This is a genomic window from Devosia sp. MDV22-iso42, assembly GCF_058629155.1.
Map to the genome: position 1 here is coordinate 170,639 of NZ_JBZVWR010000012.1, position 110,050 is coordinate 280,688.

A 110,050-nucleotide genomic window follows, 5' to 3' on the forward strand; every position below is an offset into this window, starting at 1 on the left:
TAGCGGCACTGGCGGCGGCCGAAATAATGGTCCACATTGGGCAATGGGAAGCTGAAACTGACCGGGTCCGCACCCCTGAGACATCGGGGGTGACCATTGGACGTTAGCATGCCATATCGGCTCGAACTCAAGGGCATCACCAAACGCTTTCCGGGCGTGCTGGCCAATGACAATGTCAGCTTTGCCGTCCGGCCGGGCGAGATTCATGCCCTGCTGGGGGAGAACGGCGCCGGCAAATCCACCCTGGTCAAGATGATCTACGGCATCATGCAGCCCGATGCCGGCGAGATGGTCTGGGATGGCGCGCCGGTCACCGTGGCGCACCCCAAGGCCGCCCGCAAGCTGGGCATCGGCATGGTGTTCCAGCATTTCTCGCTGTTTGAAGCCCTCACCGTGCTCGAAAACATCGCTTTGGGCATGGACGCCAAGATCCCGGGGCGCGAACTCGAAGCGCGCATCCGCGCGGTCATGCTCAAGTATGGTCTGCTGCTCGATCCGCATCGCACCGTCGCGACGCTGAGTGTAGGCGAACGCCAGCGCATCGAAATCGTGCGGGCGCTGCTGCTCGACCCAAAGCTGCTCATCATGGACGAGCCGACCTCGGTGCTGACGCCGCAGGAGGTGGAGCAATTGTTCGCGGTGCTGCGCAAGCTGGCGGCGCAGGGTTGCTCCATTCTCTACATTTCCCACAAGCTGCATGAGATCAAGGCGCTGTGCGACACGGCGACGATCCTGCGCGGCGGCAGGCTGGTCGATACCTGCGATCCCAAGGCGGAAACCAGCCGCTCGATGGCCGAGAAGATGATCGGCGCCGGGCTCAAGGATATCGTGCGCGCCGCAGGCCGCGAACTGGGCGAGGCCAAGCTGGTGGTGTCGCGGCTGTCGACGACAAAGGCGGGGCATTTCGATGTGCCTGTCGATGATGTCAGCTTTACCGTGCGGGCCGGCGAGATCGTCGGCATTGCCGGGGTGGCGGGCAATGGGCAGAACGCATTGCTCGACGCGCTGTCGGGCGAAATCCGCAGCGATGACAGCCAGAGCGTGACGCTGGATGGCTATCCGCTGGGCCTGCTCGACACGACCGGGCGGCGCAAATATGGGCTCTGCGCCGTGCCCGAGGAGCGCAATGGCCATGCGGCGGTGGGCGAGTTTTCGCTGAGCGACAATACCATCCTGACGGCCCGTGACCGGCTCGGCATGGTGGTGCTGGGGCTGATCAATTCGGGCGCCGCCAGGACCTATACCGGCCAGGTGATCGCCGATTTTGCCGTCAAGGCCCTGGGGCCGGCCTCGATGGCCGGCTCCCTGTCGGGCGGCAATCTGCAGAAATACATTATGGGCCGCGAAATCCTGCAAAAGCCGAGTGTCCTGGTAGTGAGCCAGCCGACCTGGGGCGTCGATGCCGGGGCGGCGGCGGCCATTCACCAGGCGCTGGTGGATCTGGCGGCGGCCGGGTCGGCCATCGTGGTGATCAGCCAGGATCTCGATGAGCTGCGGGCGCTGTGCGATACGCTGGCGGTGATCAATATGGGCCGCCTGTCGCCGGCCCGGCCCAATGCCGAAATGAGCGTGGAAGAGATTGGCCTCTTGATGGGTGGCGTGCATGGGGCAGGGGAGGAGCGCGATGCAGTTCCAGCTTGAAAAGCGCGCGCAACCCTCGACACTGATGCTTTACGCCACCCCCGTCGCGGCGGTGCTGCTGACCATGGTGACGGGCGCCATCCTCTTTGCGCTGATGGGTTTTGACGGGATCGGCGCGGTGCGCGAGATCTTTTTCACCCCGCTGACCAATGCCTATAAATGGCAGGACCTGGGGGTCAAGGCGGCGCCGCTGATCATCATCGGGGTAGGCCTGTCCATCGCCTATCGCGCCAATGTCTGGAATATCGGCGCCGAGGGGCAGTATGTCATGGGCGGCTTGGCCGCGACCGGGGTGGCGCTGGCGACCTATGGCATGACCGGTTGGTGGATCCTGCCGCTGATGTTTCTGGCCGGCATGGCCGGTGGCGCGGCCTATGCGGCCATTCCGGCGCTCCTCAAGACCCGGCTGGGGGTCAACGAGATCCTGACCAGCCTGATGCTGACCTATGCCTCGGTGCAACTGATCTATTACCTGGTGCGCGCGCCCTGGAAGGATCCGATGGGCATGGGCTTTCCGCAGACGCGGCGGTTTGCGGCGGATGCGCTGCTGCCCAATATCATTCCCGGCACCATCGTGCATGCGGGCGTGCCCATCGCCATCATCGTCGCCCTGATCGCCTGGTTCATCATGTCCCGTTCGGTGTTCGGCTACCAGATGCGGGTGGTCGGCGCGGCGCCGCATGCGGCGCGCTATGGCGGCTTTTCGGAAAACAAGACGATCTGGCTGGCCATGCTGGTCAGCGGCGGGCTGGCGGGCATGGCGGGCATGCTCGAAGTGGCGGGGCCCTTCCAGCGCATGGTGCCGGGCTTTCCCACCAATTACGGCTTTACCGCCATCATCGTGGCCTTTCTCGGAAGGCTCAATCCGCTGGGCGTGATCTTTGCCGGCATTGTCATGGCCATCACCTTTGTCGGCGGCGAAGTGGCCCAGACCAGCATTGGCCTCTCCAGTTCGGCCACCGGGGTGTTCCAGGCCATGATGCTGTTCTTCCTGCTGGCGGGCGATATCCTGGTGCGCTACCGCATCAAGCGGGTGACGCCGGCCCGGGAGGCGCGCGCATGAGTGTCGAGCTGATCATTGCCATCATCGTCACCGTGGTGGGCGCCTCGACGCCGATCCTGATCGCCGCCCTGGGCGAACTGGTGGTGGAAAAATCCGGCGTGCTCAATCTGGGCGTCGAGGGCATGATGCTGATGGGGGCGATCACCGCCTTTGTCGTGGTGTTTTTGACCGGCAATCATTACCTGGCAATCCTCTTGGCCGGGGCGGCGGGACTAGCCACCTCGATGATCTTCGGCTTTCTGACGCTCAGCCTCTCGGCCAACCAGACCGCGACGGGGCTGGCGCTGACGATTTTCGGCACCGGTTTTTCGGCGCTGGCGGGGCAGGGCTATAGCGCGCGGCCGGTGACCCTGCTGGGGCCGCTGTTTCCCGCCGAACTGGCCACCCATCCGATCTGGCGCGTGCTGTTCGGCTATTCGGCCCTGGTCTATTTCGCCTTCATCCTGGTCTTTGCCGTGTGGTGGTTCCTCAAGAAGACGCGGGCCGGGCTGATCCTGCGCGCGGTCGGCGAGAACGATCATTCGGCTCATTCGATCGGCTATTCGGTGATCGGCGTGCGCTATGCCGCGGTCGCTTTTGGCGGCGCCATGGCCGGCATCGGGGGCGCGTGCTTCCCGCTGCTGCTGACGCCGCAATGGGCCGAGCGGATGACGGCCGGGCGCGGCTGGATCGCGGTGGCGCTGGTGGTGTTTGCCGCCTGGAAGCCGTTCCGTCTGCTGGCGGGAGCGTATCTGTTTGGTCTCGTCATGACCATGGAGCTTTACGCCAAGGCCGGCGGCGGGCCGCTGAGCGCCATTCCCTCCGAACTCTGGGCCGCTCTGCCCTATCTCGCGACCATTGTCGTGCTGGTGCTGATTTCAATCCGGCGCGATGCTTCAACCAATGCACCGGCCTGCCTCGGCAAGCCGTTCCTGCCCAGCAATTGAGCGCCACGGACATGGCGCTCGATCACCAAGAAAAGTCACTCAGGAGAGACAGATGACAATCTCGCGTCGCAATATTCTCAAGATCGGTGGTGCTGCCGCCGCGCTGCCGCTGTTCGGCAGCCATGCCTTTGCCCAGACCGAGCCACTCAAGGTCGGCTTCATGCTGATCGGCACTGTCAACGACAATGGCTGGAATTTCGGCCATTCCGAAGGCGCCAAGTTCATGAAGGAAGCGCTGGGCGATGCCGTTGCCGAGCCCACCATCGTGGAAAACGTGCCTGAGGGTCCGGACTGCGAGCGCGTGCTGCGCGAACTGGCCCAGTCCGGCCACAAGCTGATCTTTGCCACCAGCTTCGGCTATGGCGACTATGTCATCAAGGTGGCCGAGCAGTTCCCGGACGTGAAGTTCGAGCATGCCACCGGCTATCAGCGCAGCGACAATGTCGCGACCTACAATGCGCGCTTCCATGAAGGCCGCGCCGTCTGCGGCACCATTGCCGGCCACCTGTCCAAGACCGGCAAGGCCGGCTATATCGGCTCGTTCCCGATCCCCGAAGTGGTGCTCGGGATCAACTCCTTCGTGCTGGCTGCCCGCAAGGTCAATCCGGCTTTCGAGATCACCCCGGTCTATATCTCGACTTGGAACGATCCGGCCAAGGAGGCCGATACGGCGCGCGCCATGATCGATCAGGGCATCGACATCATTGCCCAGCATACTGACGGTCCCGCAGCGCTGCAGGTTGCCGAAGAGCGCGGCATTGTCGGTGGCTTCGGCCAGGGCGCCGATATGAGTGCCTTTGCGCCCAAGGCGCAACTGACCTCGATCATCGACCATTGGGGCCCCACCTATGTGCAGTCCGCGCAGGCCGTTATCGACGGTACCTGGTCCAGCGCCGACCGCTGGCCGGGCCTCAAGGAAGGCGAAGTGATGATCGGGCCATATAACGGGTCGATCCCCGCTGACGTCGTTGCCGCCGCCGAAGCCATCAAGCAGGGCCAGATCGATGGCACGTTCAACATCTTTACCGGCCCGATCAATGATCACACCGGCGCCGAGCGCGTCGCCGCTGGCGTGACCCTGACCGATGCCGAACTGCTGAGCATGGACTGGTATGTCGAAGGCGTGAACCCGCCAGCATAAGCTGCGGCTCGAGCTGATTTGAGAGGGGCGGGCGTCGTCCGCCCCTTTTACTTGTGCGCCTCCATCCTGACCTGCGTTGAACGCGTCAGGGCGTTCCTATCCCGCCTGGGAGATTGCAAAGAAACGAGACAAGACGATGCCCGATCACATCATTTTTTACGAATGGCTGATGTTTGCCGTGCGCTGGCTGCACGTGATCACAGCCGTGGCCTGGATCGGTTCGTCCTTCTATTTCATCGCGCTGGACCTGGGCCTGCGCAAGACGCCCAGCCTGCCGCCGCTGGCGCATGGCGAGGAGTGGCAGGTGCATGGCGGTGGCTTTTACCACATCCAGAAATATCTGGTGGCGCCGGACTTCTTGCCCGAGCACCTGACCTGGTTCAAATGGGAAGCCTATTGGACGTGGATCAGCGGCTTCATGCTGCTGGTGCTGGTCTATTATGTCGGCGCCGACCTCTATCTCATCGACCGCAATGTGCTCGACATGCCCAACTGGGCGGCGATCCTGCTGTCGATGGGCTCGATCGTGCTGGGCTTTGTCATTTATAACCGGCTGTGCAAATCGCCGCTGGGCGAGAGCCAGACCGGGTTGATGCTGGTGCTGTTTGTCGTGCTGGTGGCGATGAGCTGGGGCTATACCCAGGTCTTTACCGGCCGCGCCGCGCTGCTGCATATGGGGGCCTTCACCGCCTCGATCATGGCGGCCAATGTGGCCATGATCATCATTCCCAACCAGCGCATCGTGGTGGCCGATCTCAAGGCCGGGCGCGTGCCGGATGCCAAATATGGCAAGATCGCCAAGCAGCGGAGCCTGCACAACAATTACCTCACCCTGCCGGTGATCTTCTTCATGCTCAGCGGCCACTATCCGCTGGCCTTTGCCACGCAGTGGAACTGGATCATCGCCTCGCTGATCTTCCTGGTCGGCGTCGTCATCCGGCACTATTTCAACACTCGTCATGCCCGCAAGGGCAATCCGCACTGGACCTGGCCCGTGGCCATGGTGCTCTTCATCCTCATCGCCTGGCTGTCGAGCGGGCCGAAAGTGCCGGGTTCGGCAGGAGAGGCGGTGGAGTCTCGGGCGGCCGAGCCCTTTCTGGCAGCAAAGCATTTCGCCGCCGCCAGCCTGACGGTGCAGACGCGCTGCGCCATGTGCCACACGGCGGAGCCGGCCTGGGAAGGGGTCTATGAGCCGCCCAAGAACGTCATCCTCGACAATAACATTGCCATTGCCAACCATGCCCGCGATATCGTGCTGCAGGCAGGCTATGCCCATGCCATGCCGCCGGGCAATGTCAGCGGCATGACCGATGACGAGCGGGCCCTGCTGGTGGAATGGTTTCGCGAGGGGTCGTCCCTGTGAGCATGACCATATTGCGCGGAAGGGTGCTGAGTTTTGTCAGCGAGCCGCAGGGGCTCGATGACGCGGCGAGCTATTCCTACATCGAGGACGGCGCCATCGGCATCGTCGATGGCAAGATCGTTTCGGTTGGAAATTTCGACGCGGCAGCGGTCGGCGATGCCGAGCTGATCGACCATCGCCCGCACCTGATCATGCCGGGTTTCATCGATACCCATCTGCACTATGTGCAGAGCCAGATGATCGCCTCCTATGCCGGCTCGCTGCTGGAATGGCTCAATACCTATACCTTTGTGGAAGAGCAGAAGTTCAGCCAGCAGGGGCATGCCAACTTTGTCGCCAGCGCTTTCTATGACGAGCTGATCCGCAATGGCACGACCACGGCGGTGGCCTATTGCTCGAGCGCGCCGCAATCGGTGGATGCCTTTTTCGCCGAGGCGGAAAAGCGCAACATGCTGATGATCGGCGGCAAGGTGATGATGGACCGCAACGCGCCCGAGGCGCTGTGCGACACGGCGCAGTCGAGCTACGATGACAGCAAGGCGCTGATTGCCCGCTGGCATGGCCGCGGGCGCGGGCTCTATGCCATCTCGCCGCGCTTTGCCATTACCTCGACCCCGGCGCAACTGGCGGCGGCGCAGGCGCTGGTGGAAGAGCACCCCGAGGCCTATGTGCAGACCCATCTCAGCGAGAATGACGCCGAGATCACCCTGTCGATGCAGCTTTATCCGGAGGCACCGGACTATACCGGCATCTACGAATCTTATGGACTGCTCGGGCCCAGGACGCTGCTGGGTCACTGCATACACCTCAACCACCGCGAGACCGGCGTGCTGGCGGAAACCGGCGCGGTGGCGGTGTTCTGCCCGACCTCCAACCTCTTCCTGGGATCGGGCCTGTTCGATCACGCGCGGCTGGTCCAGCATGGCGTGCGGATCGGGGTGGCCACCGATATTGGCGGCGGCACCAGCTTTTCCATGCTGCGCACGCTGGACGAGGGCTACAAGGTGCTGCAATTGCGCGGCCAGCGACTGACGCCGTTCAATTCGTTCTACATGATGACGCTGGGCAATGCCCGGGCGCTGTCGCTGGAGGGCACGATCGGTACCATTGCGCCGGGCTGCGCGGCAGACCTGGTCGTGCTCAATTCGTCGGCGACGCCGGCCATGGCGCTGCGCATGCAGACGGCGACGCAACTGGTTGAGGAACTGTTCCTGCTGCAGACGCTGGGCGACGACCGCTCCATTGCCGAGGTCTATGTCGCGGGCGCAAGGATGAAGTCGACTTTAGGCGGGTTGTGAGCGAGCCGGCCTTGTCCTAAGTCTGGAGCACTTGATCCAGGGAAGAGCTTCATGAGCGACTATCAGACCAAATCCGGCCTTTCGGTACATTCCCTGCTGGTCGACTTCGTCGAAAAAGAAGCGCTGCCCGGGCTTGCCGTCACGGCGGAGCAGTTCTGGACGGGCCTTGCAGGCCTTGTGGAAGAACACATGCCCACCAATGTCGCGCTGCTGGCGCGGCGTGACGTGTTGCAGAGCCAGATCGATGACTGGCATCACAAATACGGGCCGGTAGCGAGCAATCCGCAGGGCTATGAATTCTTCCTGCGCGAAATCGGCTATCTGGTGCCCGAGCCCGTCGATTTCACCATCGAGACCGAGGGGCTGGATCCCGAAATTACCACGCTGTGCGGCCCGCAGCTGGTGGTGCCGGTCAGCAATGCCCGCTATGCGCTCAATGCCGCCAATGCGCGCTGGGGCAGCCTTTACGACGCCTATTACGGCACCGATGTGATCGCCCGCGACGGCGAGCTGGCGCCTGGCAAGAGCTATAATGCGGCGCGGGGCGCCGCCGTGGTGGCCAAGGCCAGCGAATTCCTCGATGCCAGTTTCCCGCTGAGCCAGGGCAGCCATCGAGATGTGACTGCCTATCGGGTGGTGACGACCGGCGGGGTGGCCGAACTGGTCATCGACAGCGGCTCAGGCCAGGTGACGCTGCAGGACAAGGCGGGTTTTGTCGCCTATGGCGAGGGCGGCGACAGCAACAAGGCAGAGATCGTGCTGCGCCACCACGGCCTGCATGCGATCCTGGCCATCGACAAGGGCAGCGTCATCGGCGCGGCGCATGCGGCAGGGCTGAGCGACATCATCGTGGAATCGGCGTTGACGACCATCCAGGACTGCGAAGATTCGGTGGCCGCCGTCGATGCCGAGGACAAGGTCGGCGTCTATCGCAACTGGCTGGGCCTGATGAACGGTACGCTCGAGGACACGTTCGAAAAGGGCGGGCGACAGGTCACCCGCCGGCTCAAGCAGGACGGTGTATTTACCGCGGTGGATGGCAGTGATCTGGTGCTCAAGGGTCGGGCACTGCAACTGGTGCGTAATGTGGGCCATCTGATGACGACGGACGCGGTGCTGTTCGAGGGCAAGCCGATCGGCGAAGGGCTGATGGACGCGGTGCTGACCGTGCTCTGCGCCCGGCATGACAAGGTCAACAGCACGACCGGTGCCATCTATATCGTCAAGCCCAAGATGCACGGGCCCGAGGAAGTGGCCTTTGCCTGCGCGATTTTCGCCTCGGTCGAGGCCATGTTGGGCCTCAAGCCCAATACGATCAAAATCGGCATCATGGACGAGGAGCGCCGCACCTCGGCCAACCTCAAGGCGGCGATCTATGAAGCGCGGTTTCGGGTGTTCTTCATCAATACCGGCTTCCTTGACCGCACCGGCGACGAGATCCATACCGGCATGGAAGCCGGCGCCGTGCTACGCAAGGACGAGATCAAGAATGAGCGCTGGCTGGGTGCCTATGAGGATCGCAATGTGCTGATCGGCCTGGCCTGTGGTCTTTCCGGTCGGGCGCAGATCGGCAAGGGCATGTGGGCCCGGCCCGACGACATGGCGGCGATGATGGCGGCCAAGAGCGGCCATCCCAATGCCGGCGCCAATACCGCCTGGGTGCCCAGCCCAACGGCGGCGACGCTGCATGCGCTGCATTATCACCAGATCGACGTCTTCGCGGCGCAGCGCCGCCGGCATAACGAGGCCCTGCCGGGCCTGGGCGAGCTGTTCTCGATGCCGGTGCAGGCGCCGTTCTCGCTCAGCCGCGAGGAGATCACCCGCGAACTGGAAAACAATGCCCAGGGCATTCTGGGCTATGTGGTGCGCTGGGTGCAGCAGGGCGTGGGTTGTTCCAAGGTGCCTGACATCAACAATGTCGGGCTGATGGAAGACCGCGCCACCTGCCGGATCTCATCGCAGGCCGTGGCCAACTGGCTGCGCCACGGCCTGGTCAGCCGCGACGAGGTGACAGCCACCTTCGAGCGCATGGCCGCGGTGGTGGATCGGCAGAATGCGGGCGATCCGCTCTATCGGCCGATGGGCGACAATTTCCAGTCGGTCGCCTTCCAGGCCGCGCTGGACCTGGCGCTGCACGGCGCCGACCAGCCCAGTGGCTATACCGAGCCGCTCCTGCATGCCGCGCGCCGCAAGGTCAAGGCGCGCGACGCCGCTAGGTAGGATTTGTTGCGTTCAGCAAGAGTCACATCTGCTGAAAATGCTCGGGGCTCAGCTGACGAAGTCGAACAGGTCGACATCGAACAGGCCGCGGTCGGTCATCTTGAGATGCGGGATGACGGGCAGCGCCAGGAAGGCGACCTGCAGGAACGGTTCGGGCAGCACGCAGTCCAACGCCAGGGCCGCGTCGCGCAGCACATGCAGGTCATGCGACACGGTCTCGAAGGGTTCAAGGCTCATCAGGCCCGCCAGCGGCAGCGCCAGCTCGGCAGTGACCCTGCCGCCGTCGGCCACGGCAAAGCCGCCCCCCAGTTCGATCAGCCGATTGACCGCCACGGCCATGTCTTGGTCATTGGCGCCGACCACGGTGATATTGTGGCTGTCGTGACCAACCGATGAGGCGATGGCCCCGCGCTTGAGGCCGAAGCCGGTGACGAAGCTGCGGCCGATATTGCCGTTCTTGCCATGCCGCTCGATCACCGCCACCTTGATGACATCTGCCTCCAGATCGGGCTGCAGACCCCGTTCGGTCGAGGCCAGGGTGGCTTCCTCGCGGAAGGTGAGGATGAGGCCGGGGCGCACGCCGATCACCGGAATGCTGTTCTGGCCTGGCCGGGGCTCGGTGATGAAGCTGTCGGCGCTGACCGGGGTCGCCTTCATCGAGGTCAGGCCCACCGGGGCCACCAGCTGGCGGGCATCGAACAGAGCCGGCACCACGAGGCGCCCGGCGGCGATGACGTCGGAGACCCGGCAATCCTCAAGGCTATCGAGCAGAGCGATATCGGCGCGCCAGCCCGAAGCCAGGAGGCCACGATCGGTGAGGCCAAAGATGCGGGCGGCCGAGTGGCTGGCGGCGCGGTAGACGTGGTGCAGCGGTCGGCCCATGGCGATGAGGCGGCGGATCGAGCTGTCCAGGTGGCCTTCCTCGGCAATGTCGAGCGGGTTGCGGTCATCGGTGCAGAGCGCGACAAAGCTGGAGGTGTTTTCGTCGAGGATTTCGGCGAGCGCCTTGAGATCCTTGGAGACCGAGCCCTCGCGGATGAGGATGGCCATGCCCTTGGCCAGTTTTTCGCGCGCTTCGGCGGCGCTGGTGGCCTCGTGGTCGGTGCGGATAGCGGCCGCGAGATAGCCGTTGAGTGCGGTGCCCAGCAGCAGCGGGGCGTGGCCGTCGATATGGCCGCCCTGGAAGGCCACCAGCTTGGCGATGATGCCGGGATCGGCATGCAGCACGCCGGGAAAGTTCATCATCTCGGCCAGGCCGATGACCTTGGGATGGCGGCGGAAGGGTTCGAGGTCCGCGATTTCCAGCGCCGCGCCCGAGGTCTCAAAGCCGGTGGCCGGCACGCAGGACGAGAGGTTGATGCGGACGTCCATCACCGTCTGCTCGGCGCTGTCGAGGAAGTAGCGGATGCCCTCGGCGCCCAGCACATTGGCGATCTCGTGCGGATCGCAGATCACCGTGGTGACGCCATAGGGCAGCACGCAGCGGTCGAATTCGAGCGGGGTGACCAGCGAGGATTCGATGTGCAGATGGGTGTCGATGAAGCCCGGTACGGCAAAGCGGCCCGTGCCGTCGATGACGGTCTTGCCCTCGTAGCTGGCATGGGTGCCCACGATGCGGTCGGCGACGATGGCGATATCGGTAGTGGTGACCGCGCCGGTGATGACGTCGAGCATCTGCACATTCTTGACCACCAGGTCGGCGGGCTCCTTGCCCTGGCCGGCCATGATCATGCGGGTGAGAATTGCAGCACTGGTCATCAAGCATTCCTGGGTTTGGTCAAGCAGCAAGGGTCGGCGCCCTGCGGCGTTGCGTCAAGAGGCCGACGGAACCACGGGGGTCGGGGCACGTTGGTGCAGAGAGCTTAACGGAGCGTCCCATGGAAACCTACGATCCCAAAAAAACCGACACTGAGGTGCGCCAGGCCAATCCGCGCAAGATGAACCTGCGCGTGCTCGTGGGTTCCATGATCGGCATCATCGTGCTGTTTGTCATCATCTACGTGGTCTATGCCATGACCCAGACCGCTCCCGCGTAACCAGCATGCGGCTGGTCAGGGTTGGACGGAACGATCTGACCGTGCTGCGCCGCAAGCGCGGCACGGGTTTTTGTTATCTCGACGCGACGGGGGCCCTGGTCACCGATCCGGCGATCAAGGCCCGGATCAAGGCGCTGGGCATTCCGCCGGCCTGGACCGATGTGCGCATCGCAGCCAGCGAAAAGGCCCATATCCAGGTGCTGGGTCAGGACGAGGCCGGGCGCGAACAATACCTCTATCATCCCGACTGGACCTTGCGCCGCGACGGCAAGAAGCAGCAGCGGCTCACGGCGCTGACGACCACCCTGCCACGCTTGCGCAAAAAGGTGAGTGAGGGTCTCGGCGCGTCTGCCGGCAGTCGCGAACTGGCCCTGGCCCTGGCCGTGGCGCTCATCGACAAGACGGCGATGCGGCTAGGGCGCGAGAAATATCTCGAGGCCAGCGGCACGCGCGGGGCGGGTACGCTTTATACCCGCGACGTCACCGTGGCGGGATCGGAAATCTGCCTGCGCTTTGATGCCAAGGGCGGCAAGCAGGCTGAATACTGCCTGCGCGACGCCAAGCTGGCTGCCGCCATAACCAGCATCAAGAGCCTGCCGGGCAAGCGTCTGCTGGTCTATCGCGATGATGCGGGCAAGGTGCGGCCGATCAAGACCGGTGCCGTCAACGACTATCTGCGGGCGATTTCCGGTGCCGAGATTTCGGCCAAGGATTTCCGCACCCTGCATGCCAGCGCGATTGCCGGGGCCGCCCTGGCACAGTTGGAGGTAGGCCTTAGCGAGGCCGCTCGCCGGCGGCAGATGGCGCAGGTGGCGCGCGAGGTGGCCAGCGTGCTGCGCAACACGCCGATGATCAGCCGCAAATCCTATATCGCGCCGTGCCTGTTCAAGCTGTTCAACGACGGCAAGCTCAAGGCGCTGTGGGACAGTGCGGGCGCTGGGCGCAGCGGATTGCTGGCTCGGGAAAAGCGGCTGGGCGCGGTGCTGGCAGCGGTTCGTTAGCTGGATTGGTCGGGTTGGGGACGCGCCGCCGCGCTTGCCCGCATGGCCGCGCGGCGATGCTGGCGGCTGAGCATGGCGTTTTCGGGCGCGGCGAAAATGTCGATAATCCGGTCGGCGACAACGCCCCCGGAAAACAGGAATCCCTGCAGCGTGTTGCAGCCCAGGCTGCCGAGGATGCCTGCCTGTTCTTCCGTTTCCACACCCTCGGCGGTGACCTGCAGGTCCATGGCATGGGCGAGCGTGACGATGGCTTCGGTGATGGCGACCGAGACATGGCCGTCGGCAAGCTGGCTGACAAAGGAGCGGTCGATCTTGATGCGGTCGACCGGGTAGCGCTTGAGGTAGCTGAGCGAGGAATAGCCGGTGCCGAAATCGTCCAGCGCAATATGGATTCCCGCCGCCCTGAAGGTGCGCAGGTTCTGCGAGGAAATGTGCTCGTCGTCGAGCAGGATCGATTCGGTGATCTCGAGCTCGAGGTCGAGCGGCCGCATGCCGGTCTCGTGCAGGATGTCGAAGACCTGGTGCGAGAACAACGGGTTGCGCAGCTGGGTCGGCGAGATATTGACGGCAACGGTGCGGCCGGGCACGGTCGCGCCCAGGCTGCAGGCCCGGCGCAACACGAATTCGCCCAGGGTTTCGATGAGGCCGGTGCTTTCGGCCACGGGGATGAAGCGGGCCGGCGAGATCTGCCCGAATTTGGGATGGTACCAGCGTGCCAGGGCCTCGGCGCCGATCACCTTGCGCGAGACCTGGTCGATCAGGGGCTGGAATACGACAGACAACTGATCATCGCGGCACAGGGCCTCGCGCAGTTCGGCTTCAATGGTGTGCTGCAGCTGCAACAGCTCGTTCATGTGCTCCTCATAGACCGCCGCGCGGTTGCGACCGCCGGCCTTGGCCTCGTAGAGAGCGATATCGGCGCGGCGCACCAGTTCGGTGGGCTCGGCATCGCGGCCGCGGGCCATGACGATGCCAATGCTCACTCCCACATGGGCCTTGAAGCGGTTGAGGCTGAAAGGCCGGCCGATGGACTCGATGATGCGGGCGGACACCTCCATCACATCAACGGGCTTGTCATGGGTGATGGCCAGCACGGCGAATTCGTCACCGCCCAGCCGGGCAATCATGGTGGCTGTGCCGAAAATGGCGCGCAGCCGATCGCCGACGGCGCAAATCAGCTCGTCGCCGGCCTGATGACCCAGCGTGTCGTTGACCTGCTTGAAACGGTCGAGATCGAGCATGAACAGCGTCAGATGCGCCTTGGCGTTGTACTTGTCGTCGATGGCCTCCGCCAGCTTGGCGTCAAAGCTCATGCGGTTATCGAGGCCCGTCAGGGCATCATGGCTGGCTTGATGCAGGCTGAGGCGCCGGGCATTCTCGACGGCTGCAGAGGAGCGGCGCAACTGGCCGAGCAGCAGGAAGATCAGGATGCCGGCCAGAAAAAATGCACCGACCAGAAGCGGTCCGGTCTGCCACAACATGACAAAGCCGGGACGATCCCGGTTCCATTCGAAAAAAGCGACGAAGCGGCCGCTGGCGCTGAGGATCGGGAAGACGAGGCGGTTGGGATTGCCGCTTTCGACCAGGGTGAAGCGGCCGTCGTCGAACAGATATTCGCGGTTGATCTGGCTGGCGGCGCGCTCGTCGAGGAATTGTATGGCCAGAATGATCGGCTCGGTCCCCGGTTGCGGACGCAAGTCCTCGCGCTCGCCGACCACGGGCAAGGCGGCGACAATAGCCGGCTTGCCGTCGATGATGGCAAAATCGGTCACGGCAGGCGACGGCGGGCGCGGTAGCATGATGGCAGGCTGCCCCTCGTGCCCCGGCGGCGCCTCAAGTAGGGCGGGGGGCGGCCGCTGGCCGGGCCGCAGCGCCCGCGCCTGGGTGATCAGCGGTTCGAGGACAGCGAGCATGGAACGCACGCTGCCGACCTCTACCGTGGCGCCATCGACCATGGCATAGGCCGGGGTCCCCTGGGCTGTGAGCAGAATGGTCCGATCGTGGCGGAAATAGCGATGCAGCCAATCACCGACATTGGAGTCGATCCAGTTGCTGTCGAAGGCGGCGCTGGTTTTGCGCAGGGTCTCGTCATTGGTGGCAACGCTGGCCGTCTCGCGGACGATTCGCGACAGCCGGCCTTCGATGACATGGCTTATCATGATGGTCTGGCGCTCGGCGGCGCGCTGGTCGATATTGCTGGTCGACCAGACGACAAAGCCCAGCACGGCGAAAACCGCCGTGATCAAGGCCAGCACCATCGGCACAAGTGCGACGGTGGAGGGATGCCAGCGTTCGATTGTCGACGTCGCGGGCTGCATCTGACAACCGGTTGTGGAACTTGTTGGCCGACAGCATAACGCGGCCGCATTTAGGACTGGTTACCGTCAATCTCGTCCGAGCAAAGGCATGCTGTTGTCACGTCAGGCCGGCAAATGCACATTTGCCGCCTTCGCGCGCGGCCCGGGCTGGGATAGAAAAGCTGTGGTCGGGCCCGACGGGCCTGCCGCCATCCTCGATGTCCCGGAGCCTTGCCATGAGCAAAATGCGCGCCCTCGTCCTTGAACGCCAGCATGAGCTGGCACTGCGCGATATCGATCTGCCGCTGGAGGTGAGGCCAGGCATGGTCAGGATCGCCATCCACACCGTGGGGGTCTGCGGCTCGGATGTGCATTACTACACCCATGGCAAAATCGGGCCCTTCGTGGTCAATGCACCCATGGTGCTGGGGCATGAGGCGGCAGGCACGATCAGTGCCGTGGGCGCCGGCGTCGCCCATCTCAAGGTCGGCGACCGCGTCTGCATGGAGCCGGGCATTCCTGATGCCAATTCGCGGGCCAGCCGGCTGGGCATGTACAATGTCGATCCGGCGGTGCAATTCTGGGCGACGCCACCGGTGCATGGCGTGCTTACTGCCGAAGTGGTGCATCCGGCCAATTATACCTTCAAGCTGCCCGATCATGTCAGCTTTGCCGAGGGCGCCATGGTGGAGCCCTTTGCAGTGGGGATGCAGGCAGCCAGCAAGGCCAGGATCGCCCCGGGCGATACCGCCCTGGTGCTGGGGGCCGGGCCGATCGGCACCATGGTGGCGCTGGCGGCGCTGGCGGGTGGCTGCGCCCGCGTCATCGTCGCTGATCTGGCGCAGCCCAAGCTCGACATTGCTGCGCAGTATCAAGGTGTGATCCCGGTCAATATCCGCGAGCAGAACCTGGTCGAGGAAGTTGCCCGGCTCACCGAGGGCTGGGGGGTGGATGTCGTGTTTGAGTGTTCCGGCTCGCCGCACGCATGGAAGACCATCATGGACCTGCCGCGCCCGGGGGGGACGATCGTGGTGGTCGGCCTGCCGGTCGAGCCGGTGGCCGTGGACATTGCCGGCGCCTCGGTCAAGGAATTGCGCATCGAGAACGTGTTCCGCTATGCCCATCAATATGACCGGGCCATTGCGCTGATCGCCTCGGGCAAGGTCGACCTCAAGCCGCTGATTTCGGAAACCTTTGCCTTTGAGGATGCGATCAAGGCGTTTGACCGGGCGGTGGAAGCGCGGCCCAGCGACGTGAAGCTGCAGATCAGGGTCGCAGGCTAGCCCGATCGAAACGAGGAGGAATGCAATGGACCTGAACTTGCGCGACAAGGTAGCCGTGATCACCGGCGGAACGCTGGGGATCGGCCTGGCGGTGGCCGAGGGACTGGCGGCCGAGGGCGTCAATCTGGTGCTGGTGGGCCGTGACAGGGCGCGAGCCGAAGATGCGGCGGTGCAGGTGGCCGAGAAATTCGGCGTCATCGCCACCGCGATCAGTGCCGATTTGGCCACGGCGGCAGGCTGTGATGCGGTGATCCAGGGCACGCGGCAGGCCTTTGGCGGCGCCGACATCCTGATCAACAATGCCGGGATGGGCTCGAACGAGACCATTGCCGAGGCCGATGATGCCAAGTGGCAATATTACTGGGACCTGCATGTGATGGCCGCCGTGCGGCTGGCGCGCGGCCTGGTGCCGGCGATGAAGCAGCGCGGCGGTGGCGTGGTGCTGCACAATGCCTCGATCTGCGCACTGCAGCCGCTATGGTACGAGCCGATCTACAACACCACCAAGGCCGCCCTGATGATGTTTTCCAAGACGCTGGCCAATGAAGTGGTGGGCGACAATATCCGGGTCAATACGATCAATCCTGGCCTGGTGCTGACGCCGGACTGGATCAAGACGGCCAAGCAGATCGCCGGCGAGGATGGCTGGCAGGCCCATCTCCAGGGCGTGGCCAATGACGCGGGCGGCATGAAGCGCTTTGCCACGCCTGAAGAACTGGCGAACTTCTTCGTCTTCATGTGCTCGGACAAGGCCAGCTACTCGACCGGTTCGACCTATTTCGTCGATGGCGGGTGGCTCAAGACCGTCTGATGCTGCCGGCAACGGGCTCGGTGCTGGGCATTGATGTCGGTTGGTCGCTGCGCGCGGCGTCTAGCGGCATCTGCCGGCTCGACTGGGATGGACAGACCATCAGCTGGACGCTGGCGCATTTCACCGGCCATGCCGAGGCCCGCGCCGCCAATCTCGCCGCGGTGGCGGGGGGACGGCCGCTGCTGGCGGTGGGCCTGGATGGCCCGCTGCGCGGCGACCTGGCGGTGATCGACCGCTACCGGACAGCCGAGCGGCTGCTGAGCCAGAAGGCCATCGCCAGCCGGGTCAGCCAGCCCGGCTCCTCGCGCAGTCCGGTGGGGCGGCTGCTCAACCATCACACCAACGCGTTCGCCGCCATGCTGATCGCGGGCGGGCTGGTGGGCGCGGCGCAGCACCGCCACGCGGTGCACGGGCTGGCGCTGTTCGAGGCGTTTCCAACGAGTTTTCTCGGCCTGATGCTGGAGGCGGCCGAGAAGGGCCCCCGACAACAGCGCTCGGACCGCTATTATGCCGCGCTGGTCGCCAACGGGACGCTGGAGCGCCTGCTGGCGCATCACCTGCCTGGCCGGCGCCTGACGGGCGCGCTGGCGGATGTGCGCAACCATGACGAGCGGGCAGCGCTGGTCTGCGCCATTTCGGCCCTCGGCGTGGTGGCCGACGACTATGTCGCGGTGGGTGATGTCGATGGCTGGATCATTCTGCCGCCACGGCGGTTCATTGCCGATTGGGCACAACCGCTGGTGGACAGCTGGAACCAAGCGGGGCAAGACAGGTTGTCAGCATAGCGTCACAAACGGGTTCGCCATGGATATTGGTAACGAATTCGGCCTGGTGCCGACCTATCTGCCGACCCACATCATCGCCATCCGCCTGCTCATTGCGGCCATGCTGGGGGCGATGATCGGCTTTGAGCGCGAATGGCATACGGCCGAAGCGGGTCTGCGCACCCATATCCTGGTGTCGGTCGCCGCCGCGCTGTTTACCATCCTCGCCTTTGAGATCTACCACACCCTGCCCAATGCGGACGGACAGGGCCGGGCGGATCCGATCCGCGCCGTCGAAGCGGTGACGGCCGGGATCGCCTTTCTCGGGGCCGGCGCGATCTTCCGCAATGGCGGCGGGGTGCAGGGGCTTACCACGGGGGCGGGCATGTGGCTGGCAGGCGCTGTAGGTCTGGCCACGGCGCTGGGCTATTACGCCATTGCGACCGGCACCGCCCTGTTGGCGGTCCTGGTGCTGGCGGCACTGCGCGCGCTGTCGCACCGGGTGATCGGCGGGCATGTCAATCAACCGAACCGGAACGGAGACGCCGACCCCTAGCGCAGCTTCAGCCCGCAAGGAATGATTATGCCGGCAGTGTCAAGGGTAAGCGACGGGGGACAGGAAGCCGGAAGGCCGCGGAGAGAAGCAGTGTTGCTGTCTGGCGCCCGAGGGACAAGCGCCGGCCATGCTCTGCTTCTCTCCCCGTGCGCACGCGACCGGGAGGTGCCGCGCTCGCGCCCATGTACCGCGCCCCCTTGGAGTAGGGCCGGTACCCCCTCTGCCCACCATGTTGGCAGGTTCAAGGGACTCAGTTGGCCGGAAGGCGCCTGGGAAGCAGGACGGTATGAACCGTCCCGCAGCGCGCTTCCGACCGCAGCATGCAGCCTGTGGACGCAGGAGCTACATGCCAACTGCCTCGGGACGCTTTGTGAGCGTCACGAATTCAACAATGTCCGCAGCGACGCGCCGATAGGCGTCACGTTCCGCATGGCGGACAAAAACGCCGGCAGCTCCATTGGCCAGCAGCGCCTGACGGCACTGTTCGGTTGGTTGAGGCGCAAGAACGACAACAGGAACGCCGTGCTGGCGCGTTAGTTGCCCGATAACGTCGAGGAACTCGAGATTGGCACCGCTATGGTCCTTGAGGTCGAGGATGATCAGCGCGGGCCAGGCCGCATTGGCGTCGGACAAGACGGCCTTGAGCCGGCCAAGGCCCTTGATTGCGTCACCATAGGTCTGCACGCCATGCGCACCCTGATCGACCAGGGTGCGGGTCAGCAGGTGGGCCGAGTGCTCATCATCATCAATCAGCGCCACGAAGGACGCATAGTCCACATAGTTGCTCACAACTCACCTCAAGGTACCGCTCATCGCCAAACGGGTCGATGAATCGTCATACCGGAACGCAATAATCTTCCTGGCGGGACGCGAGAATGCGCCCGGTCCGGATCTACTAACGGGGTGGTCCATATGTCTCTGCAGGGGCCTAGCCGGCGGAGAACTGTGTCACGTCGATGACGGTGACATTCCGGCCTATGGGGGAAGAGCCGAACCCTCGCTAGGCAACTGCAGGTAAAATCACGGTAACGAGGGCTTGTAATTTACATGTAACACGGGACAAACTGAGCCAGTTCCGGAGGTCTGTGTGCCCGATCCGACGACACAGCGCGAAGCGATACTGGCCTCTCTTGCGCAAATGCTTGCATGGCCTGAAATTTCTCGCTCGCCGCAACTGGCCAGGTTCCTCGACTACATCGTGCAACGCACGCTGGCCGGTGATGAGCAGTCAATAAAAGCCTATTCGATTGCTGTGGATGTGCTGGGACGATCGGCCGATTTCGATCCCCAGACAGATCCGATCGTGCGCGTGCAGGCGCGGCGGCTGCGCGGCCTGATCGAGGACTATTATCGCGGCCCGGGCAGCGGCGACTCGGTGCGGATCTCGCTGCCGGTGGGCCGCTACGTCCCGGAATTCCACGCGGTCGCGCAGGCCGCAGACGCACAGGCGGGCGACGATGCCCCCTCAGCCGGGGCGACGGGACGGGCACGCCTGACGGGTGGGGTTGCCATGTCCTGGTTTGCCCTGGCTGTCATCACCCTGGGCGTGGCTGCAGTCGGCCTGGCGCTGTTCATTTTCAACCCGATGTCTGGACCCGCCGGCAGTACGGGGCAGCTGGCGCGTCCGAGCGTTACGGTTGTCGAGTTCCAGAACCTGGTGGGGGCGGGAAGCGGCGCGCCGCAGGTGGCAGGGCTGGCCATCGAACTGGTGACCGATCTGGACCAGTTCGAAGATATCGACGTGCGCTATGGCGGCGGCGCCGACGTGGCCATCACGGTGGCCCACAATAGTGCCGCCGATTATGTCCTGACCGGTATTGTCCGCAAGGACGGGCCGGTGGTGCAGTATAGTGCCATCCTGACCGACAGCCGATCAGGCGGGGTGGTCTGGAACCAGACATTTGCCGTGCCGGTCGCCGAAGCCGCCCAGAGTGGCGTGCTCGACGCGGTATCGCGGCGGCTCAGCCTGGTGCTGGGCAGTCCGCGCGGGCCGCTGCATGGCGCGGCGCGTCAGCTGCTGGCGCAGTCGCCGTCGCTGAGCGGCAATGCCAATCTTTATCTGTGTCGCATGCTGTTCCACAGCTACCGGGCGAGTGGTGCCGCGGCAGAGGCAGAGCGGGCCAATACCTGCCTGTCGGGACTTGCCGCAGCCGATCGGGAGTCTCCGACGGGTCTGGCGATGGCGGCGAGCCTGCTGGCGGAGCGCGATCTTGTCCCCTCCGGGCGGGACACCGCCTATGCTGAGCGGATGCGCCTGGCCCAGGCGGGCCTCGATCGTGCCATCAGCGCGGCGCCGGTCAGCGCCTTCATCTGGGAGCAGCATGCGCGGCTGCGCCAGGACATGGGCCAGTTCGACAGGGCCCGTACCGAATATGGCTCTGCCATCCAGCTCAATCCGGCCAATGGAGATGCGCTGGCCGCCTATGCAAGGCTGCTGGCCCTGGGCGGCAATATCGCCGAGGCCGAGAGCATGGCGCGCGACGCTGCGGACGGCACGCCCGACCCACCCAACTGGTATTTTTGTGTCCCGGCATTGCTGGCCCTGCAGGCCGGCGACTATGCCGGGGCGATCGCCGCGGCGGAGCGCTATGCGCTGGCCGATGCTGAACTGGGGCCCATACTGGCTATCCTGGCCGGGCAGCGCAGCGGCGACGGAGACATGGTCAATCGCTATCTGGCGCAGGTTCTCGATTTGCCCAGCTTCCGGGCGTTCGGCGTGTTGCCGCGGCTGCGCGAACGCGTGCAGGACAAGGCCCTGCTCGAGCAGATCCAGGCCGCCCTGACGGCAGCCGGCGTGCCGCTCAAGGCGATCAACGGCGCCTTCTAGAACAGCCGCCGTCCGGACTAATGCGCCGAAGATTGTGAAAACAGATTGATCACCAGCACCCCGGCCAGGATCAGGCCCATGCCGATCAGCGCGGGCAGGTCGAGGGTCTGGCCGTGGACAAAAAAGGCGATGGTGGCAATCAGCACGATGCCGACGCCCGACCAGATGGCGTAGCCTATGCCCACCGGAATGGTCTGCAGGGCCAGGGAGAAAAAGTAGAAGGTGATGCCATAGCCCACCACCACCACGGCGGTGGGCCAGAGGGCGGTAAAGCCGTTGGAGGCGCGCAGGAACGAGGTGGCAACGACCTCGCCGGCAATGGCGATGGCGAGGTAGAGGGCGCCGCTCATGCAGAGGCGGGTCCGAACAGTGTCCTGGCCAGCTCGACGAAGCGCTGGCCACGCTCCTCGAAATTCTTGAACTGGTTGTAGGAGGGCGCGCCCGGGGAGAGGATGACCACGTCGAAGGCGTCACGCTGGGTATGAAGCGCCTGCATGGCGGCTTCGAGATCGGGTGGCGTGAGGACGGTTATCCCCGGCGCCACGCTCTGGGTGGCGGTTGCGAGGCGGGCGCCGGTGACGGGCAGGCAGGCCAGTGTGGTCACGCCATGGCCGACCAGCAGACCCGCCAGTTCGGTATAGTCCTGCTCGCGTTCATGGCCGCCGGCGATCAGCGCCAGGCGCTGGCCCGGATAGGACGACAGGGCCGCCTTCGTGGCCTCCGGCGTGGTGGCAATTGAATCGTCGACAAACAGCTTGTCGCCGAAGCGGTGCTCTTCGAGCCGATGCGGCAGGGGGGTAAACGCCTTGATGCCCGCAACGACGCCCTCCAGGGTGCCGCCTGCGGCCAGGGCGATCTGCGCCGCCAGCAGGGCATTGTCGAGATTGTGGGCGCCCTTGAGGCGCGAGCGGGCAACGGCGGCCGTCACCGCCGCGCTTTCCTCGGCGGTGAGGTCGCGCAGCAGGCGGCGATGATCGCGCGTCGCCTTGGCCACCAGGGCATTGCCCTTCGCCCCGGCCCCCAGGGCAACCGGATAGCCGCCGTCGCGATCGATCAGGCGCAGCTTGTCGGCATAGTAGCGCTCCACGGTGCGATGCCAGTCGACATGCTCGGGATAGAGATTGGTGATGGCGGCAATGTCGGGCAGAAAGTTCATGTCGGCGGTCTGGTAGCTCGAGAGCTCGAAGACCACCACGGCATGCCTGTCGGCGATATCAAGCGGCGGCACGCCGACATTGCCGGCCAAGCCCGCATCAATGCCCGACCGGGTCAGCATCAGGTGGACCAGGGTGGCGGTGGTGGATTTGCCCTTGGTACCGGTGATGGCGATCACGGTGCACTTGTCGCTGAAGACATGGCCCCACAGGTTGAGATTGGAGGTGACGGCGATGCCGGCGTCGCGGGCAATGTCAAATACCGGCTTGTAGCGCGACACGCCGGGGCTCTTGATGATGTGGCCGAAGCGGTGGATGCGGATGGCGTCCTTGATGTCCTCGGGGGCCATGAAGGCCGTATCGTCGAGATCGGGGCTGCCGCTGTCGACGGTTACAAAGACCTTGAGGTCGGGCTGCTGCGCCTTGAGAAAGGCACGGGTGGACTGCGCTTCGCGGCCGGTGCCGTAAATGAGGACGGGTTCTTCAAACAGCATAGGCGGACACCTTGGCGGCGAGGGCAGGGGGAATGTGGTGATCGTGGCTGTCGGTCAGGCACTCGGCCATGGCCGCCTGCAGGCGCGGTTCGCCATAATGACTCAGCAGGTCGGCCTTGACAGCACGGACCACGGCGGCCTCGTGCCAGTCGGCGTGACGGGTCAGGGTATACAGGCAGGCAGCGGCCTCGAGGATTTCCCCGACGCATTCCCAGGGCTTCTGCCCAGCCAGCCCCGCCAGTTCGCGGAACGATGCCTCATGGGCGGGATTGTCGAGCAGGTCCCTGCCGAAAATGGCCAGCAGGCGATCCTTGGCCATGAAGGGGGCAAAGATCAGGAAGACGAAATGGCACTTCGGGCACTCGCCGCACCACAGCGCCCCGTCATTGCCGGTCAGCCGGAAATTGCGGTTGCAGCTGGAGAACACCTTATCGAAGCGGGTCTCGTGGGTGAACAGCGAGGCGATGCGGGCTTCCGAATAGGGGCGGAGCAGGGAGAAGTATTTCAGCGTGCCGCCGGTGGCATCGCCCAGGATGGCGGCGATCAGCAGTTCAAAGCCGAGCGACTTGGAATATTGGTGATTGGTCTCGCGCCCGTCGAACTCGACATTGCCCTCGCTGGCCGAGCGCTCGTTGGACAGCACGATCTGGCTATAGCCAAAGAGCAGGGCGCAGAGCGCGGCGATCATCGAGTTGATGGCGGTGGAGGGCACATGGCCGTTGAAAAAGCCGGGCTGGGTACCGAGCCGGATCATTTCGGGGTCCAGCGTGCGGGTGACATAGACAGGCGGCGTGCCGATCGTGGCCACCGAGGTCAGGATGGGACCCTTGGGATTGACGGCAAAGGGCGTGAAATCAACACCAGTGTGGAGGAGCAGGTCGACGCTGACCAGGGAATCCTTGCCGCCGCCAATGGGCAGCAGCGTGCGGTCGGGCAGGGTGATGGCAGGCTGGCGGTCAGCGGCGTCCTGCGGAGCGATGATGGAGAGCTTGCCGAAGCGCTGCAGCTTGTTGCGGGCATAGAATTCGCCCAGTCCGTTTTCATAGACGTCGATGACAAAGGCGCGTTCGGCGGCGTTGAGCGGGATCTGCGGCGCCGCGATCACATGGGGGGCCCGCAGCTTGAAATAGCTCACCCCCAGCACGATGGCGGTCAGGTCGAGCAGCTTGATGAAGTTCGGACTGGTGGCGGATCCAGGCAAGGCGCCTGCCGGGAAATCAAGGGTTTCCTCGAAATGCAGCCCGTCCAGATCATACATGAAGCGGGCCTGGCCCGTGTCCGGATCGTAGGTGGGGCGCTCAATCAGAAATTGGTCGGTCAACAGGTTTCCTCGCGGCTTGGTCCACATATAGGTGATTTGCGGCGCGGGCGGGAGGGGGACTGGCAGATGCGGCCTGTCTGACTTGCGGCCCGCTATTCGTCGTGACGGTATTGGGGGCCAATGCCCCGCAACAAGGAGAAATGCGATGCGTGTCATGGTTCTGGTCAAGGCCACCGAAGACAGCGAAGCCGGCGTCATGCCGCCGTCCGAACTGCTCGAGGCCATGGGCCGGTATAATGAGGAACTGGTCGATGCCGGCATCCTGCTGGCCGGCGACGGTCTCAAGCCCAGCGGCCAGGGCAAGCGGGTGGCCTTTGATGGTGCCAGCCGCACGGTGATTGACGGGCCCTTTGCCGAGACCAAGGAACTGGTCGCTGGCTACTGGGTCTGGGAGGTGCGCGACATGGACCATGCCCTGGAATGGGTCAAACGCTGCCCCAATCCGATGCTGGGGCCCAGCGAGATCGAGATCCGCCCCTTCTACGAACTGGCTGATTTCGCCGCGATCATGACGCCGGAGGCCGAAGCGATCCACAACCGGGTGGCGGAGAAGGAAAAGCAGCGTCAGGGCTGAGTTGCCAGGGGGATTGAAGAGCGGGGTTGTGGGTCGCCTTGGGCCATTCGGCCTTAGGCTCATGGCCTGCTTCGCTCAAAGCGCGCCACTGGCGCGATTTGCCCTGCGGGACGCTCAGCAGATCCGCATCTGCAGGCGCATGACGATCTCGCTGCCCAGGCGCTGGTAGCCATATTCGCGCATGGTGCAGGTCCAGCCATCGCCGGCGCGCTCGATGCGGAAGAGGTTGTAGCGGGCCGGGTCGTCCAGCGTGCCGCCCTGGGCCGCGCTGGCGGCGGCGACGCCGACCACCGGAACCTCATGCTTGTTGCCGGGAATGGAGTGGATCGAGGAGCGGTGGGTATGGCCGTGCAGGATCAGCTCGGCGCCATGCTCGGCGATCACCTCGCGGAACAGCTTGTGTCCCTTGAGGCCGAAGGAGGGGTGCTGCAGCTCGGGATTGGGCGGGTGATGGATCAGCACGGTGCGGAAGTAGTCCGCTTCGCCCATGACCTTGAGGATGCGGCCGAGTCGCTCGGCCTGCTCAAGGTCAAAGCGGCCGATGGCCAGGAAGGGGCGGGTCGGCACGGCGCTTGAACAGGAAATGACCGCCAGTTCGCCGATGCGGCGGACAAATGGGAAGGCGCCCGCATCGAGCGTTTCACCCTTGAGATACTCACCCCAGCGCTGCTGCGCGGATTCCAGCGTGCCGGCGACATAGGCGTCGTGATTGCCGGGGCAGACGGCGATCCTGTCGGCCGGGCCGAGGGCTTCCAGCCAGTTGCCTGCCCGCTCGATCTCCATGGGCAGCGCCAGGTTGACCAGATCGCCGGTGACGGCGGTGAAGTCGGCGTTCTGGGCCTGCAGATGGGCCACCAGGCTCGCCAGCGTCTCGCTGTTGAGCTCATCGTGGCGCCGCAGTTTCCAGTTCAGATAGCCGGTGAGGCGTTTTCCCAGCAGGTCCCGCCATCCGATGGCGGGCATGGGAGACAGGTGGATGTCGGAGATGTGCGCGAGATTGATCATTGCTGGCGTAATGCCAGAAGCCAGCCGCCAAGAAAATGCTCAATCGCCCCCGGCGGCGATTTTGTGGTGATCAAGTTCCTGCTACCGGTGGGCGTAAAGGAGTTCCAGACCATGCAGATGAATCGCTTCCAGCGGGTGCGCACCCGGGTATTTCTGCTGCTCAAGGGCACCTGGCAGCGCATGACGGTGGGGGCGCGGGTGATGCTGGTGGATGGCGACAAGGTTCTCCTCATCCGCCACACCTATGTGCCCGGCTGGCAGTTTCCCGGCGGCGGCGTCAGCCCGGGCGAAACCATCGAGGCGGCGGCGCGGCGCGAGGTGCTTGAGGAGACCGGCTATCGGGTCACCGGCGCCATGGCGCTGTTCGGGCTCTATCACAATACCAGCACGGTCACCGATCGCGACCATGTCGCCTTCTATATCGCCACCCGGTTCGAGCAGGGCTTTGCCTTCAAGCCCAATCACGAAATTGCCGAGGCCGGCTGGTTCGACCGCAGGGCCCTGCCGGAAAAGGTCACCCCGGCCACGTCGCAGCGCATTGACGAATATTTCGATCAGGCGCCGCGGCGTGACATCTGGGGCTATTGAGGCGCTGCCGCCCTAGCTGAGGAAAGGGAGCTCGGGCCCGATCGGGATGATCCGGCTCGGATTGATAGTGGGGTGGCTCCAGTAATAGTGCGTGCGGATATGGTCGAGATCGACGGTTTCCTTGATGCCCGGCACCTCGTAGAGCGCCTTGAGGTAGTGCGAGAGATTGGGATAGTCGGCGATGCGCCGGCGGTTGCACTTGAAGTGGCCGACATAGACGGCGTCAAAGCGCACCAGGGTGGTGAACAGGCGCCAGTCGGCCTCGGTGACGGTGTCGCCGGTCAGGTAGGCGGTCTGGCCGAGCAGGTCCTCGACCCAGTCCAGCGCGGTGAACAGCGTGCCCACGGCCTCGTCATAGGCGCTCTGGGCGGTGGCGAAGCCGGCCTTGTAGACGCCGTTGTTGATCTCGTCATAGACGCGGGCATTGACCGGATCGATGGTGTCGCGCAGGGCCTGCGGGTAATAGTCGTCGCTATTGCCGGTCAACTCGTTGAAGGCCGCGTTGAACATGCGGATGATTTCCGAGCTCTCGTTGGAAACGATGGTGCCGGTCTGCTTGTCCCAGAGGACAGGAACAGTCACGCGACCGGAAAAGTCTGGCACCGCGTGGGTATAAAGCTGCCACAGCAGTTCCTTGCCGAACAGCGCGTCGCCGGTTGAGCCGGTGCTGGTATCGAAGCTCCAGCCGGTTTCGTCGGGCATTTTCGGCGAAACGACCGAGACATCGATCAGCGCCTCGAGGTCCTTGAGCTTGCGGAAGATCAGCGTGCGGTGGGCCCAGGGACAGGCCAGCGATACATAGAGGTGATAGCGGCCCGCTTCGGCCTTGAAGCCGCCGGTGCCCGAGGGGCCGGGGCTGCCGTCGGCGGTGACCCAGTTGCGGAAGCCCGCCTGGCTGCGCTCGAACTTGCCGCCGGTCTTTTTGGTGTCATACCACTGGGTGGACCATTGTCCGTCGATCAGTTGACCCATGGGTGCAGCCTTTCCGTCATGTTGCCGACGTATTGCCGGCGTGAACTTCCGGCCGTCGCTTGCGTTGACTGACACATAGGCCATTGGGGCGGACCCGATAAGACAGCAGCGGCGTAACGAAGCGTTGTGCATATTGAACACAGACGCGCCAGGGGCGCCGGTTTTGCAGGATCAACTGATGAGTTTTTGTTTACGTCCGGCCCCTGTGGTGCTAATGCGGAATCTCGGCGTGGAGGCGCCCAGGATGGCGAAGGTTTTGCTGGTAATTCGACGACCCTGAGTGGTCTTTTGAAGCGGCGCCCATTGGGCGCCGGGTTGGTGTTACCCGTCTTTTCCTGGATTGTTGATATGTCCTCTGTCTCTGCGCCTCCGGCTGCGGCCGCTGTTGCTTCCCCTCCTGCTGCCCGGACCGTTACCGTGCGCCCGGCCACGCGGGCCGGGGACGATGAATTCATCGACGACCTGCAGGCCATCGCCTTTGGCCCGGGCCGGTTTGCCCGCACCGCCTTCCGCATCCGCGAGCGGTTCCCCATCGACATGAGCCTCAGCCTCATCGCCGAGGTCGACGGCACGCCCTGCGGCTCGGTATGGATGACGCCGATCTCGATTGGTGGCATCAATGGCTACATGCTGGGTCCACTGGCCACCCATCCCGATTTCCGCAAGCTGGGCGCTGGCAAGATGCTGGCCCGGGAAGTCACGGCGCGGGCCCTGGCCAGGGGCGAAGGCCAGTTCGTCATGCTGGTGGGTGACCGCGACTACTACTGCCCGCTGGGCTGGGAGCCGACCACGCCGGGCAATATCGAATTTCCCGGCCCGGTCGATCCGACGCGCGTGCTGCTGCTGGCCGAGGACAAGAGTCTTGCCACCACGCTGGCCGGCCCGATTGAGGCCTACATCGAAGATTGATTGCGGCCGCTGGACTGGTTCCCGGGCCGTCTCCTGCGCTGAACGCGGTTTACCCGCTGCGGTCGCCTGCACTAAGCTGGCGACCCCGACGCAAATTCTGGTGTTTGCTTGCCCCCCGACGACCCCTTCATCAACCGCCTCACCGCCCGCCTGCTGCCGGTGCCGCCTGCTTTGCCGGCGGCCGAAACGCTGACGCCGGACTGGGCGCCGTCGCGTCCCTTCGAGCGGCCGCCTGTCCCGGCGGCGGTGCTGATCGCACTGGTGCGCCGCCCGGAAGGCTTTACCGTGCTCTATACCGAGCGCTCTCCCGACCTGCGGGCGCATTCGGGACAGGTGGCCTTTCCCGGGGGCAAGGTCGATGCTCAGGACAGTGATGTTGCCGCCGCCGCGCTGCGGGAAGCGTTCGAGGAAGTAGGCATGCTGGCCAGCGAGGTGGAGGTGGTGGGGTTCATGCCGACCTATTTTACCGGCACCAATTACCTGATCACCCCGGTCGTGGCGATCGTGGCACCGAGCGGGCCCTTCGTGCCCAATCCGGGCGAGGTGCATTCGGTGTTCGAGGTGCCGCTGCGGCGCATCCTGCAGATCGAGAGCTATGGCGAGTTCCGCATCAAGCGGGACGGCAAGGAACACCGGACCTGGCAGATCGACCATGATGGCCATCGTATCTGGGGCATCACCGCCAATATCACGCGGCAGTTCCGCGATCTGGCGACCGGCGAGGCAGCCTCATGAGCACCGAGTCGCTGAAATCGGCTGAATGGCTGGTGCGACCGGAGACGCAGGCGATCCTGGCCGCGCTCGATGGCGCGCAGGGCCGGACCCGGGCCGTCGGCGGCGTGGTTCGCGACACTCTGCTGGCGCGGCAGCGCGTCAATCCCGACATCGACCTGGCCACCGAACTGCTGCCCGAGGACGTGATGGCGCGAGCGAAAGCCGCGGGGATTGCCTTCTATCCTACAGGCATCGACCATGGCACGGTGACGCTCAAACTGGGGGAGACGCTGGCCGAGGTCACGACGCTGCGGCGGGACATCGAGACCAATGGGCGTCATGCCGTCGTCGCCTTCGGTACCGATTGGCGCGAGGATGCCAGCCGGCGCGACTTTACCCTCAATGCGCTCTATTGCGGGCCGGATGGCACCCTGTTCGACCCGCTGGACGGGCTTGAGGATGCGCTGGCCGGGCGGGTACGCTTCATCGGCGATGCGACGCAGCGGATCAATGAGGACGGCTTGCGGGTCTATCGCTTCTTCCGCTTCTCGGCCAGTCACGGGGGCCAGCAGTTTGATCCGGACGGGCTGGCGGCGTGTGCCGCGGCCGTCTCCCGGCTGGGGCATCTGTCGCGCGAGCGGGTGGGCCAGGAAATCACCCGCATGCTGGCGCTGCCCAAGGTAGCGATGAGCCTGCTGATGATGGCCGAGCTGGGCCTGCTGCAATTCGACGATGCGGCGGCCCGGGCTCTGGTGGCCTACGAGGCCCTGGGCGGGCAGTCGGCGGCGACGCGGCTGGCCCTGCTGGCCGGTGACGCGCTGGAAACGGCGCAGGAGAGCTGGCGGCTGTCCAAAGAGATGGTGGGTAAGGCGCGCGACATTGGCCGCGCTGCGGCACTGCTGAGGGACGACCACGTCGGGGAAGCCGCCTATCGGCATGGCGAAAGTGCGGTGGAAGGCCTGGCGCTGGTGGCGGCGCGTGAGCAATGGGGGCAAGCGCGGCTGGCTGAAACCGCCCGCGCTTTGGCGGGGCTGGTCGTGCCGGACTTTCCGGTCAGCGGGCGCGACCTTGCCGGCCTCGGCATGAAGCCGGGGCCACAGTTGGGCAAGGAACTGGCCCGCCTGGAGCGGGCCTGGATCGACAGCGGCTTTGCGCTCGGCAAGCCGGCACTGCTGACCCTGGTCCAGCTCTAGTGCGGCTTGGCGGGCGCCGCGTCGGTATCGACAATGCGCTCCTTGATGCGCTCGATCATGTCAGGGCGGATTTCGGTCTCGCCATGCAGGTTGCGCAGGTTTTCGACCGCCTTGCGCACCACCTCAGCCTCGCTGTCGGCCTCGGCGTGCCAGGTGGCGCCCGGGATCAGTGTGCCTGATTCAAATCGCTTCATGCCATCCTCCTGGGTTCGACATGTCGAACAATGCCTGGCGGCGCGCATGAGTTCCGCTGGTTCGCCTCGATCACGGCAGTTTTTCTGTTCGGCGGGCTGGATTGCCTGTAGGGTACGGCGGTGAAACCAGGGGTGTACGCCGGGCATGCGGGCAGGCTTGTTGAACAAAATTCGGGATGCCGTGTGGCCGCGCATGGGCTTGCGACGCTATGGCCGCTATCTGCAGACGCGCGTGATGCGGCTTTCGGCCAGCCCGCATGCCATCGCAGCCGGCGTGGCGTCGGGGGCAGCGGTGTCGATGCTGCCGCTGATCGGGCTGCACTTCCTTCTCGGCTTCGTGCTGGCCTTCGCGGTGCGCGGCAATATGCTCGCCGCCGCCATCGGCACGGTATGGGGCAATCCGCTGAGCTTTCCGTTGTTCTTTGCGGCATCTTATGCCGTCGGCGACTGGCTGACGGGCGGGGGAGGGGTCAGTGTCACCGAGGGGGCGCGGGTGGAAGCCACCGGCGAACAGCTCAGCCAGGGTCTGTTCTCGAGCGGCTTTGACGCGGTCTGGCCGACCTTCAAGACCATGATGATCGGCGGCCTGCCGCTGGCCGTGCTGGTCTTTGCTGTTTTCTATGTCGTGGTGCGTCTGGTGGTCACCCGGTTCCGGGCGCTGCGGCAATCCCGGCTGGCGCGCAAGCGCGGCCTCGCCAATCCGGTTCAGTCGTCGACGAACTGACCGATCTGGCTGAGCCCTTCCAGCCAGGTGCCGCCGTGCTGGCGGATGACCTGGCGGGGAAGGATGCCCGTCTCTTCGGTCAGCGCATCGGCCAGGGTCTGCGAATGGGTGACCACCCAGACCTGGGTGCGCTGCGCCGCCTTGGCAATGATGCGGGCCAAAGCCGGCAGCAGTTCGGGATGCAGGCTGTTTTCGGGTTCGTTGAGCGCGATCAGCGGTGGCAAGCGATAGGAGAGCAGCGCCCCCATCAGCGCCAGGAACTGCAGCGTGCCGTCAGAGAGCTCATTGGCGGCGAATTCCCGTTTCGGCATATCGGCAAAGCGCATGGCAAAGCTGGCGAAGTGTTCGGGCGGCGGCACGACCAGCTGGGCGCCCGGAAAGGCATGATCGACGGCCTCGTCGAGATCGACGCTGTCCTGGCGGATGTGGCGCAGGGTCGCCAGTACCGCGGCCAGATTGGCGCCATTGGCATCGAGCGTCGGGGCCGTGACGGCGCGGGACGGCAGGCGCAGCGGGGAGTCCGCATCGGTCCGGAACCCGTGGTAGAAGCGCCAGGCCGCAATCGCCTCGCGCACCCGATCGATTTCGGGAATGCCGCGCAGCCCTGACAGGGCCGTCTCGCTGGAAAGCAGCACCGCATCGGCCTGCATGCGTTTGCCCTCCTGGTTCCGTACCCAGATCGCCGGCCCCTTGCGCTCCATCAGTGCCACCGGGCGCCGCCCGGCAAGGGTCAGGCTCTCCTGCTTGATCATGGCCTCCAAGGGAAAGGCTGCATCGACCTTGGTGGGGAAGCCGGGCTCGATTTCATAGCTGACGGGCAGGCCATCGCCATGGCCGTCAGCCAGTTCCAGGCCAATGCGCAGGGTCATCCGAGCCGGCTCATGGCTGCGGCGCTCGCCGGCCCAGATGACCGATGCCAGCCCGCCCTCCCGCGCGATATCCTGGGCAAAGTCGCCGGTCGCGGCAGCGCGTACCAGTTCGAGCGCTCGATAGAGGTTGGTCTTGCCCACACCATTGGCACCGACCAGAACCGAAAGCTGGCGGACGGGAAAGCTGATGGCGCGGACCGAGCGATAGCCGGTGATCTGGATATCGGTCAGCCCCATCGCCTGCTCCTCAGCTCACGGCCAGCGGACTTCGGGCGGCATGGAGGAGAGAATGGCCTGCACATTGCCACCGGTCTTGAGGCCGAAAGTGGTGCCGCGGTCGTAAAGCAGGTTGAACTCGACATAGCGGCCGCGCCGGACCAGCTGTTCATGCCGGTCGGCCTCGGTCCAGGGGGTTGTCATGTTGCGCCGGACCAATTGGGGATAGATGCCCAGAAACGCCTCGCCCACGGCCTGGGTGAAGGCGAAATCGGCGTCCCAATCACCGCTATTGTGGTGATCGTAAAAAATGCCGCCGGTACCGCGCGGTTCGTTGCGGTGGGGCAGAAAGAAGTACTCGTCGCACCACGCCTTGTAGCGGTCATAATCGACGCCGGGGCGGTCGATGCAGGCGGCGCGCATGGCGGCGTGGAAGTCCAGGGTATCGACGTCGTCCTGGCTGCGGCGGCGGTCGAGCACCGGGGTCAGGTCGGCGCCGCCGCCAAACCACTGCTTGCCGGTAACGATCATGCGCGTGTTCATGTGCACGGCCGGAACATGCGGATTGGCTGGATGGACGATCAGCGAAATGCCGGCGCTCCAGAACTGGGCGCCCGCCTCGGTGCCGGGCATCTGCTTGGCGAAGTCGGCGGAAAACTCGCCATGCACGGCCGAGATATGCACGCCGGCCTTCTCGAAGACGCGGCCATGCAGCATGCTCATTTCGCCGCCGCCGCCGGCCTCGCGCTGCCAGGGCGTGCGCTCGAACCGGCCCGCGGGCAGCTCGGCATTGGGACCGGCAAGCTCGGCCTCGATGACCTCGAACTGGGCGCATATGCTGTCGCGCAGGGTGCGGAACCAGAGCTGGGCGGTGGCCTTTTTGGCGTCTATGTCGATGGGAAGTGTCATGGTGGTGGAGATTTGACCCGTCATTGCAGTGCTGTAAACCCGTCCGTCTGTCTTTTTGCCTCGCCTAGGATAAGCGTCGCGGCCAAAGCGACATTGATCGAGCGCAAGCCCGGGCGCATCGGGATGCGCAAAGCGAGGTCGGCGGCAGCCGCAACGGCGTCGGGCACGCCGGCGCTTTCGCGACCGACCATGATGATGTCCTGCGGTGAAAAGACGGCCTCATAGGCCGAGGTCTGGCTTTTGGTGGTCAACAGCACCAGGCGCCGCCCCTCCTCGCGCCGCCAGGCGTCGAACCGGGTCCAGCTGTCGTGTTCGCGCACGGCGGCATGATCGACATAATCGAGCCCCGCGCGCGCAAGCGTCTTGGCGGAAAAGGCAAAGCCGGTGGGGTGGATGATGTGGATGGTGGTATCGAGGCAGGCGCAGAGGCGGATCAGCGTGCCGGTATTGTTGGCGATGTCGGGCTGATAGAGCGCTAGGTGGACCGGCATGAGGCTATCCCGCGGCTTGAGGCTGTCAGGCCCGCCAAAGCGGGGCTTTGCCGGGTATAGTGTCGCAGTTGAGTGCTGTCACGGTGCGGATCACTGGACAAGCGGATGGGACAGTGCAAAAAGACCGCAACTGACGGGCCGCTTGAGGGCGGTCGGCTACCGATTCCGTTCATGGAAATCGGGTGTGCCGCTGCCGGCCGCGTCTGATGTGATAGTACGGGGAACGGACCTTGGCCACGGAAGCTCAACATTCAACGACACGACGGGATTTTCTGTTCGTGGCAACTGGCGCCGTGGCTGGCGTCGGCGCTGCGGCCACGGTGTGGCCGCTGATCAACCAGATGAACCCCGATGCCTCGACCCTGGCGGTCGCCAGCATCGAGTTCAACCTGAATGGCATCGAGCCCGGCCAGTCGGTAACCATCCTGTGGCGCGGCCTGCCGGTATTCATCCGCAACCGTACGCCCGAGGAAGTCGCGGCCGCCCAGGCCGTGCCCCTGTCCGACCTCAAGGATCCGCAGGCCGACACCGAGCGCACCAAGGAAGGCCATGAGAACTGGCTGGTGATGATTGCCAACTGCACCCATCTGGGGTGCATCCCCACCGGTGAATCGGGTGAATTCGATGGCTGGTTCTGCCCATGCCACGGGTCGCAGTTCGATACCGCCGGCCGTATCCGCAAGGGTCCCGCACCGACCAACCTGGTCGTTCCGCCATATGAATTCATCAGCGATTCGCTGATCCAGATCGGTTAGTGGGGGCTACCGCAATGTCAGAACATTCCACCTACACTCCCGGCTCGGGCATCGAGAAATGGCTCGATGAGCGGCTGCCCATCATCCGGTTCTCCAAAGAACACCTGATGGACTTCCCGACGCCCAAAAACCTCAACTATTTCTGGACCTTCGGGGCCATCCTTGTGATGTGCCTGGGCATCCAGATCGTCACCGGCATCATCCTGGCGATGCACTATACGCCCCATGTGTCGATGGCATTCGACTCGGTCGAGCACATCCGCCGCGACGTCAATGGCGGCCGCATGATCCAGGCGTTCCACGCCGTGGGCGCTTCGATGTTCTTTGCTGCCGTCTATATCCACATCTTCCGCGGCATGTATTTCGGCTCCTACAAGGCGCCCCGCGAGATCCTGTGGATTCTGGGCGTGCTGATCTTCGTGCTGATGATGGCGACGGCTTTCATGGGCTATGTGCTGCCCTGGGGCCAGATGTCCGGCTGGGCTGCCACCGTGATCACCAATATCTTTGCGGCCATTCCGGTCGTCGGTACGCCGCTGCTTGAGCTGCTGCGTGGCGGTTTCTCGGTGGGCAATCCAACGCTCAACCGGTTCTTCTCGCTGCACTACCTGCTGCCCTTCGTCATCGCTGCCGTGGTGGCCCTGCATATCTGGGCCCTGCACGTGCCGGGCAACAACAACCCGACCGGCGTCGACGTCAAGGACAGCCGCGATACCTTGCCCTTCCATCCGTACTACACGATGAAGGACGCCTTTGGCATGGTGGTGTTCCTGATCCCGTTTGTCTGGTTCGCGTTCTTTGCGCCCGACATCCTGGGTCATCCGGACAATTACATCGAGTTCAACAGCCAGGTGACGCCAGCCCACATCGTGCCCGAATGGTATTTCCTGCCGTTCTACGCGATCCTGCGCGCCATCGACTTCAACCTGCTCTTCATCGACTCCAAGCTGCTGGGCGTGATCTTCTTCGGCGGTTCGATCGTCATCCTGTTCCTGCTGCCTTGGCTGGATACATCCAAGGTGCGCTCGGGCAATTTTCGCCCGATGTTCAAGTGGTTCTACTGGCTGTTCGTGGTGAACTTCATTGCCCTGACCTATCTGGGTGCCCAGCCGGCCGATGCCATCGGCGTGCTGTTCTCCAAGATCTGCACCGCCTATTACTTCATCCACTTCATCGTCATCCTGCCCGTGCTCAGCCGCATCGAGAAGCCTCGGCCCCTGCCGACCAGCATCTCGGAGAGCGTGCTCGCCAAGTCGCACGCGTAAGAGAGGGGCAGGAACCATGTTCAACACCAAGACCATCCTGGCCACCCTGGCCGTTCTGGCCGGCCTTTCGGGGCTCAGTGCCGCGCAGGCGGCCGAGGACGCCGTGCATGTCGAAAAGCAGAGCTGGAGCTTTGCCGGCATTTTCGGCACCTATGACGAGAACCAGCTGCAGCGTGGCTTCCAGGTGTTCCGGGAAGTCTGCTCAAGCTGCCACGGTGCGCGGCTGATCGCCTTCCGCAACCTGTCCGAAGAAGGTGGCCCGTCCTTCTCGGAGGCGCAGGTCAAGGCGCTGGCTGCCGAGTATGAAGTTGCCGATGCCACCGCTGATGGCGGCGTGCGGCCAGCCGTTGCTGCCGACCGCTGGCCTTCGCCTTTCGCCACCGAGCAGGACGCCCGTGATGCCAATGGCGGCGCGCTGCCGCCTGACTTCTCGGTGCTGGCCAAGGCCCGTGGCGTGCACGATGCCTTCCCGTTCTGGATGTTCAACTACTTCACCGGCTATTCCGAGGGCGGGCCGGATTATATCCACGCCCTGCTGAGCGGCTATGAGGAAGACGCACCCGAAGGGTTCGAGCTGCCGGAAGGCAAGTACTACAACCATGTGTTCCCCGGTCATGCCATCGGCATGGCGCCGCCGCTGGCGGATGGGCAGGTCACCTATACCGTGGAAGAAGGCCAGACGGCCGTACCGGAAACGCTGGAACAGTATTCCACCGACGTTTCGGCCTTCATGATGTGGATGGCTGAGCCGCACCTGGCCGGCCGCAAGCAGACCGGCTTTGTCGTGCTGCTGTTCCTGATCATCTTTGCCGGCCTGATGTATGGCACCAAGCGCAAGATCTGGGCTGGCATCGAGCACTAGTCGCCGGCCGCTGCGCGGCGAAAACGCGCCAGTGGCGCGTTTTCAGGCGACTAGGCCTGGAGAGCTACGCTCGACAGGATACCGACCGGTCATACCGACCCATCAAATCAAAGGGCTCCGTTGCGGAGCCCTTTTCGTTACCATCACGCCGATTTCAGGCCCTTGCCATTTGGGCGGCGCGCCGCAATATTGAGCCTGCGCAAATCACCTGCCGAGGGAGCCCTGATGTCCGCCATTCGTCTTGCCGCGACCGTCGTTGGCGCTGCCGTCACCCTGTCGCGCAACCCGGTCGTCCGGGCCGGCATCCTGGCCGTGGCCAGCAATCCCAGGGCGCGCGAAGTGGCGGTCAATGTGACCCGTTCGGCAGCCTACAATGCGGGCGTCGTCGCCCGGCATCTGGTAGGCCGCCGGCTCCCCTGATTTTTCCCGCTTCCCAGGATATCCATGTCGCTCGATCTCAAGGCTCTCGTGCGCACGATTCCGGACTACCCCAAAAAGGGGATCCTGTTTCGTGACATCACCACGCTGATCGAGCACCCCGAGGGGTTCAAGCAGAGCGTCGAGGACATTGCCAGCCGCTATCGCGGGCAGGGCATCACGCATGTGGCCGGCATCGAGGCGCGCGGCTTCATCTTCGGGGCAGGCGTGGCCATAGCGCTGGGCGTCGGCTTCATTCCGGTGCGCAAGAAGGGCAAGCTGCCCGGTGAGACCATCGGGCAGAACTACGCGCTCGAATATGGCGTGGACACCATCGAGATCCATGCCGACGTCCTCGATGCGCGTCATGTCGTGCTGCTGGTCGATGACCTGATCGCCACCGGGGGTACGGCCATCGCCGCCGTGGGCCTGTTGCGGCGCACCGGGGCGCGGGTGCATGGCGCTGCCTTCGTGATCGATCTGCCGGCTCTGGGCGGGGCCGAGAAGCTCGCGGCGCAGGGCGTCGACGTCAGCGCCTTGATGGAATTCGACGGCCACTAAGGCCCGTCGCAACGCCGGAGCGAGGCGCTACCAGTTGTGGCGTCCGTCCAGCTGTTCCACCGTCACCCTTGACCAGTCGAGATCGTCCACCAGAAGCAGGTTGAGCCCGAACTTGCGCTGGGTCGGTGTGCCGCCACCGGCGCCGTCCCTGGGCGTGCCATCGGCATTGTAGAGGCTTGCCCAGTCGGGGCTGTCGCCCCAGGTCTGCATGCCGCAATTGCCGCAGAAATAATGCTGGTGGATGTCGGGCGCGGTCGAGTAGCTGCGCTCATCGCTGCGCGACAGGAAGGTGAGCTCCCCCGGCGCGTAATAGGCCCAGACGGCGCCGGTGCGCGCGCAATAGGTGCAGTTGCAACTGGCTGCCTCGGCGGGGTGGCGGGGCAGTTCGATCTTGGTGGCACCGCAGTGGCAGGTGGCGATCAGGGTCATGGCAGCGCTCCTCAGTTGCCCCAGCCTGGCGCCGCCCGATGACAGACCGTGTCAGGAGCGCTTGCGCTGCCTGTCATATCCACAAAAGAAGCGGGCGGACGCCGGTGACCGGTCGTCCGCCCGCCTTCAAAGGAGCCTTGGTCAGGGCTTGAGCTGACCGGTCTCGGGTTCGTCCACAGCGCTGATGTCAGGCTCGTTGCGGGTCTTCCACAGCGAGAAGATGACGCCGCCACCCAGGATGGAGAGGGTAACGATCAGCGAGAGCAGGGTGTCGATGTGATAGCCCAGCGGCACCAGGAAGATCTTGATGCCGACCAGGACCAGAATGATGGCCAGCGAGGTCTGCAGGTAGCGGAAGCGGTTCATGGCAGCAGCCAGCGCAAAGTAGAGCGCCCGCAGACCCAGGATGGCGAAAATGTTGGAGGTGTAGACGATGAAGGTATCCTGCGTCACGGCGAACACCGCCGGCACCGAGTCCACGGCAAAGATCAGGTCGACGACTTCCACCATGATCAAGGCCACGGCCAGCGGGGTCAGCCAGACGACCAGCTTGCCGGATTTGGGATCAGGCTGGCGGACAGTGAAGTCATGGCCATGCAGCTTGTCGGTGATGCGGAAGTGCTTGCGCAGGAACTTGAAGGCGAAATTGGATTCGATGTCCGGCTTTTCGTCCTGGTGCTTGAACATGCGGAACCCGGTAAACACCAGGAAGGCGCCGAATATGAACAGGATCCAGCTGAACTGGTAGACCAGGGCAGCACCCAGGCCGATCAGGATGGCGCGCAGGAACACCACGCCCAGAATGCCCCAGAACAGCACTCGATGCTGATAGAGCCGGGGAATGGCAAGGAAGCCGAAAATGGTGGCGATGACGAACATGTTGTCCATCGCCAGCGATTGCTCGATCAGGTAGGCGGTGTAGAATTCGAGCCCGGCCTCAGCCCCGCGCTGCCACCAGACCCAGCCGCCAAAGGCCATGGCGATGGTGACGTAGAAGCCATAGAGCTTGAGGCTTTCGGCAGCGCCGATCTCGCGTTCATCCTTGTGCAGGATGCCGAGATCGAAAACCAGCAAGGCGATGACGATGGTGACGAAGGCCACCCAGAAGTATACGGGCGTACCCAGAAATTCACCCGTCAGGGCAGCAAATAGCGAATCCATCGCCGGACCATCTCCATGTTCGTTTGGAGTGGCTCCGACATCACGAAAGCGTCAATGCTTTCGCCAGAGGGGCCCGGCGCCACCTTGGTTAGATATAGCGCCGCGCAAGCAGTTCAAGCCCTGCGGCAGAAAAAATCTTTCAGCAGGGATGAGGGGTGTCAGCGTGGCGTGCAGAGCATGACGATGGCATCGGCGGTTTCCAGCTGAAGGGCCGCCACGTAGGTGGGGTCGGCGATGACCCGTCCGGCGACGATGCTGCGCGCCGTCATCAGGCCGCCGTCATTGAAGGCAACGCCATCCTCGTAGCCGGTAATGGTGCCTGTGCCGGATGCGGCGTCACCCAGCGTGGTCGAGGCAAAGCCATAGACGTTGCCATAGATGGTCAGGATGCCGGCCTTGGCGCTGGTCGTGTCGCGGCAGCCCCAGTTGCCCTCAAAGCTTTGGGCGAAAGCCGACGTGGCAGACAGGGCGGTGACGGCAGCAATGAGGGCGATTCGGTGCATGGTGACACAGTGCCGGTCCGTCGCCGCGCTTTCAAGCGCGGCGTTTGAGAAGCGGTCCCAATATCGGCAGTTTGACCACCGCCTGCAGCACGCGCAGCTTGAACGGCATGGTGTAGTCGCGCAGCTTGGAAAAGCCGACCAGATCGGCGCGATAGACTACTTCGCCGCGCTGGTTGAGCGCGGTCAGCCGGTTGAACAACAGGCCCCAGCCGGGAATGGAGTTCGAGGCCCGCTTGTCGGTGACGACCAGCTCGTAGCTCACGGTATCGCCGGGGCGGACGGGGACCTTGAAGTCCATGGCATTGACGCCGGGAGAGGGGCCGGAGACGCCGGGTTCGAGGCCCATGGCGCGCAGGCGCTCTTCCTCGGCAAACAGGGTATCGACCATCAGCCGATGGCCGACACTGACGGTGTGCCAGCCGCTGGCCACCAGGCCGCCGAAGTGGCTGTGCTTGGCCGCTTCGGCATCGAGGTGGAAATATTGCGGGTCGTAGAGCGTGGCGAAGCGCACGATCTCGTCGGCGTCAAAGGTGTGGCTGCCGAGGGGATAGACCTCGCCCAGGACGATATCCTCGAACCAGCGTGTCATGCCGAGGCTCCCGGGTTGCGCGTGTCGACCAGATTGGCCAGGCGCATGGTCAGTACCGGCGCGCCCTTCTGGTTGCGCACGTCGAAGTCGAGCGTGACAATGCCCCATTGCGGGTGGCCGGTGGAGCGGCGCAGGTCGACAATGGTGACCGTGCCGCCAATGGTATCATCGACCATCACCGGGTTCTTCCATTTGAGGTCGGAAAAGCCGAGCCCGCCGGCCGAGGCAATCTTGCTGAGGAAGGCGTCGACCAGCAGGCGCAGGCTGAGTGCCCCGGTCTGCCAGCCGCTCGAAGCGAGACCGCCAAGCAGGCTGGCCTTGGCCGCCGCCTCGTCGAGGTGAAAGGGGAAGGGATCGAATTCGGTGGCAAAGGCAATGATCATCGCCTTGGTCACCCGGGTCTGGCCCAGGGTGATGACTTCGCCGACGGCGAGATCCTCAAAATGGCGGCGGTCATGCGTGACAGGATTGGTCATGGGGTTGCCCTATACGTCAACCGAGGTTTTGCCCCTTTTGCTAACCCAAGGCAAGCCGGTTGTCAGGTGCCTCCACCCATCCGCTGGCTGGCGCGGAATTCCAGGGGCGCCATGCCGCGCTTGCGGCGGAAGGCCTTGGCCAGATAGTTGGCATCGGCAAAGCCCGTAGCCCGGGCGATATCGCTCACGCTCATGTCGGTGGCCAGCAGCAGCCGCTCGATGCGTTCGATGCGGCGGGCCAGCACATAGGCTGAGGGGGCCTGGCCGGTGGCCTGGGTAAACTGGCGCACGAAATGGGCGCGGCTCATGTCGGCGATCATGGCCAGCCGCTCGACCTGCAGAGGCCAGACCAGATTGGCCTCGATATGGGTCATGACGCGGGTGATGGAAGGGGGCAAAGCTGGTCTGGTCGCGGCCCCGGCGGAGAAGACCCCGTCATGCAGTGCCGCCATGGCCGCGTAACTGGCGGCCGAGGCCTCGCCGGGCGTGATGTCGCTGCGCGCGATCAGCGTCAGGCAGGCATCGGCAAGCCGGTCTACTACCGGCGGGGCGAGGGTCGATACCGGTCCGGCGACATCAATGATCTCGCGCGCCAGCCGCAGCGCCTCGCGGCCATTGAGCACCATCCAGAAATATTCCCAGTGCTGGCCGCGTTCCAGCCAGTAGCGATGGGCGTGGGGCAAGCTCAGCACCATGGTCTGGCCCGGCGTCAGCCGGTACTGCGTACCGGCGAAGTCCAGCCGCCCCTCGCCCACCAGCGTATGCTGGATCACCAGAAACGGCGCATCACCCCGCTGCAGGCCATCCCAGGAATAGACCTCATTGACGCGCTGTTCATAGCCGGCGCTCACCGCCATGCAGTGCAGGGGCACTGCACTCTTGGGCAGCGCCAGGCCGCGCACCTTGTGGCCGTGATTGAGGAGTTGTCTGAGCACAAAATTACCCGCGATCGCACAAGCTTTCTCTACCATTCATGTGGCGGCAGCGGCTAGCAATATGACAACATATTCCTGCAATCAGTCGCACTGGATCGAATGCTATGTCATTCAAAGTTACTATTATTGGCGCCGGTTCGATCGGCTTTACCAAGACGCTGATCTCGGACCTGCTCAAGGTGCCGGAATTCGTCGGCTGCGAGTTCGCGCTGACCGATATCAACCCGGCCAACCTGGACATGGTCAAACAGGTGATCGAGACCATCGTCTCGGTCAACAAGCTGCCGGCCAGGGTCACCGCCACCACCGACCGCCGCGCCGCGATCACCGGCGCGCGCTACATCATGAGCTGTGTGCGGGTGGGCGGGCTCGAAGCCTTCGCCACCGATATCTCGATTCCACTGCGCTATGGCGTCGACCAGTGCGTGGGCGATACGATCTGCGCCGGCGGCATTCTCTATGGCCAGCGCAACATCCCGGTGATCCTGGATTTCTGCAAGGATATCAAGGAAGTGGCAGAGCCCGGCGCGCTGTTTCTCAACTATGCCAACCCCATGGCGATGAATACCTGGGCGGCCGAGATGTATGGCGGCGTCAATGTCGTCGGCCTGTGCCATGGCGTGCAGCACGGCGCCCATCAGATCGCCAATGTGTTGGGCGTGACCGATGAAGAGCTCGAATATGTCTGCGCCGGCATCAATCACCAGACCTGGTATATCGAGATCCGTGCCAAGGGACGGAAGATCGAAGCGGACGAGCTGATCGCCGGCTTCGAGGCGCATCCGGTCTATTCCCGGCAGGAGAAGGTACGCATCGACGTGCTGAAGAGGTTCGGCGTCTATTCCACCGAGTCCAACGGGCATCTGAGCGAGTATCTGCCCTGGTACCGCAAGCGGCCCGAGGAGATCGGCCGCTGGATCGACATGAGCGACTGGATCCATGGCGAAACCGGCGGCTATCTGCGCTACTCGACCGAACGGCGCAACTGGTTCGAAACCGACTTCCCGATGTTCAAGGAACAGGCCAACAAGCCGCTGAGCGAGCACAAGCGGACCAGCGAACATGCCAGCCATATCATCGAGGCGATGGAGACCGGTCGGGTCTATCGCGGCCATTTCAACCGCAGAAACAATGGCATCATCACCAATCTGCCCGACGATGCGATCATCGAAAGCCCCGGCTTTGTCGACCGTTTCGGCATCAACATGATCGAGGGCATCACCCTGCCGACCGCCTGCGCCGCCACCTGTTCGGTCTCGGTCTCGGTGCAGCGGCTCTCGGTGGAAGCGGCCATGACGGGCAATATCGATACGCTCAAGCTGGCGGTGCTGCACGACCCGCTGGTGGGCGCGATCTGCACGCCCGATGAGGTCTGGGCCATGGTCGACGAGATGGTGGTCGCCCAGGCGCAATGGCTGCCGCAATATGCCGATGCGGTTCCAGCGGCCCGGGCGCGCATGGACAAGTCGACGGTCAAGACGCGAGACTGGGACGGCGCTGCCCGCAAAAAGGTGCGCTCGGTCGAAGAACTGCGCGAAGTGGTGGGCGGGCACCACTAAATTGTTTCAGAGATGTCCTCCCGGACAGGGCGCCCTTCGGGGCGCCCATTTTTTTTTGGCCGCGGTCTGGCATATGCCGAAAGAGGGTCCGGCCCCGCAGCAGACCGCCGCGAGGCCGGTTCTCGTGGGAGAAGGTCAGGCCACGCGCTGCTTGCGCGGGCCCTGGGTCCAGCCGGGCAGCATGCTGCCATGGGCTTCGATCAGGTCGTCGACGACGTTCCAGATCTGCTCGAGATCGAGTTCGGCGGCGGTGTGCGGGTCCATCATGGCGGCGTGATAGATGTGCGCGCGGTTTTCTTCCATCATGGCGCGGACGGTCAGTTCCTGCACATTGATATTGGTGCGCATCAGCGCCGTCAGCTGGGGTGGCAGTTCGCCGATAAAAGTGGGCTGGATGCCGTTGTCGTCGACGAGGCACGGCACTTCGACGGCCGCATTGTTGGGCAGGCTGGTGATGACACCATTATTGCGCAAGTTGCCGTAGATGACCGAAGGTTCGCCGGTCCAGACCGAGTTGACGATGGATGAGGCATATTCCTTACTCTGCTTGACCTCGATGCGGTCGGCCTTCTTGTAGTCCTCGGAGGTCCTCTTCCAGTTGGCGATCTGCTCGACGCAGCGCTTGGGATATTCGTCGAGCGGAATGCCGAACTTCTCGATCAGGTCCTCGCGACCCTCCTTGATGAAATAGGGGGTGTATTCGGCGAAGTGCTCGCTGCTTTCGGTGACGAAGTATCCCAGGCGCTTGAGCATTTCGTAGCGCACCTTGTTGGGGCAGCGCGGATTCCAGGTCGGCTTGGGCGCGCGGCCTTCGTCATAGGCGCGATGGAGCTCGGGATAGAGGTCCTTGTATGAGCCATCCGCCTGGCGATGCTCAAACTTGAGGTAGAAGGCCATGTGGTTGATGCCGGCCGAGCGATAGCGGATGTCCTCATAGGGAATGTCGAGGTCATGGGCCAGTTCCATCGCCGTCCCCTGCACCGAGTGGCAGAGGCCCACCTGCTTGATGGTGGGGTATTTTTCCGAGATGGCCCAGGTGTTGATGGCCATCGGGTTGACATATTGCAGCATGATCGCGTCGGGTGCGACGGCCAGCATGTCATCGCAGATGCTCCATAGATGCGGCACGGTGCGCAGGCCGCGCATGATGCCGCCAACGCCCAGCGTATCGGCAATGGTCTGGCGCAGGTTGTATTTTTTGGGAATGTCGAAGTCGATCACTGTCGAGGGCTCGTAGCCGCCGATCTGGAAGCAGACGACGACGAAATTGGTGCCATCGAGTGCCTGGCGCTGGCTGGAAAAGGTCTCGACCTTGGCCGAAACGCCCAGCGTGGCGATCAGCTTTTTGGCGATGATCTCGCTCTCTTCGAGCCGGGTGGGGTTGATGTCCATCAGCCGGATCGTGGCGCCTGCCAAAGCGGGGCGCTGCAGGATATCGCCGACGATATTCTTCATGAACACGGCCGAGCCGGCGCCGATGAAAGTGATTTTGGGATTTGCCATAAAGGAATGCTCCGAAGGTTAGGCGGCAATGTCGAATGCGGCGCGGACGAGCCGGGCCGTATATTCGGTTTGGGGGTTGGTGAGAACGTCGGCCACGGGCCCCTGTTCGACGATCTTGCCATATTGCATCACCATGACGCGGTGGCAGAGGGCGCGAACGACTTTGAGGTCGTGGCTGATGAAGAGATAGGAGAGGCCCTTTTCATCCTGCAGCTTGCGCAGCAGGTCGATGATCTGGGCCTGGACGGAAAGGTCGAGCGCCGAGGTTGGCTCGTCGAGCAGGATGAATTCGGGCTCGAGCGCAATGGCGCGGGCGATGGCGATGCGCTGGCGCTGGCCACCCGAGAATTCATGCGGGAAGCGGTTCAGAATGGTGTCGGGCATGCCGGAATCGACCAACGCCTCGCGGACGCGGTCGACACGCTCGCGGCTATTGGCGCCGATCTGGTTGACGATCAGTCCTTCCTCGATGATTTGCCGGATCGACATGCGCGGATTGAGGCTGGCAAAAGGGTCCTGGAAGACGATCTGCATGCGTGAGCGGAGCGGGCGCATGGCCGCACGGTCCTTGTCGTGAATCGGCTCGCCATCAAAAAAGATCTGGCCGCCCTGGTTGCCGATCAGGCGGATCAGCGCCTGGCCGAAGGTGGTCTTGCCCGAGCCGGACTCCCCGACAATGCCCAGCGTCTCGTGGCGCATCAGCTTGATGTCGAGATCGTCGACCGCCTTGAGTTCGAAGAAGTCCGGCTTGAAGAAGCCGCCGCGCTTGAGGGTGTAGCTGACCTTGACGTTCTTGCCTTCGAGTACCGTCTCGTGGGCGCCCTCGGCGAGCGGCAGCGCGGTGCCTTTGGGTTCGGAGGCGAGCAGGTGGCGGGTATAGGCGTGCTGCGGATTGGCGAACAGCGCCTCGGTGGCATTGTGCTCCTGCACCCGGCCATTCTGCATGACATAGACATAGTCGGAGAACTGGCGGACGATGGTCAGGTCATGGGTGATCAGGATCACCGCCATGCCGTACTTGTCCTTGAGATTGTCGATCAGGTGCAGGATCTGGGCCTGCACCGTCACGTCCAGCGCGGTGGTGGGCTCATCGGCAATCAGCACGTCGGGGCGGTTGGCCAGGGCCATGGCGATCATGACGCGCTGGCGCTGGCCGCCCGAGAGCTGGTGGGGATAGTTGTTGAGGCGGGCCTTGGGCTCGGGGATCTGCACTTCCTCGAGCAGGGCTTCGGCCTTCTTCATGGCATCGGCCCGGCTCATGCGGTTGTGCAGGTGGAGGACTTCGCAGAGCTGCTGGCCGATGGTGTAGACCGGGTTGAGCGAACTCATTGGCTCCTGGAAGATCATTGCCACATCATTGCCGCGCAGCTTGCGCATCTGCTTGTCGGTCATGGTGACGATATTCTGGCCCGACAGGGTGATCTGCGTTTCGGGCAGGATGGTCGCGCGCTTGGTCAGCAGTTTCATGAGCGTGCGGGCGGTGACGGACTTGCCCGAGCCGCTTTCCCCGACCAGGGCAATGGTTTCGCCCTTGTGCAGCTGGAAAGACACATCGCGCACGGCGTTGACGGTGCCGCCCTCGACCTTGAAGTCCACGCCGATATTGCGGGCGTCGAGGATCAGTTCGCGGCCGTGGCTGCCCAGGTCGTGGCGATCGTTGGAGACTGGCGTGAATTTGGGCTCGTTCATGGGCCGGTCCTCAATAGGGGTCGATGGCGTCGCGCAGGCCATCGCCCAGGGCGTTGAACGCGAACACGGTGATCAGCACGAAAATGACGGGGCTCAGGATCCAGGGATAGGAGCCGATCACCGAGAAGGTGCCAGTGTCCTGCAGCATCAGGCCCCAGGAGATCAGCGGCGGCTTGACCGCAAAGCCGAGGAAACCCAGGAAGCTCTCGAGCAGCACCACCGACGGCACGGCCAGGGTAATCGAGACGATGACGTGGCTGAGCACATTGGGCAGGATGTGGCGGGTGATGATGCGGCTGTCAGTGGCGCCGACGGCAATGGCAGCACGCACATATTCGATGCGCGCCAGCGACAGCGTTTTCGAGCGCACCTCGCGGCTCAGCTGCGCCCAACCGAGCACGGCCATGACGAAGATGACAAAGCTCAGGAACACATTGGACGGGGCGGTGACCGGGATCAGCGACGTCAGCGCCAGGTAGAGGGGCAGTTGCGGAAAGGCGAGCACGAATTCGACGAAGCGCTGCACCCAGTTGTCGAGGCGCCCGCCGATATAGCCCGAGCTGATGCCGACCAGCGTGCCGACAATGGTGGTGATCGATACCACGGCCAGGGCAATCATCAGCGAAATGCGCGAGCCGATGATGCCGCGGCTGAGAATGTCGCGGCCGAACTTGTCGGTGCCCAGCAGCTGGATCGGCCGCCCATCGGTGGCGCCGAAGAAGTGGATATTGGCCGGGATGAACCACAAGAGCTGGTAGCTGTGGCCGGTAACGAAAAAGCCGGTGGGGGTTGGGTTGTCCTTGATCAGCCCGGTCAGGGGCTGGAAGGTAACCGGGTCGAACTCGCCGGTATCGCCGACGGGATAGACCCAGGGAATGAGGCTAAAATTGCCCTGCGGGTCCTCGAAGGCAATGACATCGGGCGGCGCGAAGGGCAGGTTGGCCTGCTTGGGATCCATGGGCGCGAAGAAATCGGCGAAGACCGAGACCACCAGCAGCAGCAGTACCAGGATGAGGCCGATCATGCCCATGGTCGAGCGGCGAAAGCGGCGCCAGACCAGGGTGGCATAGGTTTCGCTGCCGGAGCCATAACGGCTGACCGGTGGGATGTGCTCGGTGATGTCTTCGGCAGGGGTCGGCATGGGGCCGCCGGCATCGGGGGGCAAGGGAATGGCGGAACGGGTACGCGTATCGGTCATTCGGCGGCTCCCCCGAGACGAACGCGCGGATCGAGGGCGACCAGCAGGATGTCGGAAATGATGTTGCCGATGATCAGGGTCACGGCCAGCACCAGCATGAAGGTGGCGGTGACGAAGACGTCGCCGACGCCCATCGAGCCGACAATGGCGGGGCCGACAGTGGCCAGTCCGAAGACGATGGCAACCTCGATTTCACCGGTCAGCATATAGGGCAGCACGACGCCCTGATAGGCGACCAGCGGGTGCAGGGCATTGGGCACGGCATGCTTCATGATCACGGCGGATTCAGGCAGGCCCTTGGCGCGCGCGGTCTCGACATACTGGCTGTTGAGCACGTCGAGCAGATTGGCCCGCATGACGCGCATATTGTAGGCGAGGCCACCAAAGGTCGCGATAAAGATGACGGGCCAGATGTGCTGCATGAGGTTGACGAACTTGTCCCAGCTCCAGGGCGCGCCGCCATATTTGGCGGAGAAGAACATGCCCACTTCCGAGACATTGAGGCGGAAGACCAGGAAATAGAGAATGATGATGGCCAGCAGGAAGCGCGGAATGGTCATGCCCAAGAAGGAGATGATGCCCAGGCCGGTATCGATCCAGCTGTACTGCCGGGTGGCGGCGACGATGCCCAGGCCAATGCCCAGCAGCGAGGCCAGGATATGGCAGGTCAGCGCCAGCATGATGGTGGCGGGCAGGCGCTCGGCGACCACATTGCCCACCGGCTTGTTGTAATAGAGCGAATGCCCGAAATCGAAGCGGGTAACGATGCCGCCGATCCAGTTGAAATACTGGATCACCAGCGGATCGTTCAAGCCGTTGGCCTCGCGATAGATTTCGGCCTGGGCTTCGGCCTGGGCGGGGGGAACGCCGCCCTGGTTGATCAGCATGGAGCGGATGGTGTCGCCATAGTCGCCCGGGGGCGCCTGGATGATGGCGAAGGTGACGAGACTGAGGACGGCCAGCAGGGGAATAGCGCCCAGAATGCGCATGACCAGAAAGCGAAGCATGGGCGAGACCTTTCATTGGTGGGCAGGGGGCGTACCCCCTGCCGAGGATCTTCAGGAGCAGGCTGCGATTACATCGGGCCGGCCGAACCGGGCGCGCCCGGCAGGGTCTCGGGATGCAGCTCGAAGTCGCCCTGGGCATCGGCGGGGACGAAGACCCGCTCGCGGATGATGTTGTCCTCGGCCCAGTTGAACATGAAGATGGGGGCGCCGGCCGGGATATTGGCAAAGCGCTTGTTGATGATCAGGGCACCGGGATATTGCGTCAGGCCCACCGAGTAGACGTTCTCGGTGAAGACGCGCTGGTACTTCTTCATCAGTTCGGTGCGTTCGGCATTGTCGCTGGTGGCGATGAAGGCGTTGACGATGCCCACCAGTTCCTCTTCGAAGGGCAACAGGTCGACGACGTCGCCTTCGCCAGCGCGATGGTAGTAGCTGGTGCGTGGACCCGTCGGGGCCAGACCTGCCGTGCCCTGGACCACGGACACAAGTTCACTGCCCTGGCGCCTGACGTGCCAGTCGAACTGACCGGCCTGCTGCATGTCGTCACGGGCCGTGCCGCTCTGGAAGTTGGCAATGATGCGCAAGCCGAGTGGCTCCATCTGTGCAATCACGCCTTCGGCCAGGTTGGTATCGGTGCCGTATTCGGTATTGGCGAGCAGGGTGATTTCCACATCGGCACCGTTGAGGGTGTCGGCGGGATAGTTGCGGATGCCATTGCCGTCAGTATCGGTCAGGCCCAGGCCGTCAAGCAGGGCATTGGCCGCGTCCAGATCGAACGGGTAGTAGACCGTCGAAGCCTTGTCGTAATAGGCCGTGCCGGCATAGAGGCCACCCGGATAGATGGCGGTAAACGGACCACGGACCAGCGAGTCACCCAGCCGCTGGCGGTCGACGGCGATCGAGATTGCCTTGCGGAAGTCCACGTTGCGGTTGAGTTCGCGGACGGCCTGGGCGCGGGCATCAGGTTCACCCCAGCCATTGGCGGACAGGTTGAACTCGAGCGCATAGCCGATGGTGCGGGCGCCGAACTGCAGGCGGGCGGGGGCGGTATCCTCGGCGGAGCGCTTGAGCGCCTCGACATAGCTTTCAGCTTGTTCGAGGTTGGAGAAGTCGCCCGAACCGGACACGGCCTGCACGTCGCGGTCAGCCCAGGTGCTGAGACGGTAGTGCATTTCGTTGAGGTAAGGCAGCTGGTTGCCGGCCTCGTCGACCTTCCAGTAGTAGGGATTGCGACGCATGACGATGATGTCGTCAGGCCGGTACTCGACCGGTACCCAGGCACCCATCACCGGAATGTTCATATATTCGGGCGGGAAGGCGTTCTTGTACTGCTCGTAGGTGTTCTCGGGCTTGTACTTGGGATGTTCGGCTTTCAGGATATGGCTGGGGCCGGGGCAGAAGGTGCCATAGGCCATGGCATAGAGGTACTGGGTCGGGCGGACCTCCTTGAAGGTCCACTTGATGGTGTAGGCGTCGATCGCTTCAAGCGTCGTGCCCACGCCAAAGGTCTCGGGCGTGCCGCCATTTAGCGGGGAGACATTGGAGTCGAGGATATTGTCGTTCCAGTAGAACATCACGTCGTCGGCGTCGAAGGGGTCGCCGTCGGACCATTTAGCGCCCTCGATCAGGTGCATGGTCAGCTCATGGCCGTCTTCGGACCATTCCCAGCTCTTGGCCAGGTTGGGCATGGGCTCGAGTTCGTCGGCCTTGACCTGAAACAACGGGCCCGTGCGAGTCAGGCATTCGGAAAGGCCGATATCGATGCCGCCCCAGCCCTGGGATTGGCCGCCAATGTAGTTCCAGCCCTCGGGCCGGCCGCCAATGACGTGGCGCATGGTGTCGCCATAGACGCCGATGCCGTCCGGCATGTTGGCGGTCTTGTAGACCATAGGCTCCTTGGGCAGGCGCTCGGCGACGGGCGGCAATGTGCCGGCGTCGACATATTTCGCGGTGACCCAGTCAGGCTCGTGGTATTCGGGCAGCGCCCTGTATTCCAGAATGTCGGAAATGCTGACAAAGGTGGGTTCGCTCTGCGCGGCAAATGCCGGCGGATCGGGCAGTTCGCCTGTCAGTTCCTGGGCTTGCAACGTCAATAACGAGACGCCCAGCATCAATCCGGCCCCACCAAGGGCCATTGCGTGTTTTCTCATAAAACCTCCCATGGCAGCGGGTTGGCATTGATCGCCTGCATCGGCCACTCCCTGCCGACTAATCCCGTGCTCAGGCCAAAATCGTACGCCTTGCCACGGCCGTTGCAATCCGGAATGATAGAGACTTGTTCCGGTTTTCTAAGAAGTGGGCGGATAAGTATGACTGTTGAAATTGCGGTACGTACGCCAAAACCGCGCGAGCGCGCACCCCGTCCCACGCCGCGCCCCGACCGCAGTTTCTACTCGTCCGGCAAGGCCTTTGGCCGGTTCGGTATCCGCTCGTTCGCGCCCCAGATCATGCCCTATGCCCATACCCATGGGCATATCGAGTTCAACTGGCTGACCCAGGGCAGCATGGATTATGTGTTCGATGGCGGGCCGGTGAGCGTGGGTGCGGGGCGGCTGGTGGCGTTCTGGGCGGGCATTCCGCACCAGACCATCGGGCTCAGCCCGGACACGGCCATGGGGCGCCAGCTCAACATCTACCTGCCCATGGATGCGTTTCTGGAAATGCCGCAGTTGGGCCGGCTGACCGAGACCTTGATGGGCGGCGGGGTCATCGAGCTCAACGCGGACTGCGTGGGCCTCGAAACCCTCGACCGCTGGCACCAGGACTATCGCAGCGGCAATGCGCTGCGCAGCGAGATCGTGCGGGCCGAGATCGGCACGATGTTTCGCCGCGCCGCCATTACCGGCTGGGACACGCTGCTGCTGCCCTGGGTGGAAGGGGTGGGTTCGCGCACGCGCACGGGGTCGCCCGTGCGCTATGTGGTGCGCATGGTGCGCCATATCGTGGAGAACATCACCGAACCGCTCAGCGCCGAGAGCATTGCCGATGTTGTGGGGCTGCATCCCAATTATGCGACCAATCTCTTCACCAAGGTCATGCATATCTCGGTGCAGAAATTTGTCACCCGGATGCGGCTGATCCGGGCCCGGTCGCTGCTCTTCGACGGCAGCCTGTCGATTGCCAATGTGGCCTACCAGTCCGGCTTTGTATCGCAGACACAGTTCTACGAACATTTCCGCAAGGCCTATGGCATGACGCCCAGCCAGATGCGCAAGGACACGATCGAGGGCTAGAGGTCAGTCGCCAGCAGGGCGAAGCGGTGCGTGGCATATTCCTCGGTCAGGGTCTCAAAGCCCAGACGCGCATAGAAGGGGAAAGCCAGTTCTGGCACATTGCTGTTGAGATAATCAAAATAGGTCGCCGCATCGCGCTGGATTCCCGCGATCAGCAACTGGCCCACGCCCTGCAGGCGGGCATTTTCGGCCACGTAGAGATAGCGGACGCGTCCTGCCCGCGGATGGGGGTCATAGGGATCGACATTGCGCCCGCAGGTTCCCACCAGCGTCTCGCCATCCCAGGCACCCAGCATGATCTCGCCGCGGCGGGCAAAGACATTGGCGCCGCTATGCCAGTTCTCGGCAAAAAAGCGCAGCATGTTGTGCCCCCCCGCCTGGCTTTCTGCCAGCAGGGCCGCAAAGCCAGGGGTCTCAGGTGTAACCGGTGCGAGGGTGATCACTCAGGTATTGAACTTGAAGAGCATGACGTCGCCGTCCTTGACGACATATTCCTTGCCTTCGTCGCGCGCCTTGCCGGCTTCCTTGGCCGCCACTTCACCGCCCAAAGCCACGAAATCATCATAGGCGATGGTCTGGGCGCGAATGAAACCGCGTTCGAAATCGGAGTGGATGACGCCGGCGGCGGCGGGGGCCTTGTCGCCCTTGTGGATGGTCCATGCGCGGCTTTCCTTGGGACCGACGGTGAAATAGGTCTGCAGGCCGAGTAGCGCGTAAGCCTCGCGGATCAGCCGGTTGAGACCGGCTTCATGCAGGCCGAGCGATTCGAGATATTCATTGCCTTCGGCATCGGGCAGCTGAGCAAGCTGGGATTCGATCTCGGCCGAGATCACCACCACGCCCGCATCGTGCGCCTTGGCATAGTCTTCCACCAGCTTGCTCATGGCATTGCCGGTGGCGGCCGAGCCTTCGTCGACATTGCAGACATAGAGCGCCGGCTTGGAGGTCAGCAGCTGTAGTTCCTGGAAGGATTTTTCCTCCTCGGCGTCGCGCTTGACGAAGCGGGCCGACTTGCCTTCGCGCAGCAGGACCAGCGACCGGTCGATCAGCTCGAGCGTCAGCTTGGCGTCCTTGTCGTTCTGCTTGGCTTTCTTCTCGACGCCGTTGCGGCGCTTTTCGAGGCTTTCGAGATCGGCCAGCATCAGCTCGGTCTCGACCACCTCGGCGTCGGCCAGGGGATCGACCTTGTTGGCAACGTGAATGACATTGCCGTCTTCAAAGCAGCGCAGCACATAGGCGATGGCGTCGCATTCGCGGATATTGGCAAGGAACTGGTTGCCAAGGCCTTCGCCCTGGCTGGCGCCCTTGACGAGGCCGGCGATGTCGACAAAGCTCATGCGGGCAGGCTGCACATTGATCGACTTGCCGATGACGGCCAGCCGGTCGAGCCGGGCATCGGGCACCGAGACTTCGCCGACATTGGGTTCAATCGTGCAAAACGGGAAGTTGGCAGCCTGGGCGGCCGCCGTGCGGGTCAGTGCGTTGAAAAGGGTCGACTTGCCGACATTGGGCAGGCCGACGATGCCCATCTTGAAACCCATGGGGTATGCTCCGGAATTTGTTAGCCATCACTTGGTTCGGATGGGAAGAGAAGTCAATGCGTCGCGCGGCAATGCCGACTGGGCGTGCCACGCCAAAGCCAGCTTGTCGCGAGCGCTATTGCAGCCTATTACCGCTACCATTCCAGTTTTCATCTCAAGCGCCGGAGGCGTCTCGTGACCCTTTTCTTCACCCTGGTCATTCTGGCCGTCCTGATCGCTGCCGCCGCCTGGTGGTATTATCGCGGCCGGCATATGGGCTCGTTCGCCCAGGCCGTGGGCATGGCCCCTGCCATCCCCGAGGCCAAGCCGCAGGGCGCCATCCCGATGCTCAAAATGCCGACCGCCAAGGGCTGGGAGCCCGGCGAGAAGCCCGACGTCGCCACCGGCCTCAAGGTGACGCCGTTTGCGCTCAATCTCAAGCATCCGCGCTGGGCCTATGTGCTGCCCAATGGCGATGTGCTGATCGCGGAATCGGCCGGCATTCCCGGGACGCCTAAGAATGTACGGGACTATGCGATGAACCGCGTCATGGCCCGAGCCGGCGCGACCCGTCCGAGCGCCAACCAGATCACCCTGCTGCGCGATGCCGATGGCGATGGCGTGCCGGAACTGCGCGAAGTATTCATGAGCGGGCTCAACCAGCCCTTCGGCATGGCCCTGGTGGGCGACCAACTCTATATCGGCAATACCGACAGCGTCGTGGCCTTTCCCTATGAAACGGGCCAGACCAGGATCACTGCAGCGGGCCGCACGCTGATGACGATGAAGCCGGGCGGGCACTGGACGCGCAACCTCATTGCCAGCGCTGATGGTTCCAAGCTCTACGTGGCGGTTGGCTCCAACAGCAATATTGCCGAGAACGGCCTCGAAGAAGAAGCTGGCCGCGCCTGCATTTATGAGCTGGATCTGGTCACCGAAAAGTCGCGCGAATTTGCCGGCGGTCTGCGCAATCCGGTCGGCATGGCCTGGGAGCCCGTCAATGGCATGCTGTGGACGGTGGTCAATGAACGCGACGGGCTGGGCGATGAGACACCGCCCGACTACCTGACCTCGGTCAAGGATGGCGGCTTTTATGGCTGGCCGTTCAGCTACTGGGGCCAGACAGTGGACGACCGGGTGCCGCAGGATGCGGCCATGGTCGCCAAGGCCTCGGCCCCCGATTACGCCCTGGGTGGCCATACGGCCTCGCTGGGCCTGTGCTGGCTGCCCGAGAATACGCTGCCCGGAATGCCGGCCGGCATGGTCATTGGCCAGCATGGCTCATGGAACCGCTCCAAGCTCAGTGGCTACAAGGTGATCCTGGTGCCGTTTGCCAATGGCAAGCCGCAGGGCACGCCAATCGATATCCTCACCGGCTTCCTGGCCGATGACGAAAAGGTCTCGCATGGCCGTCCGGTCGGCGTGGCCGTGGCCAAGGATGGCGCGCTGCTGGCAGTGGACGATGTCGGCGATGCAGTGTGGCGCGTTACCGCCGCCTGATCATCGCCAATCGCAAAATCTGGCGGCGCGTCAACTCAGGTTGGCGCGCCGTTTTCGTCAGTCGCCCTTGAACAGCTTCTTGAGTATGTCGGCCATCGGTCCGCTTGCCGGCACCGCGGCCTGGGGCTTGGCGGGGCGGGCCTGCCGGATGTGGCTCTGGCCTGTGGCCGGGGCCTTCGCCGCGCCGCTGGCGCTTGGTTTGGCAGCTGTTTCGGTTTCCGGCTTGAGCGCCAGGGCCAGCTTGTTCATGAAGCCGCTATCGTCGTCCTTGAGCAGCAGGCCCGCATGCTTGCCGATGGCATCGAGCAGCGGGTCGAGCCAGGCCTGGTCGGCCTTGGCAAAATCGCCCAGCACGTGGTGGGTGACGTTTTCCTTGCCGGGGTGGCCAATGCCAAGGCGGACGCGCTTGTAGTTCAGGCCGATCTGGGGGTCGATGGAGCGCAGGCCATTGTGGCCGCCATTGCCGCCCCCCACCTTGACGCGCACCTTTCCGGGCGCCAGGTCGAGTTCGTCATAGAGCACGATGACGTCGGCAGGGTCGATCTTGTAGAATTTGGCGACCTGCTGCACGCTGTCGCCGGAGCGGTTCATGAAGGTCTGTGGCTTGAGCAGGATGACCTTTTCGCCATCGATGGTGCCTTCGGCGAGACTGCCGGCATGCTTGGAGCGAAATCCGGCAATGCCGTGCTGGCGGGCAATGGCATCGAGCGCCATGAAGCCGATATTGTGGCGGTTGCCCTGATACTGGCTGCCCGGATTGCCCAGGCCGACAAGCAGCTTCATTGCTCACTCCGGAAACGAAAGAGGCGACCCGAAGGCCGCCTCGAACATGATGCAACAGGCGGTCAGGTCGATTACTCGGCCTTGGGTGCGGCTGCTGCTGGGGTCTCGGCATCGCCTTCTTCACCGGCCGACTTGAGGGCCGATGGCGCAACGATGGTCGCGATGGTGAAATCGCGGTCGGTAATGGTCGGGGTCACGCCCTTGGGGAGGGTCACGGCCGAAATGTGGATCGAGTCGCCGATGTCAAAACCGGTCATGTCGACGGTAATCTCTTCGGGGATCGAGTCGGCAGGCGCCGAGACTTCGACGGTGTGGCGCACGATATTGAGCGTGCCGCCGCGCTTGAGACCAGGGCTGGCTTCTTCATTGATGAAGTGCACATGCACCTGAACGGTCAGCTTGGTGCCCTTGCCGACGCGGAGAAAGTCCACATGCAGCGGGAAGTCCTTGACCGGATCAAGCTGGTAATCGCGCGGGATCACGGTGTGCTTGGTGCCATCCACGTCCAGTTCGATGACGTGCGACAGGAAGCCGCCAGCATAGATGAACTTGTAGGCATCCTTGTAGGCGAGGGAGACGGTAACAGGAGCCTTCTTGTCACCGTAGATAACAGCAGGAACAAGTCCCTGACGACGCAGTTCGCGAGCGGCCCCCTTGCCAACTCCGTCACGCGCCTGTGCCTTGAGCACCTTAGCTTCAGCCATGGAAATATCCACTCTGGTTGGTGTATGCGTCACTACAACAGCATACGCGCCCGTCCTCCAGGGGTGACGAGCGCTTCATGGCGCGGGCTATAGCCCAAAGGGGCTGGACGAGCAAGCGGGAAGGGTGACGGGCTGCTGGATTGGTCGGCTTATGCTCGCGGATCAGTCGAACAGGCTCGACACGCTCTGTTCGCTGGCCGTACGGGCAATGGCCTCGCCGATCAGCGGGGCGATGGCCAGACGGCGGATATTGCCGGCGGCGCGGTGGGCATCGGTTTCCTCGATGGAGTCGGTCACCACCAGTTCCTTGAGCTTGGAGGTGCCGATGCGCTGTGCGGCGCCTTCGGAGAGTACGCCATGGGTGATATAGGCGGAAACCTGCTTTGCGCCGGCCTTGAGCAGGGCCTCGGCCGCATTGACCAGGGTGCCGCCGCTATCGACGATGTCGTCGATCAGGATGCAGGACTGGCCGGAGACGTCGCCGATGATGTTCATCACTTCGGAAACGCCGGCCTTGGGGCGGCGCTTGTCGACGATGGCCAGGTCAGTGCCAAGCCGTTGCGCGACGGCGCGGGCGCGGGCCACGCCGCCAACGTCGGGCGAGACGATCATGGTATTGTCGAGCTTGTAATTGTCCAGGATGTCCCGGGTGATGATCGGCGCGGCGTAGAGATTGTCCGTTGGAATATCGAAGAAGCCCTGAATCTGGGCGGCATGCAGATCGAGCGTGATCACGCGGTTGACGCCGGCCTCGGTGATCAGGTTGGAGACCAGCTTGGCCGAAATCGGCGTGCGCCCGGTGGCGCGACGATCCTGCCGCGCATAGCCGAAATAGGGTAGGACGGCCGTGATGCGCCGGGCCGAGGAGCGCCGTAGCGCGTCGGTCAGGATCAGCAGTTCCATCAGGTTGTCATTGGCCGGAAAGCTGGTCGACTGAAGGATGAAAACATCCTCGCCGCGGACATTTTCGTGAATCTCGACAAAGACTTCCTTGTCGGCGAAGCGCTTGACCGTACAATCAGTGAGGGGGAGCTCGAGATAGCTGGCGATAGCCTGGGCGAGGGCCCGGTTGGAGTTGCCGGTCACCAGCTTCATGGGGCGCGATCCTGTCTCAACCGGCCGCGCGGAGCGAGGCCTTCCAGTTTCGCCGCAGCTTTAGCGAGTCCCTCCCGGACTCGCAACGCCGCAATTGGTCGATAGGTAAAGAATTACGCGAGACCGATGACCGCCACCTGACGGCCGGTCTTGATGGCGTGGTGAGTCGCATAGCGATGGGAGAAATAGCGCTCGGCATGGGCATAGGTGCAGGCGCCGACGCGATCGATGGCGCCAATGCCGGCGGCGGTCAGGCAATCGGCGACAAAGCCCGGCAGGTCAAAGTGTTCGACGCCGCCGGCTGGAATGCTGATGCGGTTGCCCGCCTGCGGATGGGCGGCAAGCAGGTCGGCGGCAAATTGCGGGCCGACTTCATAATTCGGCCCCGAAATGGTCGGGCCGATGGCCGCGATGATGCGGTCGGCCCGGGCGCCAAGGGTCAGCATGGCGGCGATGGTGTTGCCGATGACGCCGTCAACCGCGCCGCGCCAGCCGGCATGGGCAGCGCCGACGATTCCGGCCTCGACATCGGCAAACAGGATGGGCGTGCAGTCAGCCGTCAGGATGCCCAGCAGCAGGCCCTTGCGGTCGGTGACCATCGCGTCGGCCTCGATCACCGTATCGGCGGGCAGGCGCTCGGTCACGACATGGACGTCGGCTGAATGGGTCTGCCTGAGGATGACCAGGTCGGCGGCATGATGGCCCATCGAGCGGGCGACACCGGCCCGGTTGGCCGCAACCACGGCACTCTCGTCGCCGGTGGTGAAGGACATGTTGTTGCTGGCATAGACCCCGACCGAGCTGCCGCCATGCCGGCCGAAAAAGCCATGTCGCAATCTGGCCAGCGCGGGGCTGGTTTCATACAGCGCCGGCATCAGGCAAATCCCGGGGGCTGCAGGCCGGGGCTGGCGGCGCAGAAGACCTTGAACAGATTGCCCATCTGATCGGGGCCAATCAGCCTTGCCTTGGCGGCCGAGAGTTCCTCGGCCATGCCGGGATTGGCGGCGATCAGGGCACTGGTGCGTTCATTGATGCCCATACGGGTGAGAAACTGTGCCTGGGTGGCCAGCGGCTGCACGACCAGTCCGGCCCTGCTGGCTACGGCGCCCAGGGCCTCGAAATCGACATGGGCGGAAATGTCTACTTCGCCGGGGGCATCGAGCACGTCGGCATATTGGTGGCGGCGCACGCCCTGCAGGGTTTCCCCGGTCTGGGTGCGGGCATAGCCATAGTCAATGGCCAGGATCGCTCCGCCCTGGGTGGAGATGGTCGTGGCGAGGCGGTTCATCACCTCGCCGCTGGCCAGGCCAACTTCCAGCATGGCGTTGATTTCGGCATCGGCCAGGGTCTCGGGCATGGCCGAGGCGGGGATCGGGCTGGGGTTGAGGCCAAAGACGCGGCGGCCATTATTGGTGCCCACCATGCGCTCGTGCCAGCCATCGTCGGCCCGCACGAACTGGCGGATCGGCAGGGCGTCAAAGAACTCGTTGGCGACGACCAGCAGCGGCCCCGGGCCGACCTTGTCGAAGCCGTCGATCCACCGGGCACCATAGGCTTCAAGGCGGGCATGCTGTTCGGCAATCAGGGCCGCATTGGTTTCAAACAGGCACAGATCGAGGCCATCGCGAAACCCCTCGGCGCGGCAGGCGACGCGCAGCACGTCGGCCATCAGCGTGCCCCGGCCCGGGCCGAGTTCGAGCAGGGTGAACTCGCGTGGGCTGCCCATCTGCTGCCAGAGACTGACAATGAAGAAGCCGATGAGTTCGCCAAACGTCTGGCTGATCTCGGGGGCCGTGACGAAGTCTCCCGCGGCGCCCAGGGGGTCGGCGCCCTTGTAATAGCCCTTGGTGGGATGGGTCAGGCAGAGGCCCATATAGGCGGCCACCGACATCGGTCCGGTGGTGCGGATCTGCATGTCGATGAGTTCTGGCAGGGTGGGGGCGGGCTGGTCGGTCATGTCAGGCTCGCAATATGTTCTGCTTGCGCGTCGCCGCGTAGGTCACCAAAGCGATGCCGCCAAGGACCAGGGGCAGGCTGAGCAGCATGCCCATGGTCAGCCAGCCGCCATAGAGATAGCCAAGCTGCGCATCGGGCAGTCGGACGAACTCGACGGCGATGCGCGACAGGCCATAGCCGATGCCGAAGACGCCGGCGACAAAGCCCGGGCGGCGCAGGCTGTAGAACACATGGGTGAAAACGCGGATGACCAGGAACAGCAGCAGGCCCTCCAGCGCGGCTTCATAAAGCTGGCTGGGATGGCGCGGCAGTTGCTCAGGGTCGGTGGGAAAGATCACGCCCCAGGGCAGGGTGGTAGGAGCGCCATAGAGCTCGGCATTGATGAAATTGGCGATGCGGACGAGGAAGATGCCGATGGTGCTGACCGAGGCGATCAGGTCGAGCCCGCTCAGCCAGTTGCCATTGCCTTTGGCGCGCGTGAACAGCACCACGGCCAGCATCAGTCCGAGCATGCCGCCATGATAGGACATGCCGCCATCAAGCGTGTTGAGGATCTGGCCCGGATTGGCGAGGTAGAAGGGCAGGTTGTAGAACAGCACATAGCCGATGCGACCGCCCAGGACGATCGACAGCATGGTCCAGAAGGCGAAGTCCCAGATATCGTCCGCCTTGAACGGTGGTTCACCCTTCTGCCACAGCCGGGTATTGGCGAGCAGCAGATAGCCATAGGCAGCGCCCAGGCCGGTGCCCACCAGGTAGCCCAGGGCGTACCAGCGGACAGCAAAGGGACCAAGGGCAAAGGCAATCGGATCTATATCGGGAAAGGGCACGCGCGGGCTCCTGCGGCAATCGGCCGGACCATTGCCGCTTCGGTCGCTCTGGTCAAGTCGGCAGCCATCACCTAAGTATCAAGGCAAACAGGCCAACCAGACGGGTGTGCAATGAACCAGAGCAACAAGATCTTTGACGGCCTCGGGCGCGTGATGAACGAAGCCGCCGGTGTCGCCGATGGTGTGCGCCGGGAAGTCGAAACCGCGGTCAAGTCGCAGGTCCAGCGCCTGGTTGCCGATATGGACCTGGTCAAGCGCGAGGATTTCGACGCGCTGCGCGAACTGGTGCAGGTCCAGGGCGAAGAGATCGATGCCCTGCGCAAGGACATTGCAGCGCTCAAGGGCGACGCCGGCAAAGCCAGGTAGGCATGCGCGTCGCCGTCCTTTCGGATGTGCATGGCAATGCGCTGGCGCTTGATGCCGTGCTGGCGGATATCGCCACCCAGAGCGTGGATGCCACGCTTTGCCTGGGCGATCACGTCAGCGGTCCGATGGACCCGGCAGGCGTCGCCGAGCGACTGATGGCCCTCGATGGGCCGATCATTTCGGGCAATCATGATCGATGGGTGGTTGAACGGCGTGCCCAAGGGCAGGGCAGGGTTGATCACTTTGCCGCGAGCCGACTAAGCCAGGGTCAACGCGAATGGCTTGCAGCGCTGCCGGCGACGGCGGTGTTCAACGACGACATTTTCCTCTGCCACGGCACGCCGGCCAGTGATGAGCAGCACTGGATCGATGACTTCTACGCGGACCGCACGATGACCTTGCCTGGCGAGGAAAGCGTCGTCGCGGCTGCGGCGGGCATCGACTATCCCATCATGCTGTGTGGCCACACCCATCTGGCCCGGTCGGTCCGGTTGCGGGACGGGCGGCGCATCATCAATCCCGGGGCGGTAGGGTTCCAGCTGGTGCACGGTTCACCCGATGCGCGCTATGCCGTGATCGAGCGGCGGCAGGGCAAATGGTCCACCGCGTTGCGCGTGGTGGAATATGATCACGACGCGGCGGCGGCGCAGGCGGCGGCGAATGGCTTTGACGGCTGGACGGAGGTCCTCACCTCCGGATGGGCCCCTTCCGCCCCATTCTGACGCAAAAGCAGTGGTTGAGAGCGCCTCGATGTTAACAGCCTGTTAACCCTAAGCACCTGATCATCATCCACAAGAGATTGTCGTCCCCGGTCCGCGTCGCGTGCCCTGAATCAGTTGGCACGTGTAGGTTGATTTCATCAGGACGATTCGTAAGCCCTTGTGCGTGCAAACAGTTCCCTGAGTACCCGGAATTGCCAGCCCTCGGGCAGCATGCATCCACTCTACGCATTGCCAGGACGGAAGACGGAATGTCACTCATCCAAGTCGAGCTCGATCGCAATGTTCACCCGGTGGACATTATCGAGCATATCGCCTCGATCAACGACTGGACCTTCGAACGGCAGGATGCCGACGAGATTTCCATATCGGTACGCGGCGGCTGGTGTGACTATCACGTGTCGTTCAACTGGATGGAAGATCTGGAAAGCCTGCATATCGCCAGCGCCTTCGACCTGAAGGTTCCCGAAGGCCGCCGGGCCGAGATCAAGCAACTGATTTCGTTGATCAACGAGCAGCTCTGGATCGGTCATTTCGACATCTGGAACAAGGAAGGCGTGGTGCTGTTCCGCAATTCGCATCTGATGACGGGTGGCGCAGAGGTCTCGCCGCAGCAATGCGAAGCGCTGCTGCGCTCGGCCACCGATAGTTGCGATCTCTATTACCAGGCGTTTCAGTTCGTGGTCTGGGCCGGCAAGTCGGCTGCCGATGCGCTGAGCCATGTGATGTTCGAGACGGTGGGCGAGGCGTGAGTCAGTCGCTGGGCAAAATCGGTCCCGTCATGCTGGTGGGTGCCGGCAAAATGGGTGTGGCGCTGGCCCGCGGCTGGCTGGATGCCGGCTTGCCACCGGGTAACCTGATTATCGTCCATCCCCGACCCGGCGAGGCGCTGCTGCAACTGGCCGAGGATTTCGGCCTGACGCTGAGCAGCCAGGCCAGCGGGCTCACGCCCAATGTGCTGGTGATCGGGGTCAAGCCGCAGGTCATGGACGGCGTGCTGGAATCGCTGGCGCCGGTCATTGCCCCGCATACGCTGGTGGTGTCGATTGCCGCCGGGATCGATCTGGCTCGCCTGGCGGGCAAGGCCGGTACGCAGCGCGTTGTGCGGACCATGCCCAATACGCCGGTGCAGGTGCGCAAGGGCATTACCGGGGTCGTGCCCGGTCCTGATGTGACTGCGGAGGACCGCATCGCCATCGACGCGCTGTTTTCGGCCTCCGGCATGGTGGTCTGGCTGGACGATGAAGCCCAGCTTGATGCCCTGACAGCGGTCTCCGGCTCTGGTCCTGCCTATGTCTTTCATATGGTTGAAGCGCTTGCCGCCGCCGGCAAACGGCAGGGCCTGCCCGATGCCGTCGCCGAGCAACTCGCCCGGGGCACGGTAATCGGCGCCGCAGCGCTGATGGATGCCGGCAGCATCTCGCCCTCGGTTCTGCGTGAGAATGTCACCTCGCCCAAGGGCGCAACAGCGGCCGGCCTGGCCGTGCTGATGGGCGAGCCCGGACTGACGGACCTGATGGACCGGACGGTCAGTGCCACCCGCAAACGCACCGAAGAGCTCGGTCGAATCTAACCTGGACCATGCAAGCAAAAGGGACGCATCACCTCCAAGTAGATGCGTCCCCTTGACTTAGTGCGCCTGCGTTCAGGCGCTGGTCAACTCGTCGGCGGCGGACTTCCCGGTCCGCTTGTCCTTGACGATCTCGTAGTTGACCTTCTGGCCTTCATCGAGGCCATTGAGGCCTGAGCGCTGGACAGCGGAGATGTGGACAAAGACGTCCGCCCCACCCTCGTCCGGCTGAATGAAGCCATAGCCTTTTTGGCCGTTGAACCACTTTACGGTGCCAGTTGCCATGATGCGCGTTCCCTCGTGCAGTCTGCTGCTAGGCAGTCGTGGCCACTATTGGCCGCGACCTTTAGTGATATCGAGTATCGGAAAGTGACGTCAGCAGAGGCGAATGAAAGTTCGCATAATCAGATCAGTCGGCCGCAATATTCGATCCAGCAATCTTAGCGCCAAAAGAAAAGCCGTTCAATATCTCTATGATCATGACAAAAGGCCCGGCGGGAACACTGTTCTCGTCAGGGAAAGGTAAGCGTCGTCAAGTATTTACGCCTGATCAATCAACCCGGCGCTGACGCGCGATGGACTGGCCCTACATTGAGTGCCAACTGCGTCCAGTGGCGTCGTGTCACAATCCGTGCGGCAGAACTGGACAGGGGCAGGATAGCGCAAAACGGACCGGTGGAAAGAGCGATTTCCGAAACGGGAGCAAGGCTGGCCATGGGATGCACTTGCAATCGGCCAGGAATTGCTGCAAATCCCGGCGCGTCGGGCGATTTGACCGATAACCCCATAGAGATCACATCGTCTTGACCAAGGCGTCCTATTCTTCCGGCGATGTCATCGCGGATCGTCGCGCCGACTATGCACGGTCGCTCGCCAAAGATGGCGAGTTTGCCGCTGCTGCCGATCTCATGAGCCAGGCGCTTGAACTAGTGCCGGAATGGGCCGCGGGATGGGATCTGCTGGGTGATTACCACGACCGTCAGGGCAATGTTGCGGGGGCGATCTCGGCGTGGCGGCATCTCGAAGCCCTGGACGATGCCGAGGTCTTCGGCGCGCGGCTTAAACTGGCCGTGCATGGTGCCGGTCCGGCCGGGGAGGGCACAGCCGTCAGCTATGTCGAGGCGCTGTTCGACCAGTATGCGCCGAAATTCGAAAGTGCGCTGGTTGGCAAGCTGGGCTATCGGGTGCCGGAAATGCTGGATGACCTGCTGGCGCTCGAAATGGCCCGGCTGGGCATCGATCGCTTCGCACGTGGCCTGGACCTGGGCTGTGGCACCGGTCTCATGGGTGCACGGCTCCGCGGCAAGGTCGATCATCTGGAAGGCATAGACATATCCTCTGCCATGATTGCCGAGACGGCCCGCAAGGGGGTCTATGATCGCCTGGACAAGGCCGAACTGGTGGCGGCGCTGAGTGCGCGACGGGCGGATGCGGATCTGGTGACGGCGGCCGATGTGTTCATCTATTGCGGCGCACTGCAGCCGGTGCTGGCTGCGCTGGTGCCGGCCTTGATGCCCGGGGGGCTGGCGGCGTTTTCGCTGGAAGCCCATGATGGCGAGGAGGCGGTGTTCCTGCGGCCATCGCTGCGCTATGCGCACGGGATCAAGGCTACGCGCGATGCGGTGGTGCTGTCCGGGCTGGAAATCCTGCGTTTTGAGACCGTTGTGCTGCGACTTGATCGCGGTGAACCCATCAATGGTCTGCTGGTGGTTGCCCGCAAGCCCCCCATCGATGTGAGCGCCGCCAATGACGGCGCGGATGCAGGTGGGGATGTCGCAGCGTGAACGATAGGCAGGAGAGGGGGCAGCAGGTAAGCTGGTCCGCCGCCATTTGAACACGACTGTGAACGCATGATGAATACGCTCCGCCACGATTTCCGCTCCGATACCGTTACCCGCCCCTCAGCGGGCATGCGCCAGGCCATGGCCGAAGCGGAGGTGGGCGATGACGTGTTTGGCGACGACCCCACCGTCAACCGGCTGGAGCAGCGTATGGCGACCATGCTGGGCAAGGATGCGGCGATCTATGTGTCGTCCGGTACCCTGTCGAACCTGCTCGCCCTGATGAGCCATTGTGGCCGGGGCGATGAATTCATCGCCGGGCAGAATGCGCATTGCTACAAGTACGAGGCCGGCGGCGCGGCTGTGCTGGGCTCGATCCAGCCGCAGCCGATTGCGCATCAGCCGGACGGGACGATGGCTCTCGGCGATATCGAAGGGGCGATCAAGTCGGACGACAGCCATTTTGCCACGACGCGAGTGATTGCGCTGGAAAACACCATTGGCGGCAAGGTGCTGCCGGTCGGCTATATGGCGGATGTGGCCGATATTGCCGTGCGGCACGGGCTGGGGCTGCACCTGGATGGTGCGCGGGCCTTTAACGCCTGCGTGGCGCTGGGCACCGATATCAAGACTTTTACCGCGCCGTTCGACAGCGTCTCGATCTGCCTGTCCAAGGGGCTGGGGGCGCCGGTCGGCTCCGTGCTGGTCGGTCGGCAGGACCTGATCGACAAAGCGCGCCGGCATCGCAAGATGCTGGGCGGCGGCCTGCGCCAGTCGGGCATCCTGGCGGCGGCAGGTCTCTACGCCCTCGATCACAATATCGACCGGCTGGGTGATGACCATCGCCGTGCCCGTCGGCTGGCCGAGGGCCTTGCCGCCTATCGGGAACTGCGCGTCACCATGCCCGACACCAATATCGTCTTTGTCGATATGGCGGCCGAGATCGGCCAGCGCTTTACCGACTTTCTCGGATCACGCGGGATCGGCATTACCGGGCGTTATGGCCAGCAGCGCTGGGTAACCCATCTCGATATCGACGATGATGCCGTCGATGGGGCGCTGGCGGAGGTTGCTGGCTTCTTCTAGATGATACGACCGCCCTCAGCCCCGGTCTCGTCAACGACAGTGCGATGTCGATGCTGAAGTATCCGGGCTGAGGCTCCCGCCGTCTCCTGGCTGCATTTCCTATGAGACGGGCTGGCGTGCCGATTAACTGCCCCCATAGAACTTTATGCACTTTCAGCAGAGGAAATTATGCCGCAAGCGTGCATAATTGATCGCCAGGAAGCGGATCCACATGTGGAGGCGGGAATGGGCGGAACAGTTATCGAGACAGGTTTGGCCAGCCCCGCTGCCGAGAAGGCGGCTATTGCGCAACTGAGGCGCGAGCAGGCCGCCCGCAAGGCCGCTGAGAATCTCCTCGCCACAAGGGACCGCGAGCTCGTGGAGGCGAAGCAGCATATGGAGCAGCTGCTGGGCGGTGGCATAAAGCTCATGACCGACACCCTGGCGCTGGCCCGCCCCGAGCTGTTTCAGAAGGCTGCAAAAGTGCAGCGCTGGGCGCGGCGGTTGTCTGACCACATGCCGGTCGAGAGGAAGTGGGAGCTTGACCTGGCGTCGCTCCTATATCCGCTTGGCGTGATCTCACTGCCCGACGACCTGGTGAACAAGTATGTCAAGGACATGCGTCTTGACGATGAGGAAACCCTGCGCCTCGAGGAGAGCGCCCTGGTGGCGTCTCGGCTTATCGCCAATATCCCGCGCATGAAGGGCGTAGCCCGCGCCGTTTTCTATTCGCGGCGGGGCTTTGATGGATCGGGATGGCCCAAAGATGGCCCGAAGGGAATGGAACTGCCGCAGTCGGCACGCATCCTCAAGGTCATCATCGACCTTGCTGACGAGGCGACGGGCAAGACGCGCAATCGGGCTGGCGCTTTCGAGCGCATGTCGATGCACAGGGAACACTACGACCCCAAGATCTTTGCAACCGCCTACCGTATCCTGCTCGAACCGGTGAATGAGACACGCGAAACCAGGCTGCTGGTCGAAACAGCGCAGGCGCGGCTTGGCGACGTGGTGGTCCATGACGTCCTGGATAGCAGCGACAGGCTGCTGCTGGCGGCAGGTGTAGAACTGACCGAGATGAGCGCTGGGCGCCTGGCGGCCCTTGCCAAGGCCGGGGACGCGCCCGACGAGATTGTTGTGTTGCGCAAGGAGACCGTATCCGAACCCGCCGCGGCTGAACCCGCGACCTGGCTGGGCGCGCTCTAGTCTGGTTGGCCAGGTCAACGGTCGGGGTGTCGAAGGGCCCTAGGGGGACGCTCGGCTGCACAGCGCGGCTGGCTGTCACCTGACCCAGATTGCGGACGATCCCGAAGCGAACCTGTCAGCGTCGGGACAGGACGAGCAGGTCCTGTCGGAAATCAACGGCCGCGACACGGATGGCGCGGCCGTTCGTCGTCTCAGGCGGACTGTATCAGTCCGCGAAGTAGCTCTGCAGGGAGCGCACGGTAAGGTTGCCCTTCTGCAGGGCGACGATGCCTTCCACCGCGGCGAGGGCGCCGTCGATGGTGGTGTAATAGGGGATCTTGCCAAACAGGGCGGTGCGCCGGATGTCGCGGCTGTCGCTGATCGACTTCATGCCGTCGGTGGTGTTGATCACCAGCTGCACGCCGCCATTCTTCATCGAATCCACGATGTGTGGACGGCCCTCGAGCACCTTGTTGATCTTGGTGGCGGCAATGCCGTTGTCGACCAGATAGCGCTGGGTGCCGCCGGTCGCCAGGATGGTGAAGCCGCCTTCGACGAGATGGCGGGCCATGTCGACGATGTACTGCTTGTCCTGATCGCGCACCGAGATGAAGACAGCGCCGCTGGTCGGTACCTTGGAGCCGGCACCGATCTGGGACTTGGCAAAGGCCATGGCAAAATCAATGTCGAGGCCGATGACTTCGCCGGTCGACTTCATTTCAGGGCCAAGCACGGTGTCGACGCCGGGGAAGCGGTTGAAGGGGAAGACGGCTTCCTTGACGGCGATGTGCTTGAACTTCTTTTCGACAAGGCCAAAGCTGGCGAGGCTCTCGCCGGCCATGATGCGGCTGGCAATCTTGGCGATCGGCTGGCCAATCACCTTGGCCACGAAAGGCACGGTGCGGCTGGCGCGTGGGTTGACTTCGAGCAGGTAGATAATGCCGTCCTTGAGCGCATATTGCACGTTCATCAGGCCACCGACCTTGAGCGCAAAGGCGAGTTCGGCGGTCTGGCGCTTGAGCTCGGCGATGACCTCGGGGCTCAGATTGCGCGGCGGCAGCGAGCAGGCGCTGTCACCGGAGTGAATGCCGGCCTCTTCGATATGCTCCATGATGCCGGCGACGAAGACGTCCTTGCCGTCGCACAGGCAGTCGACGTCGATTTCGGTGGCGCCGGAGAGATAGGCGTCGAACAGCAGCGGATTGTCCGACAGCACCGAGTTGATCTGGCCGGTCTTGTCATTGGGATAGCGCAGCATGATGTGCGGCGGCACGAGGCCCGTCAGGGTATCCTGCACATAGCGCTCGAACTCGTTGGAGGAGTGCACGATGGCCATGGCCCGGCCGCCCAGCACGTAGGAGGGGCGGATGACCAGCGGGTAGCCGAGGCGTTCGGCGACGATGCGGGCCTGTTCGAGGCTATAGGCAATGCCGTTCTTGGGCTGGGTCAGCTCCAGCCGGTTGAGCAGCTTGGAGAACTGGTCGCGGTCTTCGGCCAGGTCGATGGAGTCCGGCTGGGTACCCAGGATCGGCACACCGGCCTTCTGCACCGCTTCGGCGAGGTTGAGCGGGGTCTGGCCACCGAACTGGACGATGACGCCATGCAGCGTGCCGTTCTGCTTTTCGCGCTCGAGGATCTCGATGACGTCTTCTTCGGTCAGCGGCTCGAAATAGAGGCGATCGGAGGTGTCGTAGTCGGTCGACACGGTTTCCGGGTTGCAGTTGATCATAATGGTTTCATAGCCGGCATCGGCCAGCGCGAAGGCGGCATGGCAGCAGCAGTAGTCGAACTCGATGCCCTGGCCGATACGGTTGGGCCCGCCGCCCAGGATGACCACCTTCTTGCGATCTGAGGGCCGGGACTCGTCGGCTACGGTGCCAGCGAAGGGCACTTCATAGGTCGAGTACATATAGGCCGTCGGCGAGGCAAATTCGGCCGCCGAGGTATCGATGCGCTTGAAGGCCGGTCGGACGTCGAGCGTATGGCGCAGCTTGCGCACATCGGAAGCCTTGAGATTGGCCAGCTGGGCCAGGCGTGGATCGGAAAAACCCATGGCCTTGAGGGCCCGCAGATTGACCGCGTCCTGGGGCAGGCCGAACTCGCGCACCTTGGCTTCCATATCGATGATGCCCTGCATCTGCTCAAGGAACCAGGGATCGATCTTGCAGGCCTCGTGAATGTCTTCAAGGCTCATGCCCAGGCGCATGGCCTCGGCCACGTGCAGCAGGCGGTCAGGTGTCGGGGTGCCGAGCGCAGCCTTGATGGCGTTCTTGTCTTCGCCTTCGCCCAGGCCGGGAATGCCGATCTCGTTGAGGCCGGTCAGGCCGGTTTCGAGGCTGCGCAGCGCCTTCTGCAGGCTTTCCTGGAAGGTGCGGCCGATGGCCATGGCTTCGCCGACCGACTTCATCGAGGTGGTCAGGCGGTTGTCGGCACCGGGGAACTTTTCGAAGGCAAAGCGGGGGATCTTGACGACGACATAGTCGATCGACGGCTCGAAGGAGGCCGGGGTCATGCCGCCGGTAATGTCATTGTCCAGCTCGTCGAGCGTATAGCCGACAGCCAGACGCGCCGCGACCTTGGCAATGGGGAAGCCGGTGGCCTTGGATGCCAGGGCCGAGGAGCGCGACACGCGCGGGTTCATTTCGATGACAACCATGCGGCCATCGGCCGGGTTGATGCCGAACTGCACGTTGGAGCCGCCGGTCTCGACGCCGATCTCGCGCAGCACCGCCAAAGAGGCGTCGCGCATGATCTGGTATTCCTTGTCGGTCAGCGTCAGGGCCGGGGCGACAGTGATGGAGTCGCCGGTATGGACGCCCATCGGATCGATGTTCTCGATCGAGCAGACGATGATGCAGTTGTCGTTCTTGTCGCGGACAACCTCCATCTCGTACTCTTTCCAGCCGAGCACGCTTTCCTCGACCAGCACTTCATTGGTCGGGCTGGCATCGACGCCGCTCTCGACGATGGCGAGGTATTCTTCGCGGTTGTAGGCTATGCCGCCGCCGGTGCCGCCCAGGGTGAAGCTGGGGCGGATGATGCAGGGCAGGCCAATCACTTCGAGCGCCTGCAGCGCCTCGATGGTGTTGTGCGCCAGCATGGAGCGCGGGGTCTCCAGCCCGATCTTCTTCATGGCGTCGCGGAACAGCTCGCGGTCCTCGGCCTTGTCGATGGCCTCGGCGGTGGCACCGATCATCTCGACATTGTATTTTTCCAGGATGCCCATCTTGCGCAGGCTGAGCGCGCAGTTCAGCGCCGTCTGGCCACCCATGGTGGGCAGCAGCGCGTCGGGACGCTCCTTCTCGATGATGCGGGCCACCACTTCGGGGGTGATGGGCTCCATATAGGTGGCGTCGGCCAGGTCCGGATCGGTCATGATCGTCGCCGGGTTCGAGTTGACCAGGATGATGCGGTAGCCCTCTTCCTTGAGCGCCTTGCAGGCCTGGGTGCCGGAATAGTCGAATTCGCAGGCCTGTCCGATAATGATCGGACCCGCACCGATGATGAGGATCGATTTGATGTCGGTACGTTTTGGCATGGGTCTCGCTCGGCTCTAGGACGCGGGGGCCGGGCGGGGAAGAATCACCCGGCGCTCAGGCCACCCGCACCACTCGCGCACGACAACTGGGCGTTGCGGCGCTTGGGGAAGGCTTGGTCGGGGTGGTTAAGTGGGCTGTCTAATGGAGATGGGCGGGAAAGGGAAGGGGTGGAACGGATTGATGTTGTTCCGTCCACCGGCATGCGAGCGGGGCCAAATTCTGCAGCAGGCCGGGGCCCGGTACATTAGCGCACCATTCATCATGGTGACGTTCAGCGCTTGGGCTCAAGGGATCGTAAGCCATTTCCGCCGATAGTGCGGGCAATGCACAATATCGTGCGGCCTCCGGTCGCCGATGGGACGGAAAATGTTCACTGGATGACCCAGACGCCAGATTTTGGCAATGCCGTGGCTGCCAAAGCGACCGATCACCCGGTGGGGACGGGCGATGGATCGCCACGACTGGCGCGCCGGTGGTGGAATTCACTGCTGGGCAAGATCATCACCATTCTGCTGGTCGGGGTGTTCTTCGCCTATGTACTGGGCGCACTGGTCGGCTGGCACATGTTCACCAGCGCGGCGCAGGAAAGCTGGCGGGCACAAGCCAGGACCAATACGCAGATCGCCAGCGCGGCCTTGCGCAATATCTATACCTATATTGCCGTCGATTCCGACTCCAATGGGCAGGTCAACCGCATCGTGACGGAGCGACCGGTCGGCGATGATGCTTCGGTGCTCTATACCGGGTTCAATCCGGGCGACGTGCTGGCGATGATTGGCGCCCAGACCAAGAACGAGGCCTGGATTTTTGGTTTCGATCCAGCCGGCGGCACGTTCGACAGTATCGCGACGACGATGCTGGGTGGCCCGGAACAGCCGGCTTTGCTGGCCGACAATGCCCCCTTGTTCAGCCGTGAAGGAAAGCAGGGTCTGTTCGCGACCGGGCTGACCTATCTGCAGGGCGAGTGGCATTATGTCGGCCTGCTGCCAATCGTCAGGCCGGATGGGACGGTGCTGGGCGCCGTGGTGACCAGCATTGGCCGCGAGCCCGACCTCATGCGGGCCCAGAGCGACCTGGTGCGCAATTCCCTGATCGTGCTGGTGCTGGTGCTGGGCCTGACCAGCACCGTCGGTGTGCTCGTGGCCCGTCGCCTGTTCCTGCCGGTGCCGGCGCTGATCGGCGCGACCCTGCGCATTGCCAGCGAGAAGACCGAGATGGTCACGCCTTTCCAGCATCGCACCGATGAGATCGGCGAGCTGGCCGGGGCGATCGAAACCCTGCGCGAAGCCATGGTCGAGCGCGGCCATCTGCGCGACATCCGGGACATGGCGGTCGATCTGGCGCATATGGCGCACCACGATCCGCTGACGGGCCTGCCGAACCGAGCCCTGCTGATGAGCACGCTGGAAGAGGCGGCAAGAGGGTTGGACGCTGGCCGGCTTTTCAATGTGCTGATGCTGGATCTGGATCGCTTCAAGTCCATCAACGATACGATGGGACATGCCAGCGGCGACAATCTGCTGGTGGCCATCGCCGACCGCCTGGTGGCGGTGCTGGCGCCGGGAGATCTGGTGGCGCGGTTGGGTGGCGATGAATTTGCCATTATCCAGCAGGTCGAACGCAATCCGGCGGTGGAGGCCCGCACGCTGGCGACCAGGCTGCTGGACGCTGTGGCGTCGGGCATCGCCCTGGATGGCCAGGAACTGGTGGTGGGGACCAGTATCGGTATTGCCTGTGCGCCGCTGCATGGTGACGCCGCCAGCGAACTGCTGAAAAAGGCTGACCTGGCGCTCTATCGTTCAAAGGCGTCCGGTCGGGGGCTGTTCAGCTTCTTCCAGAACGGCATGGACATGGCCGTGCAGGACCAGCACGCGCTTGAGCTCGATCTGCGTCTGGCGCTGCAGCGAGACGAGTTCGAAGTGCACTATCAACCCATTGTCAGCCTGGCGACGATGACAACCTGCGGCTTTGAGGCGCTGGTACGCTGGCGGCACCCGCAGCGCGGCCTGGTTCCACCCGACCAGTTCATTCCGCTGGCCGAAGAAACCGGCATGATCGTGCCGCTGGGACAGTGGATCCTGGACCGCGCCTGCCGCGACGCTGCCGGCTGGCCCGATCACTATCGTCTGGCGGTCAATCTCTCGCCGGTGCAGATCCAGAAGGCCGGACTGGCCGACGCCATTGCCCGGGCCCTGCAGGCGTCAGGTCTGCCGGCCGGCCGGCTCGAACTGGAAGTGACGGAAACCGTGGTCCTGGCGGGGGCTGAGAGTATCGACATGCTATGCGCGCTGCAGGCCAGCGGCGTTGGCATCGTGCTCGACGACTTTGGCACCGGCTATGCGTCGCTGAGCAACCTGGTCAGCCTGCCATTCAGCAAGATCAAGATCGACCGCAGCTTCGTGGCCAACCTGACCAGCCAGCAGAACTGCCGCGCCATTGTTGCGGCGATCACCGGACTGGCGCGCGGGCTGGACATGGATGTCACGGCAGAGGGCGTGGAGACCCAGGAGCAGCTGTCGATCCTGCAGGCGGCCGGCTGCACCAATGTGCAGGGCTTCTACTTCTCGCGGCCCTTGCCGGTGGCAGAGCTGGTGCTGGACGACGTGTCCACCGGGGCGCGCGGCTTGAAGGCGAAGCGATCCCGAGGCGCGGTATGATCATGCGGATCTATCCGGTGCAGTACGGGCGGGTTGGGGACGTCGACCACACTGTTGGAGGTAGAGGATGAGACAGCTTGCTCAGGCGTTGGTGCTGGCGCTGGCAGTGGCCATGACCGTGCCGGTGGCGGCAGAATCGACGGCATTGACCGGCACATTGGCCAAGATTGCCGAGACCGGTGGCATCGCCATTGGCTATCGCCAGGGCGAGCCGCCATTCTCGTTCGAGGATGCCGATGGCAGCGTCATCGGCTTTTCGATCGATCTGTGTCAGCGCGTGGTTGACCGCATCCGCACAGAACTGGGCCGCGCCGACATTGTCGTTACCTATGTCGTGGCCACGCCGGCGACCCGGTTCATCCTTGTAAAGACAGGTGCCATTGATCTTGAATGCGCGGCCACCACCAATAATGCAGAGCGTCGGGAGATGGTGGATTTCTCGTTGCCGCATTTTCTGACCGCCACGCATGTGATGTCGCGTCGGGCGGAGAGTATCGAGAGACTGCAGGATCTTGCGGGCCACACCGTTGCGGCGGCCTCGGGCACCGTCAATATCGAACAGTTGAATGCCCTCAACCGGGAGCAGAACCTCAATATTGCGGTTCTCCCGACCAAGAGTACTGCCGAGGCCTTCGATATGGTCGTCGCCGGCAGGGTTTCCGCCTTTGTCACGGACGGCATTCTGCTGGCGGCCAAGATCGCCGAAATGCCTGATCCGACGCTATATGCCCTGTCCAGCTACACCCTCAGCCGGTCCGAGCCTTATGGACTGTTGCTCAGACGGGATGATGACGCCTTCAAGGTCCTGGTCAACGAAACCCTGCGGGCCGTCTATCGCAGCGGCGATATCGATGTGCTGTATGCGAAGTGGTTTACCTCACCCATTCCGCCGAGCGGCATCAATCTCAACCTGCCCATGTCAGCCGACATGGCAGAGGCCTTCAGTGATCCGGTGGAGTACCTGGAATAATGACCAGATCCTGGATGAGAACTATCGTGGCTGCCAGTCTGCTGGTGGCAGGTGCTGTCTGGGCCCGCGCCCAGGCGCCGGAATCCACTTTGGCCCGCATTGCTGAAACCGGCACATTGCGCATCGGCTACAGCCCCGATGCGGCGCCGTTTTCCTATTTGCGGGCCGACGGCAAGGCAATCGGCTATTCCATCGATCTTTGTGAACGCATCGCCCAATTGCTGCAGGTGCAGATGGGTCTGGAAGAGCTCGAGATCGCCTATGTGCGCCGCACGCCGAGCGACCGGGTGGCGCTGCTGCAAGATGGCGAGATGGATATCGAATGCGTTGCCAGCACCAATAATGCGGAGCGGCGCAAAAGCGTGGCGTTCAGCTATCCCCATTTCGTGACGGCGGTGCGTTTTGCCACACTCAGGGCCGGCGGGCCGCGGGTGGTGGCGGACCTCAAGGGCAGGACCGTGGCCTCAACCTCGGGCACGACTGTCATCGGCAAACTCAATGCCACCAGCCGGGAGCAGGGCCTCAACATTGCAGTCATGCCGACGCCGGACCACGAGACCGGGTTTGCCCTGATGGCCACCGGCCGGGTCTCGGCCTTTGTCATGGATGGCATCTTGCTGTCCAATCTGGTGGCCAATGCGGAGCAACCCGAGCTCTATCAGCTGTCGCTGGACACAGTGGGTGCGGCAGAGCCCTACGGCCTGATGATGCGACGCGATGACGTGGCCTTCAAGGACGCCGTCAACGCGGCCCTGATGGAAATCTTCACCAAGGGCGAGATCGGGCCAATATACGACAAGTGGTTCACCATGCCGATCGAGCCCCATGGGATCAACCTGCAGCTGCCGATGTCGGACGAGCTGGCGGCCGTCTTTGAAAATCCGGTCAAAGCAAGTGAATAGCCACGCATGATGAAGTTTGCCTGACAGCAGCTTTCGCAACGAGGGAGGCGGTGGGGATCGCGCATTGCATTGCATTTGGCGACAATTGCGCGCGCCCTGCGGCACTCGATCTCGGTCCGGAGTTACCCGCTGTTAAGGCAAAGCCCTGATAGTGGGGCCAACGGGGTGTCGGGATGCGTCAATTCTGGTCCGGCACTCCCTCGGTTTGGCGCGCAGTCTGTTGCGGCGGTCGACGAGTCAAAGGTGAGAGTTTAGTGCCATGCGGCTGATTGTCGGCATTCTGATCGTTTTCGCCTGTGTCTTTGGCGGATATGCGGCGATGGGCGGGCACCTGGAAGTGCTCTGGCAGCCGTGGGAATACGTGATCATTCTTGGGGCTGCCATCGGCGCCTTCGTCATCGGCAATACCGGCCCGATCATCAAAGGCACACTGGGGTCCATGGCAACGCTGGTGAAGGGGCCGAAGTACAACAAGGCTGCCTATGTCGAACTGCTCGCCATGCAGTTCAGTCTGTACAAGCTGGTCCAGTCCAAGGGCATCCTGGCCTTGGAACCACATATCGAAAATCCGCATGAATCCACGCTGTTTGCGCGGTTTCCAACTTTCGCCAAAAATCACCACGCGGTTGAGTTCGTTTGCGACTATCTGCGCATGGTGACCCTGGGTTCCAACAACGTCCATGAAATGGAAGCGCTGATGGACGAGGAATTGGAGACGCATCACCAGGAGCAGCATCGTCTGGTGGGCGCGGTGCAGGCGCTCGCGGACGGTACGCCGGCCCTGGGCATTGTGGCCGCCGTGCTGGGCGTGATCAAGACGATGGGCGCCATTGCCGAACCGCCTGAAGTGTTGGGCCACATGATCGGCGGCGCGCTGGTGGGTACGTTCTTTGGCGTTTTCGTGGCCTATGGCTTTTTCGGACCTATGGCGCAGTCGCTGGGCAATATGTACCAGGCCGAGTCCAAGTATTTCATGTCGTTGAAAGCAGGTCTGCTGGCCCACATTTCGGGTCAGGTTCCCGTCATGGCGGTCGAGTTTGCCCGCAAAGCGCTGCTGTCGGAAGATCGCCCCAGCTTCAACGAGATCGACGAAGTCATTTCCAACATGCCTGCCACTACCTGACGTTGAAAGAACACTGAATCATGGCCGGGTACGATCAGCCAATCATCATCAAGAAGGTCAAGAAGGCCGCCCATGGTCACCATGGCGGTGCCTGGAAGATTGCCTATGCCGACTTCGTGACGGCGATGATGGCGTTCTTCCTGCTGATGTGGCTGATCAGCATGACCACGCCCGAGCAGAAAGAGGGCCTGGCCGACTATTTTGCGCCATCCAATGTCTCGCTGTCGACCAGTGGATCCGGCGGCATGATGGGCGGGCAAGCGCTCGATGTCACGGGCGCCAAGATGGCGGGCTCTGCCGTCGAGGGCAAGCGCGACATCACCATGACGCCGGAAAGCCAGAGCCACGGCGCACCCAATTCGGAGGCCGGCGGACGCGACGGCGTCAAGGGCGAAGAGGCGGCGCAGGATGGTACAGCCAATGCTGAGCTGAAGGCCGCCAAGGATCGCGAATTCCACAGTGCGGCCGCCAGTATCCGGCAGGCATGGCAGGAACTCCCCGACATTACCAGCATCCAGGACAACCTGTTGCTCGAGGTCACCGAAGAGGGGCTCGACATCCAGATCGTCGACCAGACGGGGCGCGCGATGTTCCCCGAGGGGTCGAAGTATCCGACCGAGGATGCCCGGCAGGCCATCGCCGCACTGGGGCCGATCCTGCAGAGGCTATCCAACCAGATCACCATTTCGGGCCACACGGCGGCCGGCGGTGCCTATAGCAATCCGCGCTACGGTTCGTGGGAACTGTCAAGCGACCGGGCCAATGTGGTACGCGCGCTGCTGGGCGAGTTCGGGCTGTCGGATGACCGGATCAGTTCGGTGATCGGCCGGTCGACCGCCGATCCGTTCTTCCCCAACGACCCCTACCAGGCCGCCAATGAGCGCATCAAGATCACCGTGCTCAATGAAGCACCGCCGGTGCCGGCGGATATGGGGCTATAGCGGCTACTGTTCCGGCTCGGTAGTGAAGAGCAGCGGATAGCCTTCGTTGCGCGCCATCTCGGTGGCGCGGTTGGCCTTTTCCTCGGCGATTTCCCTGGTGAAGACAGCGACCACGCAGGAGCCCTTGGTATGGGCGGTCAGCATGATAACGGAGGCCTGGGCTTCGGGCACCCGGAACTCGGCCTTGAGCAGCCGCACGACAAAGGCGCGGGGCGTAAAATCATCATTGACCAGGATAACCTTGTGCAGCGGCGGGCGCGCGGTCTTGATGGTTGTCTGCGGACGGGTTTTGGTGCCAGTGTCGGCCATGGGGCGTCTCCTGTGCTGCGCAATGGATAGCGGCAGGTGTGGAACACCCGATGATATGGGGCGTTAGGCCCGCAGCGTCAAATGGAGAATCGCCATGCTCAAACTCCTCATCCTGCTGGTTATCATTGCCATAGTTTCCGGCGCCCTGGGCTTTTCCGGGCTGGCCGCCGGCGCGGCATTCCTGGCCAAGATCGTCTTTGCCATCATGCTCATCGGCATCGCGATCCTGGTGGGCATGGTGCTGCTGGGCATTGCCGCGTTCACCTGACCTGAGGCGCTAGAGGGCCAGCTTGAAGCCTTCGTGGCTATTGGCAAAGCCGAGCCGGGCGTAGAAGCGGTGAGCGTCCTTGCGGACCTTGTTGGAGGTCAGCTGGATATAGCTGCAACCGGCTTCGCGGCAGCGTTCGATGGCCCATTGCACCATGGCGGCGCCATGGCCCGTGCCACGCTGGTCGCCGCGGATGTGGACGTTCTCCAGCATGCCGCGCGTCATGCCGAAATTGACCAGACCCGGGATGAAGCTGATCTGCAGGGTGCCGATGACTTCGCCAGCACGTTCGGCCACGATCAGGCGCTGATTGGGATCGGCCACAATCGCCTCGAAGGCGGCCAGGTAGCGGGTATCGTTCAGCGTTTGAGGGTCGAGTGGCGGCGTGTCCGGACCGCGGGCGTCGCCGGCATGGCAGAGCCGGATAATCGTCGCAATATCGTCTGGTCGGGCATCGCGGAAAATTGGCTGGGTCATGGCGGGTCCGATGTGGTGCTTCAGGGCGCCTTGGGGCTGATCAGCCAGGCGATTCCCAGCACCAAAACTGCAATGAAAGCGGGCGCCAGGGCAAGCCATGAGCCGATAGCCAGCAGGGCGCCCGCACCGGCCCACATGATCGACGAAAAGGCCTCGCTCAGCGTTGCCGCGCGGGAGGCGATCTGACGGCGACGGAACATGGACCGCCTGGCGACGACGCGAAACCAGAGCTGGATGGCTGTCGCCGACCCGGCCGACAGGGCGGCGCAGGAGGCGGTGACCATGGCCATCGAGGGCGAGGCGATAGCCAGAAGCAGCAACAGAGGCGCCAGCACGACGGCGATGACGGTCAGCACCGCTTGCACCTTGGCGACCAGCACGGTGCGGGCCGTTATAGGCGCGGTGGCGACCAGATCATGCGCATCCTCGCCGGATATTGCCAGCCATGCCAGGCCGCCGGCCAGCTGGCCCGAAGCCATCACCAATACAGGCACCACGACCACATAGGCGCCGGCATTGCTGCCGAAGTTCATCCACAGCAGCAAAGCAGGCGGGACCAGATAGAGCAGCTGCATCAGGGTCTGCGACATGAGCCAGGGATCGCGCTGCAGCAGGCGCCATTCCTTGGACCGGAGCACCTGACGTTGCGAGGCGGGCCGGAAACTGCGGGTCGGCGCCCGGCGCTGGCTGCGCACGTGGCTGAGCCCGGATGCGGAAATGGCATGATGCCCATAACTGGAGGCGGTGAGCGCGATCATGCCGAGCAAGGCACCCAAGCCGATCGTCATCAGTACGGCAAGGGCAGAGGCGTCGCCGAGCAGGGCCCGAGCCGGCAGCCAGACCGGACTGTCGAGGCCCGGCGCGGCGGCGATGATCTCGGCTGACTGAAACAGGGCGAAGCGCGACATGTTGCCGAAGTGCAGGATGGCCGCGGCCTGAATGCCGATGACAAAGCCGGCGCCGATAATGGCAGCGACGATCTGGGCGATGAGACGGGTGCGCTTGGGGCCGACGAAATGGAACAGGCCAATGGTGACCGCGAGGGCCAGGGCGGTGGCGAGCGCGCCAAGCGCCAGGACAAGGCCATAGGCGCTCAACCAGTTGGGTCCATCGAGCACGGCCAGCATGTTGATCAACGGACTGACGAGAACGGCGGAGAGAGCGGCGGTGGCAAGGGCGACCGAGGCGGTACGGATGGCGAAGAGACGCCGTGAAGAGGCCGGAGACGACAGGATCAGGTCGAGGTCCGAGCGGGCATAGTAGACGCGGGTGATCGATTCCAGGGCCTGCGAGAGCATGACCGTCCAGAACAGCAGGCCACTGCCGGTCAGCATGACGAGGGTGGCCTTGTCGGCAACGACGCCGGCCTTGACCCATGGCGCGACGAGGCCGAAGGCCAGCAGATGCAGCAGGGCGACGACGACGGCGAGAAAGACCGCCAGGCCGATGCCGCGGGACCGACGCCCGCCCGTCAGCATGGCCAGGGTTTCCCGCCAGGCCAGGGTCAGCTCGTGGCGGGCAAACCAGGCCAGCGATGCCGGAGCCAGTGTCATGCCGCGGTGACGCCTTCCGCCGTTGCGTCCTGGGCGACGATGTCGAGGAAGATATCCTCCAGGCTGGATTGCCTTCCCATGCGCTGGCGCAGCTCGGCCAGGGTGCCCTCGGCAACCAGTCGTCCATCGGCGATGACCCCGATGCGTTCGGCCATGCGTTCGGCGACCTCCAGGATATGGGTCGTCATGATGACCGTGACGCCGGACCGGACCTTGTCGAGCAGCACATCCTTGACCTGCCGGGCCGAACCGGCGTCAAGGCCGGTAAGGGGTTCGTCCAGAATGATCAGCTTGGGGTCGTGCACCAGGGCGCCGGCCAGGGCGACCTTTTGCAGCATGCCCTTGGAGAAGGCGCCGCACAGCTCATTGGCATGGGGGCGCAGACCCAGCCAGTCGATCAGGGTGTCGGCCTTTTCCTGGGCCGTGGTGGCGTCGATCTGCCAGAGGCCGGCGACGAATTGCAGATATTCCAGCGGCGTCAGCCGGTCGTAGACCATGGGCTCGTCTGAGACCCAGGCGGTGATGGCCTTGGCGGCGACGGGATGGCGGCGGGCATCGATGCCAAAGATAGAAATGTCGCCCGAGTCAGGCTGCAAGAGGCCCGCGACCATGCGCAGGATGGTGGTCTTGCCAGCACCATTGGGGCCGAGCAGGGCGTAGAATTCGCCAGCGCGGACAGTCAGATCGAGGGCGTTGACCACCGGGCGGTCGAAGCGCTTGCTCAAGCCGGTGATCGAGAGGGCAGGGATGGTCATGAACTGCTCCGCAAATCCTTGAGCGGCCACCATAGGACGGGCCGCCTTTCGGCGCGATAAACGGGCGAGCGCAAGTTTTGCCTTTGCAGCACGGTTTGCATGGTGCCGCCCGCCTGTCGCGCCGGGATCGGCTGCGGAAAGGCGGGCAATCCAGGCTATCGCTGGAACCCGATGACGTGTCGGCCGTTGTGTCCCCCACAGATTTGGAGAAGACATAATGGCACCCGTAGAACGTGAGACAGTAGTTGTGGACCGCAATGGTGGTGGCGCCGGTGGTGTAATCATCGGCGTCGTCTTGGCGGTCGTGCTGCTGGTGGTCGGTTACCTGGTCTTTTTCAACAATAATGGCGGCGGTGGCGGGACCCTGGATGTGGATATTCCAGCGGTCAGCGTCGACGTAACGCCCGACGGGCAGTAAATACCGCTCCGCACCCACAAGGGCGTCCACTTCGGTGGGCGCCTTTTTTTTGTGGCCGCGGTTACAGCCGTCCGGTCAATGCCGGGCGGCTGCTTGATCATGGTTAACCGAAGGTTAAGCGACGGTCAGCTTGACGTCGACATTGCCACGGGTGGCGTTGGAATAGGGGCAGACCGTGTGGGCCTTTTCAACGAGGGCAACAGCGGCAGCATGATCCATGCCGGGGATGGTCACCTTGAGTTCGACGGCGATGTTGAAGCCGACGGCGCCCTCATTGGCGTTTTCGCCGAAGGAGACGCTGGCGTCGATGGTGGTCTCGTCGGGCACCTTGATCTTGTCGCCGCGGGCAACGGCCTTGATGGCGCCGAGGAAGCACGCGGAATAGCCGACGGCGAACAGCTGCTCGGGATTGGTACCCGGACCGTCATTGCCGCCCATCGCCTTGGGGGTGTCGAGGGTCACCGAGAGACGATCGTCATCGGTCTTGCTGGTGCCGGTACGGCCGCCGGTGGTGTGGGCGTGGGCGGTATAGATGGGGGACTTTATCATGGCAGAACTCCTTGGTCGGCATTCAATGTCCATTCAATAGCGCGCAATTCAATTGCACGCAATAAAAAAATCTGCGATAGACTTGAGCCATAGGCTGATCACGCGGTGGCGGTGAAGACGATGGCGCAAGGCGACGAACTCAAACTGGACTCCATGCTGTGCTTTGCCGTCTATGCGGCGGGGCATGCCTTTACCCGGTTCTACAAGCCCCGCCTCGATGCCCTGGGCCTCACCTATCCGCAGTACCTGGTGTTCCTGGTGCTCTGGGAAAAAGATGATCTCACGGTCAAGGCGCTGGGAGACAGATTGTTCCTTGATTCCGGCACGATCACGCCGCTGGTCAAGCGGCTGGAAGCGCGCGGCCTGGTGCGGCGGGAGCGAGACTGGGTCGATGAGCGGCAGGTGCGGATTCTGTTGACCGAGGCGGGCAGGGCGCTGCGGGCGCAGGCACTGGCGATTCCGCTGGCGGTGGGCACGGCGCTGGGCGGGGATGTCGCGGCGGGCGCGGCGATGCGCGAGGGCCTGCAGCAATTGCGCCAGCGGCTCGATGCAGCGCTGGCCTCGTAGCTATTGCAGGCCTACCGGATCGACGATGCCGCCGGTGCAGCCGCCGTCGGTGGGACGGGCGTCGAGCAGGCGGTCAGCAAAACTGTCGGGACCGTCGATATCGCCGGTGAGGCCGATGGTCAGTTCATTGATCAGGCGGCGATTGCCATCCTCGATGCACGATAGCCGTACGCGCTCTCCGGCGCCCGGGCCGAATGATGTATCGAAGGCGGCGCGGATCTCGGCCTGCGTCAGAGACTGGCCAACCGCGCCGGCGAATAGCGTGGCGACGGCGCTGGCATTGATGGCCTCGAGCATGGCCAGGGAGTCGGCGAAATAGGCTTGGGCATCGCCGTCATAGCAGGTGCCGTGCTTGACCCATTCATGGCGTTCCAGACCAGACTGGGTTCCGGGCATGGCCTCGGCCAGGGACTGGGTCAGATCGGCTGATAGGATAGGCGCCGGCAGGTCCTGCCAGTCGCCTTCCTCGTCGGTGCGCACGGTGTCGGCATCGACACCGCAATAGTCACGCGAGCGCGGCTGCGGCCAGAGGCCGTGCAGGGCAAAATTGCTGGCGTCGAAGCGCTCCGGGGTCTGGCTTTCGCATTCCGGGCGGTCTGGCCGCGTTTCGCAGAAGGCGGGCTGCCAGCTGATGGCCAGCACATATTGGGTGCGCTCCTGCGCCAAAGTTGGCGCGCATGAAGCGGTGAGCAGCAACACCGTAGCGGCAAGACGCATTTTTCATTCCCTCCCCAGAGAAAGCGGGGCGGCCGTGGCCGCCCCGGGTGATCAGAGCGTGATGCGATAGAGGCCGAAACCGTCGGCATTGGTTTCACCCGTGGCCTCGATCTTGATCGCCGTCACGTCATCGAGGTGCTCTGCCGCCTTGGGTCCGGTGGCAAACAGCACGGTGGTGTCACCAATGGGAGCCAGCGACCAGTTGCTGTCGGCCTTGGGATCGATGGTGCCCTGCTCGATGATGTAGCGGACGATTAGGTCGCGATTGGTGTCGGGACCCTTGAAGACGATGACGCTGGAATCGATGCCGGGGAAAGTGCCGCCGCCACCGGCGCGATAGTTGTTGGTGGCCACGACGAATCTGGCCGCCGGATCGATCGGCGCGCCATCAACCATGAGGTCGATGATGCGGTTGGCATCGGGGTTGAGCACTTCCTTGCCGTCAGACGAGTATTTCGACGGCTGGGTGAGGTCGATCTGGTAGGTGACGCCGTCGATGACGTCATAGTTGTAGGAGGGGAAGTCCGGGTTGATCAGCTCGGCATCGACCGCGCCCTTTTCGATCTGGTTGAAGATGCCGGCCGAGCGTTCGAGCCAGTTCTTCACGTCAGCGCCGGTGATGACCACGGCCTGGATGGTGTTGGGATAGAGGTAGAGATCGGCGACGTTCTTGATGGCGACGGGACCGACCGGGACGTCGGTATAGTATTCCGGGCCGCCACGGCCGCCGGCCTTGAAGGGAGCGGCAGCCGAGAGGATGGGCAGGCCTTCCCATTCGGTGCCGGCCATCATCTGGGCGATGTACCAGGTCTGGGCCTGGCTGACGATCTGCACGGAGGGATCATCGGCGACCAGGGCAAAATAGGAGTAGAGCGGCGCGGCGGTTTCGCCGACGGCGCGGCGGATATAGTCGAGGGTTTCATCATGCTCGGTCTGGGCGGCAGCGATCACCTCGGCCTCGTCTTCGACCAGCGGGGAAACCTTGCCCTCGACGCGCTCGGAGATGGGCCGGGCCTCGGACGTGTGCGAGGCAATGGCCCACTTGCCGTCGGCATCCTGCTCGAGCAGCAGGTCGATCAGGCCCATATGGCTGCCCCAGAAGCCGGCCATTACGGCAGGCTTGCCGTTGAGGGTGCCGGCGGTGACGTCCGCACCCTCGACGTCTTCATAGTCGGGGCCGGGGAAGACGAGATGCTGGTGGCCAGTGAGGACCACGTCCACGCCCTCAACAGCGGCCAGCTGCAGCGAGGCGTTTTCGGCACCGGAAGTCTGGTCCGCGGCAATGCCGGAATGTGACAGGGCGACAATGATGTCGGCGCCTTCTTCGCGCATGCGGGGCACATAGGCCTGGGCGGTTTCAACGATGTCGCGGGTATTGACCTTGCCGGTCAGGTGGGTGGCGTCCCAGGTCATGATCTGGGGCGGCAGGAAGCCGATCAGGCCGACCTTGATGGTGCGGGTCGTGCCCGAACCGTCGACCAGCTCCTTTTCGACGATCAGATAGGGCTTGATATAGGTGGTGTCGTCGAGCGGCGTGGCAGCGAGGTCACCGCGCACCAGATTGGCGGAAACGAAGGGGAATTCAGCACCGGCCAGGGCCTGGTCGAGGAATTCGAGGCCGTAGTTGAATTCGTGATTGCCCAGGGTGGCGGCGTCATAGCCCAGCGTGTTCATCGCGGCGATGATGGGGTGCACATTGCCGTCGAGGCCCTTTTCATAGGCCATGTAGTCACCCATGGGATTGCCCTGGATGATGTCACCATTGTCGATCAGCATGGAATTGCCGGCCTCGGCACGGATCGCTTCGATGATCGCGGCCGTACGGGCCAGGCCCATCGTGTCATTGGGGGCATCGGCATAATAGTCATAGGCAAAGACCGCGACATGCAGATCGGTGGTCTCGAGGATGCGCAGATGGGCCTGGTTGGACTGGGCCATGGCGGCGAAAGGGTGCATGGCGGCCATGGCTCCGAGGCTGGCCGAACCGGCGAGGAAAGTGCGCCGCGAAATCTTGGGCAGGAAATTCATTGATCGTCTCCCTGAAACTGCAATGCATGAATGGGGTGTCCGGGGGCGCTTTGCTCCCAAACTGCCGAAGCGCAGTCCGGCCGGTGGCGCCCGAGGGGCGCAGACATGCTCATGCCGTCAGGACGTGACGCGCGAATGACGACGTCGGGAAAGCTAGGGAATTTTGATCGGCTGGTCAATTTGTGACACCGGGCAGGCAAGGACGCAGCGCGGTCGCCGAACCGGACGGTTGAGGATGGACAGGTAAATCGTGCCGCAGGACAAAGCGGGCGGAACGGTTTGCTTTGGCAGCCCTTGTTGCTAGGAACATCAATCCACGGAGAATTGAACACCATGAAATGGCGCGGTCGGGAGCAGAGCTCGAATATTGAAGACCGGCGCAGCCAGGGCGGCAGCCGCATGGGCGGCAGTCCATTCGGCAGCGGCGGGGGCTTTCGCATGCCCACGGGCGGCGGTGGCCGTGGTCGCGGCGGCATGGGCAGCCTGATCGGCATTGTCGTGGTGCTGGGCCTGATCTGGCTGGTGACGGGACAGAACCCCATCGACATGCTGACGGGCACGGGCAGCAGCACGACCAGCAGCAGCGCCAGCCGATCATCAAGCCAGGTGCCGGCCAGTGCCGAAGAAGAGGAGCTGGTCGACTTTGTCGGCGTGGTGATCAAGGAAACCGAGGACATGTGGACCGAGGTCTTCGCGGCGCAGAACGAGGATTATCCCGAGCCACCGGTGGTGCTGTTTTCGGGGCAGACCGATACGGCCTGCGGCCTGGCCGATGCGGCGACAGGGCCGTTCTACTGCCCGGGCGATGCCAAGGTCTATATCGACCTGAGCTTTTACGACGAGCTGCGCCAGCAGTTCGGGGCGCCGGGCGATTTCGCCCAAGCCTATGTGCTGGCCCATGAGGTGGGTCACCATATCCAGAACATTACCGGCGTGCTGCCCGACTTCAACCAGCGCCGCGCCAGCATGAGCGCAGAGGAGGCCAATGCCTATTCAGTGCGGGTCGAGCTGCAGGCCGACTGCTATGCCGGGGTGTGGGCCAATTATGCCGGCCAGGAAGACCTGCTCGACGACGGGGATATCGAAGAGGCGCTGAACGCGGCCAACCAGATCGGCGACGATACGCTGCAGAAGCGCATGCAGGGCTTTGCCGTGCCCAAGACGTTCAACCATGGCACCTCGGCGCAGCGCAAGGCCTGGTTCGAGCGCGGCTATGTGTCGGGCAATCCGGGCGATTGCGACACGTTTTCGGGCAATGTCTAGGTTTTGACAGCGGCCGCCGGGGCAGGCTCCAGCGGCCGGCATTTGAACGGATCGGTGGCCTGCCGCGTTGCGTGAGCAACCACAGGAGCATCCATGTCCGGCAATCTGGCCCATTTGTCGCTTGAATTTTTTACCGATGACGGGCGCTTTGCCAATAGCCGGCAACCCGTGGTGATCTACAGGCAGGCACTCGCGCCGGACGCGACCTCAGCCGAGGCGATGGAACAGCTGTTTGACGGCAATGGCTGGCCCAGCCAGTGGCGCTCGGGCGTCTATGACTATCATCACTATCATTCGACAGCCCATGAGGCGCTGGGGATTGCGCGCGGCTCGGCCCGGCTGATGCTGGGCGGACCGGCGGGACGCGAATTTGCCGTGACCGCGGGCGATGTGGTGGTTCTGCCGGCGGGTACGGCGCATCGGCGCCTGTCGGCCAGCGACGATTTCCTGGTGGTCGGTGCCTATCCGCCGGGCCAGGACTGGGACCTGCTGCGCGGCGAGGCGGGCGAACGGCCGGCTGCGGACGAGGCCATTGCCGCGGTGCCGCTGCCAGTGACCGACCCGGTAGGCGGGGCCGGTGGGGCCGTGCTGGAGAAGTGGGCCTGACACAGTCGGGTGGTGGACAAGCGGGACGCGGCGGGCGATAGCGCTGGGTAAGATTGTCCCAGCGAGCCGCGCGTCCATGATCCCGCCCATCCTGCATTTCACCTGGAAGACCACCGAGCTGCCGCGCGAAATGGCAGACTATTACGGCAAGTGGCAGAAGCTGCATCCGGGCTGGGACATCAGGCTGTGGACCGACCAGAGCATGCGGGCATTCGTGGCAGAGGCCTATCCCGACTTCCTCGCCATCTATGACAGCTATCCCAAGATGATCCAGCGGGCGGACGCTTTCCGCTATCTGGTGCTGGGCAAAATGGGCGGGATCTATGCCGATCTCGATGTCGAGCCGTTCGCGGCGATGACGCCGCTGCTCGAGCACGATGCCTTTCTCGGCATCGAGCCGCTCGAGCACATCTTTCCCGACCGCATCCATCAGGGCGTGCCGTTCCTGCTGACCAATGCCTTTATGGGCTCGGTGCCCAACCATGCCCTGTGGCAGGCGGTGATTGCGGCGCTGCCCAGGTTGGTAGGGCAGGAGACTTTCTACGCCACGGGGCCGTCGATGATCACGGCAATGGTGCTGCGCCTGCCGGTGGACCAGCGGCCAGTGCTGCTGCTGCCCGAGGTGTGGTCGCCGCTGCTGTCCAATGGGCGGCGGACGCGCAGCGATGACCGGGCACGGGAAATGCTGACGTCAGTGGGACAGGTGCTCGATGCGGGTGCGGTGGGGCGGCTGGTGTCGCATAAATGGATGACCACCTGGGTGCCCTGGCACATGCGGGCCAATCAATGGGTCGAGGTGCTGCAGGTGCCGACGGTAATCAAGTGGTGGTGGCGGGCGCGACGGCATCCCGAACTGGCGGCGCTGGCGATTCCGGATCCGATCACGCCCTATCTCGACCAGACGCCGGCGCCGCTGAACGAGTATCCCAGGGTGCATGTGGCAGTGCGGCTGGACGCAGGGGAGATCGATCCCACCCTGGCGCAGGCGCTGGCCGGGCTGGATTATCCGGCCGACAAGCTGAGTCTGTCGCGCCATGCCGAGGCGGCGGGGGCGGCTGGGCTCAATGGCCTGCTGGCGGCGCGGCCGAAGGACGCCGACTATGTGCTGGTGGTGGATGGGCGCGTGCGCGACGTGCCGGCCGATGCGTTGATCCGCATGCTCGAAGCAAGGCGGCCGGTGGTGGCGGCCAGTTGCGTGGATGCAGCGGGGCACAATGCCGATGCGGGGGTGTTTCGCTACCGGCATGGCGGTAGTTTCAAGGTGCTCTACAAAGATGGCGCGGCCGAAGGCGCCCTGCGGGGGGACCCGGCGCACCGGGTTTTTCTCACCGAGCAGAAGGTGTTCACCGTCCTGCCGCTGGACGGGGTGGGGGAGAGCTTTGTGCTCATTCACCGCGACGTGCTGGCGGCGGGGGTGGGCTTTGCCGAGGCGCCGTACAAGCTGCATGGCGGCGGCGAGGGCCTGGGCATCATGGCGCGGGACCGGGGTTTTGAAGTGGCGGGGTTGCCGCAGCTCGAAGTGGTGCGCGCCGGCTAGAGAAAAGGCGCCTTGCGGCGCCTTTTTTGATCAGTCGGCCATGGCCGTCGGCGCGACATATTCGGGCCGGGTCGGCACACCATTCTGGGTGCGGACATGGTTGAGGAAGCGCGTGAACAGGTAGTGGCTGTCGCGCGGGCCGGGGCTGGCCTCGGGGTGGTACTGCACCGAAAAGATCGGCTTGCCATCGACGCTGAGGCCGGCATTGGACTGATCGAACAGCGAGATATGGGTCTCGGTGACGCCCTTGGGCAGGCTGGCCTTGTCGACGGCAAAGCCGTGGTTCATCGAGGTGATCTCGACCTTGCCGGTGGTCAGGTCCTTGACCGGATGGTTGGCGCCGTGATGGCCCTGGTGCATCTTGGAGGTGGTGGCGCCCAAAGCCAGGCCGAGCAGCTGATGACCGAGGCAGATGCCGAAGACCGGCTTGCCGGTCTCCAGCAGGGTCTGGATGGTGGGCACGGCATAGACGCCGGTGGCCGCCGGATCGCCGGGGCCATTGGACAGGAAAATGCCGTCGGGCTGATGGGCCATGATCTCTTCGGCCGTAGCGGTGGCCGGCACGACGGTGACGCGGGCGCCCTGACCGGCCAGGCAGCGCAGGATATTGCGCTTGGCGCCGTAGTCGATGGCCACGACGTGGAATTCGGGATTGTCCAGCGTGCCATAGCCCTCGTTCCAGACCCAGCCGGTCTGGTCCCACTTATAGGTCTGGGCGGTGGTAACTTCCTTGGCGAGATCGAGACCTTCAAGGCCAGGGAAAGCCTTGAGTTCGGCCTGGATCGAGGGCTCGTCGAAATGACCGTCCTCGGCATGGGCGATGACGCCGTTGGGCATGCCGTGCTCGCGGATCAGGGCGGTCAAGGCGCGGGTGTCGATGCCGGTAATGCCGATGATGTTGCGCTTCTTGAGCCAGGCGTCGAGCTTTTCGGCGGCGCGATAGTTGGACGGGTTGGTGATGTCGGCCTTGAGCACGACGCCGCGGACGCCAGACAGGGCGGCCATGTTGACCGTCTCGATGTCTTCGTCATTGGCGCCGACATTGCCGATATGGGGGAAGGTGAAGGTGATGATCTGGCCGGCATAGGATGGATCGGTTAGCACTTCCTGGTAGCCGGTCATGGCGGTGTTGAAGCACACTTCGCCGGCGGCATGGCCCACGGCCCCGATGCCGCGGCCTTCCAGGCGCGTACCGTCGGCAAGAATGAGCACTGCGGTCGCGGGGGATTGCTGCCAGCCGGTCACGGTGGGCCTCCAAAGTTGGTTTCAGGTGTTCGCACGGCCACCGAAAAGCTGTGCAGCTTTTCCTGACCCGCGCATCCGACGATGTCGATTGAGGCCTCCTATTAGAAGCCTCGTCGCCGTGGCGCAAGTGGCGGCGCAGGTTGATTGTGCCTATATGGGACCAGAAAACCACACAACAAGAGGATGAGACCCCATGCGCGAACAGTTCAGCGAAGGCCTCAAGACGGCGCTCAAGGCGCGCGACCAGCGCCGCACAGCGACGCTGCGGGCCATTACCGCGGCGATCCAGGACAAGGATATTGCCATCCGCCAGGAGAATCGCGGGCCGGCAACCAATGAGGAAATCCTCGCCATCGTGCAGAAGATGGTCAAGCAGCGCGAGGAGAGCTTTGCCATCTATGCCCAGGCCGGGCGCGCCGACCTGGCGACGGTGGAAAAGGAAGAGATCGACATCCTCAACGAGTTCCTGCCCAAGGGGCTGACCGAAGAAGAGGTCGAGGCCGCCATCCAGGCCGCCATTGCCACGACCGGGGCCGAGGGCGCCAAGGACATGGGCAAGGTGATTGCCCAGCTCAAGCAGGACTATCCGGGCCGGATCGATTTCGGCAAGGCGAGCGGCAAGGTGCGCGCGGCGCTGGCCTGACTGCTTGCCGGACTATTGCGCTGCCACCGCGTCGGCTGGAACCGGCGGGGTGCCGGGGCTGCGCTGCTCCCAGAGGTGGGAGAGAATCGCGATCAGGGTGGCCAGCACCACGGTGACGGTGCCGATCAGGGGCAGAGCGCGGTAGCCGAGGCCAGCGGCCACCATGCTGCCGCCCAGCACGGCGCCGATGGCGATGCCGATATTGAAGCCGGTGGGGATGAGCGAGGAGGCCAGGTTGGGCGCGTCGGCGGCCCAGGCCAGGATGCGCGACTGCACCGGCGAGCCGAAGGCGAAGTTGATGCCGCCCCAGAGCACGACCATGACGGCCATGGCAACCGGCTGCGGCGCGACCAGGTAGAGGGCGGTATAGGTCACCGCCTGCAGGCAGAGGATGACGATGAGCGAGGGCATCAGGCGCCAGTCGGCGAGGCGACCGCCGATGAAGACGCCGATGGTGGCGCCGACGCCATAGAGCAGCAGGATCAAGGGCACGGTATTGACGCCCAGCCCGGTCACCTCGCGCAATAATGGGGCGATATAGGTGAACAGGCTATATTGGCCGATCATCACCAGCATGACGATGAACAGCGAGGTGACGATCTGCTGGCGGGCCAGGGCCTTGAACTCGCGGCGGAAGCTGCCGCTGGTCGAAGCGGCGCCGGCGGTGGGCGGCAAGGCGACGGCGATGATCAGCGTGGCCACCAGGCCCAGGGCGCCGACGGCCCAGAAGGTGGCGCGCCAGCCAAAGGCATTGCCGATGGCAGTGCCGCCGGGGACGCCCAGAATATTGGAGACGGTGAGACCCGACAGGATGAGGGCGACGGCAAAGCCGCGCTTGTCCTGCGGCACCAGGTTGAAGGCCACGACGGCGGCAATGCCGAAATAGGTGCCGTGCGCGACCGAGACGATGACGCGGGCCAGCATCAGCCATTCAAAGCTCGGGGCCAGGGCGCACAGGGCCTGACCCAGGGTGAAGACAGCGCCGAGTGCGAGAATCAGCGCCTTGCGGGAGATCTTCTTGGTGGCGACGGCGACAATCGGACCGCCAATGGCGATGCCGATGGCATAGCCGGTGACCAGAAAGCCGGCGACGGGAATGGTGATGCCGAGGCCCTCGGCCACCTCGGGCAAGACGCCCGCGATGACGAATTCGGCCGTGCCAAAGGCAAAGGCGGCGAGGAAGAGGGCAATCAGCGGCAGGGACATGGCACAAACCGCCAAAGGCGGGCCTCATTGGATGTCGTCTCAAACCACAGCCCCGCCGCCGCAGCAATCAACAAATTGCTCGTATCGCTATAGAAAAGCTGTAACGATGACCCCACGGGCGGGGGCCCGGCTGACGGCGCAGCGATTGCGGCGCTGCAGTGTTCGAGGAGGCAGATATGACGGTATCGGGTAATACCAAACGGCGCTTTGCGCTGGCAACGGCGCTGCGCGGGGTCTTCATGCTGCTGGCGGGGCTCTATGCGGTGATCTGGCCGACCGAGGCGCTGACCGTGCTGGTGCTGGCCGGCGGCATCCTGCTGGCGATCGATGGCGTGCTGGGCCTGTGGAGCCTGACCTTTGGCGGCGGCAGGAGCGGCAATTACTGGTTCGACGTCGCCAGCAATGCGCTGTCGCTGCTGCTGGGCGTGCTGATCCTGATCAGCCCGCTGCTGGCAACGATCTTCACGGTGACGGTGATGGCCACGCTGGTGGGCATCGTGGCGCTGGTGGTCGGGGTGATGCAGATCGTGGTCATAACCCGCGAGCGCGAGCACTATGCGCGGATCTGGCCGGTGGTGCTGTCGGGCATCTCCTATGTCCTGCTCGGCCTGCTGTTCCTGTTCTTTCCGCTGCTGACCGCCTCGATCGGGGTTATCTTTGGCGGCGTACTGCTGATCATGTTCTCGTTCGGCCTGTTTGGCTGGGCCTGGCGCCTCTATCAGCGCAGCAAGGCGGCCTGATCAGCCTCAGCGATAGATGACGGCGACGCCGGCAACGGCGTCGTCCTGGCGATAGATCTCGGCGCCGGGCGGGATGATGAGTTCGATATTGCCGAAGCCATCCCAGCGCGGCGCCAGATCGGCGTCGGCACCGATCGAGACGAAGCTGGCGGCGTCGAAGGGGACTTCTTCGCCCGGCGGCACCAGCGCGGCCTGCATGTTGGGTGACGTGTCGCCGCAGGCCCGGGAGAAAGTGACGAGGTCGAACTGACCATCCGGCGCGGTGGCGCGCGTATGTTCGGTGACGGTGCAATCCGGAACCGTGCCGAGCAGCACCCAGAGCACCATGCCGATCGCGAGGGTAGGGCCGACCGTCAGACTCAGCAAAACAGCCAGGGGCATCTTGTTGCGGGCCATGCGCTTTCCTCAGTCAAGACAGGTCACGCGGCGGCAAAGCCGTCACACCGTGCATTGTTATGCCATGCCGGCGGCATTGGTCCAGCGACGGGTTCGGCTGTGGCGGATGGTCCTGACGGTGACCAACGGAAGCGGGGATAATCCCGCGCGATGTTGGTGACTTCGCGGCGGTCTGCGCTTATCTAGGGGCATGCGCTTTTCCGATCAATTCCTGGACGAGATCCGTCAACGCCTGCCGATAACGCAGGTGGTGGGTCAGCACGTCATGTGGGACAAGCGCAAGAGCCAGCCGGCCAAGGGCGACATGTGGGCCTGCTGCCCGTTCCATGGCGAGAAGAGCCCGAGCTTTCATGCCGATGACCGGCGCGGCATCTATCATTGCTTTGGCTGCGGCGTATCGGGGGACCACTTCAAGTTCCTGACCGAAAAGACCGGGATGAGCTTTCCTGAGGCGGTCGAACGGCTGGCGGAAATGGCCGGCGTGCCGATGCCGGCGCGCGACGAGCGGCAGGAGCAGCGGGCGGCCGAGCGCAAGAGCCTGACCGATGTCATGGAGCTGGCGACCAAATATTTCGAGGCCGCGCTCAGCCACAATATCGGGGCGCGGGCGCGCGGCTATCTGCTCGAGCGCGGCGTCTCGGCGCAGAGCCAGGCGCGGTTCCGCATCGGCTTTGCGCCGGACAGCCGCAACGGGCTCAAAGAGCATCTGGCGGCCAATGGCGTCTCGGCCCAGGACATGATCGATACCGGCATGGTGGCGGTGCGCGAGAACGACCCGTTGCCCTATGACCGGTTCCGCAACCGCGTGATGTTCCCGATCATGGATTTCCGCGGCAAGGTGATCGCCTTTGGCGGGCGGGCGCTGTCGGCCGATGTGCCGGCCAAGTATCTCAACTCGCCCGAGACTGAACTCTTCCACAAGCGACAGACGCTCTATAACGGGCAGGGGGCGCGGCAGGCGGCCCATGACGGCAGCACGATCGTGGTGGTGGAAGGCTATCTCGACGTTATTGCTGCGGTGGCAGCAGGCTTTGAGGGCACGGTGGCGCCGCTGGGCACCGCGCTGACCGAGGAGCAACTGCAATTGCTGTGGCGGATGAGCCCGGACCCGATCCTGTGCTTTGACGGCGACAAGGCGGGCCTCAAGGCGGCCGAGCGCTCGGCCGACATGGTGCTGCCCCATCTCAAGCCGGGCTATACCGTGCGGATCGCGACGCTGCCCGAGGGGCAGGATCCGGATGACCTGATCAAGGCGCAGGGGCGGGCGGCCTTTGCCGATGTGCTGGACCGGGCGCGAAGCCTGTCGGACATGATCTGGAGCATGGAGACGGGCGGGCTGGTGCCGGAGACGCCCGAGGCGCGGGCGGCATTGCAGGCGCGTCTGCGCGAGCGGAGCAATTCGATCCAGGACTCGTCGGTCAAGTTCCACTATGCCCAGGCCTTCGACGAGAAGCTGCGGGCCTTTCTGGCGCCGGTGCGGCAGAGCCGGTTCGAGCCGCGCAATGGCCAGCAGCGCTATGGCCAGAGCGGCGCCTATGGCTATCCGCGCGGCGGCACGCCCCGGCTGGTGGTGTCGGACACGCTGCGCAATTCGCGGCTGCTCAAGCCAGGCGCCCTGGCGGACGCCACGCCGCGCGAAGCGGCCATCATTCTCAGCCTCGTCAATCACCCCGCTCTGGTGGAGGACAGTTTCGAGAATCTGGCCCATCTCGACTTCGAAACGCCGGCGGCGCAAAAAGTGATGAGCGAGATCCTCAGCCTCGTTGTGCGGCATCACGATATCTCGGCGGACGACCTGCGGGCGGCGCTGGGCGCCCGTGGCCATGGCCCGGCGATCGCCCGGATGGCCGATGTGCTGATGCGCCAAGGGGTCTGGCAGATCGCTTCGGAGATCGCCCTGGCCGATGCCCAGACCGGATTGAGTCATGCCCTGGCCTTGCATAACAAGAAAGTTCAGCTAAATAGGGAGCTGAAAGCAGCCGAAGCAGCGCTGGGCGAAGACCCGAGCGAAGAAACCTTTGAAAGGCTGCGAGACATCAAGAACCAGATTACCACTGTGGATGGCACAGAGGCATTGATCGAAGGCTTTGGTTCGTTATCGGGGCGCGCGACACGCAGTTTTTAGGGATTTTCTCTAAAAGCGGGCGCGTACGCGCGATTTCGCATATGATCATGCGAGATGTTCGAGACGGACCGGGTGGCTGCTGGCGTAACGCCTGAGTGACCAAACCTTTACCTTGCTTTGAGGAGTCACCACTTAAAGCCTTATTCGGACCCGGGCGCTGACGGGTTTCGACGGAGTACCAGATGGCCACCAAGGCAGCTACCAAGACCACCAAGGACAACGAGAAGCCGGAATCCGGCGCCCCAGAGGCGACGAACGACAGCCCGTTGCTCGACATTTCCGATGCCGCCGTCAAAAAGCTCATCAAGGTCGCCAAAAAGCGCGGCTATGTGACGTATGAAGAGCTCAATGCCGTGATGCCCTCGGACGAGGTCAGCTCCGAGCAGATCGAAGACTTCATGAGCATGTTCTCGGACATGGGCATCAATGTCGTCGATGAAGACGAGGTCGAAGAGACCGAAGTCGAAAAGGACGAGGAAGACCAAGGCCAGGAAGTGGCCCCGGCCACCGGCACCGCCGTCGCCAATACGTCCAACGCCAAATCGGGTTCGGACCGGACCGACGATCCGGTGCGGATGTATCTGCGCGAAATGGGTTCGGTGGAACTGCTCAGCCGCGAGGGCGAGATCGCCATCGCCAAGCGCATCGAGGCCGGTCGCGAGACCATGATCGAGGGCCTGTGTGAGTCGCCGCTGACCTTCCAGGCCATCATCATCTGGCGCGACCAGCTCGCCGAGGGCGAGATCCTGCTGCGCGACATTATTGACCTCGAAGCCACCTATGCCGGTCCGGACGCCAAGCAGGCGGCACCGGCGCCCGACATGGCCAGCCTGATCGCGCCCAAGACGGTCGAGAGCGCCGCCGAGCGGATCAAGGCACAGCCGCGCCGTGCCGCGCCGTCGACCGGCGAAGACGGCGACTACGTGCCTGACGAGCCGCAGGCGCCGCAGGACCCGGCGCCCGATGACGACGATGACGAGTTCGAGAATGCGCTGTCGCTGTCGGCGATGGAAGCCGAGCTCAAGCCGCAGGTCGTGGAAACCTTCGACCGCATCGCCACCGCCTATGGTAAGATGCGCCAGATCCAGGACCGCCATGCACAGGACCTGAGCGCGACGGTGAGCGATGCCGATCGCAAGAAGATCGACGGGTTCCGCGCCGAGGTGATTGCCGACGTCAAGTCGCTGTCGCTCAACAATGGCCGTATCGAGAACCTGGTCGAGCAGCTTTACGACATCAACAAGCGCCTGGTGAAGCTTGAGGGTCGCCTGCTGCGTCTGGCCGAGAGCTATGGCGTCAAGCGCGAGAAGTTTCTCGAGAGCTATTACGGCCAGGAAGTGAACCCGGCCTGGGAAGCCAATCTGGCCGAGTTCGACGGCAAGGGCTGGGGCGAATTCGCCCGGCGCGAAGCCGACACGATCCGCGAAATCCGTGGCGACGTGGCGACGCTGGCGACCGAAGCCGGGCTCAATATCGGCGAATACCGCCGCATCGTGCACAAGGTGCAAAAGGGCGAGCGGGAAGCGGCCATCGCCAAGAAGGAAATGGTCGAGGCCAACCTCCGCCTGGTGATCTCGATTGCCAAGAAATACACCAATCGCGGCTTGCAGTTCCTCGATCTGATCCAGGAAGGCAATATCGGGCTGATGAAGGCGGTCGACAAGTTCGAGTATCGCCGTGGCTACAAGTTCTCGACCTATGCGACGTGGTGGATCCGCCAGGCGATCACGCGCTCGATCGCCGATCAGGCGCGCACCATCCGTATTCCGGTGCACATGATCGAGACGATCAACAAGATCGTGCGCACCAGCCGGCAGATGCTGCACGAAATCGGCCGCGAACCGACGCCCGAGGAGCTCAGCGAAAAGCTGCAGATGCCCCTGGACAAGGTGCGCAAGGTGCTCAAGATCGCCAAGGAGCCGATCAGCCTCGAGACGCCGATCGGCGATGAGGAAGATTCCAACCTGGGCGATTTCATCCAGGACGTGAACGCGATCCAACCGATCGATGCAGCCATCCAGAGCAATCTGCGCGAAACCACGACGCGGGTACTGGCCTCGTTGACGCCACGCGAGGAACGCGTGCTGCGCATGCGCTTCGGCATCGGCATGAACACCGATCACACGCTTGAAGAAGTGGGCCAGCAGTTCTCGGTGACGCGCGAGCGCATCCGGCAGATCGAAGCCAAGGCACTGCGCAAGCTCAAGCATCCGAGCCGGAGCCGGAAACTGCGGAGTTTCCTCGACAACTAGGGCATGGATGATGCCGACGATCTCACGATTTTATGGCATCGTCATTCTCATGTACTGGAACGACCATGCGCCACCGCACTTTCATGCCCTGTATGGCGAGGATGAGGGGATTGTCGCTCTCGACAGTCTGGCGCTCATTCGCGGACATCTTCCCAATCGGGCACTGAACATGGTGGTCGAATGGGCGGAACAGCACCGTCAGGAACTGGAAGAGGATTGGGAACTATGCCGATCTCGTCAAATGCCAAACAAGATCGCTCCGCTGGGATAGAAGCTGCGCTCAAGCCTGCCATTCCCTGGCATGTCGTTGCAGTGCAACCTGCACCCGATTACACGTTCGCGGTGGAATTCGCCGATGGCGTGCGGGGAACTGTCCGCATGGCCGGCATGATCCATGCCGATGACGCCGGCGTGTTCGAGGCGCTGCGCGATGTTGCGCTCTTCATGCAGGCTTTCGTCAGCGATTATGGCGCCGTTACCTGGCCCGGCGAACTCGACCTTGCACCGGACGCAATGTATGACGAGATTCGTGCCAAAGGCGAATGGGTGCTGTGAGCGCAGAAACAGGCATCAAGCCACCCCGACTTAAAGTGACGGCGATCCGGGCGATCGTGCCGTTCAAGCTGGTGGTGACGTTTTCCGACGAGTCTTCGGGCACGTTCGACGCCGCCGGCATGCTCGGGGAACGGGGCGAAGGCACCGAACCCTTGCGGGACCGGCGGTTTTTTGGTTCGGTCGAACTGGCCAATGGCGTGCCGACCTGGCCGAACCACTTTGATATCTCGCCAGCCTGGCTGCGCGAGGAAATGGAAAAACGCGGCGAGCTGCGGCTGCCGCTGCCGGTACGGCGCAGACGCTGACCGACACAAGAGGAGACGTGCCCATGTCGTTCTGGAAAACCCTGTTTGGTGGTGGCGCCGATACGAGCGCGCCGGCAGGCGACAAGGTGATGGGTGAGGAAAGCTACAAGGGCTTTCTCATCAAGGCGATCGAGATGAAGGCGGGCAGCGAGCTGCAGCTGGCCGGCACGATCGAGAAAGAGATTGGCGGGGAGCTCAAGAGCTACCGCTTCGTGCGGGCTGACCGCATGAGTTCGCGCGATGACGTGACTGCCCTGGCGCTGTCCAAGGGCAAGCAGATCATTGACGAGCAGGGCGAGAAGATCTTCAGCTAGTTCGACCGACACAGATATTGACGCAGACTGGCGCCGGCGGACCGCAAGGGTTCGCGCGGCTGGTCTGCCATACAGGAGAATAGACCCATGGCCAGAAAACCAACCGCCCGTAGTGAATTCGTGATGTTCGACGTGTTCTATGTCGATGGCAGCCAGCGCTCCAACCGCAAGGTTGACGGCAACCTGCTGGGCGGGCTGGACGGCGACGAGCCGGCCAAGGCGGCTATCGAAGAGCAGGATCGGGTGATCTCGGAAAAGTCCGGCCTGCCGCCGCTCGAGATCAAGTCGATCAAGCGCTCGGGCAAGTAGCATGAGCGACCTGCAGTTGGGGCGCGCCGTGGAAGCCGCGGCGCAGCCGGAAGACGCCGTGCTCGATCCGGTGCCCAATCCGCATCCGGACATCAACTATGTCGCGCGCTATGTAGCGCCGGAGTTCACCTCGCTCTGCCCGGTGACCGGGCAGCCCGATTTTGCTCATCTGGTGATCGACTATATCCCCGACCAGCTGCTGGTAGAATCCAAGTCGCTCAAGCTCTACCTGACCTCATTCCGCAATCATGGCGCCTTCCATGAAGGCTGCACCATCGACATTGCCAAGAAGATCATTGCCACCATTGCGCCGCGCTGGCTGCGCATTGGCGGCTACTGGTATCCGCGCGGCGGCATCCCGATCGATGTGTTCTTCCAGACGGGGCCAGCGCCCGAGGGCGTCTGGATCCCCGACCAGGGCGTGGCGCCCTATCGCGGGCGGGGCTAGCCCGCCAGCGCCTTGTCAACAGCCGGCTTAACCACGGTGCCATAGAGCTCGATGGCTTTCATCACCTTGTCATGCGGCAGGGTGCCGACGCTGAGCTGCAGGCCGAAGCGGTCATGCTTGAACCATTCATGCTGGCGCAGGATCTTGTCGATGATCTCCTGCGGCGACCCCATGAAATAGGCGCCGTCCGGCGTTGTTGCAGCGTCGAACTGGCCCCGCGTGGTTGGGGGCCAGCCGCGCTCCTTGCCGATGCGGTTCATCGCTTCGCTATGGGCGGGATAGGCGAGGTCGCGGGCGTCCTGGCTGTCGGCGGCGATGAAACCATGCGAGCTGATACCCACCGGCAGGGTCTTGGGGTCGCGGCCGACCTTGGTGGCGGTTTCGCGGTAGAAATCGACCAGCGGGGCAAACTGGCGCGGCTGGCCGCCAATGATGGCGATCATCAGCGGCAGGCCATGAAAGGCGGCGCGGGCCACCGAATTGGGCGTGCCGCCCACGGCGATCCAGAGCGGGATGGGCTGCTGTACCGGCGCCGGATAGACGGCAATGCCGGGGATGGGCCTGGTGTGCTCGCCGCCTTGCCAGGTCACCTTTCCGCCCTCGCGCAGCTTGAGCAGCATGTCGAGCTTTTCCTCGAACAGGCTGTCATAGTCATTGAGGTCGAGGCCGAAGAGCGGAAAGCTCTCGATGAAGGAGCCGCGGCCGGCCATGATCTCGGCGCGGCCATTGCTCAGATTGTCCAGCGTGGCGAATTGTTGCCAGACGCGGATCGGATCTTCCGAGCTCAGCACGGTCACGGCGGTCGAGAGGCGGATGGATTTGGTCCGGGCGGCTGCGGCAGCCAGGATGGTCACCGGCGCAGAGGCGACGAAGTCGGGCCGGTGATGCTCACCCAGGCCATAGAAGTCCAGCCCGAGCTGATCGGCCAGCTCGATCTCTTCCAGCAGGTCACGCAGCCGTTCGGCCGGGCTCTGCAGTGTCCCGCCATTGAGTGGGTCGGCGGTGTTTTCCGCGAAGGAGTAAAGTCCGAGTTCCATCTGGGTCGCTCCTGGTTGGGTGACAGATGGACCGGGCGGGGCGGCCGATCAAGAACGCACATGGGTGTAACCGCGCGCCGGACAGGCGCGCGGCAGGGGTGGCTCAGACGTTGCTGGCCGAGGGGGTATAGGCGAAGGGGGCCGGGGGCGCCTGGGCCGGCTCGGGCGCCTTTTCGCCGGCTGCCTTGTGGATCTCGCCGACCAAAGCCGGGTCAAGCTTGAGCTTGCTGGCCAGCGCATCGAGATAGGCTCGCTCAGCGGCGGTGTCGGCCGAAATGGCGACCAGCGAGGCGGCGTAGATTTCGGTGGCATGGGCCGGCGTATCGGCGCGGGCGACTACGGCATTGATATCGAGAGGCGAGGAGAGCTCGTCGAAGACCCAGGCCTTTTCCTCGGAGGACAGGTTCATCGATTCAAGCTTGCCGAAAATGGCATCCTTTTCGTCGGCATCGATGCGGCCATCGGCCTTGGCGGCGGCGATCATGGCGCGCACCAGGGTTTTGCCGAGTTCTTCCTGGCCGGCCGTGTCGCCAGCGGCAGGAATGAAGGCGTCGCGCGCGGGGGCTGGGGCGGCGGTGGGGGCGCCCTGCTGGTTGTTCTGATAATTCTGCCAGGCATTGTAGGCGAGGCCGCCAACGGCCGCCACGGCGCCGATCTTGACGGCATTGCCGGCCAGCTTGCCCAGGCCGCCACCGCTCAGCAGCATGCCCGCAGCCATGCCGGCAGCGCCGGTCATGGCGGTGCGCTGGGTATTGGGGTCGGTCTGGAGGGCTTTGAGGATCTGGTCGATGTTGAACATGGGGGCTCCCTTGCTGGTTGTCTGGTGAGATGGGTAGCCTGGGGGACTGGCGCAAGGCAGCGCATGCCGCCATTCGCAGGATAGCGGACAAAAGAAGACCCCGGTGGGGCGACCGGGGCCTTCGTCGTCGTCCCGGCGGGGGGGCCGAGACTTCTTTGACAGCAGTTTACTGGGCGGGGGCAGCGGGAGTGGCTGCGGGGGCCTCAGTGGTCGTGCTGGTTGCGGGGGCGGCCGGCGCTGCAGCAGCAGGCTCAGCGGCCGGCGCCGTTTCGGTCATTGGCGCCACCTCAGCCGGAGCTGCCGGCGCTTCGGTCATTGGAGCAGGAGCGAGGGCTGGATCAGCCGGTGCTTCAACCGCTGGAGCGGTATTGACGTCAACCGTGGTGCTCGGGCCCGAATTGGCCGAGAAAACGAGATAGCCGATGGCCAGCAGTGCCAGCACAACGATGATACCGACAAACCAGCCCGTGCCATTGCTTTCCCGGGTGTAGACGGTGCGGTTCCCATCCTTGGAATAGATGGTGTCGCGTTCTTGGGTAGCCATGATGGTGATCCTTTGTTGGAAACCTATGGCAGAAGAACGCGGGGTTTTTGGTTTTGTTCCGGCTTTGCTCATTGTCGATGACATTATTTTTACCGGAGTATTTCGTTTGTTAAATCAGAGATTTAGACAAGTGATTTGGGCGCCGCCGCGTGGGCCGTTATCGTGCCGCAAGGCCATTTGCCGTGGTTTTGACATGTTTGCCACCCGCGGTTCCGCCAAACGGGCCGAACAACGAAAAAAGGCCGGGCACTAGGCCCGGCCTCCTGATGGCTGATCGTGGTCGCGTTACTGTGCGGCGACGGTGATCAGCGGGGTAATACGGCGGATCGTAACCCGACGGTTCTCGCGTTCACCCGCTTCGGTGCGGATCTTGAGGTAGCGCTCGCCATAGCCCTGGGTGGCCAGGTTCTCCGGCGGCACGCCGTAGAAGTCGGTGAGCAGGCGGGCAACAGTGGCAGCACGCGAGTCCGACAGCAGCAGGTTGGACGTGTCCGACCCGACCGCATCGGTGTGGCCTTCGATGAGGAAGGTTTCACCGGGATTGGTCGCGAGCAGCTGCAACATGGCATTGGCCACATTGGACAGGGTGCCTACCTGATCACGGCTGATGGTGGCCGCACCGGTATCGAAGGTCAGGCCGCCAACTTCAAGCTTGCGCACGCTGTCGCGGACACGAGCCGACCGCTTGACCTCGTCGATGGAGTAGAGGCGCGTGACCTGTTCCACCGGTGGCTGGCTGAAGAAGGTCTGGACCTGGCGTTCGTCGGCATAGGCCGCGTCGAGCACATAATCCTGCACGGGGATGTTGAGGCGCAGGGGCGGCAGGTCGAGACCCGGGTCACGCCAGCTGACGAGGCTGTCATAATACTGCTCGTCAAAGTTGGCCAAGACGTATTCGCGGCCGGAGGGGTCGAAGCGCGAGCGGCGCAGGACGTCGCCATTGCGGTTGCGCACGGTCACGATCTGGGTGCCATCGGGACGCGTGATGGTTTCACGGGTCCGGCCATTGCTCAGGTTTTCATAGAAGATCTCGTCTTCCTGGGCATTGTAGAACCGGTCCGTATCCAGGCCCACCGAATTGACGATGAGCTGGGTGCCGACCTGCAGGATCACCTGGGTGATGAGGTCGCCACCGCTGACGCTGGCAACAGGCGCCTGCTCAATAACCGTCACATTGTTCTGCTGACCGATATTGTTCTGCGTGTTGTTGGTGACGGTGGTGTTGTTGGTAATGTTGTTGATGTAGTTGTTGATGACGGTCTGGTTGACGGTGGTGTCTTCCGTCGCCGTCACTTCCGTGCCCTCTTCAGCGGCGAGCGAGACGGGCTCCTCGGCAGCAAAGGCACGGATCGCGTCCGACTGGGCAGCACTATCGGATTCCGGTGGTGCAACTTCTGCTTCAGCCGGCGCGGCTTCCACAGCCACTTCCGGATTGACGGCGCCGTCTACTGCCGGGGCGGCTTCGGAGTCCTTGGCGCTATCAAGAACAGGCGCAACCTGCTCCTGCGTCACGCCTTCAGGCAGGGTCTCGATCAGTTCGACGGGCTGGTCGGTCGGGGCAACAGGCGCGGTTTCCACGGCAGGATCAATTGCCGGATCGACCACTGCAGGGGCCACTTCCATATTGGGGACGACCGGCAGTTCGAGGCCATAATTGGCCAGGCAGGCGTTGACGTCGGGCATGCCAGCCTGGGCGCAGAGGTCGGCAATGGCCTGCTGGGCAGCGGCCATCTGGGTCTGAGCGGCGGCCGGATCGCCACCGGCCATCATGTCGGCAATGGCGGCGTTGTAGAGATCGACCTGAACCCGCAGCTCGGCAGAGATGTCCATGGCTGGCGCTTCAACCGGCGCGACTTCGGCAGCCGGGGCTTCAGGCACTACTTCTGGAGCGGCTTCAGGGGCCGGGGCAGCCTCTTCAGCAGCCGTTGCCGCAGCGGCAGCTTCTGCATCGGCAGCAGCCCGGGCTTCGGCAGCCTGAGCTTCACTTGCGGCCTGGGCCTCCGCATCAGCGGCAGCCTGAGCGGCAGCGGCGGCCTGAGCGTCGGCTGCGGCCTGCGCTTCCGCATCGGCTGCGGCCTGGGCGTCAGCGGCAGCCTGGGCGTCGGCAGCAGCCTGGGCGTCGGCAGCAGCCTGCGCTTCAGCGGCAGCAGCGGCAGCAGCGGCATCTGCATCTGATGCGGGCGCTTCCACCGGCGCGGCCTCAGGGGCCGGGGCGACTTCAGGAGCGGGAGCAGCCTCTGGTGCCGGAGCGGAGATCGCCGCAATACACTCGTCGATGCTGGCATAGCCAGCGACGATGCACAGTTCAGTCAGCGTTCCCTGGGCGGCCTCGAGGGCGGCGGCGTCACCGGATGCCTGGGCAGCGGCATAGGCCTGGTAGGCGGCCACGAGGTTGCCATCCTGGGCGCGGACGGAGAGCGGGAGCATGGCCATCAAGCCGATGCTGGTGCCAGTAAGGAGCCAGTTTCTAAGGCGCATTGTTTTTCCTTCATACGATGGGCGATTGGGCCAAGCATCGCGGCAGCACCCTGAACGCAGTCTGAACAGGTCTGAGGCGCCGTGATGTAGTGTGAAATCCCCGCAGGCCCAGAACGCCTGGGCCGGGGCATGGTTCCCACGCCTGCCCGGTGCATCACTGGCAGCCCGATGATGGCGCGAATGGGGCGACTGGACGGATTGGCAGGGGACTGCGCTAGTGGGCCAGCGATTCCCCATGCTAGGCCGGACAGATGCAACAAGCGATCGAAACCCTATCCATTTCCACCCAGGGGCAGGGGCTCTATGAGTTCACCGCCGCGGTGGAAAAATTCGTGGCCACTGCCGATGTCGAGACGGGGCTGCTGACCGTGTTTGTCCGGCATACCTCGTGCTCGCTGCTGATTCAGGAAAATGCCGATGCCGACGTCAAGACGGACCTGGAAGGGTTCTTCGCCCGGCTGGTGCCGGAGGGCATGGACTGGCTGGTCCATACGACCGAGGGGCCCGACGACATGCCCGGCCATATCAAGGCGGCGCTGACGCAGACCTCGATCGGCATCCCGATCAGCGAGGGCGTGCCGGTGTTCGGCACCTGGCAGGGGATCTATCTTTACGAGCACCGCAGCCGGCCGCATCGGCGCGACGTGGTGCTGCACCTGATTGGAGACAGGTAGTGGAGCTCATCGCGCAATACTGGCCCTTCGTGGCCGGGTTGATGGTGACAGGCGTGGTGTCGGGCATAGCCGCCGGGCTGCTGGGCATTGGCGGCGGGGCGATCATCGTGCCGGCTTTGGGCACGGCGCTGTCGGTGATGGGCTATGATTCCGATGTGGTCCAGCATGTGGCAGTGGGAACGTCGCTGGCCATCATCATCCCGACCGGAATTGTCAGCGCGCGCTCGCATTACAAGCGCGGGGCGCTCGACGTGGCGACGCTGCGGCTGTGGGTGCCGTTCATTGTGGCGGGCACCCTTATCGGTGGCCTGGTGGCGGGGTTCTTCTCCGGCGATGTGCTGCGCATGGTCTTTGCGGTGATGGCCTTCCTGATCGCGGCCAATATCGTCTTCGGCTTCCAGACCAAGGTGATGGGGCATCTGCACGGGTCGGCCGTGACGCATCGCATCTCGGCCAGCGTTGTGGGCTTCATCTCGGCGCTGATGGGCATTGGGGGAGGCTCGCTGAGCGTGCCGACGCTGGTGGCCTTCGGCGCCAGCATGCATGCGGCCGTGGGCACATCGGCGGCGATCGGGGTGGCGATAGCGGTGTCGGGGACGCTGGGCTTCGTGCTGTCAGGTTGGGGCGCGGCAGGCCTGCCGCCGCTCAGCTTGGGCTATGTCAACCTGGTGGCGCTGCTGCTGGTGGCCGTGCTGGCGGCGCTCTGTGCGCCGCTGGGCGCGGCGCTGGCACACCGGCTGAACCAGCAGACGCTGAAATATGTATTCGCCGCATTTCTGGTGCTGGTCGGGCTCAACATGGTCTGGAAAGTGCTGGCCGGCTGAAGAGGGTTGGTGGGGACGGTTGACTACGGCATACCGTCCGTCCCCACCGCCCAAGCCCCCTCAAGGAGGGGTATTGGAACGTTTATTTCTTGTCGTCAGCCAGTTCCCACTGCACGCTGACATTGATGGCAAAGCTCAATTCGCCTGCTTCGACCGGCACCTTGGCACTGTCTGCCATCTCGGCTCGAGCATACATGGGGTAGGGCTGGGGATCATTGAAGCCCTGCGTCTCGGAAATCGACACGATCTCGTCGAGCGCGCTGCCGGCAGCGGTGGCATAGAGCTGCGCCTTGGCTTCCGCGTCGGCAAAGGCGGCCTGGCGGGCCTTGTTGTAGAGCTCGCTCGGATCGGCGACCGAGAAGCTGACCCCGTTGACAGTGTTGGCGCCAACGGTCACCGACTGGTCGAGAATGGTGCCCAGGGTATCGAGCGCGCGCACCTTGACGATGACGGTATTGCTGACCTGATAGCCGTTGATCTTGGGCGGCAGGGTATAGCCGTTGGCATCGCGGTCTTCGGAATAGACATAGTTGGGATTGACCGAGAAACCGGAGGTCTGGATGTCGCGGGCTTCGATGCCGGTGCCCTTGAGGGCGGCGATCAGCTCGGCCATGGCGGCGGTATTGGCGTCGAGCGCCTCACGCGCGGTGGCGCCCTGGGTGGTGACGCCGGAGGTGACCATGGCCATGTCAGGCGCCGCTGCGACTTCGCCGCGCCCCTCGATGGAGATCGTGCCGGCATAGGCGGGCAGGGTCAGGCCGGCGAGCAGGGCAAAGGGAATGAGGGCAGTGAAGCGACGCATTGAAAAACTCCATCACAGGATTGGGCGACTAATCTGCAGCCAATGCGTCAGTAATGGGGCGGCGATGAACCTGAGTTGAACGGGGCTGTGGATGGGTGTTCACAATCGCCCGTGGCGCAAAAGTATGATTTATGACCAAGGTAGCGCTTGCACGCTTTGGTCCGGGTGCGGTAGTCACGGGGCCTAGTAGCGGGAGGCGGCAGGATGAGCGACGTGGACTATCCGGACGGCATTCTGGTAGGCCGCGCGCGCGTGCCGGGCCACAACCATCCGCGCATCGTGACGGTGCGCGACGGCAATGTGTTCGACATCACGGCGCCAGGCATGGCCACGGTGCGCGATATCGCCGAGAGCGGCCGGGCCGCTGAACATGTGCGAGACGCGACCGGTACAATTGTCGGTTCGGCCGAGACAATCCTGGCCAACAGCATGGCCGACAAGACCGATCTGAGCCAGCCGAGCCTGCTATCCCCCGTGGATCTGCAAGCCATCAAGGCATCGGGCGTCACCTTTGTCGTTTCCCTGCTCGAAAGAGTAATCGAGGAACAGGCCCGCGGGGACAAGTCGCGTGCTGATGCGCTGCGCAGCGAGATCCTGGCACTGATCGGCATGGACCTCAGCGAGTTGGTGCCGGGCTCGGAAACGGCCACCAAGGTCAAGGCGGCGCTGATCGCCAAGGGCGTGTGGAGCCAGTATCTGGAAGTCGGCATCGGCCCCGATGCCGAGATCTTCACCAAGGCCCAGCCGATGAGTTCGGTAGGTTACGGCGCCGAAGTGGGGCTGCATCCGAGCTCGAGCTGGAACAATCCGGAGCCCGAAGTGGCGTTGCTGGTGACCAGCACGGGCGAGATCATCGGCGCGACGCTGGGCAATGACGTCAATCTGCGCGACGTCGAGGGCCGTTCGGCCCTGCTGCTGGGCAAGGCCAAGGACAATAATGCCTCGGCGTCGCTGGGGCCGTTCGTGCGGCTGTTCGATGGCGATTTCACGCTGGACACCATCAAGCAGGCCGAGATTGCGCTGCGCGTGGAAGGCGAAGACGGCTTCGTGCTGGACGGGCATTCGTCGATGAACCAGATCTCGCGCACCCCGGAATCGCTGGTCGCGGCGACGGTGGGCCCGCATCACCAATATCCCGACGGGCTGGTGCTCTATCTGGGCACCATGTTTGCCCCGGTGCAGGATCGCGGCGGCGCCGGCATGGGCTTTACCCACAGACTGGGCGACATGGTCTCGATCTCGACACCGAGCCTGGGCACCCTATCTAACAGGGTGAACCTCTCCACCAAATGTCCGCCCTGGACCTATGGCGCCAGCCAGTTGCTGCGTGACCTGGCCAGGGCAAACCTTCTCTAGGTTGGGGCGCAAGTTAGGTGATGCCGGGCTGCAAACGCCAGCTTTCTGCGCTTCCGGTGCTCACGTACCAAACGTACGCTGCGCTCCGGTTCTCGAAATCCACCGTTTTCGCCTCGTCCTGACCTAACTATCACCACAACCTCCCTTACCCGAAAGGCATCACAATGGCTGAACTGCACAAGAACCTCATCAACGGGGAATGGGTTGGCGCGGACGGCGTCGAGAACATCAATCCCTCCAATATCAAGGACGTCGTGGGCGTCTATGCGCGGGCGACTGCCGAAGACACCAAGCAGGCGATCGCGGCCGCCAAGGCCGCCTTTCCGGCATGGTCGCGCTCGGGCATTCTCGAGCGCCATGCCATCCTCTCCAAGGCCAGCCAGGAAATCCTGGCCCGCAAGGCCGAGCTGGGTGAATTGCTGAGCCGGGAAGAGGGCAAGACCCTGCCCGAGGGCATTGGCGAAGTGACGCGCGCGGCGCAGATCTTCGACTTCTTTGCCGGCGAAGTGCTGCGGCTGGCGGGCGAAGTGCTGCCATCGGTTCGCCCCGGCGTGGGCGTGGAAATCACCCGCGAGCCCATCGGGGTGATCGGCATCATCACGCCGTGGAACTTCCCCATTGCCATTCCGACCTGGAAAATGGCGCCCGCCATTGCCTATGGCAATACGGTGGTGATCAAGCCGGCCGACCTGGTGCCGGGCTCGACCTGGGCGATCGTGGACATCCTGCATCGCGCCGGCCTGCCGCATGGCGTGGTCAACCTGGTGATGGGCAAGGGCTCGGTCGTCGGGCAGACCATGCTGGACAGCAAGGACGTCAATGCCATCAGCTTTACCGGCTCGGTGGGCACGGGCAAGCGCGTGGCGGCAGCCTCGATCGAGGTGGGCCGCAAGTTCCAGCTCGAAATGGGCGGCAAGAACCCGACCGTGGTGCTGGACGACGCCGATCTCAAGGTGGCTGTCGAGAGCGTGGCGCAGTCGGCCTTTTTCTCGACCGGGCAGCGCTGCACGGCCAGCTCGCGCGTCATCGTCACCGAGGGCATCCATGATGCCTTCGTCGATGCGCTGTGCGAACGCACCAAGAATCTGCGGGTCGGCGACGCGCTGGACAAGAATACGGAAATCGGCCCGGTGGTCGATCCCGGCCAGCTCAAGCAGGACATGGACTATATCGCCATCGGCCAGGCCGAAGGCGCGACGCTGCGCGTCGGCGGCAACCGGGTGAATGCCCCGACCGAGGGCTATTTCCTGCAGCCGACGCTGTTCACCGAAGCGACCAACCAGATGCGCATCAGCCGCGAAGAGATCTTCGGGCCGGTGGCCTCGGTCATTCGCGTCAAGAACTATGAGGAAGCGCTGGCCACGGCGAACGATACCGAATTCGGCCTCAGCGCCGGCATCGTCACCACCTCGCTCAAATATGCCACCCACTTCAAGCGCAATGCGGAAGCCGGCATGGTGATGGTCAATGTGCCGACGGCGGGCGTGGATTTCCACGTGCCGTTCGGCGGTCGCAAGGGCTCGAGCTATGGCTCGCGCGAGCAGGGCAAGTATGCCGCCGAGTTCTTCACGGTGGTCAAGACGGCCTACACCGCTGCCGGCTAAGGCGTTTTAGCAACAGGCATTTCAGACGGCCCATGGCGCAAGCCATGGGCCGTTTGTCTTAGTGGACGCTGACGGTGCGAGACAGGGACTGGCGGCCGAACAGGGCGCAGAGCTTGAAGATACCCAGCTCGATCTGCGCCTCGTCGCAGAGCGAAAAGCTCAGGCGCAGGCTGTTGCGGCCGCTGCCATCGGGAAAGAAGGCGGCGCCCGGGACAAAGGCGACGTCCTGGGCAATGGCCTGATCGAGCAGCGCGTCCGCGTCGACATGGGCGGGCAGGTCGAGCCAGATGAACATGCCGCCCTCGGGCTTTTCCCAATGCAGGCCGGGCGGGGCATAGCGCTGCAGCGCCGCCAGCATGGCGTCGCGCCTGGTGCGATAGACGCTGCGGATGGCGGCGATCTGGGCGTCGAGCCCGGCCAGGGCGACCTGGTGCATGACCAGCTGGTTGATGCTGGCGGTATGGAGGTCCGCACTCTGCTTGAGAAGGGTCAGCTTGCGGATCAGCGCGGCGGGGCCGCAGACCCAGCCGACGCGCAGGCCGGGCGACAAGGTCTTGGAAAAGCTGCCGCAATAGAGCGTGCGCATGGTCTCGATGCTGCCGGAGGCGGCGTCGAGCGCGGCGATGGCGGGCAGGGGTTCGCCGTCATAGCGCAGGGCGGTATAGGCGCCGTCCTCGACCACGATGGCGTTGAGGGCGCGGGCGGAGTCGAGCGCCTGCTGACGGGCGGCAAGGCCCATGGTCAGGCCGGTGGGGTTGGCGAAATCGGGGGTGAGATAGACCAGGCGCGGGGCATCGGCGCCGACCGGCTGGGGCGCGTCGAGGCCGGCAAAGCGAGCCTCATAGGCGGCAAAGGCCTGCAGCGCGCCCAGATAGGTGGGGCGGGCGGTGAGCACGGTGCTGCCCGGATCGATCAGCAATTTGCCAATCAGATCAAGCGCCTGCTGGGAGCCGGTGGTGACAAGGATATTGTCCGCGGTGGCCGGGACGCCGAGGGCCTGCATGTGCGCGGCCAGAAACTGGCGCAGCGGGGCATAGCCCTCGGTGGTGGAATATTGCAGCGCCTCGCGCGCGATCTGCGGCCCGCCAAAGGCGTGCAGGCAGGCGCGCTGGAACAGGCCGATATTGAACAGAGCCGGATCGGGAATGCCGCCGGCAAAGGAGATCATCGAGGGCTTGCCGACCAGCTTGAGCAGCTCGCGAATTTCCGACGCCTTGAGGCTCCGGGCGCGGCTGGAGAGGCGAAAATCGGGCTGGTCCATTTGTATCTTCCTCCGTCGATATGAATGATACAATCATCTTCATATTGTTATGTCAATCGTATTGACCTTGTTAGGCGGCGGGCATAAGAATCGCTGCCGTCGGGCGAGAATTGCCGGCCAGAGCGGTATCGATGCCGCGGAAATGCGGGATTGGTCCGATTATAGCAGCGCCCGCTGGGGCGGG

At 63.8% G+C, this 110,050-nt stretch carries 111 protein-coding genes (1 of these 111 only partly in view); 62 read left to right on the forward strand and 49 right to left on the reverse strand.

Translation table 11 applies throughout. The features are described from left to right. The 8 genes from xdhC to AC4NN3_RS15740 all read left to right on the forward strand — a co-directional run. Nucleotides 1–107, forward strand: partial view of a xanthine dehydrogenase accessory protein XdhC gene (gene xdhC, locus AC4NN3_RS15705; protein ID WP_491928024.1) — the final stretch only. Its footprint begins 757 nt before the window's first position; only the last 107 of its 864 coding nucleotides appear in the window; the start codon falls outside the window, past its left edge; it ends in the stop codon at nt 105–107. 1 nt (nt 108) lies between these two features. Continuing rightward, complete coding sequence (locus AC4NN3_RS15710; protein ID WP_491928025.1) at nt 109–1,641, forward strand: ABC transporter ATP-binding protein; 1,533 nt, start codon at nt 109–111, stop codon at nt 1,639–1,641. Then, entirely contained in the window at nt 1,625–2,704 is a 1,080-nt protein-coding gene (locus tag AC4NN3_RS15715) for an ABC transporter permease (RefSeq protein ID WP_491928026.1), read from the forward strand. Before AC4NN3_RS15710 ends, AC4NN3_RS15715 begins: the two co-directional genes overlap by 17 nt. Next, on the forward strand, nt 2,701–3,630 hold the full coding sequence (locus AC4NN3_RS15720; protein ID WP_491928027.1) for an ABC transporter permease: 930 nt from the start codon (nt 2,701–2,703) through the stop codon (nt 3,628–3,630). The genes AC4NN3_RS15715 and AC4NN3_RS15720 overlap by 4 nt, the downstream gene beginning before the upstream one ends. A gap of 52 nt (nt 3,631–3,682) precedes the next feature. Then, on the forward strand, nt 3,683–4,771 hold the full coding sequence (locus AC4NN3_RS15725; protein ID WP_491928028.1) for a BMP family ABC transporter substrate-binding protein: 1,089 nt from the start codon (nt 3,683–3,685) through the stop codon (nt 4,769–4,771). A 136-nt stretch (nt 4,772–4,907) separates the two neighbouring features. Continuing rightward, nucleotides 4,908–6,134, forward strand: coding sequence for a urate hydroxylase PuuD (locus AC4NN3_RS15730; RefSeq protein ID WP_491928029.1), 1,227 nt, complete (start codon nt 4,908–4,910; stop codon nt 6,132–6,134). Beyond that, entirely contained in the window at nt 6,131–7,432 is a 1,302-nt protein-coding gene (gene guaD, locus AC4NN3_RS15735) for a guanine deaminase (RefSeq protein ID WP_491928030.1), read from the forward strand. Before AC4NN3_RS15730 ends, guaD begins: the two co-directional genes overlap by 4 nt. Before the next feature lie 51 nt (nt 7,433–7,483). Next, a complete protein-coding gene (locus AC4NN3_RS15740) occupies nt 7,484–9,652 on the forward strand; it encodes a malate synthase G (RefSeq protein ID WP_491928031.1) in 2,169 nt (722 codons plus the stop codon). Between the two features lie 48 nt (nt 9,653–9,700). Here AC4NN3_RS15740 and ade read toward each other — a convergent pair whose 3' ends face one another. Next, on the reverse strand, nt 9,701–11,410 hold the full coding sequence (ade, locus tag AC4NN3_RS15745; RefSeq protein WP_491928032.1) for an adenine deaminase: 1,710 nt from the start codon (nt 11,408–11,410) through the stop codon (nt 9,701–9,703). Nucleotides 11,411–11,529: 119 nt separating this feature from the next. Between ade and AC4NN3_RS15750 the strand changes: the two genes are divergently transcribed. Next, entirely contained in the window at nt 11,530–11,688 is a 159-nt protein-coding gene (locus AC4NN3_RS15750) for a hypothetical protein (protein ID WP_491928033.1), read from the forward strand. Nucleotides 11,689–11,693: 5 nt separating this feature from the next. Then, nucleotides 11,694–12,689, forward strand: coding sequence for a DNA topoisomerase IB (locus tag AC4NN3_RS15755; RefSeq protein WP_491928034.1), 996 nt, complete (start codon nt 11,694–11,696; stop codon nt 12,687–12,689). On the opposite strand, the gene AC4NN3_RS15760 is transcribed toward AC4NN3_RS15755, so the two are convergent. Then, nucleotides 12,686–15,007 (reverse strand): putative bifunctional diguanylate cyclase/phosphodiesterase, encoded by a 2,322-nt coding sequence (locus AC4NN3_RS15760; protein ID WP_491928035.1) that lies wholly within the window; start codon nt 15,005–15,007, stop codon nt 12,686–12,688. The genes AC4NN3_RS15755 and AC4NN3_RS15760 overlap by 4 nt on opposite strands. Nucleotides 15,008–15,222: 215 nt before the next feature. Here AC4NN3_RS15760 and AC4NN3_RS15765 point away from each other — a divergent pair, with 215 nt between their 5' ends. From AC4NN3_RS15765 to AC4NN3_RS15780, 4 genes are read left to right on the forward strand one after another with little or no spacing between them, the layout of a single operon-like run. Continuing rightward, nucleotides 15,223–16,269 (forward strand): NAD(P)-dependent alcohol dehydrogenase, encoded by a 1,047-nt coding sequence (locus AC4NN3_RS15765; protein WP_491928036.1) that lies wholly within the window; start codon nt 15,223–15,225, stop codon nt 16,267–16,269. A gap of 25 nt (nt 16,270–16,294) precedes the next feature. Beyond that, the gene (locus AC4NN3_RS15770; protein ID WP_491928037.1) at nt 16,295–17,080 is read left to right on the forward strand and encodes an SDR family NAD(P)-dependent oxidoreductase; all 786 of its coding nucleotides are present in this window, start codon (nt 16,295–16,297) and stop codon (nt 17,078–17,080) included. Next, nucleotides 17,080–17,865: a hypothetical protein gene (locus AC4NN3_RS15775; protein ID WP_491928038.1), complete on the forward strand. Its 786-nt coding sequence runs from the start codon at nt 17,080–17,082 to the stop codon at nt 17,863–17,865. The genes AC4NN3_RS15770 and AC4NN3_RS15775 overlap by 1 nt, the downstream gene beginning before the upstream one ends. A gap of 19 nt (nt 17,866–17,884) precedes the next feature. After that, on the forward strand, nt 17,885–18,400 hold the full coding sequence (locus tag AC4NN3_RS15780) for an MgtC/SapB family protein (RefSeq protein WP_491928039.1): 516 nt from the start codon (nt 17,885–17,887) through the stop codon (nt 18,398–18,400). Between the two features lie 342 nt (nt 18,401–18,742). On the opposite strand, the gene AC4NN3_RS15785 is transcribed toward AC4NN3_RS15780, so the two are convergent. Next, nucleotides 18,743–19,177, reverse strand: a complete 435-nt coding sequence (locus AC4NN3_RS15785) for a hypothetical protein (protein ID WP_491928040.1) — start codon at nt 19,175–19,177, stop codon at nt 18,743–18,745. Between the two features lie 421 nt (nt 19,178–19,598). Between AC4NN3_RS15785 and AC4NN3_RS15790 the strand changes: the two genes are divergently transcribed. Next, complete coding sequence (locus tag AC4NN3_RS15790) at nt 19,599–21,227, forward strand: tetratricopeptide repeat protein (protein WP_491928041.1); 1,629 nt, start codon at nt 19,599–19,601, stop codon at nt 21,225–21,227. A 17-nt stretch (nt 21,228–21,244) separates the two neighbouring features. Here the strand turns inward: AC4NN3_RS15790 and AC4NN3_RS15795 are convergent, their stop codons facing one another. Genes AC4NN3_RS15795 through AC4NN3_RS15805 form a run of 3 tightly spaced genes read right to left on the reverse strand, consistent with a single transcriptional unit; the run spans nt 21,245 to nt 24,196 of the window. Next, complete coding sequence (locus AC4NN3_RS15795; protein WP_491928042.1) at nt 21,245–21,577, reverse strand: DMT family transporter; 333 nt, start codon at nt 21,575–21,577, stop codon at nt 21,245–21,247. Continuing rightward, on the reverse strand, nt 21,574–22,875 hold the full coding sequence (murD, locus tag AC4NN3_RS15800; protein WP_491928043.1) for a UDP-N-acetylmuramoyl-L-alanine--D-glutamate ligase: 1,302 nt from the start codon (nt 22,873–22,875) through the stop codon (nt 21,574–21,576). The genes AC4NN3_RS15795 and murD overlap by 4 nt, the downstream gene beginning before the upstream one ends. Next, entirely contained in the window at nt 22,865–24,196 is a 1,332-nt protein-coding gene (locus AC4NN3_RS15805) for a MurL-like N-terminal domain-containing (RefSeq protein ID WP_491928044.1), read from the reverse strand. The genes murD and AC4NN3_RS15805 overlap by 11 nt, the downstream gene beginning before the upstream one ends. Before the next feature lie 145 nt (nt 24,197–24,341). On the opposite strand from AC4NN3_RS15805, the gene AC4NN3_RS15810 reads away from it, so the two are divergent. Then, nucleotides 24,342–24,770 (forward strand): YciI family protein, encoded by a 429-nt coding sequence (locus AC4NN3_RS15810; RefSeq protein ID WP_491928045.1) that lies wholly within the window; start codon nt 24,342–24,344, stop codon nt 24,768–24,770. A gap of 114 nt (nt 24,771–24,884) precedes the next feature. On the opposite strand, the gene AC4NN3_RS15815 is transcribed toward AC4NN3_RS15810, so the two are convergent. Next, nucleotides 24,885–25,775, reverse strand: coding sequence for a metallophosphoesterase family protein (locus AC4NN3_RS15815; RefSeq protein ID WP_491928046.1), 891 nt, complete (start codon nt 25,773–25,775; stop codon nt 24,885–24,887). A gap of 66 nt (nt 25,776–25,841) precedes the next feature. Between AC4NN3_RS15815 and AC4NN3_RS15820 the strand changes: the two genes are divergently transcribed. Next, nucleotides 25,842–26,363 carry an NUDIX domain-containing protein gene (locus AC4NN3_RS15820; RefSeq protein ID WP_491928047.1) on the forward strand — a complete coding sequence of 174 codons (522 nt, stop codon included), beginning with the start codon at nt 25,842–25,844 and terminating at the stop codon, nt 26,361–26,363. Between the two features lie 12 nt (nt 26,364–26,375). On the opposite strand, the gene AC4NN3_RS15825 is transcribed toward AC4NN3_RS15820, so the two are convergent. Next, nucleotides 26,376–27,335, reverse strand: a complete 960-nt coding sequence (locus tag AC4NN3_RS15825) for a glutathione S-transferase family protein (protein WP_491928048.1) — start codon at nt 27,333–27,335, stop codon at nt 26,376–26,378. Nucleotides 27,336–27,752: 417 nt separating this feature from the next. On the opposite strand from AC4NN3_RS15825, the gene AC4NN3_RS15830 reads away from it, so the two are divergent. From AC4NN3_RS15830 to AC4NN3_RS15840, 3 genes are all read left to right on the forward strand, one after another. Continuing rightward, nucleotides 27,753–28,244 carry a GNAT family N-acetyltransferase gene (locus AC4NN3_RS15830; protein ID WP_491928049.1) on the forward strand — a complete coding sequence of 164 codons (492 nt, stop codon included), beginning with the start codon at nt 27,753–27,755 and terminating at the stop codon, nt 28,242–28,244. 108 nt (nt 28,245–28,352) lie between these two features. Continuing rightward, nucleotides 28,353–28,979 (forward strand): CoA pyrophosphatase, encoded by a 627-nt coding sequence (locus AC4NN3_RS15835; RefSeq protein ID WP_491928050.1) that lies wholly within the window; start codon nt 28,353–28,355, stop codon nt 28,977–28,979. After that, nucleotides 28,976–30,151, forward strand: coding sequence for a CCA tRNA nucleotidyltransferase (locus tag AC4NN3_RS15840; protein WP_491928051.1), 1,176 nt, complete (start codon nt 28,976–28,978; stop codon nt 30,149–30,151). Before AC4NN3_RS15835 ends, AC4NN3_RS15840 begins: the two co-directional genes overlap by 4 nt. Here AC4NN3_RS15840 and AC4NN3_RS15845 read toward each other — a convergent pair. Continuing rightward, nucleotides 30,148–30,345, reverse strand: a complete 198-nt coding sequence (locus AC4NN3_RS15845) for a DUF1059 domain-containing protein (protein ID WP_491928052.1) — start codon at nt 30,343–30,345, stop codon at nt 30,148–30,150. The genes AC4NN3_RS15840 and AC4NN3_RS15845 overlap by 4 nt on opposite strands. Before the next feature lie 160 nt (nt 30,346–30,505). Between AC4NN3_RS15845 and AC4NN3_RS15850 the strand changes: the two genes are divergently transcribed. Next, entirely contained in the window at nt 30,506–31,069 is a 564-nt protein-coding gene (locus AC4NN3_RS15850) for a DUF2062 domain-containing protein (RefSeq protein WP_491928053.1), read from the forward strand. Here AC4NN3_RS15850 and AC4NN3_RS15855 read toward each other — a convergent pair. From AC4NN3_RS15855 to AC4NN3_RS15865, 3 genes are read right to left on the reverse strand one after another with little or no spacing between them, the layout of a single operon-like run. After that, nucleotides 31,051–32,175: an AAA family ATPase gene (locus AC4NN3_RS15855; protein WP_491928054.1), complete on the reverse strand. Its 1,125-nt coding sequence runs from the start codon at nt 32,173–32,175 to the stop codon at nt 31,051–31,053. The two genes, AC4NN3_RS15850 and AC4NN3_RS15855, sit on opposite strands and share 19 nt — an antisense overlap. 15 nt (nt 32,176–32,190) lie before the next feature. After that, the gene (gene hemF, locus AC4NN3_RS15860; protein ID WP_491928055.1) at nt 32,191–33,087 is read right to left on the reverse strand and encodes an oxygen-dependent coproporphyrinogen oxidase; all 897 of its coding nucleotides are present in this window, start codon (nt 33,085–33,087) and stop codon (nt 32,191–32,193) included. Beyond that, nucleotides 33,084–33,554, reverse strand: a complete 471-nt coding sequence (locus AC4NN3_RS15865) for a tRNA (cytidine(34)-2'-O)-methyltransferase (RefSeq protein WP_491928056.1) — start codon at nt 33,552–33,554, stop codon at nt 33,084–33,086. Before AC4NN3_RS15865 ends, hemF begins: the two co-directional genes overlap by 4 nt. 230 nt (nt 33,555–33,784) lie before the next feature. Here AC4NN3_RS15865 and petA point away from each other — a divergent pair, with 230 nt between their 5' ends. From petA to AC4NN3_RS15890, 5 genes are all read left to right on the forward strand, one after another. After that, a complete protein-coding gene (gene petA / locus AC4NN3_RS15870) occupies nt 33,785–34,309 on the forward strand; it encodes a ubiquinol-cytochrome c reductase iron-sulfur subunit (protein WP_491928057.1) in 525 nt (174 codons plus the stop codon). Between the two features lie 14 nt (nt 34,310–34,323). Next, a complete protein-coding gene (locus tag AC4NN3_RS15875; RefSeq protein ID WP_491928058.1) occupies nt 34,324–35,574 on the forward strand; it encodes a cytochrome b in 1,251 nt (416 codons plus the stop codon). Between the two features lie 16 nt (nt 35,575–35,590). Further along, nucleotides 35,591–36,436: a cytochrome c1 gene (locus tag AC4NN3_RS15880; RefSeq protein WP_491928059.1), complete on the forward strand. Its 846-nt coding sequence runs from the start codon at nt 35,591–35,593 to the stop codon at nt 36,434–36,436. A 225-nt stretch (nt 36,437–36,661) separates the two neighbouring features. Continuing rightward, nucleotides 36,662–36,856 carry a hypothetical protein gene (locus AC4NN3_RS15885; RefSeq protein WP_491928060.1) on the forward strand — a complete coding sequence of 65 codons (195 nt, stop codon included), beginning with the start codon at nt 36,662–36,664 and terminating at the stop codon, nt 36,854–36,856. 24 nt (nt 36,857–36,880) lie between these two features. After that, complete coding sequence (locus AC4NN3_RS15890) at nt 36,881–37,414, forward strand: adenine phosphoribosyltransferase (RefSeq protein ID WP_491928061.1); 534 nt, start codon at nt 36,881–36,883, stop codon at nt 37,412–37,414. 27 nt (nt 37,415–37,441) lie between these two features. On the opposite strand, the gene AC4NN3_RS15895 is transcribed toward AC4NN3_RS15890, so the two are convergent. From AC4NN3_RS15895 to AC4NN3_RS15920, 6 genes are all read right to left on the reverse strand, one after another. Further along, nucleotides 37,442–37,843: a GFA family protein gene (locus AC4NN3_RS15895; protein WP_491928062.1), complete on the reverse strand. Its 402-nt coding sequence runs from the start codon at nt 37,841–37,843 to the stop codon at nt 37,442–37,444. A 141-nt stretch (nt 37,844–37,984) separates the two neighbouring features. After that, complete coding sequence (locus AC4NN3_RS15900; protein ID WP_491928063.1) at nt 37,985–39,004, reverse strand: TerC family protein; 1,020 nt, start codon at nt 39,002–39,004, stop codon at nt 37,985–37,987. 158 nt (nt 39,005–39,162) lie between these two features. Beyond that, entirely contained in the window at nt 39,163–39,507 is a 345-nt protein-coding gene (locus AC4NN3_RS15905; protein WP_491928064.1) for a hypothetical protein, read from the reverse strand. A 31-nt stretch (nt 39,508–39,538) separates the two neighbouring features. Beyond that, a complete protein-coding gene (locus tag AC4NN3_RS15910) occupies nt 39,539–40,096 on the reverse strand; it encodes a MaoC family dehydratase (RefSeq protein WP_491928065.1) in 558 nt (185 codons plus the stop codon). Beyond that, nucleotides 40,093–40,572, reverse strand: a complete 480-nt coding sequence (locus tag AC4NN3_RS15915) for a MaoC family dehydratase (protein ID WP_491928066.1) — start codon at nt 40,570–40,572, stop codon at nt 40,093–40,095. Before AC4NN3_RS15915 ends, AC4NN3_RS15910 begins: the two co-directional genes overlap by 4 nt. Nucleotides 40,573–40,634: 62 nt before the next feature. Then, nucleotides 40,635–41,507, reverse strand: coding sequence for an AraC family transcriptional regulator (locus tag AC4NN3_RS15920; protein ID WP_491928067.1), 873 nt, complete (start codon nt 41,505–41,507; stop codon nt 40,635–40,637). A gap of 104 nt (nt 41,508–41,611) precedes the next feature. Here AC4NN3_RS15920 and AC4NN3_RS15925 point away from each other — a divergent pair, with 104 nt between their 5' ends. Beyond that, nucleotides 41,612–43,066, forward strand: a complete 1,455-nt coding sequence (locus AC4NN3_RS15925; RefSeq protein ID WP_491928068.1) for an alpha-glucosidase/alpha-galactosidase — start codon at nt 41,612–41,614, stop codon at nt 43,064–43,066. A gap of 135 nt (nt 43,067–43,201) precedes the next feature. On the opposite strand, the gene AC4NN3_RS15930 is transcribed toward AC4NN3_RS15925, so the two are convergent. From AC4NN3_RS15930 to AC4NN3_RS15950, 5 genes are all read right to left on the reverse strand, one after another. Then, entirely contained in the window at nt 43,202–44,569 is a 1,368-nt protein-coding gene (locus tag AC4NN3_RS15930) for an alpha-glucosidase/alpha-galactosidase (protein ID WP_491928069.1), read from the reverse strand. A gap of 18 nt (nt 44,570–44,587) precedes the next feature. Next, nucleotides 44,588–46,258, reverse strand: a complete 1,671-nt coding sequence (locus AC4NN3_RS15935) for an ABC transporter ATP-binding protein (RefSeq protein ID WP_491928070.1) — start codon at nt 46,256–46,258, stop codon at nt 44,588–44,590. Between the two features lie 10 nt (nt 46,259–46,268). Then, nucleotides 46,269–47,399, reverse strand: a complete 1,131-nt coding sequence (locus AC4NN3_RS15940) for an ABC transporter permease (protein WP_491928157.1) — start codon at nt 47,397–47,399, stop codon at nt 46,269–46,271. A 53-nt stretch (nt 47,400–47,452) separates the two neighbouring features. Next, on the reverse strand, nt 47,453–48,463 hold the full coding sequence (locus AC4NN3_RS15945; protein WP_491928071.1) for an ABC transporter permease: 1,011 nt from the start codon (nt 48,461–48,463) through the stop codon (nt 47,453–47,455). Nucleotides 48,464–48,531: 68 nt separating this feature from the next. Next, nucleotides 48,532–50,613 carry an ABC transporter substrate-binding protein gene (locus AC4NN3_RS15950; RefSeq protein WP_491928072.1) on the reverse strand — a complete coding sequence of 694 codons (2,082 nt, stop codon included), beginning with the start codon at nt 50,611–50,613 and terminating at the stop codon, nt 48,532–48,534. Between the two features lie 159 nt (nt 50,614–50,772). Here AC4NN3_RS15950 and AC4NN3_RS15955 point away from each other — a divergent pair, with 159 nt between their 5' ends. Continuing rightward, the gene (locus tag AC4NN3_RS15955; protein ID WP_491928073.1) at nt 50,773–51,696 is read left to right on the forward strand and encodes a helix-turn-helix domain-containing protein; all 924 of its coding nucleotides are present in this window, start codon (nt 50,773–50,775) and stop codon (nt 51,694–51,696) included. Here the strand turns inward: AC4NN3_RS15955 and AC4NN3_RS15960 are convergent. Beyond that, a complete protein-coding gene (locus AC4NN3_RS15960) occupies nt 51,693–52,058 on the reverse strand; it encodes a GNAT family N-acetyltransferase (protein ID WP_491928074.1) in 366 nt (121 codons plus the stop codon). The genes AC4NN3_RS15955 and AC4NN3_RS15960 overlap by 4 nt on opposite strands. A gap of 81 nt (nt 52,059–52,139) precedes the next feature. After that, nucleotides 52,140–53,237 carry a redox-regulated ATPase YchF gene (ychF, locus tag AC4NN3_RS15965; protein WP_491928075.1) on the reverse strand — a complete coding sequence of 366 codons (1,098 nt, stop codon included), beginning with the start codon at nt 53,235–53,237 and terminating at the stop codon, nt 52,140–52,142. 210 nt (nt 53,238–53,447) lie between these two features. Between ychF and AC4NN3_RS15970 the strand changes: the two genes are divergently transcribed. Then, nucleotides 53,448–54,716 (forward strand): PQQ-dependent sugar dehydrogenase, encoded by a 1,269-nt coding sequence (locus AC4NN3_RS15970; RefSeq protein WP_491928158.1) that lies wholly within the window; start codon nt 53,448–53,450, stop codon nt 54,714–54,716. Nucleotides 54,717–54,773: 57 nt separating this feature from the next. On the opposite strand, the gene pth is transcribed toward AC4NN3_RS15970, so the two are convergent. The 6 genes from pth to lgt form a co-directional block, all read right to left on the reverse strand. Continuing rightward, nucleotides 54,774–55,499 carry an aminoacyl-tRNA hydrolase gene (gene pth, locus AC4NN3_RS15975; protein WP_491928076.1) on the reverse strand — a complete coding sequence of 242 codons (726 nt, stop codon included), beginning with the start codon at nt 55,497–55,499 and terminating at the stop codon, nt 54,774–54,776. Between the two features lie 71 nt (nt 55,500–55,570). Beyond that, the gene (locus AC4NN3_RS15980; RefSeq protein ID WP_491928077.1) at nt 55,571–56,203 is read right to left on the reverse strand and encodes a 50S ribosomal protein L25/general stress protein Ctc; all 633 of its coding nucleotides are present in this window, start codon (nt 56,201–56,203) and stop codon (nt 55,571–55,573) included. Between the two features lie 162 nt (nt 56,204–56,365). Beyond that, nucleotides 56,366–57,298 (reverse strand): ribose-phosphate pyrophosphokinase, encoded by a 933-nt coding sequence (locus AC4NN3_RS15985; protein WP_491928078.1) that lies wholly within the window; start codon nt 57,296–57,298, stop codon nt 56,366–56,368. A 113-nt stretch (nt 57,299–57,411) separates the two neighbouring features. Further along, a complete protein-coding gene (gene pgeF, locus AC4NN3_RS15990; protein ID WP_491928079.1) occupies nt 57,412–58,173 on the reverse strand; it encodes a peptidoglycan editing factor PgeF in 762 nt (253 codons plus the stop codon). Then, on the reverse strand, nt 58,173–59,255 hold the full coding sequence (locus tag AC4NN3_RS15995; RefSeq protein ID WP_491928080.1) for a class I SAM-dependent methyltransferase: 1,083 nt from the start codon (nt 59,253–59,255) through the stop codon (nt 58,173–58,175). Before AC4NN3_RS15995 ends, pgeF begins: the two co-directional genes overlap by 1 nt. 1 nt (nt 59,256) lies before the next feature. Beyond that, entirely contained in the window at nt 59,257–60,084 is an 828-nt protein-coding gene (gene lgt, locus AC4NN3_RS16000) for a prolipoprotein diacylglyceryl transferase (RefSeq protein ID WP_491928081.1), read from the reverse strand. 111 nt (nt 60,085–60,195) lie between these two features. Between lgt and AC4NN3_RS16005 the strand changes: the two genes are divergently transcribed. The 4 genes from AC4NN3_RS16005 (at nt 60,196) to proC (ending at nt 62,742) form a co-directional block, all read left to right on the forward strand. Continuing rightward, a complete protein-coding gene (locus AC4NN3_RS16005) occupies nt 60,196–60,450 on the forward strand; it encodes an accessory factor UbiK family protein (RefSeq protein ID WP_491928082.1) in 255 nt (84 codons plus the stop codon). Nucleotides 60,451–60,452: 2 nt separating this feature from the next. Beyond that, complete coding sequence (locus AC4NN3_RS16010) at nt 60,453–61,172, forward strand: metallophosphoesterase family protein (protein ID WP_491928083.1); 720 nt, start codon at nt 60,453–60,455, stop codon at nt 61,170–61,172. Between the two features lie 248 nt (nt 61,173–61,420). Then, a complete protein-coding gene (locus AC4NN3_RS16015; RefSeq protein ID WP_491928084.1) occupies nt 61,421–61,921 on the forward strand; it encodes a type III secretion system chaperone family protein in 501 nt (166 codons plus the stop codon). Beyond that, entirely contained in the window at nt 61,918–62,742 is an 825-nt protein-coding gene (gene proC, locus AC4NN3_RS16020) for a pyrroline-5-carboxylate reductase (RefSeq protein ID WP_491928085.1), read from the forward strand. The genes AC4NN3_RS16015 and proC overlap by 4 nt, the downstream gene beginning before the upstream one ends. A 72-nt stretch (nt 62,743–62,814) precedes the next feature. Here the strand turns inward: proC and AC4NN3_RS16025 are convergent, their stop codons facing one another. Then, complete coding sequence (locus AC4NN3_RS16025; protein ID WP_193335005.1) at nt 62,815–63,024, reverse strand: cold-shock protein; 210 nt, start codon at nt 63,022–63,024, stop codon at nt 62,815–62,817. 518 nt (nt 63,025–63,542) lie between these two features. Here AC4NN3_RS16025 and AC4NN3_RS16030 point away from each other — a divergent pair. The 3 genes from AC4NN3_RS16030 (at nt 63,543) to AC4NN3_RS16040 (ending at nt 66,791) form a co-directional block, all read left to right on the forward strand. Next, the gene (locus tag AC4NN3_RS16030; protein ID WP_491928086.1) at nt 63,543–64,523 is read left to right on the forward strand and encodes a class I SAM-dependent methyltransferase; all 981 of its coding nucleotides are present in this window, start codon (nt 63,543–63,545) and stop codon (nt 64,521–64,523) included. A 66-nt stretch (nt 64,524–64,589) separates the two neighbouring features. Continuing rightward, nucleotides 64,590–65,606, forward strand: a complete 1,017-nt coding sequence (ltaE, locus tag AC4NN3_RS16035) for a low-specificity L-threonine aldolase (protein ID WP_491928087.1) — start codon at nt 64,590–64,592, stop codon at nt 65,604–65,606. Nucleotides 65,607–65,831: 225 nt separating this feature from the next. Further along, a complete protein-coding gene (locus tag AC4NN3_RS16040) occupies nt 65,832–66,791 on the forward strand; it encodes an HD domain-containing phosphohydrolase (RefSeq protein ID WP_491928088.1) in 960 nt (319 codons plus the stop codon). Between the two features lie 205 nt (nt 66,792–66,996). Here the strand turns inward: AC4NN3_RS16040 and carB are convergent, their stop codons facing one another. Continuing rightward, nucleotides 66,997–70,308, reverse strand: a complete 3,312-nt coding sequence (gene carB, locus AC4NN3_RS16045; RefSeq protein WP_491928089.1) for a carbamoyl-phosphate synthase large subunit — start codon at nt 70,306–70,308, stop codon at nt 66,997–66,999. A gap of 378 nt (nt 70,309–70,686) precedes the next feature. Between carB and AC4NN3_RS16050 the strand changes: the two genes are divergently transcribed. From AC4NN3_RS16050 to AC4NN3_RS16070, 5 genes are all read left to right on the forward strand, one after another. Then, entirely contained in the window at nt 70,687–72,966 is a 2,280-nt protein-coding gene (locus AC4NN3_RS16050) for a putative bifunctional diguanylate cyclase/phosphodiesterase (RefSeq protein WP_491928090.1), read from the forward strand. A 67-nt stretch (nt 72,967–73,033) separates the two neighbouring features. Continuing rightward, nucleotides 73,034–73,936 (forward strand): amino acid ABC transporter substrate-binding protein, encoded by a 903-nt coding sequence (locus AC4NN3_RS16055; protein WP_491928091.1) that lies wholly within the window; start codon nt 73,034–73,036, stop codon nt 73,934–73,936. Between the two features lie 26 nt (nt 73,937–73,962). Beyond that, nucleotides 73,963–74,838 carry an amino acid ABC transporter substrate-binding protein gene (locus AC4NN3_RS16060; RefSeq protein ID WP_491928092.1) on the forward strand — a complete coding sequence of 292 codons (876 nt, stop codon included), beginning with the start codon at nt 73,963–73,965 and terminating at the stop codon, nt 74,836–74,838. Nucleotides 74,839–75,097: 259 nt separating this feature from the next. Then, nucleotides 75,098–75,961: a flagellar motor stator protein MotA gene (gene motA, locus AC4NN3_RS16065; protein ID WP_491928093.1), complete on the forward strand. Its 864-nt coding sequence runs from the start codon at nt 75,098–75,100 to the stop codon at nt 75,959–75,961. Nucleotides 75,962–75,981: 20 nt separating this feature from the next. Continuing rightward, on the forward strand, nt 75,982–76,902 hold the full coding sequence (locus tag AC4NN3_RS16070) for a flagellar motor protein MotB (RefSeq protein WP_491928094.1): 921 nt from the start codon (nt 75,982–75,984) through the stop codon (nt 76,900–76,902). Between the two features lie 3 nt (nt 76,903–76,905). Here AC4NN3_RS16070 and clpS read toward each other — a convergent pair whose 3' ends face one another. Continuing rightward, nucleotides 76,906–77,211, reverse strand: coding sequence for an ATP-dependent Clp protease adapter ClpS (gene clpS, locus AC4NN3_RS16075; protein ID WP_491928095.1), 306 nt, complete (start codon nt 77,209–77,211; stop codon nt 76,906–76,908). Nucleotides 77,212–77,305: 94 nt separating this feature from the next. On the opposite strand from clpS, the gene AC4NN3_RS16080 reads away from it, so the two are divergent. Further along, a complete protein-coding gene (locus AC4NN3_RS16080; RefSeq protein ID WP_491928096.1) occupies nt 77,306–77,479 on the forward strand; it encodes a DUF1328 domain-containing protein in 174 nt (57 codons plus the stop codon). 9 nt (nt 77,480–77,488) lie between these two features. Here the strand turns inward: AC4NN3_RS16080 and AC4NN3_RS16085 are convergent, their stop codons facing one another. Genes AC4NN3_RS16085 through AC4NN3_RS16095 form a run of 3 tightly spaced genes read right to left on the reverse strand, consistent with a single transcriptional unit; the run spans nt 77,489 to nt 80,297 of the window. Further along, on the reverse strand, nt 77,489–77,956 hold the full coding sequence (locus AC4NN3_RS16085; protein WP_491928097.1) for a GNAT family N-acetyltransferase: 468 nt from the start codon (nt 77,954–77,956) through the stop codon (nt 77,489–77,491). A 20-nt stretch (nt 77,957–77,976) separates the two neighbouring features. Further along, a complete protein-coding gene (locus AC4NN3_RS16090) occupies nt 77,977–79,509 on the reverse strand; it encodes a permease (protein WP_491928098.1) in 1,533 nt (510 codons plus the stop codon). Next, the gene (locus AC4NN3_RS16095) at nt 79,506–80,297 is read right to left on the reverse strand and encodes an ABC transporter ATP-binding protein (RefSeq protein ID WP_491928099.1); all 792 of its coding nucleotides are present in this window, start codon (nt 80,295–80,297) and stop codon (nt 79,506–79,508) included. Before AC4NN3_RS16095 ends, AC4NN3_RS16090 begins: the two co-directional genes overlap by 4 nt. Nucleotides 80,298–80,481: 184 nt before the next feature. Here AC4NN3_RS16095 and AC4NN3_RS16100 point away from each other — a divergent pair, with 184 nt between their 5' ends. Then, nucleotides 80,482–80,682, forward strand: a complete 201-nt coding sequence (locus AC4NN3_RS16100) for a hypothetical protein (RefSeq protein ID WP_491928100.1) — start codon at nt 80,482–80,484, stop codon at nt 80,680–80,682. 114 nt (nt 80,683–80,796) lie between these two features. Here the strand turns inward: AC4NN3_RS16100 and AC4NN3_RS16105 are convergent, their stop codons facing one another. After that, nucleotides 80,797–81,231 carry an organic hydroperoxide resistance protein gene (locus tag AC4NN3_RS16105; RefSeq protein ID WP_491928101.1) on the reverse strand — a complete coding sequence of 145 codons (435 nt, stop codon included), beginning with the start codon at nt 81,229–81,231 and terminating at the stop codon, nt 80,797–80,799. A gap of 120 nt (nt 81,232–81,351) precedes the next feature. Here AC4NN3_RS16105 and AC4NN3_RS16110 point away from each other — a divergent pair, with 120 nt between their 5' ends. Further along, complete coding sequence (locus tag AC4NN3_RS16110; RefSeq protein ID WP_491928102.1) at nt 81,352–81,798, forward strand: MarR family winged helix-turn-helix transcriptional regulator; 447 nt, start codon at nt 81,352–81,354, stop codon at nt 81,796–81,798. On the opposite strand, the gene AC4NN3_RS16115 is transcribed toward AC4NN3_RS16110, so the two are convergent. Further along, nucleotides 81,799–82,515, reverse strand: a complete 717-nt coding sequence (locus AC4NN3_RS16115; protein WP_491928103.1) for a ribonuclease T2 family protein — start codon at nt 82,513–82,515, stop codon at nt 81,799–81,801. A 51-nt stretch (nt 82,516–82,566) separates the two neighbouring features. Then, nucleotides 82,567–84,543 carry a bifunctional 2',3'-cyclic-nucleotide 2'-phosphodiesterase/3'-nucleotidase gene (locus AC4NN3_RS16120; RefSeq protein ID WP_491928104.1) on the reverse strand — a complete coding sequence of 659 codons (1,977 nt, stop codon included), beginning with the start codon at nt 84,541–84,543 and terminating at the stop codon, nt 82,567–82,569. A 333-nt stretch (nt 84,544–84,876) separates the two neighbouring features. Here AC4NN3_RS16120 and ypfJ point away from each other — a divergent pair, with 333 nt between their 5' ends. The 3 genes from ypfJ (at nt 84,877) to AC4NN3_RS16135 (ending at nt 87,949) form a co-directional block, all read left to right on the forward strand. Continuing rightward, nucleotides 84,877–85,806 (forward strand): KPN_02809 family neutral zinc metallopeptidase, encoded by a 930-nt coding sequence (gene ypfJ / locus AC4NN3_RS16125; protein WP_491928105.1) that lies wholly within the window; start codon nt 84,877–84,879, stop codon nt 85,804–85,806. Between the two features lie 93 nt (nt 85,807–85,899). Then, on the forward strand, nt 85,900–86,412 hold the full coding sequence (locus AC4NN3_RS16130) for a hypothetical protein (RefSeq protein WP_491928106.1): 513 nt from the start codon (nt 85,900–85,902) through the stop codon (nt 86,410–86,412). A 76-nt stretch (nt 86,413–86,488) separates the two neighbouring features. Further along, nucleotides 86,489–87,949: a glycosyltransferase family 32 protein gene (locus AC4NN3_RS16135; protein ID WP_491928107.1), complete on the forward strand. Its 1,461-nt coding sequence runs from the start codon at nt 86,489–86,491 to the stop codon at nt 87,947–87,949. Nucleotides 87,950–87,979: 30 nt separating this feature from the next. On the opposite strand, the gene carA is transcribed toward AC4NN3_RS16135, so the two are convergent. Further along, the gene (gene carA, locus AC4NN3_RS16140) at nt 87,980–89,194 is read right to left on the reverse strand and encodes a glutamine-hydrolyzing carbamoyl-phosphate synthase small subunit (RefSeq protein ID WP_491928108.1); all 1,215 of its coding nucleotides are present in this window, start codon (nt 89,192–89,194) and stop codon (nt 87,980–87,982) included. A 193-nt stretch (nt 89,195–89,387) separates the two neighbouring features. On the opposite strand from carA, the gene AC4NN3_RS16145 reads away from it, so the two are divergent. After that, entirely contained in the window at nt 89,388–89,837 is a 450-nt protein-coding gene (locus tag AC4NN3_RS16145) for a GatB/YqeY domain-containing protein (RefSeq protein ID WP_491928109.1), read from the forward strand. 12 nt (nt 89,838–89,849) lie between these two features. Here the strand turns inward: AC4NN3_RS16145 and AC4NN3_RS16150 are convergent, their stop codons facing one another. Then, the gene (locus AC4NN3_RS16150; RefSeq protein WP_491928110.1) at nt 89,850–91,043 is read right to left on the reverse strand and encodes an MFS transporter; all 1,194 of its coding nucleotides are present in this window, start codon (nt 91,041–91,043) and stop codon (nt 89,850–89,852) included. 176 nt (nt 91,044–91,219) lie between these two features. Between AC4NN3_RS16150 and AC4NN3_RS16155 the strand changes: the two genes are divergently transcribed. Further along, nucleotides 91,220–91,783, forward strand: coding sequence for a DUF308 domain-containing protein (locus AC4NN3_RS16155; RefSeq protein ID WP_491928111.1), 564 nt, complete (start codon nt 91,220–91,222; stop codon nt 91,781–91,783). 6 nt (nt 91,784–91,789) lie between these two features. Here the strand turns inward: AC4NN3_RS16155 and AC4NN3_RS16160 are convergent, their stop codons facing one another. After that, entirely contained in the window at nt 91,790–92,179 is a 390-nt protein-coding gene (locus tag AC4NN3_RS16160) for a hypothetical protein (protein WP_491928112.1), read from the reverse strand. 190 nt (nt 92,180–92,369) lie between these two features. On the opposite strand from AC4NN3_RS16160, the gene dnaG reads away from it, so the two are divergent. The 8 genes from dnaG to queF all read left to right on the forward strand — a co-directional run bounded on the left by dnaG (nt 92,370) and on the right by queF (nt 98,487). Beyond that, entirely contained in the window at nt 92,370–94,304 is a 1,935-nt protein-coding gene (dnaG, locus tag AC4NN3_RS16165; RefSeq protein ID WP_491928113.1) for a DNA primase, read from the forward strand. A 182-nt stretch (nt 94,305–94,486) separates the two neighbouring features. Continuing rightward, entirely contained in the window at nt 94,487–96,556 is a 2,070-nt protein-coding gene (rpoD, locus tag AC4NN3_RS16170) for an RNA polymerase sigma factor RpoD (RefSeq protein ID WP_491928114.1), read from the forward strand. Between the two features lie 7 nt (nt 96,557–96,563). Beyond that, nucleotides 96,564–96,827, forward strand: a complete 264-nt coding sequence (locus AC4NN3_RS16175; RefSeq protein WP_491928115.1) for a DUF4160 domain-containing protein — start codon at nt 96,564–96,566, stop codon at nt 96,825–96,827. A 41-nt stretch (nt 96,828–96,868) separates the two neighbouring features. Continuing rightward, a complete protein-coding gene (locus tag AC4NN3_RS16180) occupies nt 96,869–97,111 on the forward strand; it encodes a DUF2442 domain-containing protein (RefSeq protein WP_491928116.1) in 243 nt (80 codons plus the stop codon). Continuing rightward, nucleotides 97,108–97,416, forward strand: coding sequence for a DUF2442 domain-containing protein (locus AC4NN3_RS16185; RefSeq protein WP_491928117.1), 309 nt, complete (start codon nt 97,108–97,110; stop codon nt 97,414–97,416). The genes AC4NN3_RS16180 and AC4NN3_RS16185 overlap by 4 nt, the downstream gene beginning before the upstream one ends. A gap of 23 nt (nt 97,417–97,439) precedes the next feature. Next, nucleotides 97,440–97,730, forward strand: coding sequence for an HlyU family transcriptional regulator (locus AC4NN3_RS16190; RefSeq protein ID WP_491928118.1), 291 nt, complete (start codon nt 97,440–97,442; stop codon nt 97,728–97,730). An 87-nt stretch (nt 97,731–97,817) separates the two neighbouring features. After that, complete coding sequence (locus AC4NN3_RS16195; protein ID WP_491928119.1) at nt 97,818–98,039, forward strand: hypothetical protein; 222 nt, start codon at nt 97,818–97,820, stop codon at nt 98,037–98,039. A gap of 1 nt (nt 98,040) precedes the next feature. After that, a complete protein-coding gene (gene queF, locus AC4NN3_RS16200; protein ID WP_491928120.1) occupies nt 98,041–98,487 on the forward strand; it encodes a preQ(1) synthase in 447 nt (148 codons plus the stop codon). Here queF and AC4NN3_RS16205 read toward each other — a convergent pair. The 3 genes from AC4NN3_RS16205 to AC4NN3_RS16215 form a co-directional block, all read right to left on the reverse strand. Further along, nucleotides 98,484–99,524, reverse strand: coding sequence for an LLM class flavin-dependent oxidoreductase (locus AC4NN3_RS16205; RefSeq protein WP_491928121.1), 1,041 nt, complete (start codon nt 99,522–99,524; stop codon nt 98,484–98,486). The genes queF and AC4NN3_RS16205 overlap by 4 nt on opposite strands. Before the next feature lie 103 nt (nt 99,525–99,627). Then, a complete protein-coding gene (locus AC4NN3_RS16210; RefSeq protein WP_491928122.1) occupies nt 99,628–100,323 on the reverse strand; it encodes a tellurite resistance TerB family protein in 696 nt (231 codons plus the stop codon). A gap of 166 nt (nt 100,324–100,489) precedes the next feature. After that, a complete protein-coding gene (locus tag AC4NN3_RS16215) occupies nt 100,490–100,867 on the reverse strand; it encodes a hypothetical protein (protein ID WP_491928123.1) in 378 nt (125 codons plus the stop codon). Between the two features lie 25 nt (nt 100,868–100,892). On the opposite strand from AC4NN3_RS16215, the gene AC4NN3_RS16220 reads away from it, so the two are divergent. Then, complete coding sequence (locus AC4NN3_RS16220; protein ID WP_491928124.1) at nt 100,893–101,120, forward strand: hypothetical protein; 228 nt, start codon at nt 100,893–100,895, stop codon at nt 101,118–101,120. 32 nt (nt 101,121–101,152) lie between these two features. On the opposite strand, the gene AC4NN3_RS16225 is transcribed toward AC4NN3_RS16220, so the two are convergent. After that, nucleotides 101,153–103,300, reverse strand: a complete 2,148-nt coding sequence (locus AC4NN3_RS16225) for an OmpA family protein (RefSeq protein ID WP_491928125.1) — start codon at nt 103,298–103,300, stop codon at nt 101,153–101,155. A 296-nt stretch (nt 103,301–103,596) separates the two neighbouring features. Here AC4NN3_RS16225 and AC4NN3_RS16230 point away from each other — a divergent pair, with 296 nt between their 5' ends. Together AC4NN3_RS16230 and AC4NN3_RS16235 are read left to right on the forward strand one after the other, a co-directional pair. After that, nucleotides 103,597–104,019, forward strand: coding sequence for a secondary thiamine-phosphate synthase enzyme YjbQ (locus tag AC4NN3_RS16230; RefSeq protein WP_491928126.1), 423 nt, complete (start codon nt 103,597–103,599; stop codon nt 104,017–104,019). Beyond that, nucleotides 104,019–104,843: a sulfite exporter TauE/SafE family protein gene (locus AC4NN3_RS16235; RefSeq protein ID WP_491928127.1), complete on the forward strand. Its 825-nt coding sequence runs from the start codon at nt 104,019–104,021 to the stop codon at nt 104,841–104,843. Before AC4NN3_RS16230 ends, AC4NN3_RS16235 begins: the two co-directional genes overlap by 1 nt. A gap of 82 nt (nt 104,844–104,925) precedes the next feature. Here AC4NN3_RS16235 and AC4NN3_RS16240 read toward each other — a convergent pair whose 3' ends face one another. After that, on the reverse strand, nt 104,926–105,645 hold the full coding sequence (locus AC4NN3_RS16240; RefSeq protein ID WP_491928128.1) for an SIMPL domain-containing protein: 720 nt from the start codon (nt 105,643–105,645) through the stop codon (nt 104,926–104,928). A 204-nt stretch (nt 105,646–105,849) separates the two neighbouring features. Between AC4NN3_RS16240 and AC4NN3_RS16245 the strand changes: the two genes are divergently transcribed. Then, a complete protein-coding gene (locus AC4NN3_RS16245; protein ID WP_491928129.1) occupies nt 105,850–107,001 on the forward strand; it encodes a fumarylacetoacetate hydrolase family protein in 1,152 nt (383 codons plus the stop codon). 164 nt (nt 107,002–107,165) lie between these two features. Further along, complete coding sequence (locus AC4NN3_RS16250; RefSeq protein ID WP_491928130.1) at nt 107,166–108,605, forward strand: aldehyde dehydrogenase family protein; 1,440 nt, start codon at nt 107,166–107,168, stop codon at nt 108,603–108,605. A gap of 58 nt (nt 108,606–108,663) precedes the next feature. Here the strand turns inward: AC4NN3_RS16250 and AC4NN3_RS16255 are convergent, their stop codons facing one another. Next, entirely contained in the window at nt 108,664–109,866 is a 1,203-nt protein-coding gene (locus AC4NN3_RS16255; protein WP_491928131.1) for an aminotransferase-like domain-containing protein, read from the reverse strand. Between the last annotated feature and the right edge of the window lie 184 nt (nt 109,867–110,050).

What these genes read in the sequence shown, in the direction of transcription:
- AC4NN3_RS16175 (WP_491928115.1), top strand. Translation starts at nt 96,564, where the DNA reads ATGATGCCGACGATCTCACGATTTTATGGCATCGTCATTCTCATGTAC.
- AC4NN3_RS15930 (WP_491928069.1), bottom strand. Translation starts at nt 44,569, where the DNA reads ATGGCAAATCCCAAAATCACTTTCATCGGCGCCGGCTCGGCCGTGTTC.
- AC4NN3_RS15730 (WP_491928029.1), top strand. Translation starts at nt 4,908, where the DNA reads ATGCCCGATCACATCATTTTTTACGAATGGCTGATGTTTGCCGTGCGC.
- rpoD (WP_491928114.1), top strand. Translation starts at nt 94,487, where the DNA reads ATGGCCACCAAGGCAGCTACCAAGACCACCAAGGACAACGAGAAGCCG.
- AC4NN3_RS15910 (WP_491928065.1), bottom strand. Translation starts at nt 40,096, where the DNA reads ATGACACGCTGGTTCGAGGATATCGTCCTGGGCGAGGTCTATCCCCTC.
- AC4NN3_RS16245 (WP_491928129.1), top strand. Translation starts at nt 105,850, where the DNA reads ATGAGCGACGTGGACTATCCGGACGGCATTCTGGTAGGCCGCGCGCGC.
- AC4NN3_RS16005 (WP_491928082.1), top strand. Translation starts at nt 60,196, where the DNA reads ATGAACCAGAGCAACAAGATCTTTGACGGCCTCGGGCGCGTGATGAAC.
- AC4NN3_RS15710 (WP_491928025.1), top strand. Translation starts at nt 109, where the DNA reads ATGCCATATCGGCTCGAACTCAAGGGCATCACCAAACGCTTTCCGGGC.
- carB (WP_491928089.1), bottom strand. Translation starts at nt 70,308, where the DNA reads ATGCCAAAACGTACCGACATCAAATCGATCCTCATCATCGGTGCGGGT.
- AC4NN3_RS16155 (WP_491928111.1), top strand. Translation starts at nt 91,220, where the DNA reads ATGACGGTATCGGGTAATACCAAACGGCGCTTTGCGCTGGCAACGGCG.
- ypfJ (WP_491928105.1), top strand. Translation starts at nt 84,877, where the DNA reads ATGAAATGGCGCGGTCGGGAGCAGAGCTCGAATATTGAAGACCGGCGC.
- clpS (WP_491928095.1), bottom strand. Translation starts at nt 77,211, where the DNA reads ATGGCCGACACTGGCACCAAAACCCGTCCGCAGACAACCATCAAGACC.
- AC4NN3_RS16040 (WP_491928088.1), top strand. Translation starts at nt 65,832, where the DNA reads ATGGGCGGAACAGTTATCGAGACAGGTTTGGCCAGCCCCGCTGCCGAG.
- AC4NN3_RS15940 (WP_491928157.1), bottom strand. Translation starts at nt 47,399, where the DNA reads ATGCCGACCCCTGCCGAAGACATCACCGAGCACATCCCACCGGTCAGC.
- AC4NN3_RS15865 (WP_491928056.1), bottom strand. Translation starts at nt 33,554, where the DNA reads ATGCCGGTCCACCTAGCGCTCTATCAGCCCGACATCGCCAACAATACC.
- AC4NN3_RS16080 (WP_491928096.1), top strand. Translation starts at nt 77,306, where the DNA reads ATGCTCAAACTCCTCATCCTGCTGGTTATCATTGCCATAGTTTCCGGC.
- ltaE (WP_491928087.1), top strand. Translation starts at nt 64,590, where the DNA reads ATGATGAATACGCTCCGCCACGATTTCCGCTCCGATACCGTTACCCGC.
- motA (WP_491928093.1), top strand. Translation starts at nt 75,098, where the DNA reads ATGCGGCTGATTGTCGGCATTCTGATCGTTTTCGCCTGTGTCTTTGGC.
- AC4NN3_RS16130 (WP_491928106.1), top strand. Translation starts at nt 85,900, where the DNA reads ATGTCCGGCAATCTGGCCCATTTGTCGCTTGAATTTTTTACCGATGAC.
- AC4NN3_RS15840 (WP_491928051.1), top strand. Translation starts at nt 28,976, where the DNA reads ATGAGCACCGAGTCGCTGAAATCGGCTGAATGGCTGGTGCGACCGGAG.
- AC4NN3_RS15780 (WP_491928039.1), top strand. Translation starts at nt 17,885, where the DNA reads ATGGATATTGGTAACGAATTCGGCCTGGTGCCGACCTATCTGCCGACC.
- AC4NN3_RS15895 (WP_491928062.1), bottom strand. Translation starts at nt 37,843, where the DNA reads ATGACCCTGATCGCCACCTGCCACTGCGGTGCCACCAAGATCGAACTG.
- AC4NN3_RS15875 (WP_491928058.1), top strand. Translation starts at nt 34,324, where the DNA reads ATGTCAGAACATTCCACCTACACTCCCGGCTCGGGCATCGAGAAATGG.
- AC4NN3_RS16055 (WP_491928091.1), top strand. Translation starts at nt 73,034, where the DNA reads ATGAGACAGCTTGCTCAGGCGTTGGTGCTGGCGCTGGCAGTGGCCATG.
- AC4NN3_RS15900 (WP_491928063.1), bottom strand. Translation starts at nt 39,004, where the DNA reads ATGGATTCGCTATTTGCTGCCCTGACGGGTGAATTTCTGGGTACGCCC.
- AC4NN3_RS16050 (WP_491928090.1), top strand. Translation starts at nt 70,687, where the DNA reads ATGACCCAGACGCCAGATTTTGGCAATGCCGTGGCTGCCAAAGCGACC.
- AC4NN3_RS15890 (WP_491928061.1), top strand. Translation starts at nt 36,881, where the DNA reads ATGTCGCTCGATCTCAAGGCTCTCGTGCGCACGATTCCGGACTACCCC.
- AC4NN3_RS16190 (WP_491928118.1), top strand. Translation starts at nt 97,440, where the DNA reads ATGTCGTTCTGGAAAACCCTGTTTGGTGGTGGCGCCGATACGAGCGCG.
- AC4NN3_RS16145 (WP_491928109.1), top strand. Translation starts at nt 89,388, where the DNA reads ATGCGCGAACAGTTCAGCGAAGGCCTCAAGACGGCGCTCAAGGCGCGC.
- AC4NN3_RS15995 (WP_491928080.1), bottom strand. Translation starts at nt 59,255, where the DNA reads ATGACCGACCAGCCCGCCCCCACCCTGCCAGAACTCATCGACATGCAG.
- AC4NN3_RS16230 (WP_491928126.1), top strand. Translation starts at nt 103,597, where the DNA reads ATGCAACAAGCGATCGAAACCCTATCCATTTCCACCCAGGGGCAGGGG.
- AC4NN3_RS15760 (WP_491928035.1), bottom strand. Translation starts at nt 15,007, where the DNA reads ATGCAGCCCGCGACGTCGACAATCGAACGCTGGCATCCCTCCACCGTC.
- AC4NN3_RS15725 (WP_491928028.1), top strand. Translation starts at nt 3,683, where the DNA reads ATGACAATCTCGCGTCGCAATATTCTCAAGATCGGTGGTGCTGCCGCC.
- ychF (WP_491928075.1), bottom strand. Translation starts at nt 53,237, where the DNA reads ATGGGTTTCAAGATGGGCATCGTCGGCCTGCCCAATGTCGGCAAGTCG.
- queF (WP_491928120.1), top strand. Translation starts at nt 98,041, where the DNA reads ATGAGCGACCTGCAGTTGGGGCGCGCCGTGGAAGCCGCGGCGCAGCCG.
- AC4NN3_RS15880 (WP_491928059.1), top strand. Translation starts at nt 35,591, where the DNA reads ATGTTCAACACCAAGACCATCCTGGCCACCCTGGCCGTTCTGGCCGGC.
- AC4NN3_RS15775 (WP_491928038.1), top strand. Translation starts at nt 17,080, where the DNA reads ATGCTGCCGGCAACGGGCTCGGTGCTGGGCATTGATGTCGGTTGGTCG.
- ade (WP_491928032.1), bottom strand. Translation starts at nt 11,410, where the DNA reads ATGACCAGTGCTGCAATTCTCACCCGCATGATCATGGCCGGCCAGGGC.
- AC4NN3_RS15750 (WP_491928033.1), top strand. Translation starts at nt 11,530, where the DNA reads ATGGAAACCTACGATCCCAAAAAAACCGACACTGAGGTGCGCCAGGCC.
- AC4NN3_RS15945 (WP_491928071.1), bottom strand. Translation starts at nt 48,463, where the DNA reads ATGCTTCGCTTTCTGGTCATGCGCATTCTGGGCGCTATTCCCCTGCTG.
- AC4NN3_RS15955 (WP_491928073.1), top strand. Translation starts at nt 50,773, where the DNA reads ATGACTGTTGAAATTGCGGTACGTACGCCAAAACCGCGCGAGCGCGCA.
- AC4NN3_RS16025 (WP_193335005.1), bottom strand. Translation starts at nt 63,024, where the DNA reads ATGGCAACTGGCACCGTAAAGTGGTTCAACGGCCAAAAAGGCTATGGC.
- AC4NN3_RS16220 (WP_491928124.1), top strand. Translation starts at nt 100,893, where the DNA reads ATGGCAGAAGAACGCGGGGTTTTTGGTTTTGTTCCGGCTTTGCTCATT.
- AC4NN3_RS16015 (WP_491928084.1), top strand. Translation starts at nt 61,421, where the DNA reads ATGTCACTCATCCAAGTCGAGCTCGATCGCAATGTTCACCCGGTGGAC.
- AC4NN3_RS15985 (WP_491928078.1), bottom strand. Translation starts at nt 57,298, where the DNA reads ATGAAGCTGGTGACCGGCAACTCCAACCGGGCCCTCGCCCAGGCTATC.
- AC4NN3_RS15915 (WP_491928066.1), bottom strand. Translation starts at nt 40,572, where the DNA reads ATGACCAATCCTGTCACGCATGACCGCCGCCATTTTGAGGATCTCGCC.
- dnaG (WP_491928113.1), top strand. Translation starts at nt 92,370, where the DNA reads ATGCGCTTTTCCGATCAATTCCTGGACGAGATCCGTCAACGCCTGCCG.
- AC4NN3_RS15905 (WP_491928064.1), bottom strand. Translation starts at nt 39,507, where the DNA reads ATGCACCGAATCGCCCTCATTGCTGCCGTCACCGCCCTGTCTGCCACG.
- AC4NN3_RS16160 (WP_491928112.1), bottom strand. Translation starts at nt 92,179, where the DNA reads ATGGCCCGCAACAAGATGCCCCTGGCTGTTTTGCTGAGTCTGACGGTC.
- AC4NN3_RS15715 (WP_491928026.1), top strand. Translation starts at nt 1,625, where the DNA reads ATGCAGTTCCAGCTTGAAAAGCGCGCGCAACCCTCGACACTGATGCTT.
- AC4NN3_RS15765 (WP_491928036.1), top strand. Translation starts at nt 15,223, where the DNA reads ATGAGCAAAATGCGCGCCCTCGTCCTTGAACGCCAGCATGAGCTGGCA.
- AC4NN3_RS16250 (WP_491928130.1), top strand. Translation starts at nt 107,166, where the DNA reads ATGGCTGAACTGCACAAGAACCTCATCAACGGGGAATGGGTTGGCGCG.
- AC4NN3_RS15740 (WP_491928031.1), top strand. Translation starts at nt 7,484, where the DNA reads ATGAGCGACTATCAGACCAAATCCGGCCTTTCGGTACATTCCCTGCTG.
- pth (WP_491928076.1), bottom strand. Translation starts at nt 55,499, where the DNA reads ATGAAGCTGCTTGTCGGCCTGGGCAATCCGGGCAGCCAGTATCAGGGC.
- AC4NN3_RS16150 (WP_491928110.1), bottom strand. Translation starts at nt 91,043, where the DNA reads ATGTCCCTGCCGCTGATTGCCCTCTTCCTCGCCGCCTTTGCCTTTGGC.
- AC4NN3_RS16110 (WP_491928102.1), top strand. Translation starts at nt 81,352, where the DNA reads ATGGCGCAAGGCGACGAACTCAAACTGGACTCCATGCTGTGCTTTGCC.
- AC4NN3_RS15960 (WP_491928074.1), bottom strand. Translation starts at nt 52,058, where the DNA reads ATGCTGCGCTTTTTTGCCGAGAACTGGCATAGCGGCGCCAATGTCTTT.
- AC4NN3_RS16090 (WP_491928098.1), bottom strand. Translation starts at nt 79,509, where the DNA reads ATGACACTGGCTCCGGCATCGCTGGCCTGGTTTGCCCGCCACGAGCTG.
- AC4NN3_RS15720 (WP_491928027.1), top strand. Translation starts at nt 2,701, where the DNA reads ATGAGTGTCGAGCTGATCATTGCCATCATCGTCACCGTGGTGGGCGCC.
- AC4NN3_RS16210 (WP_491928122.1), bottom strand. Translation starts at nt 100,323, where the DNA reads ATGTTCAACATCGACCAGATCCTCAAAGCCCTCCAGACCGACCCCAAT.
- murD (WP_491928043.1), bottom strand. Translation starts at nt 22,875, where the DNA reads ATGCTGTTTGAAGAACCCGTCCTCATTTACGGCACCGGCCGCGAAGCG.
- AC4NN3_RS16195 (WP_491928119.1), top strand. Translation starts at nt 97,818, where the DNA reads ATGGCCAGAAAACCAACCGCCCGTAGTGAATTCGTGATGTTCGACGTG.
- AC4NN3_RS16095 (WP_491928099.1), bottom strand. Translation starts at nt 80,297, where the DNA reads ATGGTGGCCGCTCAAGGATTTGCGGAGCAGTTCATGACCATCCCTGCC.
- AC4NN3_RS15795 (WP_491928042.1), bottom strand. Translation starts at nt 21,577, where the DNA reads ATGAGCGGCGCCCTCTACCTCGCCATCGCCATTGCCGGCGAGGTCGTT.
- AC4NN3_RS16135 (WP_491928107.1), top strand. Translation starts at nt 86,489, where the DNA reads ATGATCCCGCCCATCCTGCATTTCACCTGGAAGACCACCGAGCTGCCG.
- AC4NN3_RS15925 (WP_491928068.1), top strand. Translation starts at nt 41,612, where the DNA reads ATGTCATTCAAAGTTACTATTATTGGCGCCGGTTCGATCGGCTTTACC.
- AC4NN3_RS15935 (WP_491928070.1), bottom strand. Translation starts at nt 46,258, where the DNA reads ATGAACGAGCCCAAATTCACGCCAGTCTCCAACGATCGCCACGACCTG.
- AC4NN3_RS16085 (WP_491928097.1), bottom strand. Translation starts at nt 77,956, where the DNA reads ATGACCCAGCCAATTTTCCGCGATGCCCGACCAGACGATATTGCGACG.
- AC4NN3_RS16010 (WP_491928083.1), top strand. Translation starts at nt 60,453, where the DNA reads ATGCGCGTCGCCGTCCTTTCGGATGTGCATGGCAATGCGCTGGCGCTT.
- AC4NN3_RS15810 (WP_491928045.1), top strand. Translation starts at nt 24,342, where the DNA reads ATGCGTGTCATGGTTCTGGTCAAGGCCACCGAAGACAGCGAAGCCGGC.
- AC4NN3_RS15980 (WP_491928077.1), bottom strand. Translation starts at nt 56,203, where the DNA reads ATGGCTGAAGCTAAGGTGCTCAAGGCACAGGCGCGTGACGGAGTTGGC.
- AC4NN3_RS16115 (WP_491928103.1), bottom strand. Translation starts at nt 82,515, where the DNA reads ATGCGTCTTGCCGCTACGGTGTTGCTGCTCACCGCTTCATGCGCGCCA.
- AC4NN3_RS15770 (WP_491928037.1), top strand. Translation starts at nt 16,295, where the DNA reads ATGGACCTGAACTTGCGCGACAAGGTAGCCGTGATCACCGGCGGAACG.
- pgeF (WP_491928079.1), bottom strand. Translation starts at nt 58,173, where the DNA reads ATGCCGGCGCTGTATGAAACCAGCCCCGCGCTGGCCAGATTGCGACAT.
- AC4NN3_RS16070 (WP_491928094.1), top strand. Translation starts at nt 75,982, where the DNA reads ATGGCCGGGTACGATCAGCCAATCATCATCAAGAAGGTCAAGAAGGCC.
- AC4NN3_RS15825 (WP_491928048.1), bottom strand. Translation starts at nt 27,335, where the DNA reads ATGGGTCAACTGATCGACGGACAATGGTCCACCCAGTGGTATGACACC.
- AC4NN3_RS16100 (WP_491928100.1), top strand. Translation starts at nt 80,482, where the DNA reads ATGGCACCCGTAGAACGTGAGACAGTAGTTGTGGACCGCAATGGTGGT.
- hemF (WP_491928055.1), bottom strand. Translation starts at nt 33,087, where the DNA reads ATGACGGGTCAAATCTCCACCACCATGACACTTCCCATCGACATAGAC.
- AC4NN3_RS15885 (WP_491928060.1), top strand. Translation starts at nt 36,662, where the DNA reads ATGTCCGCCATTCGTCTTGCCGCGACCGTCGTTGGCGCTGCCGTCACC.
- AC4NN3_RS16255 (WP_491928131.1), bottom strand. Translation starts at nt 109,866, where the DNA reads ATGGACCAGCCCGATTTTCGCCTCTCCAGCCGCGCCCGGAGCCTCAAG.
- AC4NN3_RS16225 (WP_491928125.1), bottom strand. Translation starts at nt 103,300, where the DNA reads ATGGCCATGCTCCCGCTCTCCGTCCGCGCCCAGGATGGCAACCTCGTG.
- AC4NN3_RS15815 (WP_491928046.1), bottom strand. Translation starts at nt 25,775, where the DNA reads ATGATCAATCTCGCGCACATCTCCGACATCCACCTGTCTCCCATGCCC.
- AC4NN3_RS15845 (WP_491928052.1), bottom strand. Translation starts at nt 30,345, where the DNA reads ATGAAGCGATTTGAATCAGGCACACTGATCCCGGGCGCCACCTGGCAC.
- AC4NN3_RS15855 (WP_491928054.1), bottom strand. Translation starts at nt 32,175, where the DNA reads ATGGGGCTGACCGATATCCAGATCACCGGCTATCGCTCGGTCCGCGCC.
- AC4NN3_RS16240 (WP_491928128.1), bottom strand. Translation starts at nt 105,645, where the DNA reads ATGCGTCGCTTCACTGCCCTCATTCCCTTTGCCCTGCTCGCCGGCCTG.
- AC4NN3_RS16215 (WP_491928123.1), bottom strand. Translation starts at nt 100,867, where the DNA reads ATGGCTACCCAAGAACGCGACACCATCTATTCCAAGGATGGGAACCGC.
- AC4NN3_RS16205 (WP_491928121.1), bottom strand. Translation starts at nt 99,524, where the DNA reads ATGGAACTCGGACTTTACTCCTTCGCGGAAAACACCGCCGACCCACTC.
- AC4NN3_RS15755 (WP_491928034.1), top strand. Translation starts at nt 11,694, where the DNA reads ATGCGGCTGGTCAGGGTTGGACGGAACGATCTGACCGTGCTGCGCCGC.
- AC4NN3_RS16120 (WP_491928104.1), bottom strand. Translation starts at nt 84,543, where the DNA reads ATGAATTTCCTGCCCAAGATTTCGCGGCGCACTTTCCTCGCCGGTTCG.
- AC4NN3_RS16105 (WP_491928101.1), bottom strand. Translation starts at nt 81,231, where the DNA reads ATGATAAAGTCCCCCATCTATACCGCCCACGCCCACACCACCGGCGGC.
- AC4NN3_RS15950 (WP_491928072.1), bottom strand. Translation starts at nt 50,613, where the DNA reads ATGAGAAAACACGCAATGGCCCTTGGTGGGGCCGGATTGATGCTGGGC.